The organism is Mycobacterium gordonae, from assembly GCF_001417955.2.
GTDB classification, from domain to species: Bacteria; Actinomycetota; Actinomycetes; order Mycobacteriales; family Mycobacteriaceae; genus Mycobacterium; species Mycobacterium gordonae_B.
The window spans coordinates 57088-171913 of the sequence record NZ_LKTM01000310.1 but is presented as its reverse complement, the minus strand read 5'-3'; the positions used below and the strand labels follow the sequence as shown (position 1 = coordinate 171913).

At 65.7% G+C, this 114826-nt stretch carries 108 protein-coding genes and 2 pseudogenes (2 of these 110 running past the window's edge); 46 read left to right on the top strand and 64 right to left on the bottom strand.

Going from position 1 to position 114826, the window contains the following annotated elements:
• Positions 1-649: the 5' portion of an LppX_LprAFG lipoprotein gene (locus tag AO501_RS21100; protein WP_082658755.1), read on the bottom strand. The gene continues 71 nt to the left of window position 1, outside the view; only the first 649 of its 720 coding nucleotides appear in the window; its start codon is at positions 647-649; the stop codon falls past the left edge of the window.
• A 75-nt stretch (positions 650-724) separates the two neighbouring features.
• Between AO501_RS21100 and AO501_RS21095 the strand changes: the two genes are divergently transcribed.
• Entirely contained in the window at positions 725-1336 is a 612-nt protein-coding gene (locus AO501_RS21095; protein WP_055579543.1) for a riboflavin synthase, read from the top strand.
• A 40-nt stretch (positions 1337-1376) separates the two neighbouring features.
• Here the strand turns inward: AO501_RS21095 and AO501_RS21090 are convergent, their stop codons facing one another.
• From AO501_RS21090 to AO501_RS21075, 4 genes are all read right to left on the bottom strand, one after another.
• Complete coding sequence (locus AO501_RS21090; protein WP_055579542.1) at positions 1377-2540, bottom strand: NDMA-dependent alcohol dehydrogenase; 1164 nt, start codon at positions 2538-2540, stop codon at positions 1377-1379.
• A gap of 61 nt (positions 2541-2601) precedes the next feature.
• The gene (locus AO501_RS21085; protein WP_082658761.1) at positions 2602-3372 is read right to left on the bottom strand and encodes an SDR family oxidoreductase; all 771 of its coding nucleotides are present in this window, start codon (positions 3370-3372) and stop codon (positions 2602-2604) included.
• 254 nt (positions 3373-3626) lie between these two features.
• Positions 3627-4262: a TetR/AcrR family transcriptional regulator gene (locus AO501_RS21080; protein WP_055579540.1), complete on the bottom strand. Its 636-nt coding sequence runs from the start codon at positions 4260-4262 to the stop codon at positions 3627-3629.
• A 55-nt stretch (positions 4263-4317) separates the two neighbouring features.
• Positions 4318-5442: a dihydrodipicolinate reductase gene (locus AO501_RS21075; protein WP_055579539.1), complete on the bottom strand. Its 1125-nt coding sequence runs from the start codon at positions 5440-5442 to the stop codon at positions 4318-4320.
• A gap of 147 nt (positions 5443-5589) precedes the next feature.
• Here AO501_RS21075 and AO501_RS21070 point away from each other — a divergent pair, with 147 nt between their 5' ends.
• Positions 5590-6735: an ABC transporter substrate-binding protein gene (locus AO501_RS21070; protein WP_055579538.1), complete on the top strand. Its 1146-nt coding sequence runs from the start codon at positions 5590-5592 to the stop codon at positions 6733-6735.
• Here AO501_RS21070 and AO501_RS21065 read toward each other — a convergent pair.
• A complete protein-coding gene (locus AO501_RS21065) occupies positions 6727-7800 on the bottom strand; it encodes a dihydrodipicolinate synthase (protein ID WP_055579537.1) in 1074 nt (357 codons plus the stop codon). The two genes, AO501_RS21070 and AO501_RS21065, sit on opposite strands and share 9 nt — an antisense overlap.
• Positions 7801-7918: 118 nt before the next feature.
• Here AO501_RS21065 and AO501_RS21060 point away from each other — a divergent pair, with 118 nt between their 5' ends.
• On the top strand, positions 7919-9157 hold the full coding sequence (locus AO501_RS21060; RefSeq protein ID WP_055579536.1) for a cytochrome P450: 1239 nt from the start codon (positions 7919-7921) through the stop codon (positions 9155-9157).
• Positions 9158-9171: 14 nt separating this feature from the next.
• Positions 9172-10236, top strand: coding sequence for a hypothetical protein (locus AO501_RS21055; RefSeq protein WP_055579535.1), 1065 nt, complete (start codon positions 9172-9174; stop codon positions 10234-10236).
• A gap of 12 nt (positions 10237-10248) precedes the next feature.
• Here AO501_RS21055 and AO501_RS21050 read toward each other — a convergent pair whose 3' ends face one another.
• The 5 genes from AO501_RS21050 to AO501_RS21030 all read right to left on the bottom strand — a co-directional run bounded on the left by AO501_RS21050 (position 10249) and on the right by AO501_RS21030 (position 14744).
• Complete coding sequence (locus AO501_RS21050) at positions 10249-11052, bottom strand: SDR family NAD(P)-dependent oxidoreductase (protein ID WP_055579534.1); 804 nt, start codon at positions 11050-11052, stop codon at positions 10249-10251.
• Positions 11053-11088: 36 nt separating this feature from the next.
• Positions 11089-11859 (bottom strand): SDR family oxidoreductase, encoded by a 771-nt coding sequence (locus tag AO501_RS21045; RefSeq protein WP_055579533.1) that lies wholly within the window; start codon positions 11857-11859, stop codon positions 11089-11091.
• A 158-nt stretch (positions 11860-12017) separates the two neighbouring features.
• Positions 12018-12842, bottom strand: a complete 825-nt coding sequence (locus AO501_RS21040) for a mycofactocin-coupled SDR family oxidoreductase (protein ID WP_055579532.1) — start codon at positions 12840-12842, stop codon at positions 12018-12020.
• A gap of 3 nt (positions 12843-12845) precedes the next feature.
• Positions 12846-13925 carry a dihydrodipicolinate reductase gene (locus AO501_RS21035; protein ID WP_055579531.1) on the bottom strand — a complete coding sequence of 360 codons (1080 nt, stop codon included), beginning with the start codon at positions 13923-13925 and terminating at the stop codon, positions 12846-12848.
• A gap of 30 nt (positions 13926-13955) precedes the next feature.
• Positions 13956-14744 carry an SDR family NAD(P)-dependent oxidoreductase gene (locus AO501_RS21030; protein WP_055579530.1) on the bottom strand — a complete coding sequence of 263 codons (789 nt, stop codon included), beginning with the start codon at positions 14742-14744 and terminating at the stop codon, positions 13956-13958.
• Positions 14745-14854: 110 nt separating this feature from the next.
• Here AO501_RS21030 and AO501_RS21025 point away from each other — a divergent pair, with 110 nt between their 5' ends.
• Positions 14855-15295, top strand: a complete 441-nt coding sequence (locus AO501_RS21025) for a VOC family protein (protein ID WP_055579529.1) — start codon at positions 14855-14857, stop codon at positions 15293-15295.
• On the opposite strand, the gene AO501_RS21020 is transcribed toward AO501_RS21025, so the two are convergent.
• A complete protein-coding gene (locus AO501_RS21020) occupies positions 15292-16905 on the bottom strand; it encodes a class I adenylate-forming enzyme family protein (RefSeq protein WP_055579609.1) in 1614 nt (537 codons plus the stop codon). The two genes, AO501_RS21025 and AO501_RS21020, sit on opposite strands and share 4 nt — an antisense overlap.
• 113 nt (positions 16906-17018) lie before the next feature.
• On the opposite strand from AO501_RS21020, the gene AO501_RS21015 reads away from it, so the two are divergent.
• From AO501_RS21015 to AO501_RS21005, 3 genes are all read left to right on the top strand, one after another.
• On the top strand, positions 17019-17546 hold the full coding sequence (locus AO501_RS21015; RefSeq protein ID WP_055579608.1) for a nuclear transport factor 2 family protein: 528 nt from the start codon (positions 17019-17021) through the stop codon (positions 17544-17546).
• 79 nt (positions 17547-17625) lie between these two features.
• Complete coding sequence (locus tag AO501_RS21010) at positions 17626-18885, top strand: CaiB/BaiF CoA transferase family protein (protein WP_055579528.1); 1260 nt, start codon at positions 17626-17628, stop codon at positions 18883-18885.
• Positions 18882-20114 (top strand): cytochrome P450, encoded by a 1233-nt coding sequence (locus tag AO501_RS21005; RefSeq protein ID WP_055579527.1) that lies wholly within the window; start codon positions 18882-18884, stop codon positions 20112-20114. Before AO501_RS21010 ends, AO501_RS21005 begins: the two co-directional genes overlap by 4 nt.
• 1 nt (position 20115) lies before the next feature.
• Here AO501_RS21005 and AO501_RS21000 read toward each other — a convergent pair whose 3' ends face one another.
• From AO501_RS21000 to AO501_RS20965, 8 genes are read right to left on the bottom strand one after another with little or no spacing between them, the layout of a single operon-like run.
• Positions 20116-20718 carry a TetR/AcrR family transcriptional regulator gene (locus AO501_RS21000; RefSeq protein ID WP_082658754.1) on the bottom strand — a complete coding sequence of 201 codons (603 nt, stop codon included), beginning with the start codon at positions 20716-20718 and terminating at the stop codon, positions 20116-20118.
• Positions 20719-20730: 12 nt separating this feature from the next.
• A complete protein-coding gene (locus AO501_RS20995; RefSeq protein ID WP_055579525.1) occupies positions 20731-21900 on the bottom strand; it encodes a lipid-transfer protein in 1170 nt (389 codons plus the stop codon).
• Positions 21897-22349 (bottom strand): MaoC family dehydratase, encoded by a 453-nt coding sequence (locus AO501_RS20990; RefSeq protein ID WP_055579524.1) that lies wholly within the window; start codon positions 22347-22349, stop codon positions 21897-21899. Before AO501_RS20990 ends, AO501_RS20995 begins: the two co-directional genes overlap by 4 nt.
• Complete coding sequence (locus AO501_RS20985) at positions 22346-23467, bottom strand: acyl-CoA dehydrogenase family protein (protein WP_055579523.1); 1122 nt, start codon at positions 23465-23467, stop codon at positions 22346-22348. Before AO501_RS20985 ends, AO501_RS20990 begins: the two co-directional genes overlap by 4 nt.
• 19 nt (positions 23468-23486) lie before the next feature.
• Positions 23487-23900 (bottom strand): Zn-ribbon domain-containing OB-fold protein, encoded by a 414-nt coding sequence (locus tag AO501_RS20980; protein ID WP_055579522.1) that lies wholly within the window; start codon positions 23898-23900, stop codon positions 23487-23489.
• On the bottom strand, positions 23900-24454 hold the full coding sequence (locus AO501_RS20975) for an FAS1-like dehydratase domain-containing protein (RefSeq protein WP_055579521.1): 555 nt from the start codon (positions 24452-24454) through the stop codon (positions 23900-23902). The genes AO501_RS20980 and AO501_RS20975 overlap by 1 nt, the downstream gene beginning before the upstream one ends.
• Positions 24455-24458: 4 nt before the next feature.
• On the bottom strand, positions 24459-25661 hold the full coding sequence (locus tag AO501_RS20970; protein WP_055579520.1) for an acyl-CoA dehydrogenase family protein: 1203 nt from the start codon (positions 25659-25661) through the stop codon (positions 24459-24461).
• A complete protein-coding gene (locus tag AO501_RS20965; protein ID WP_055579607.1) occupies positions 25661-26833 on the bottom strand; it encodes a cytochrome P450 in 1173 nt (390 codons plus the stop codon). Before AO501_RS20965 ends, AO501_RS20970 begins: the two co-directional genes overlap by 1 nt.
• Positions 26834-27091: 258 nt before the next feature.
• On the opposite strand from AO501_RS20965, the pseudogene AO501_RS20960 reads away from it, so the two are divergent.
• Positions 27092-28552 (top strand): annotated as a pseudogene (locus tag AO501_RS20960) (aldehyde dehydrogenase family protein).
• The gene (locus AO501_RS20955; protein WP_055579519.1) at positions 28549-30918 is read left to right on the top strand and encodes a CaiB/BaiF CoA transferase family protein; all 2370 of its coding nucleotides are present in this window, start codon (positions 28549-28551) and stop codon (positions 30916-30918) included. Before AO501_RS20960 ends, AO501_RS20955 begins: the two are co-directional and overlap by 4 nt.
• Before the next feature lie 4 nt (positions 30919-30922).
• Here the strand turns inward: AO501_RS20955 and AO501_RS20950 are convergent, their stop codons facing one another.
• The 3 genes from AO501_RS20950 to AO501_RS20940 form a co-directional block, all read right to left on the bottom strand.
• Positions 30923-31399 carry a MaoC family dehydratase gene (locus tag AO501_RS20950; protein ID WP_055579518.1) on the bottom strand — a complete coding sequence of 159 codons (477 nt, stop codon included), beginning with the start codon at positions 31397-31399 and terminating at the stop codon, positions 30923-30925.
• Positions 31396-32589 carry an amidohydrolase family protein gene (locus AO501_RS20945; protein ID WP_055579517.1) on the bottom strand — a complete coding sequence of 398 codons (1194 nt, stop codon included), beginning with the start codon at positions 32587-32589 and terminating at the stop codon, positions 31396-31398. Before AO501_RS20945 ends, AO501_RS20950 begins: the two co-directional genes overlap by 4 nt.
• An 86-nt stretch (positions 32590-32675) precedes the next feature.
• The gene (locus tag AO501_RS20940; protein ID WP_055579516.1) at positions 32676-33311 is read right to left on the bottom strand and encodes a cysteine hydrolase; all 636 of its coding nucleotides are present in this window, start codon (positions 33309-33311) and stop codon (positions 32676-32678) included.
• A 50-nt stretch (positions 33312-33361) separates the two neighbouring features.
• On the opposite strand from AO501_RS20940, the gene AO501_RS20935 reads away from it, so the two are divergent.
• Positions 33362-33799, top strand: coding sequence for a nuclear transport factor 2 family protein (locus tag AO501_RS20935; RefSeq protein WP_063892904.1), 438 nt, complete (start codon positions 33362-33364; stop codon positions 33797-33799).
• A 7-nt stretch (positions 33800-33806) separates the two neighbouring features.
• On the opposite strand, the gene AO501_RS20930 is transcribed toward AO501_RS20935, so the two are convergent.
• Together AO501_RS20930 and AO501_RS20925 are read right to left on the bottom strand one after the other, a co-directional pair.
• Entirely contained in the window at positions 33807-34709 is a 903-nt protein-coding gene (locus AO501_RS20930) for a TIGR03619 family F420-dependent LLM class oxidoreductase (protein WP_055579515.1), read from the bottom strand.
• Positions 34706-35833, bottom strand: coding sequence for an acyl-CoA dehydrogenase family protein (locus AO501_RS20925; RefSeq protein WP_055579605.1), 1128 nt, complete (start codon positions 35831-35833; stop codon positions 34706-34708). The genes AO501_RS20930 and AO501_RS20925 overlap by 4 nt, the downstream gene beginning before the upstream one ends.
• A gap of 200 nt (positions 35834-36033) precedes the next feature.
• On the opposite strand from AO501_RS20925, the gene AO501_RS20920 reads away from it, so the two are divergent.
• From AO501_RS20920 to AO501_RS20905, 4 genes are read left to right on the top strand one after another with little or no spacing between them, the layout of a single operon-like run.
• On the top strand, positions 36034-37227 hold the full coding sequence (locus AO501_RS20920) for an amidohydrolase family protein (protein WP_055579514.1): 1194 nt from the start codon (positions 36034-36036) through the stop codon (positions 37225-37227).
• A gap of 6 nt (positions 37228-37233) precedes the next feature.
• On the top strand, positions 37234-38202 hold the full coding sequence (locus AO501_RS20915; protein ID WP_055579513.1) for an acyl-CoA dehydrogenase family protein: 969 nt from the start codon (positions 37234-37236) through the stop codon (positions 38200-38202).
• The gene (locus tag AO501_RS20910) at positions 38199-39401 is read left to right on the top strand and encodes an acyl-CoA dehydrogenase family protein (protein WP_055579604.1); all 1203 of its coding nucleotides are present in this window, start codon (positions 38199-38201) and stop codon (positions 39399-39401) included. The genes AO501_RS20915 and AO501_RS20910 overlap by 4 nt, the downstream gene beginning before the upstream one ends.
• Positions 39398-40954, top strand: a complete 1557-nt coding sequence (locus AO501_RS20905) for a class I adenylate-forming enzyme family protein (RefSeq protein WP_055579512.1) — start codon at positions 39398-39400, stop codon at positions 40952-40954. The genes AO501_RS20910 and AO501_RS20905 overlap by 4 nt, the downstream gene beginning before the upstream one ends.
• Before the next feature lie 26 nt (positions 40955-40980).
• Here AO501_RS20905 and AO501_RS20900 read toward each other — a convergent pair whose 3' ends face one another.
• From AO501_RS20900 to AO501_RS20845, 13 genes are all read right to left on the bottom strand, one after another.
• The gene (locus AO501_RS20900) at positions 40981-42159 is read right to left on the bottom strand and encodes an amidohydrolase family protein (protein ID WP_055579603.1); all 1179 of its coding nucleotides are present in this window, start codon (positions 42157-42159) and stop codon (positions 40981-40983) included.
• Between the two features lie 214 nt (positions 42160-42373).
• A complete protein-coding gene (locus AO501_RS20895) occupies positions 42374-43261 on the bottom strand; it encodes a TIGR03619 family F420-dependent LLM class oxidoreductase (protein WP_055579511.1) in 888 nt (295 codons plus the stop codon).
• Between the two features lie 6 nt (positions 43262-43267).
• A complete protein-coding gene (locus tag AO501_RS20890) occupies positions 43268-44026 on the bottom strand; it encodes an SDR family NAD(P)-dependent oxidoreductase (RefSeq protein ID WP_055579510.1) in 759 nt (252 codons plus the stop codon).
• The gene (locus AO501_RS20885; RefSeq protein WP_055579509.1) at positions 44023-44625 is read right to left on the bottom strand and encodes an SDR family oxidoreductase; all 603 of its coding nucleotides are present in this window, start codon (positions 44623-44625) and stop codon (positions 44023-44025) included. The genes AO501_RS20890 and AO501_RS20885 overlap by 4 nt, the downstream gene beginning before the upstream one ends.
• A gap of 11 nt (positions 44626-44636) precedes the next feature.
• Complete coding sequence (locus AO501_RS39575; RefSeq protein ID WP_055579508.1) at positions 44637-45068, bottom strand: hypothetical protein; 432 nt, start codon at positions 45066-45068, stop codon at positions 44637-44639.
• Between the two features lie 21 nt (positions 45069-45089).
• Positions 45090-45749 carry a hypothetical protein gene (locus tag AO501_RS20875; RefSeq protein WP_055579602.1) on the bottom strand — a complete coding sequence of 220 codons (660 nt, stop codon included), beginning with the start codon at positions 45747-45749 and terminating at the stop codon, positions 45090-45092.
• A 67-nt stretch (positions 45750-45816) separates the two neighbouring features.
• Complete coding sequence (locus tag AO501_RS40305; RefSeq protein ID WP_269435183.1) at positions 45817-45939, bottom strand: hypothetical protein; 123 nt, start codon at positions 45937-45939, stop codon at positions 45817-45819.
• Positions 45940-46294: 355 nt separating this feature from the next.
• Complete coding sequence (locus tag AO501_RS20870) at positions 46295-47746, bottom strand: class I adenylate-forming enzyme family protein (RefSeq protein WP_055579507.1); 1452 nt, start codon at positions 47744-47746, stop codon at positions 46295-46297.
• On the bottom strand, positions 47743-48543 hold the full coding sequence (locus tag AO501_RS20865) for an enoyl-CoA hydratase/isomerase family protein (protein WP_055579506.1): 801 nt from the start codon (positions 48541-48543) through the stop codon (positions 47743-47745). The genes AO501_RS20870 and AO501_RS20865 overlap by 4 nt, the downstream gene beginning before the upstream one ends.
• On the bottom strand, positions 48540-49355 hold the full coding sequence (locus AO501_RS20860) for an enoyl-CoA hydratase/isomerase family protein (RefSeq protein WP_055579505.1): 816 nt from the start codon (positions 49353-49355) through the stop codon (positions 48540-48542). The genes AO501_RS20865 and AO501_RS20860 overlap by 4 nt, the downstream gene beginning before the upstream one ends.
• Entirely contained in the window at positions 49352-50599 is a 1248-nt protein-coding gene (locus AO501_RS20855) for an acyl-CoA dehydrogenase family protein (protein WP_055579504.1), read from the bottom strand. The genes AO501_RS20860 and AO501_RS20855 overlap by 4 nt, the downstream gene beginning before the upstream one ends.
• Positions 50596-51402: an enoyl-CoA hydratase/isomerase family protein gene (locus AO501_RS20850; RefSeq protein WP_055579503.1), complete on the bottom strand. Its 807-nt coding sequence runs from the start codon at positions 51400-51402 to the stop codon at positions 50596-50598. Before AO501_RS20850 ends, AO501_RS20855 begins: the two co-directional genes overlap by 4 nt.
• Before the next feature lie 4 nt (positions 51403-51406).
• On the bottom strand, positions 51407-52657 hold the full coding sequence (locus AO501_RS20845; protein WP_055579502.1) for a hypothetical protein: 1251 nt from the start codon (positions 52655-52657) through the stop codon (positions 51407-51409).
• A gap of 53 nt (positions 52658-52710) precedes the next feature.
• Between AO501_RS20845 and AO501_RS20840 the strand changes: the two genes are divergently transcribed.
• Positions 52711-53532 (top strand): enoyl-CoA hydratase/isomerase family protein, encoded by an 822-nt coding sequence (locus tag AO501_RS20840; protein WP_231752560.1) that lies wholly within the window; start codon positions 52711-52713, stop codon positions 53530-53532.
• Positions 53533-53535: 3 nt separating this feature from the next.
• On the opposite strand, the gene AO501_RS20835 is transcribed toward AO501_RS20840, so the two are convergent.
• The gene (locus AO501_RS20835; RefSeq protein ID WP_055579500.1) at positions 53536-54402 is read right to left on the bottom strand and encodes an SDR family NAD(P)-dependent oxidoreductase; all 867 of its coding nucleotides are present in this window, start codon (positions 54400-54402) and stop codon (positions 53536-53538) included.
• A 56-nt stretch (positions 54403-54458) separates the two neighbouring features.
• Here AO501_RS20835 and AO501_RS20830 point away from each other — a divergent pair, with 56 nt between their 5' ends.
• Positions 54459-56042 (top strand): class I adenylate-forming enzyme family protein, encoded by a 1584-nt coding sequence (locus AO501_RS20830; protein ID WP_055579499.1) that lies wholly within the window; start codon positions 54459-54461, stop codon positions 56040-56042.
• Here AO501_RS20830 and AO501_RS20825 read toward each other — a convergent pair.
• On the bottom strand, positions 56014-56421 hold the full coding sequence (locus tag AO501_RS20825) for a Zn-ribbon domain-containing OB-fold protein (RefSeq protein ID WP_055579498.1): 408 nt from the start codon (positions 56419-56421) through the stop codon (positions 56014-56016). The genes AO501_RS20830 and AO501_RS20825 overlap by 29 nt on opposite strands.
• Complete coding sequence (locus AO501_RS20820; RefSeq protein ID WP_055579497.1) at positions 56421-57566, bottom strand: acetyl-CoA acetyltransferase; 1146 nt, start codon at positions 57564-57566, stop codon at positions 56421-56423. Before AO501_RS20820 ends, AO501_RS20825 begins: the two co-directional genes overlap by 1 nt.
• 76 nt (positions 57567-57642) lie before the next feature.
• Here AO501_RS20820 and AO501_RS20815 point away from each other — a divergent pair, with 76 nt between their 5' ends.
• From AO501_RS20815 to AO501_RS20800, 4 genes and pseudogenes are all read left to right on the top strand, one after another.
• Positions 57643-58419, top strand: a complete 777-nt coding sequence (locus tag AO501_RS20815) for an HpcH/HpaI aldolase family protein (RefSeq protein ID WP_063892903.1) — start codon at positions 57643-57645, stop codon at positions 58417-58419.
• Between the two features lie 33 nt (positions 58420-58452).
• A complete protein-coding gene (locus AO501_RS20810) occupies positions 58453-59571 on the top strand; it encodes a TauD/TfdA family dioxygenase (RefSeq protein WP_055579496.1) in 1119 nt (372 codons plus the stop codon).
• Positions 59568-60665: an NAD(P)-dependent oxidoreductase gene (locus tag AO501_RS20805; RefSeq protein WP_055579495.1), complete on the top strand. Its 1098-nt coding sequence runs from the start codon at positions 59568-59570 to the stop codon at positions 60663-60665. The genes AO501_RS20810 and AO501_RS20805 overlap by 4 nt, the downstream gene beginning before the upstream one ends.
• Positions 60662-61485: pseudogene (locus AO501_RS20800) on the top strand (enoyl-CoA hydratase/isomerase family protein). The gene AO501_RS20805 and the pseudogene AO501_RS20800 overlap by 4 nt, the downstream one beginning before the upstream one ends.
• 18 nt (positions 61486-61503) lie before the next feature.
• Here AO501_RS20800 and AO501_RS20795 read toward each other — a convergent pair.
• Complete coding sequence (locus AO501_RS20795; RefSeq protein ID WP_055579494.1) at positions 61504-62691, bottom strand: amidohydrolase family protein; 1188 nt, start codon at positions 62689-62691, stop codon at positions 61504-61506.
• A gap of 193 nt (positions 62692-62884) precedes the next feature.
• Between AO501_RS20795 and AO501_RS20790 the strand changes: the two genes are divergently transcribed.
• Positions 62885-63673 carry a TetR/AcrR family transcriptional regulator gene (locus AO501_RS20790; protein ID WP_055579493.1) on the top strand — a complete coding sequence of 263 codons (789 nt, stop codon included), beginning with the start codon at positions 62885-62887 and terminating at the stop codon, positions 63671-63673.
• Here the strand turns inward: AO501_RS20790 and AO501_RS20785 are convergent.
• A complete protein-coding gene (locus AO501_RS20785; protein ID WP_055579492.1) occupies positions 63662-64834 on the bottom strand; it encodes an acyl-CoA dehydrogenase family protein in 1173 nt (390 codons plus the stop codon). The genes AO501_RS20790 and AO501_RS20785 overlap by 12 nt on opposite strands.
• Before the next feature lie 103 nt (positions 64835-64937).
• On the opposite strand from AO501_RS20785, the gene AO501_RS20780 reads away from it, so the two are divergent.
• From AO501_RS20780 to AO501_RS20750, 7 genes are all read left to right on the top strand, one after another.
• Complete coding sequence (locus AO501_RS20780; protein ID WP_055579600.1) at positions 64938-65957, top strand: acyl-CoA dehydrogenase family protein; 1020 nt, start codon at positions 64938-64940, stop codon at positions 65955-65957.
• A gap of 83 nt (positions 65958-66040) precedes the next feature.
• A complete protein-coding gene (locus AO501_RS20775) occupies positions 66041-67126 on the top strand; it encodes a dihydrodipicolinate reductase (RefSeq protein WP_055579491.1) in 1086 nt (361 codons plus the stop codon).
• A gap of 35 nt (positions 67127-67161) precedes the next feature.
• Positions 67162-67761: a nitroreductase family protein gene (locus AO501_RS20770; RefSeq protein WP_055579599.1), complete on the top strand. Its 600-nt coding sequence runs from the start codon at positions 67162-67164 to the stop codon at positions 67759-67761.
• A 261-nt stretch (positions 67762-68022) separates the two neighbouring features.
• A complete protein-coding gene (locus AO501_RS20765; protein ID WP_055579490.1) occupies positions 68023-69300 on the top strand; it encodes a bifunctional 3,4-dihydroxy-2-butanone-4-phosphate synthase/GTP cyclohydrolase II in 1278 nt (425 codons plus the stop codon).
• Between the two features lie 52 nt (positions 69301-69352).
• Entirely contained in the window at positions 69353-69835 is a 483-nt protein-coding gene (gene ribH / locus AO501_RS20760; RefSeq protein ID WP_055579489.1) for a 6,7-dimethyl-8-ribityllumazine synthase, read from the top strand.
• On the top strand, positions 69829-70299 hold the full coding sequence (locus AO501_RS20755) for a PH domain-containing protein (protein WP_156452714.1): 471 nt from the start codon (positions 69829-69831) through the stop codon (positions 70297-70299). Before ribH ends, AO501_RS20755 begins: the two co-directional genes overlap by 7 nt.
• Entirely contained in the window at positions 70299-70955 is a 657-nt protein-coding gene (locus tag AO501_RS20750; RefSeq protein WP_231752559.1) for a hypothetical protein, read from the top strand. Before AO501_RS20755 ends, AO501_RS20750 begins: the two co-directional genes overlap by 1 nt.
• On the opposite strand, the gene AO501_RS40300 is transcribed toward AO501_RS20750, so the two are convergent.
• Complete coding sequence (locus AO501_RS40300; RefSeq protein ID WP_063892906.1) at positions 70952-72436, bottom strand: PecA family PE domain-processing aspartic protease; 1485 nt, start codon at positions 72434-72436, stop codon at positions 70952-70954. The genes AO501_RS20750 and AO501_RS40300 overlap by 4 nt on opposite strands.
• 203 nt (positions 72437-72639) lie before the next feature.
• Here AO501_RS40300 and uvrC point away from each other — a divergent pair, with 203 nt between their 5' ends.
• The 5 genes from uvrC (at position 72640) to AO501_RS20720 (ending at position 78993) form a co-directional block, all read left to right on the top strand.
• A complete protein-coding gene (gene uvrC, locus AO501_RS20740; protein ID WP_055579485.1) occupies positions 72640-74583 on the top strand; it encodes an excinuclease ABC subunit UvrC in 1944 nt (647 codons plus the stop codon).
• Positions 74580-75464, top strand: coding sequence for an RNase adapter RapZ (gene rapZ / locus AO501_RS20735; protein ID WP_055579484.1), 885 nt, complete (start codon positions 74580-74582; stop codon positions 75462-75464). The genes uvrC and rapZ overlap by 4 nt, the downstream gene beginning before the upstream one ends.
• Entirely contained in the window at positions 75461-76486 is a 1026-nt protein-coding gene (locus tag AO501_RS20730) for a YvcK family protein (RefSeq protein ID WP_055579483.1), read from the top strand. Before rapZ ends, AO501_RS20730 begins: the two co-directional genes overlap by 4 nt.
• The gene (gene whiA, locus AO501_RS20725) at positions 76483-77460 is read left to right on the top strand and encodes a DNA-binding protein WhiA (protein WP_055579598.1); all 978 of its coding nucleotides are present in this window, start codon (positions 76483-76485) and stop codon (positions 77458-77460) included. Before AO501_RS20730 ends, whiA begins: the two co-directional genes overlap by 4 nt.
• 153 nt (positions 77461-77613) lie before the next feature.
• Positions 77614-78993 carry a WS/DGAT/MGAT family O-acyltransferase gene (locus tag AO501_RS20720; protein WP_055579482.1) on the top strand — a complete coding sequence of 460 codons (1380 nt, stop codon included), beginning with the start codon at positions 77614-77616 and terminating at the stop codon, positions 78991-78993.
• A gap of 4 nt (positions 78994-78997) precedes the next feature.
• Here the strand turns inward: AO501_RS20720 and AO501_RS20715 are convergent, their stop codons facing one another.
• The 3 genes from AO501_RS20715 to AO501_RS20705 are packed head-to-tail and all read right to left on the bottom strand — an operon-like array spanning position 78998 to position 82665.
• A complete protein-coding gene (locus AO501_RS20715; protein ID WP_055579481.1) occupies positions 78998-80275 on the bottom strand; it encodes an alpha/beta hydrolase in 1278 nt (425 codons plus the stop codon).
• On the bottom strand, positions 80272-81873 hold the full coding sequence (fadD12, locus tag AO501_RS20710; protein ID WP_231752564.1) for an acyl-CoA ligase FadD12: 1602 nt from the start codon (positions 81871-81873) through the stop codon (positions 80272-80274). Before fadD12 ends, AO501_RS20715 begins: the two co-directional genes overlap by 4 nt.
• A 36-nt stretch (positions 81874-81909) precedes the next feature.
• Complete coding sequence (locus AO501_RS20705; RefSeq protein ID WP_055579597.1) at positions 81910-82665, bottom strand: 1-acyl-sn-glycerol-3-phosphate acyltransferase; 756 nt, start codon at positions 82663-82665, stop codon at positions 81910-81912.
• Between the two features lie 207 nt (positions 82666-82872).
• Between AO501_RS20705 and AO501_RS20700 the strand changes: the two genes are divergently transcribed.
• The 4 genes from AO501_RS20700 to AO501_RS20685 all read left to right on the top strand — a co-directional run bounded on the left by AO501_RS20700 (position 82873) and on the right by AO501_RS20685 (position 87981).
• Positions 82873-84138 carry a PucR family transcriptional regulator gene (locus AO501_RS20700; protein ID WP_055579479.1) on the top strand — a complete coding sequence of 422 codons (1266 nt, stop codon included), beginning with the start codon at positions 82873-82875 and terminating at the stop codon, positions 84136-84138.
• 89 nt (positions 84139-84227) lie between these two features.
• On the top strand, positions 84228-84656 hold the full coding sequence (locus AO501_RS20695) for a hypothetical protein (protein ID WP_055579478.1): 429 nt from the start codon (positions 84228-84230) through the stop codon (positions 84654-84656).
• 137 nt (positions 84657-84793) lie between these two features.
• Positions 84794-86551: a DUF3556 domain-containing protein gene (locus AO501_RS20690; protein WP_055579477.1), complete on the top strand. Its 1758-nt coding sequence runs from the start codon at positions 84794-84796 to the stop codon at positions 86549-86551.
• Complete coding sequence (locus AO501_RS20685; RefSeq protein WP_055579476.1) at positions 86548-87981, top strand: phytoene desaturase family protein; 1434 nt, start codon at positions 86548-86550, stop codon at positions 87979-87981. Before AO501_RS20690 ends, AO501_RS20685 begins: the two co-directional genes overlap by 4 nt.
• A gap of 33 nt (positions 87982-88014) precedes the next feature.
• On the opposite strand, the gene AO501_RS20680 is transcribed toward AO501_RS20685, so the two are convergent.
• Entirely contained in the window at positions 88015-88866 is an 852-nt protein-coding gene (locus AO501_RS20680; protein WP_055579596.1) for a hypothetical protein, read from the bottom strand.
• A gap of 266 nt (positions 88867-89132) precedes the next feature.
• Here AO501_RS20680 and gap point away from each other — a divergent pair, with 266 nt between their 5' ends.
• The 3 genes from gap to tpiA are packed head-to-tail and all read left to right on the top strand — an operon-like array spanning position 89133 to position 92175.
• The gene (gene gap / locus AO501_RS20675) at positions 89133-90152 is read left to right on the top strand and encodes a type I glyceraldehyde-3-phosphate dehydrogenase (protein ID WP_055579475.1); all 1020 of its coding nucleotides are present in this window, start codon (positions 89133-89135) and stop codon (positions 90150-90152) included.
• Between the two features lie 2 nt (positions 90153-90154).
• Positions 90155-91393 carry a phosphoglycerate kinase gene (locus tag AO501_RS20670; protein ID WP_055579474.1) on the top strand — a complete coding sequence of 413 codons (1239 nt, stop codon included), beginning with the start codon at positions 90155-90157 and terminating at the stop codon, positions 91391-91393.
• Positions 91390-92175 (top strand): triose-phosphate isomerase, encoded by a 786-nt coding sequence (tpiA, locus tag AO501_RS20665; protein ID WP_055579473.1) that lies wholly within the window; start codon positions 91390-91392, stop codon positions 92173-92175. The genes AO501_RS20670 and tpiA overlap by 4 nt, the downstream gene beginning before the upstream one ends.
• 119 nt (positions 92176-92294) lie before the next feature.
• Here tpiA and AO501_RS20660 read toward each other — a convergent pair whose 3' ends face one another.
• Together AO501_RS20660 and secG are read right to left on the bottom strand one after the other, a co-directional pair.
• Positions 92295-92723: a hypothetical protein gene (locus AO501_RS20660; protein WP_231752558.1), complete on the bottom strand. Its 429-nt coding sequence runs from the start codon at positions 92721-92723 to the stop codon at positions 92295-92297.
• A gap of 7 nt (positions 92724-92730) precedes the next feature.
• Positions 92731-92964 carry a preprotein translocase subunit SecG gene (gene secG / locus AO501_RS20655; protein ID WP_055579472.1) on the bottom strand — a complete coding sequence of 78 codons (234 nt, stop codon included), beginning with the start codon at positions 92962-92964 and terminating at the stop codon, positions 92731-92733.
• A 107-nt stretch (positions 92965-93071) separates the two neighbouring features.
• Between secG and ppc the strand changes: the two genes are divergently transcribed.
• On the top strand, positions 93072-95879 hold the full coding sequence (ppc, locus tag AO501_RS20650; protein ID WP_055579471.1) for a phosphoenolpyruvate carboxylase: 2808 nt from the start codon (positions 93072-93074) through the stop codon (positions 95877-95879).
• A 30-nt stretch (positions 95880-95909) separates the two neighbouring features.
• Positions 95910-96731 carry a DUF1206 domain-containing protein gene (locus tag AO501_RS20645; protein ID WP_055579470.1) on the top strand — a complete coding sequence of 274 codons (822 nt, stop codon included), beginning with the start codon at positions 95910-95912 and terminating at the stop codon, positions 96729-96731.
• A 7-nt stretch (positions 96732-96738) separates the two neighbouring features.
• On the opposite strand, the gene AO501_RS20640 is transcribed toward AO501_RS20645, so the two are convergent.
• Genes AO501_RS20640 through tkt form a run of 8 tightly spaced genes read right to left on the bottom strand, consistent with a single transcriptional unit; the run spans position 96739 to position 105723 of the window.
• Entirely contained in the window at positions 96739-97521 is a 783-nt protein-coding gene (locus AO501_RS20640) for a PIG-L deacetylase family protein (protein WP_055579469.1), read from the bottom strand.
• A 34-nt stretch (positions 97522-97555) separates the two neighbouring features.
• Entirely contained in the window at positions 97556-98833 is a 1278-nt protein-coding gene (locus AO501_RS20635) for a cytochrome P450 (RefSeq protein ID WP_055579468.1), read from the bottom strand.
• Between the two features lie 4 nt (positions 98834-98837).
• Complete coding sequence (locus AO501_RS20630) at positions 98838-99239, bottom strand: hypothetical protein (protein ID WP_055579467.1); 402 nt, start codon at positions 99237-99239, stop codon at positions 98838-98840.
• A 51-nt stretch (positions 99240-99290) separates the two neighbouring features.
• Positions 99291-100028 carry a 6-phosphogluconolactonase gene (gene pgl / locus AO501_RS20625; RefSeq protein WP_055579466.1) on the bottom strand — a complete coding sequence of 246 codons (738 nt, stop codon included), beginning with the start codon at positions 100026-100028 and terminating at the stop codon, positions 99291-99293.
• Positions 100025-100936, bottom strand: a complete 912-nt coding sequence (gene opcA / locus AO501_RS20620) for a glucose-6-phosphate dehydrogenase assembly protein OpcA (protein WP_055579465.1) — start codon at positions 100934-100936, stop codon at positions 100025-100027. The genes pgl and opcA overlap by 4 nt, the downstream gene beginning before the upstream one ends.
• A 22-nt stretch (positions 100937-100958) precedes the next feature.
• Positions 100959-102500 carry a glucose-6-phosphate dehydrogenase gene (gene zwf, locus AO501_RS20615; protein ID WP_055579464.1) on the bottom strand — a complete coding sequence of 514 codons (1542 nt, stop codon included), beginning with the start codon at positions 102498-102500 and terminating at the stop codon, positions 100959-100961.
• Complete coding sequence (gene tal / locus AO501_RS20610) at positions 102497-103615, bottom strand: transaldolase (protein WP_055579463.1); 1119 nt, start codon at positions 103613-103615, stop codon at positions 102497-102499. The genes zwf and tal overlap by 4 nt, the downstream gene beginning before the upstream one ends.
• Before the next feature lie 14 nt (positions 103616-103629).
• On the bottom strand, positions 103630-105723 hold the full coding sequence (gene tkt, locus AO501_RS20605) for a transketolase (protein WP_055579462.1): 2094 nt from the start codon (positions 105721-105723) through the stop codon (positions 103630-103632).
• A gap of 270 nt (positions 105724-105993) precedes the next feature.
• Here tkt and AO501_RS20600 point away from each other — a divergent pair, with 270 nt between their 5' ends.
• Together AO501_RS20600 and AO501_RS20595 are read left to right on the top strand one after the other, a co-directional pair.
• Entirely contained in the window at positions 105994-106929 is a 936-nt protein-coding gene (locus tag AO501_RS20600) for a heme o synthase (RefSeq protein WP_082658751.1), read from the top strand.
• Positions 106930-107293: 364 nt separating this feature from the next.
• On the top strand, positions 107294-108832 hold the full coding sequence (locus AO501_RS20595) for a PPE family protein (protein WP_055579593.1): 1539 nt from the start codon (positions 107294-107296) through the stop codon (positions 108830-108832).
• Here AO501_RS20595 and AO501_RS20590 read toward each other — a convergent pair.
• Positions 108829-109806, bottom strand: coding sequence for a quinone oxidoreductase family protein (locus AO501_RS20590; RefSeq protein ID WP_055579461.1), 978 nt, complete (start codon positions 109804-109806; stop codon positions 108829-108831). The two genes, AO501_RS20595 and AO501_RS20590, sit on opposite strands and share 4 nt — an antisense overlap.
• A gap of 19 nt (positions 109807-109825) precedes the next feature.
• Here AO501_RS20590 and AO501_RS20585 point away from each other — a divergent pair, with 19 nt between their 5' ends.
• Entirely contained in the window at positions 109826-110641 is an 816-nt protein-coding gene (locus tag AO501_RS20585; RefSeq protein WP_055579460.1) for a hypothetical protein, read from the top strand.
• Here the strand turns inward: AO501_RS20585 and AO501_RS20580 are convergent.
• The 5 genes from AO501_RS20580 to mptB all read right to left on the bottom strand — a co-directional run.
• Positions 110591-111526: a COX15/CtaA family protein gene (locus AO501_RS20580; RefSeq protein WP_082658759.1), complete on the bottom strand. Its 936-nt coding sequence runs from the start codon at positions 111524-111526 to the stop codon at positions 110591-110593. The two genes, AO501_RS20585 and AO501_RS20580, sit on opposite strands and share 51 nt — an antisense overlap.
• A 92-nt stretch (positions 111527-111618) precedes the next feature.
• Complete coding sequence (locus AO501_RS20575) at positions 111619-112503, bottom strand: endonuclease domain-containing protein (protein ID WP_055579592.1); 885 nt, start codon at positions 112501-112503, stop codon at positions 111619-111621.
• Between the two features lie 105 nt (positions 112504-112608).
• Entirely contained in the window at positions 112609-113319 is a 711-nt protein-coding gene (locus AO501_RS20570) for an ABC transporter permease (protein WP_082658758.1), read from the bottom strand.
• A gap of 59 nt (positions 113320-113378) precedes the next feature.
• Complete coding sequence (locus AO501_RS20565) at positions 113379-114320, bottom strand: ABC transporter ATP-binding protein (RefSeq protein WP_055579458.1); 942 nt, start codon at positions 114318-114320, stop codon at positions 113379-113381.
• A protein-coding gene (gene mptB / locus AO501_RS20560) for a polyprenol phosphomannose-dependent alpha 1,6 mannosyltransferase MptB (RefSeq protein ID WP_055579457.1) crosses the window boundary here: on the bottom strand, positions 114317-114826 show its 3' end. 1203 nt of this gene lie beyond the right edge of the window; 510 of the gene's 1713 nt are visible here — the last part of the coding sequence; its start codon lies off the right edge, out of view; its stop codon occupies positions 114317-114319. The genes AO501_RS20565 and mptB overlap by 4 nt, the downstream gene beginning before the upstream one ends.

Below are 114826 nucleotides of genomic sequence, written 5' to 3'. Positions count from 1 at the left end.
CGGTACCGCGCTCCAGCTTCGCCTGCACCATCTGGTGATCGCCGCCGTCCTGGATCCAGATAGTCGTCGGCACCGGGTCGGATGCGCTGAACGGCGGCGCGATCGCGTTGACCGCCTGGGCCGTGGTCTTGCCGGTGATCCTGACGGTGTTCTGACCGTTGATGTTCTCGCGCCCGTCGGCCTTGGCCTCGCTGAAGTTGGCCAGCACGTTGGCCACGCCTTTGTCGGTGCTCAGGATCTGCGACGGGTCATACACGTCGGAAGCCTTGCCGAAGTCGCTCCACTTGTTCGGGGTGAGCGTGGCGTACAGGATTCCGTCGATCACCACGAAGTCCGCGTCGATGTCGGAGCCGGCGAACGTCAGCTTGACGTTGCCCTTGGCTGCGGTGGGCTCGGTGTTGAGGTCACCGGTCAGCGTCTTGATGGACAGGCCGGGGATCTTGCCGTTCACCGTCAAGACGATGTGCGCGCTCTTGACGGCCTTGCTGGCTTCGGTGGCCTGGGTGACCAGCGTCTGGGTGGCCTTTTCGTCCGGAAGTGGCCCGCCGCTGTCCTTCTTTTTGATCGAGCAACCTGCGGCGAACGTGATCGCGACGACCAGCGCAGCCAGGACAGCCAGAAGGCGGCGGGATTTTTGCATACCCTGCATCGTAGAGGGTGCCCATGACCCGGCCGGGGAACCAGGCGGGTGCGGGGGCGCCGGGACACTCATTAACCTGGTGCGATGTTCACCGGAATTGTCGAGGAACTCGGAGAGGTGACCGGGCGCGACGCGCTGGTCGACGCCTCCCGACTGATCATCCGCGGTCCGACGGTCACCTCCGATGCCGGCCACGGGGACTCGATCGCCGTCAACGGGGTCTGCCTGACGGTCGTCGACGTGCTGCCCGACGGCCAGTTCAGCGCCGACGTGATGGCCGAGACACTCAACCGTTCGAACCTGGGTGACCTGCGGCCGGGGAGCCGGGTGAACCTGGAGCGCGCCGCCGCCATCAACAGCCGGCTGGGCGGGCACATCGTGCAGGGTCATGTGGACGGCACCGGGGAGATCGTCGCCCGCACCCCCTCCGAGCACTGGGAGGTGGTGCGTGTCGAGATGCCCGCCTCGGTGGCGCGTTACGTCGTGGAGAAGGGTTCGATCACCGTCGACGGGATTTCGCTGACCGTTTCCGGTCTGGGCGCCGAGCCCCGGGACTGGTTCGAGGTCTCGCTGATTCCGACCACCCGCGAGCTGACCACGCTGGGTTCCGCCCCGGTGGGCACCCAGGTGAATCTCGAGGTGGACGTGATCGCGAAATATGTGGAACGACTGTTGGGCGCTGACCGAAGTATCTGACGGCGCGGCTCGACAGCGCCGGAAGTCACGAAGACGCCTGTCAGTCGAAAGCGATGACGCCACGAATGTTCTTGCCTGCGCGCAGATCCTTCATCGCTTCGTTAATGTCGTCGAGCTTGTATCTCTGCGTCACCAATTCGTCGAGTTTGATGAGGCCGGACTCGTACATCGACAGCAGCCTCGGCATGGCTTCGCGTGGATTCATCTCGCCGTAGAGGGCGCCCTTGAGGGTCTTGCAGGAACTGACCATGTCGCCGAGTATCAGAGGCACCATCATGTCGGTGATCTTGGCCATACCGGTCAGCACACAGGTTCCGCCTTTGCGCAACAACATCATTCCCATCAGCACCATGTCCACGGGCACCACCCCGGGCGTGAGAATAACTCGGTCGGCCATTACGCCCCACGTGATCTCCTTGACCAGTTCCAGCGCGGCGCCGGTGTCGACAGCGGTGTGCGTGGCGCCGAAGACCGGTGCCATCTGACGTTTGAACTCGTTCGGGTCGACGGCGACGATGTGCTTGGCGCCCGCGACCTTCGCGCCCTGCACAGCGTTCATGCCGATCCCACCGACGCCGATCACCACGACCGTGTCGCCTGCTTCTGTACCCGCAGCGACTGAGCCGGATCCGAATCCCGTTGTCACACCGCAAGACACCAGCGACGCGGCTTCCAGCGAAATCCAGTCGTGCACCTTGACCAGGGAGCGCTCGGAGGCGACCACGAACTCCGAGAACGTGCCGACCTGCATCATCGCCATCAGGTCTTCCCCGTCGAGATGGCGGCGGCGAGTCTTGTCAGTCGTCATCGCCTTGTCGTAGATGTCGGCGCCTATGTCGCACAGATAGGCGTGTCCGGTAGTGCACCACCGACAGTTGCCGCAGGCGGGAAAGAACGAGATCGCCACGTGGTCGCCGGGTTTCAAGGTCTTCACCTCCGGCCCGACCGCCTCGACGACACCCGAGCCCTCGTGACCGCCCAGCATGGGAAACCATTCGGGTACCGGAACGCCCGATGCCCGCATCATCTCTTCCATTTCTGAGGTCGGCACACTGTCACCGCTGTGAAAGTGCTCGTCGGAATGGCAGATTCCCGCGTAGGCCATCTTCACCAGAACCTCACCCGCGTGCGGGGGGTCAAGCTCGACGTCGGCTACCTCCCAGTCCAGTCCCACGCCGCGCAACACCGCTGCCCTGGACTTCATCGGCTCTCCTTCGTGAAAGGAATGGTCAGACGGGCGGTATGCCATGGGTGAGATTCGTGCATCACCACTGTCGCAGTTCTTTCACCGCTCCGGAGGCACGCGGGGCCAGCGTCAGGTAGGGGATGAAACTACTTTTGCCGCAACGAATCACAGCGTCGACGACATCGGTCAGGTGCTCGGCGTCCACCAGGCCGCCGAGCATGTACTTGTTCTCCATCCAGTATCTGATCGCCGTATCGAGAACGCCGGGATCCCAGTTCTTGTTGAATTCCGTTTGCGCGTCGCCGCTCCCACCGAGACTGTCGCCTACTGCGAGGCGGGTGAAGCCGATCTCCGGATGTTCGATGCGCCAGGCCTCGACGAGCTTGTCCAGCGCGCCCTTACTGACCGCGTAGGCCCCGAGCATGGGCCACGGAGTCGTATAGGACGCGCTGAGCGATGACAGGTAAACGGCCGAACCGCCGGCCTCGGCCAGATGCGGCGCGGCGGCCGCGGTAAGCAGCGAAGCGCCGGTGACATTGGTAGCGAAGAGCTTCGCCCACTGCTCTGCCGTCACCTCGCGCAGTGGTGCCAGCACCCCCATGCCGGTCGTGTAGACCAGGGCATCGAGGCCGCCTAGCGCGCCGACTACTTCGGTTATCGCCCGCTGGCACGTATCGGCTTCGGTGACGTCACAGGCAACGGCCACCGCCCCGTTGCCAGCGTCCTTTGCGGCTTCGACAAGCCGGTCATACCGGCGGGCCAACAGAGCGACGTGGGCACCGCGTTGAGCAAGGCCGGTGCCGATACAGCGGCCGAGACCGGATGACGCGCCGACGACCGCTACCCGCAGGGGTCGGCGCGGCGCGTCAGTCACGGGGACCGACGCCGAGCAGGCCGCGGTTAGCGCGCGCGGCGCACTGAAATCGGCCGCGGCCGAAGCATTGCAAGTGTTGCCTACTACTCAGCGGGATCATGTTCTGGGGCCGCATCAGTCTCCTCGCACGCCGTCAAAAGAAAGGTTATCAGAGAGGCAGAGTATCAATATTCATTATCGGCAATGAGCATTTCCGACGCGTCGGCATGACCCTACGGGGCAAGCCTATCTCACCAGCGCCGCAACACTTTTCGTGGTTCTGAAGCAAACGAGAGCAACAGCCGGTCGAGGACCTTGGCGGCTTGCCTGCGGGCCCGGACGGGATTCGCCGAATGGACAACCAGCAGTGAGGCTTCTTCGAGCGCGGCGATTAGCATGTGCGTCAGTTCCCGGACGGGTTGGTCGTCGATGATGCCCTCGGCGATCGCCTCACGCACCACCTCTTTGATCAGGGCAATGCTGTTGTCCTCCTGGATCACGCGCAGTTCGTGCCAGCCCAGCACTACCGGTCCGTCGACGAGCATCACTTGTTGCACGGCGGGTTCGGTTGCCGCTTCGAGAAATCCGTGCAGACCGCGGGTCAGCCGCTCCCACGGGTCGGCGCCCGCCGGAGGAGCGGCTATGGACCGGAGCGTCAGCTCGTTCTCGATTTCTTCGAATACCGCACGAAACAACTCGGCCTTGTCCCTGAAGTGATGGTAGAAGGCACCTCGCGTGCCGACGCCTGACTTCGAAACCAGATCGCCGATGCTCGTGTTGAAATATCCGCGCTCCACGAACAATTCGCGGCCTGCCTCGACCAGGGCCCGACGGGTCTGCTCGCCACGCGCACGTCGCTCACCGTCCGCCCCGCCGCGCTTGGCCATGACGACGATGGTATCAACATTCACCCTGCATGTTGAGTGTCGGTCCCTGGCGTCGTCAGCGCACGATCCCGCGGACTGTCATGAGCCCGAGGTCGGCATGGGACTTGAAACCCGGCGGCGCATCGCAGATGGCGGGAATTGAGTTAACGGGCTCCATCGCAGTCCATGCGTAGCCGACGTAGCCGGGCCTCGCGTGTTCTCGTGCATGCGGGCTGCCCCGAAGGATGAGCTCGGTCCCTGGATCACCCTCGATCACAACCCGATAGTGGTAGTACGGCTCCCAGTCGGGTCTGGGATCGATCGCGGCGTGTTCTGTGAACGAGTAAAGCTCGTGCAAGGTGATGAATGGTCTGCCCGCCACCCACGCAGTCCAGAGATGATGCTGGGACGCGACGGTGCCCTTCTTGATCACACCCTTGAGGCCCGGCATGTCCATGTCCGGAGTCCCCTCATACGGAATGTCGCGGGTGGCCGTGCCCAGCTCGACGTCCGTCGTGAACTTCTCCACAGTCTCGCCCAGGCCTTCGACGACCATGGTCAGGGACTGCGCGAACAACGTCCACGCGTCCTGGAAGAGATTGCCTTTCGCAAATTCGGCCGGGGTCTTTCCGAACCCCATCTCGTTCAGATACTTCAACGTGTCCTTGTTGAAGTTCACCGCCTCGTAGATGTGGATGTGGTCGGTCTTGCCGGCGATCCGGGCGAGCGTCAAGACGAGCAGATCCGCCGCGTAACCCGGGTGGATGCCCCCGCCGTGAAACGAGGTGCCACCCACCTTGCATGCCGCGTCGATCTTGTCGATGTCTGCGCTGTTGTTTTCAGTCCGGTGCCACCACGCGCCGCCCGAGGCGACGACGCTCTTTCCTCCGCGCAGCAGGCGACAGATCTCGTCGACGTCCGACCAGAGGGACGCATAAAACACGCAGTCGGCGTCAAGGGCCTCGAGTGCGGACTTGTCGGTCGTGGCGAGCACGCCGATCGGATCCACTCCGACGAGTTCACCCGCATCCCTTCCTACCTTTTCGGGGCGGTTGCACAGCACCCCAACCACCTCGTAGAGGGGGTTGTGCGCGAAGTGGCGCAAGGCCAGGGTGCCAACGTTGCCCATGCCCCACTGGATCACGCGGTACCGCTTTTCTCCGGCCTGCTTGCGTGAATCCAGCGTTGGTGCGAGTGTCATTTGCGTCTCCCAAAGACGGTGGGCCGCTAGCCACGAAGCTAACACGTGGGAAGCGCAATATGCAGGTTCTGCAAACAGTCATTTCCGTGCTGTGGCCGGTCTGATCGCCAGCCGGTCGCTACAACCTTCATGCTGTATGTTGCCCCTATGGCAGACGTTCGCGCATACGGTTCGGTCGCGCCTCTCAAAGTCGGCCTGCTGAATGACTATCCGACCAAAGGTGACACCGATAACGACACCATCGACGCACTGCGTCTGGTCATGGACGAGGCCTTCGCCGGCGGGCTGATTGACCGCCCGGTCGAACTCGTCTCGCGCGATGTCGTCGGGTTGCCGAACGGCACGTACCTCGCCGTCGAAAGAGCCTTCGACGAACTGGTGGCGGAGGGTTGCCTGGTCATCTACGGACCGTGGGTGTCGGACAACGTTGTGCCGCTGCGTTCCCACGTGGAGACCACCGCCCGGGTTCCCATCGTTACTCTCTCGGGCTCCGAGGGCGCACTCGGCGAATGGTGCTTCGCCCTGAACAACGGCTCGAACTCGATGGCCGAGGAGCCGGTAATGCTGGCCGCGGTGATGATCGGCGACGGCCGCACACGGATCGCAATAGCCTACGAGTCGTCGCTGATCGGAAAGGAGTATCTCGCCTTTGCCCAGCGAGCCTACGACGCGGCAGGCCTGAAGATCGTTGCCACCGTGCCGATTCCCCAGGTCGAAGCCGACAAGTCCGAGACTGTGACCACGTTGCGCGCAGCCGAACCCGACGCGCTGGTGCATGTCGGGTTCGGACACGGCCTGTGGGGTTTCACGGATGCGTTGCTGGCCGCGGGTTGGGACCCGCCGCGCTACACCACGACCGCGTTCGAAATGGCCCACATCAACGCGGAATGGATGCGCCACCTGTCCGGCTGGATCGGCCTGGACAGCTACGACGAACGGAATACCGTAGGCCAGGGCTTCCTCGACCGATTCGAGGCTCGCTTTGGTCGCCGGCCCGGAAACTCGATGCCGGGCCTGTCCCACGACGCCGCCACCGTGATCGTGCGCGGTCTCGCCGCCGCGCGCCCGCTCACGGGCGAGGGTGTGAAGAACGGGATGGAGCAGGTGAAACTCGTGCCGTCGGCCAGCGGCGCCCCGGGAACATTCCTGCGTTTCGGTCGCTTCATCCGACAGGGCTGGATGGGTTCCGATTATCTGGTCGCGCGAAAGGTGTTGGCGGACGGCAGCGCACACGTCTTCCACGCTGCGCCCAGTGATCACATCGCACGCGCGGTCGCTTGCGCCTCAAGCTAGTTGGATCGCGCCGAACACCGGCGCGGTGACGATGCCGGGCGGCTGTGCAAGCACGTAGGGAATGGCGCGGACCGCTCCCATCGCGATCATCAGGTGACCTGGCATGGCATGTCGGCCCACGTGCGGTGAACCGTCGAAACCCACGTCAAGCTGAAGCTCAAAACTCGGCTCACCCTTGATTACCGCCCGGATCAAGGGCGCCTTCTCGCCGGGCCCCAGCGGCGCCATGCCCCACTGGGGGAGGTCGCGAGTCAACACCCATTCCTCGTGGACGGCCAGCAGCGGACGGCCCGACCAATGGCCTACCCACGAGAAACGCTGGCCGACAACTGTTCCGGCGGCGATGGTGCCGGCCGGCACCTCCAGGTCGTAGGGGAGTGTGGTGGCGTCGACCGCCACGTCGATATGCGACAGGTTGACCCCGAGAACGTCGGCAGTGGCATTGAGGGCCTGGCGGTAGGCCATGTCCAGCTTCCCGATGATCGGCGAGTCAACGGTGACGTCCGCTGGCGGACGGCCCATGCCCATCAGGTCGACCAGCATCGGCCGACTGTCGACAGCCGAAACGTCAGTTGCCTCATAGAGGTCTATGCGGTCGATAGTCTTGCTGAGCCCGGTCACCGTCGCGACGAGCCGCTCGAACATGAAGCCCGGGTTCTCGCCGGCGGCATGAAAACGTGACCTGCCCTGCCGACAGGCCTGAACGAATGCCGACTGAGTTTCCGCGCCATAGGTCGGCAAGTGGTTGTAGGAGGTTGTGGTGATGACACTGGTGCCCGCGGTGAGCAGGCGGCAGATGTCCTCGGCGTTGGTCTCCACGGCGTGAGCCTTGCTGGCGGCGTGCACGACGACGTCAGCGCCTGTCGCGATGATCTCGTCCTTGTCCGTCGTGGCGAGTACACCCGTTGCCGGCGGTAGGCCACACAGGGCGCCCGCATCGGCACCGGCCTTTTGCGGATCGTAGACCAGCACACCCACCAGCTGATAATGCGGATTTTCAATGAGTTCCTGTAGTGCGGGTCGACCGACCGCACCGGTCGCCCACTGTGCGACTCGAATAACCAATCAAATTCTCCAGGTTGCTCTTTCGCGATTTGGCAGGGGTGCTCGTCGACTCAACATACATCATGTAGGTTTGCAACCGACGGAATGTATGTTGAACTCCCTTCGCGGAGGTGGCAGGGTGACCGAGCCGACAATCGCCGATGACATCGATCGGCGCATCCGCGACGCGCAGGCGAAATTCAACGCCGGAATGGGCGCCGACGGCGACGCAAGCCCCTATCCGCTGTTACGCGAACTTCGTGCAAAGGCGGCCGTCCACCCGGGGTGGCCGGAGATGGGCGTTCCCGCGATCGGGGCTGACGGCAGAAAGACCTTCACGGCGTACTCGTTCGACGCCGTGAAGGCAGTCTTCACTGACAACATCACTTTCAGTACCCGGATCTACGAGGACATGATGCGGCCGTTGCAGGGCCCGACCATCCTTGAGATGCAGGAACCTGAGCATGCGACATACCGCAAATTGCACGAATTCGCTTTCGCACGATCATCGATGAAGCGGTGGGGCGCTGAGTTGGTGGGCCCACTGGTCGATCGAACGATTGCAAAGTTCCGCCGTGACAAGCGTGCCGATTTGGTCGACGCCGTGTTCATGCCGATTCCGGTGCGGATCATCGCGGCGCTCCTCGGATTACCGGAGGCCGATATCGGGGAGTTTCATCGCCTGGCCATCGACCTACTGGGTTTTCGCGCCGATATGGGAACCGCGCTGAAGGCCTCGGCGGACATGAAGGAGTACTTCATCGAGGTGCTCGCCGACCGGCGCAAGTCGCCGAAGGACGATATGGTCACCATCCTGTCGCAGGCGGAGATCGACGGCGTCAAGATGTCGGACGAGCAGATCTACGGGTTCATGCGCAACCTGCTTCCCGCGGGAGCGGAGACCACGTCGCGTTCGACTGCCAGCCTTGCGATGGCTTTGCTGACACACCCTGACCAATTCGCTGCGGTGCGCACCGACCGCGATCTGTTACCGCAGGCGATCGAGGAAGGCATCCGGTGGGAGACGCCACTGCTCAATTTCATTCGCGAAGTCAGCGTGGACACCGAGTTTTTCGGGCTGGAGCTCCCGAAGGGTTCGACGATGATGGTGAACCTCGGCAGCGCCAACCATGACGAGACACGCTGGGCGGATGCTGAATCTTTCGATATATTCCGGGATCGCATGCCGCACATCGGTTTTGGCCATGGTGCGCACGTCTGCCTGGGTATGCACCTAGCCCGGCTGGAGAGTGCGACCATCTTCAACGCGCTGTTCGACGAGCTGCCAGGGTTGCGGCTCGATCCCCGGGCGCCTGCGCCCTTCGTGACCGGCACGCTGTTCCGGTCGCCGCCGCGGCTCGACGTGGTCTGGGATTGAGGAGATCGCCTGACATGACTCGCGTTATCCAGTGGGCGACCGGGGTGACCGGGATGATGTCGTTGCGACATATCTTGGGTCGGCCGGACCTGGAGCTCGCCGGAGTGCGCGTGTATGACCCGGCGAAGGCGCGCATCGATGCGGGCGCGCTGTGCGGTTTGCCCGACACGGGCGTGTCGACTTCGGCCGATCGCGATGCGGTCATCGCAACCGACGCCGACGTGGTGCTCTACATGGGCAAGGTCGAGACCGACACCGCCGGCTGTTTTGCGGACGTCTGTGACCTGCTCGCGTCAGGCAAGAACGTGGTGGCAACCGGGAGCCGGTTCGTCCATCCCCGCTCGCTGCACCAGTCGCTCGCGGAGAGCATCGAAAATGCCTGTCAATCAGGCAATTCATCATTTCTCGGGCTTGGTCTTTATCCAGGCTTCATCGGTGAGTCGTTGGCGCCAGTCCTGTCCCGGCTCACCGAGCGCACAAGCCGGATCAGTGTGCGCGAGGTGCTGAACTACTCGACCTATGCCAGCCACGACCTGATCTTCAACGCAATGGGATTCGGTCACGCGCCGGATGACACCACCCCGTTGCTGGCTGACACCAACTACGCCGCGAGCGCATGGATCGGTACCGCTACTGTGATGGCACAGGCTCTCGGATTGCAGATCCAATCCGTCACCGGATTCCGCGAGGTCGCCACGACGCCAAGAGCGTTGACAGTGGCTGCCGGTGAGATCCCGGCGGGAGCAGTGGGTGCAATGCGCTTCGGCGTAGAGGTCGACTGCGGCGAAACCGCCTTGGCGGTTGAACATCTCACTAGGATGGCCGACGACCTGGCCCCGAGCTGGCCGACGGAAACCGGCTACGGGGTGACATTCGAGGGTAGGCCCAACATAAGCCTTCATCTGGTGATCGGTGCACACGATGAGGATCACGCGAAGCAAGGCTGCCTGGCCACTGCCATGCATGCCGTCAACGCGATTCCGAGTGTGGTTGCGGCACAGCCGGGACTCTACGATCTTTCGACGATTGGTCCGTTTGTCGCGCACTGGGCTGAGCGCGGTGTGGTATCCACGCCGTAGGCGGCGTTCGCATCAGATGAAGTCCGATCCGCCATCTACGTTGACCGTGGCTCCTGTCACGTAGCCGTTGCGTTGTGACGCCAGATATGCGGTGACGGAGGCGATCTCCTCGGGAAGCCCGGCACGGCCCACGTCACAGGGATGGCCGTAGGTGGCCTCGACCCATGTCATCACGTCCCTCGGATCTGAAGAGTCCAGTCCGTCGGCCGCCAGCACGTCGCGCAGGATCTCGGTGAAACTGGCGGTGACGATCGTACCGGGGCAGACACAGTTGACCAGGATGCCCTCGGAGCCGAGGCTCTTGGAGAGATTCTTGGTGAAGCTCGAAAGTGCGGATTTCACGGCCGTGTAGGCGACGAGGCGAGTGCTCTGGCGCTGGATGGAATGCGCTGACAAGGTCACCACCCGGGCCCACGGGGCCGATCGGAGCATAGGCAGCGCGGCCCGGACCGAGCGTACGGCGGAGAGCGTGCCGAGGTTGAAGGCGGCGTGCCAGTCGTCGTCGGAGAGGTCCTCGAACGAGCCTGCGCTCGGACCGACGGTATGCACCAATACATTCAGCCTGCCCCAGGCGTCGCGGACGGACGCGAATGACGACTTAATGGACTCGGGGTCCACCATGTCGACGCTGAGCGCCAGCACTTCGGGAGCGCCGGCCCGTCGGACCCGCTCCGCGGCGCAGTCCAGAGCGTCCCTGCCCCGGGCCATGATTGCCACCGAAGCGCCTTCGGCACCAAGGGTTTCGGCGATGGCAAGCCCCATTCCCTTGCTGCCTCCGGTCACGACAGCCGTAGCACCCGCGAAACCAAGATCCATTGTGTTTTGGTCCTTCGTGATGGGCCCGGCGGATGCTTAGCCGCGAGCCAACTGAGGCTTGACGATTCGTGGGGCCAGGTGCACGATCTCGCTGATCACAGTGGGATTCGCCCGGGCAACCGCGATCAGGGAGAGCATCGCGTTGGCAACGTCCTCTACCGCGGACATCTCGACCGGGATCTGGCCTTCCCGCGCCCAGGCGCGGTACAAGTTGGCGAGCAAGTCGCGATCGGCACCACGCAGTATTTCGGTGTCGCAGGTGGGTCCGACGCTCACCCGGATCAGCCCGAGACCAGGGTGCTCGGCCCGCCAGGAGCGCAGAATCTCGTCGAGCGCAGCCTTGCTTGCGTGGTACGCGGCAACTCCCGCTCGGGGCCGGCCGACGTCGTCACTCGACGCGACGAGGATCGTCGCGTTTTCGGACAGGTGGGGTAGAGCGGTCCGAAGCACGTGGGAGGCGCCCACAGCATTGACGGCGTAGGCGTGCAGCCATGTCTCCACATCAGTTTCTTCGATCAGCGCGAACGGCACCACGGCACTGGTGAACACCACCGCGTCGAGGCTGCCGAACACGGTCGCGACGTCGTTGATCACCCCTTCGATCGCATCAGGGTCGGAAACATCTAGCTCGTAGGCGGATCCGGAGAGTTGATCTGCCAGGTCCTCGAGTAAATCCACTCGGCGTGCAGCGAGCGCCACTTCAGCGCCCCGGTAATGGGCGGCATGAGCCAACGCCTGGCCGATTCCCGAGGACGCCCCGATGATCAGCATCCGTGTCCCCGCCAGATTGCAGTGCAGGTCTTGCATCACCTGATTCCTTCATGCCCGAGTTGCACCGATTCTCGCATGCGAGAATTATTATTCTCCAAGAGGCCATGAACTCCGTCATTCACCGAGTCCGCGACCGCCTGATACAACTTTCATGCCGAGCTCACGCTTGTCTCCGCGGGGACGCGCAACTGCCGCTAAGCCTGAGCGACCCCGACATCAACGGAAATCGCGGCAGCGGTAACGAATTTCGACTCGTCTGAGGCCAGCCACGCGACCGCATTCGCGACATCCTCGGGCATTGTCACCGCGTTGGGCATGAGTTGCTTGCTGAATCCGTATTGCGGGTGCGCATATGTGTCTGCGGCCTCCTGCATGGCTTCGATCATCCGGCCAGTGCCCATCGGCGTCGCGACCGAACCGGGATGAAGGCTGTTCACGCGAATGTTGTAGCGGCCCAATTCCACCGCGAACGACCGGGCGAGCCCGGTGACCCCGTGCTTGCTTGCGGTGTAGGCGACCATGAACGGCTCCACCTTCACACCGGCCACCGATCCGATCAGAATGATCGACCCGCCGCGCCCGCCGGCGATGATGTGCTTGGCACCGGCCATTACCGTGTTCCAGGTCCCTGTCAAGTTGATGGCGACGGTGTCCTGAAAGTCCCTCGGGGAAATTCGATCCCAGGCGGCCGGACAGCAGATTCCCGCGTTGGCGACGATCACGTCCAGCCGGCCGAGTTCGGCGACTGCCTCGTTGACCGCACCGCAGAGGGCATCGTGGTCGCGGGTGTCGACGATCGCCGTGACGGCGCGCCTGCCGTTGGCGGCGACCAGTGCCGCCGTTTCGGCCAAATCCTCGGGGGTGGCCGAATCGTAGGGGACGCTCGGCGGCAGCGGGCCTGCAATGTCGACGAGGATGACGTCGGCGCCTTCGGCGCTCAACCTGACGGCGTGAGCGCGGCCCTGGCCACGGGCGGCCCCGGTGATGAATGCGACCTTGCCGGTCATGTCTGTGCTCATCGGCTAACCGAAATCCAACGCGTTGCGAGGCGCGGTGAGTGGCAGGTCCAGCGATGTCGCAATGCCCGGGGCGCCCTCGACTACGTAGGGGATGGCGTTGACCACGCGCATCGCCGTTGCCTCCATGGCGCTGTCATTCGCCGATGCCGCGGTGCCCTCGGTCCCGAAGCGAAGATCGCACTCGATGTGCGGCTCTCCCTCGATGACGATGCGGTAGGTGCCGTGTGGCGCTGATGCCCACTCGGGTGCGAGGTCGGGAGCCATGCGGTTGATGTGCTCGATGGTGATCACCGGATGACCGTCGACGACCCCGGTGGTCTCGGCCCGCACTGCCCCACAGGTGCCCGCGGGGATCAGGCCGCACGCTACGTGCAGGTCCCTGGGTGTGGTGACGCGCTCGTAGTTTTCGGTGACCTTGTCGAGTTCGACGCCCAGCGCTCGCGCCACCAGACCGATTGGTGGTCCCCACGCAAACTGCTGTGCGCCCTCCAATTCCAGCAGCGGGGTGAAGTCCAGCGGGCGACCGAAGCCCATTGCGTCGAACATCAGATACTCGTTGGGATAGGCCGAGTAGTCGAAGATCTCCTGCGCCCGCACCGAGCGGATGGTATTGGACAACGTCGACAGCATGACGGCGAACTGGTCGCCGGCGAACCCCGGCTCGATACCTGAGGTGTAGATCGTGACGCCGCCCGCCAGGGCCGCGGCCCGCACCTGGTCGGCCAGGTCCGGAATCCACCTGTCGGGGAACATCATTCCCGGCGTGTTCGTGGTGACCACATTGATGCCCGCGCGGAGCAGGCGGACGTAGTCGCGCACCGCGGCCGCATCCATGTCGGGGCTGGTGGCCGTGTAAACCGCGCAGTCGGGCTTGAGCTTGATGATGTCGTCGAGATCAGCCGTCGTCGTCACGCCGACGGGGCCGAGCCCGACGACCTCGCCGGCGTCCCGTCCCGCCTTCTCGGGACTGTGCACCCAGACCCCGACCAGATCGAGGTGCCCGCGCCGGTTGATCGCGCGCAAGGCGATGCTGCCGACGCCGCCCGTCGAAATCAGCGCTACACGTAAGACTTGGTTTGCCAATGTGATTGCTCCTGGGTCGGGCGGTGCGGGTCACAGATCGGGAATCGGAAGCGACGAATTGGGTCCCTGCAGGCCACCGTCGACGGTGAAAGTGGAACTTGTGGCATAACAATCGCGGGTGGACAGGTACAACGTCAGTCTGCCGAGATCTGCGACGTCGCCGATACGATGCAGCGGCGTCAACTCCTTCAACTTCTCCTCGGAGCCAGGCATCAGGTCGAAGCTTGACTGCAGTCCGGTCGTCATGAAGGCACCCAGTGCGATGGCGTTCACCCGGATCTTGGGGGCCAACTCCTGCGCCATGGCTCGCGTCAGGGCTTCCAGCCCGCCCTTGGCCACCGAGTAGGGCAGCAATCCGCGGATCCCGAATCGTCCGGCGCCGGAGGAGATGTTGACAATGGAGCCCCGTCCCACCTGCAGCATGTGGGGCACCGCAAGCTGACTCATGATGAACGCAGAGGTGACGCAGTACTCGAAGGTCTGCCGGAGGTTGTCGTCGGTGAGGTCCAGGAATGGGCCGTAGGTCGCGAAACCGACGTTGTTGACCAGGATGTCGATGCGGCCGAACTGCTCGACCGCAGTCTGCACCACGCGCTCGCTGTCGGCGCGCAGGAGCGCGTCGGCGGTGAGTGCGAGGCCCTTGCCGCCGGCCTCTTGGATCTCTTCCACCGTCTGCTCCACCTCAGCCGATGTGCGGGCGGTACCGACCACGGTTGCACCCGCTTCCGCAAGGACTTTGGCGATGCCCGCACCTACGCCGCGTCCGGCCCCGGTGACTATCGCGACCTGACCCTCTAGCTCGAACTGTTCGAGTGCCATAAAGCGCCTCTCTGCACGGCAGTTGGTGACGCAGCCGCAAATCTACCGTAATGAGAATTATTGTTTCCGTAAAACGCCAATGATCTTTGCCGCATCGTAGAGTCGTTGACATGTCACAGCCGCTGCCTTCGTTGCACCACGTCGTCTTCGCGATCGCGCCCGAGCGGCTCGACCGCGCCGCGGATTACCTTACAGCTCTGGGCTTTCAGTTCCTGGCGTTCGAGCTGGAGCATCTTGGTCTGCAGATCCGCCTCGACTGGGACCGCGGCATCGAGCTGATCGCCCCGACCGCCGCCGCACCCATGGACGTGGGTACGGCGGCGCACTTTCTGGCCCGCAATGGCGACGGGCTGTTCTCCGTCGTCGTGCGTACCGCGGATTGTGATGCGGCCGAGCACGCCGCCGCGCGCTACGGGGTCAAGTCCGATTTCCGACAGCGACACGAGGGGGACGGATTTGAGTTGACCGAGGTCAAGCTCGAGGCGCTGTGCGGTATCCCCTTGACACTGATGACCACGAATATGCCCGAAGGACAGGCGATCACCCCCTAGCGGCGCTCCAACAACCCACTGAGCTGCTGAGCCAGTTCCGACTTCTTGACCTTACCGGTTGCCGTGAACGGAAGGTCCGACTTCGCGGCGACCCAGATGAACTTCGGCACCTTGTAGGTCGACAGCCGGTCACGCAGTTGTGCCCGCAAGGACTCGCCATCGAGCTCGGATTCGCCGCGGGGTACCACCGCCGCGGCGACCACCGTTCCGTCGTCACCACTTTCGGCGCCGACGACGTATGCCTCGAGCACACCGTCGCAGCCGGCCAGCGCCGATTCGACTTCGCCGGGTGTGACGCTGGTGCCACCGCTGGTCTTGATCAGATCGCCCAACCGCCCGGTGAACCCGATCCAATCGTCGTCGTACTCGATGCCACAATCACCAGTCCGGTAATAGCCGTCCGGGGTGAAGACCTCTTCGCGCTCGCGCTTGTGCAGGCGCTGCATCAACGAGTATCCGCGAACCCAGATTTCACCTTCCGCGCCGGTCGGCACCGGCTCAGCTGTATCGGGGTCGACGAGTAGATGGTGCAGCCCTTCCATGGGTGCACCGCCGATCTCGGCCCGGCGTGCCGGTTGAGGCAGGTATGGGTCGGCGGCGATGTGGTTGCCGCACAGTTCGGTCATTCCAAGCCCGACCGAGCCCTTGGGTTGTCGGTCGGGCGGCACCATGGCGGGCATGCTGCTGCGTCGCACCGAGCTCAGGTCGCGCACGGAGAAGTCGGGATGCTCGGCCAGCGTCTTGCCCTGCTGCGGCCAGCCCAGCGTGATCGTCGCGCGGTGGCGCTCGATGAGCTCGAGAGCCTCGGCCGCGTCGAATGCGGGCTGGGTGACCAGGGTCGCGCCGTGGTGAATCACCGCATGCAATCCGGTGATCAGCCCGCCCACCCAGAAGAAGGGCATGGCGGTGAACATCACGTCGTCCTGGTTGACGTCGTAGGGGAAGGTGAGGCTGTAGGTATGGCGGACCAGGGTGCCCTGAGTGTGCACTGGCCCCTTTGGATCGCCGGTGCTGCCTGAGGTGTAGATGATCATCGCCTCATCAGCCGGTGTCACGCACGATTCCACCTCGAGGAGGAAGTCGGCGTCATCGGCCGACATCGCATCATCGGCGTTGATGGTTGTCGCCCAGGGCCGATCAGACTGTCCCCACACCGCTATGGTCCGCAGGAACGGGGCTTCGCGCAGCGTGATCCGGCCCGGCTCCCGTTGGTCCGCCAGACCCGGCAACGCCTGCTGCAGCCGTTCGAGGAAGTCATGATTGCGAAATTGGGACCACGTCAGGATCGCTCGCAGGTCTGCATGGCGTGTAGTCCAGGCCAGCTCGGAGCCCTTGTAGAAGGTGTTCAGCGGGACCGCGACCGCGCCGATGCGGGTGGTGGCAAACCAGGCAAGTGCCCAATCGACACTGTTGGGCATCAGGATTCCGACGTGGTCACCCTTTCCGAAACCCACCGCCAGTAGCTCGGTCGCCAGTGCCGCCGAGCGGCGGTTGAGGCCGGCGTAGGTCAGTTCCTGCCCCCCTGCCACGAGGAACGGCTTATCCCCGAAACGCACTGAGCACGACCTCACCAAGGCGGGAATCGTGGGTGAAATGTCCGGGAAGGGCATGACCGAAGGATAGTCGGATTTCCGCATATCGAGAACACTGGTTCTCCATACCTGCTCCTGCCTACAATCGCGCCATGGCGACAGCATCGGAGGGCTCGATCGCCGCCGACCGTTTGGACCGGGTGGAGTCGAGCTTGGCGATCAGTCAGCTGCCCAGCCGATACGCGATGGCCCTCGACGCCCGTGATCTTGACGCGTTGGTGGCGTTGTTCGTACCCGATGTGGAGGCGGGCGAGGGGCGTGGCAGAGATGCATTGAGGGGTTGGTACGACGGTGTGCTGCGGCGGTTCTACCGGAGCATTCATTTGATCTGCGGTCACCAGTTCGATCTTGTCGACGCCGACCATGCGACCGGATCCGTCTATTGCCGTGCCGAACATGAGGACGGTGACGGGTGGTACGTGATTGCGATGCGCTACGACGACGTCTACGAGCGGCGTGACGGCCGGTGGTGCTTCGTCAAGCGACGGGAACATCCTTGGTACTCAGTCGATGTGACAGAGCGGCCGGGACCGGAGTTCATCCGCTGGCCGGCCGACGTCCGACTGCGCGCCGCCATGCCTCAGCGCATGGCGACGTGGGGGGCGTTCTGGGCCGAAGGAGACCCGGCCTTTCCCGAGCGCCTGTCAGCGCAACCCTAGTGGTTTACAAACAGATTCGAAACTGACATTCTCGCTAAGTGCAAACAGGCGTTTTCGCCGTTGCTGACCTGTCGGTGCGATGGCAACGCTGACCACCGCGACCAAAGGGGAGGCCGCCATTTCCGTCGACAAAGTGCTCAGCGGTGTCCGCGTGCTGGAGGTGGCGGCGTGGACCTTCGTGCCATCGGCCGGTGCGGTGCTGGCGGAGTGGGGTGCCGAGGTCATCAAGGTGGAGCCGCGGGAGGGCGGTGACCCGCAGCGCGGCCTCGTGACGATGGGCATCGTCGACAAGGGCGGCAGCTCGGTCAATTACATGATCGAGATACCCAACCGGGGTAAGAAGTCGATCGGGGTTGACCTCGGTACCGCCGGCGGCCGGGAGGTGATCCTCAAGCTCGCCGCGACGTGCGACGTATTCCTTACCAGTTACCTGCCGAGCCGCCGCACGAAGTTCGGCATCGACGTCGACGACATCCGGACCGTGAACCCCGCCGTCGTCTACGTGCGCGGGTCGGGCCACGGCCCCAAAGGTCCGGATGCAGACAAACCCGGTTATGACGGCGTCTCGTACTGGGCGCGTGGTGGCATCGCCGCCATGCTCACTGAAGACGCCGACGAGCTTGTGCGCTCGCGTCCGGCCTTCGGAGATCTGCTCGGGGGCATGACGATTGCCGGTGGAATCGCGGCCGCGTTGTACAAGAAGGCCACCACCGGCCAGGGGTCGGTGGTGGATGTTTCTTTGCTCGGCCTGGCGGCCTGGAACCTCAGCCCCGACGTCGCCGTGAGCCAAATCCACGGCGGCACTTCGATTCCGAAGTACAGCCACGCGGACGCTCCGAACCCCCTGGTTGGGACCTACCGCACCAAGGACGGCCGCTACGTCCAGCTGATGATGTTGCAACTCGACAAGTTCTACCCTGAGGCGATGCGCGCCATCGGCCTAGCCGAGTTGATCGACGACGTTCGATTCGCCGATTCCGCAGCGCGATTCGCCAACCGCGCCGAGCTCATCTCGCTGATGGATGAGGTATTCGCCCGACGGACGCTCGCCGAGTGGCGCGAACAACTGGCGGGCATTTCCGGTGCCTGGGGGGTGGTGCAGACGCCGGGAGAGCTCTGTCATGACCCGGCTGTGACCGCCAATGGCTACGTGGCGACCACCAGCACGATGAACGGCGTGCCGTACGCGTTGCCCACCAACCCCGTTCAGTTCGACGAGCAGGCGGTCATCCCGCCCGGCGCACCCGAACATGGGCAGCACACCGAGGAAGTGTTGATGGATGCCGGGCTGGATTGGGACACCATCATGCACTACAAGCAGTCCGGAGCGATCCTATGAATACTGCTGGGCCGCAGGCTGTTTCCGGGGAATCCGTCGAATTCGACCCCTTCTCGGAGGACTTCTTCAATGGAGCGTTCGACACCTACCGGCGCCTTCGCGACACGGCTCCGGTGTATTACAGCGCGAAGTGGGACTTTTGGGCACTGACCCGTTACGACGACGTGGCACCGGCCACCAAGGACCATGAGACCTTCTCGTCGGCTAAGGGTGCGACCCTGGACATGGTGCAGGCGCACGACGATGCGATACCCGTGCCCAAAGTGATCATCTCGATGGACCCGCCCGAACACCAGAAGATGCGCAGGCTGGTCAGCAACGTGTTCACGCCGCGCGCCATCGCGGCGCTGGAAGGCATGGTGCGCGAGAAGATCTACGAGCGTGTCGAAGCGCTCGATCCGTCCTCATTCGACGTGGTGGCCGACTTCTCGGCCCTGTTCCCGAACGAGGTCATCACCACCATGTTGGGGGTCCCCAAGCAGGATCGCGACCAGATTCGGGTCTGGCTCGACCTGTTGCTCGAGCGACACCCAGGTGAGATCGCCACCACCGCAGAGGGTTTCAAGGCCTCGGTGAACACCGGGCTGTACTACTACGACCTGGTGCAGCAGCGCCGCGCCGAACCCCGCGACGACATGATCAGCCGGCTCATCGAGACCGAGGTCGAGCGAGACGGACAGGTGGAGAAGCTCACCGATGTCGACATCACCGGTTTCGCGACAATGCTCGGTGGAGCGGGTGCCGAGACCGTGACCAAGCTGGTCGGCAATGCCATGGTCGCCTTCGCCGACTTTCCCGACCAGTGGCAGAAATTGCAGCAGGACCGCAGCAAAATTCCTGCGGCGGTCGAAGAGTTACTGCGCTACGAGGCGCCGTCGCAGTACCAGGTCCGCACCGCCACCCGCGACGTGACGTTGCACGGCAGGGTGATCCCGCAAGGCAGCGCCGTCTTGCTCGTCACCGGTTCGGCGACGCGCGACGAGCGGATGTTCCCGGATCCTGACCGCCTGGACATCGACCGGGAGCGCAGAATGGGCTTCAATCTCGCGTTCGGTTACGGTGTGCACAGTTGCTTGGGGGCAGCGCTGGCGAGAATGGAGAGCCGCATCGCGCTCGAGGCGCTGCTCGATCTCATTCCCGAATACGAAGTCGAGCGAAGCGGGTTGCGCCGGGTGGCGATGGCGAATGTGTGCGGTTGGTCCAATGTGCCGGTGCGCAGGATGGGTTGAGCTAGCGGCGCTTTCGTCCGTCGTCCAGGAATCCCCGCACGATGTGGGCGCGGACGAAGGCGGCGACCCCCTCGTCGTCGCGCATGTCGACACAGGGTGACGGTGTGGTGAACAGTGAGAACAACATTCTTGCGAACCACTCGCACGCCGAGCGGATGTCGAGATCGTTGCGCACCTCGCCGGTCAGTCGTGCGGCCGAGATATACGGCGCGAAGAACGCGCCACAGTCCTGCAGCAGCGCGGACGCGTTCTTGGTCAGCATCAGATCGACCTCTTCGTGGTCGAAATACGACTCGGGCTCCACCACCCTGCGTGCCTGGGTGACGAAAACGCCCGCCCGGACCAGTTTGTCCTCCAGTGTGCTGCCGCCGTCACGGTCGATCGCTGTGGCGAGTCTCCGATAGAAGGTCTGTGACGCCGCCTCCGCGCAGGCCTCGACGATCGTCTCCTTATCCCGGAAGTATTCGTAAAACGTGCTTCGGGAGACGTCTGCCGCACGGGCGATGTCGACGATCGTCGTCTTTGCCAACCCCTGCGTGCGGAAGCAGGCGAAGGCTGCCGAGATGATCACCTCGCGTGTGTCGACCGCGGTCGCGCGCGTCACCAGCCACCCTGCTCAGTGATCGGGCGCGAGGATCAAGCCGCTGGTCGGAACCCCCGTGCCCGACGTGACGAGCACGTGTCCGACGTTGTCGACTTGGTTGTGCGACGTGCCCCGGATCTGGCGGACACCTTCGGTGATGCCGTTCATGCCGTGGATGTAGGCCTCGCCGAGCAGCCCGCCGTTGGTGTTGATCGGCATCCGGCCGCCCAGGGACAGCTCGTCGATCGACACGAAATCCTTGGCTTCGCCACGGCCACAGAATCCCAGTTCCTCGAGTTGGGCGAAGACGAACGGCGTGAAGTGATCGTAGAGAAACGCCGTCGAGATGTCTTGTGGCTTGAGTCCGGAGTTGCGCCAGAGCTTTTCGCCGACCACACCCATCTCCGGCAGGCCGGTGATGTCGTCGCGGTAGTAACTCGTCATCACCTCGCCGTCATAAGCGGCGCCCTGTGCCGCGGCTGTGATGACGGCCGGCGGCTTGGCCAGATCCCGCGCTCGTTCGAGGCTGGTCACCACCATCGCCACGCCACCGTCGCTTTCCTGACAGCAGTCGAGCAGCCTCAGCACCGGATCGATGATCCAGCGCGATTGCTGGTGCTGCTCAAGGGTTATCGGTTTCTCGTAGAACCACGCGTCGGGGTTTCTGGCCGCGTGTTTGCGGTCGATGACGGCGATCTTGCCGAAATCGGCGTTGGTGACGCCGTAGGTCGTCATGTACCGCTGAGCGTGCAACGCGACCCACGCTGCCGGCGTCATGAATCCGAACGGGGCATACGGCGCCATCCACAACGGCGTCACGCCCGGCTGACGACCGGCGCCACCGAACCGGAAACCGGAGCGCTCGTTGAATGCGCGGTAACACACCACCGCCTCGGCGACTCCCGTCGCGACCGCCATGGCGGCCTGCATCACGGTGCCCGCGGCCGCACCGCCGCCGTGCGGAACCCTGGTGAAGAACGTCAGATCGCGGATCCCGACATTGCGGGCGACCTCGATCTCCTCGTTCTCATCGACGCTGAAGGTGACCATGCCGTCGATGTCGGCGGGCCGGAGACCGGCGTCGTCGATCGCGGCCTTGACCGCCTCGCAGGCGAGTTGCATCTCGGTGCGGCCCGACTCCTTCGAGAATTCGGTTTGACCGATCCCGGCGAGGGCGGCGGTGCCACCGATGCCGTCACTCATGCATCGACGCCTTCGAGCAAGCTGAGCACCGCGGTTCCTGACACGTGGTCGCCGAGGCTGTTGGTGCCTTTGAAGGTGACTTCGACAAGACCTTCGCCGTCGGCCGAGGATTTGCCGGTGACCGAGCCGGTGAAGCGCAACGGATCGTTCGGGTAGGACGGGACTCCGAGCCGAATCGACAACTTCTTGACCATCGCCTCCGGGCCTGCCCAGTCATGGAGAAACTTCACGCACAGGCCGTTGGTCGTCAGGATGTTCATGAAAATATCCTTCGAACCTTGAGAATTGGCGAAATCGCGATCGTGGTGCACCGGCATGTAGTCGCGGGAGGCGATGGCGCCGGCAACAATCAGAGTGGTCGTCACCGGAACGTCCAGCGGAGTGACTTCGTCGCCCTCCTCGATGGAATTCCAGGCCAGCGTGGTGGTGCGGTCGACGGTGGACGTCATTTGCTTCCTTCCGGGTACGTGGCGCCGAGGCGGGTGAGCTGTTGGGTGGCCGAGCCGAGTGAAAGCTCGATCTGCTTGGCCCACAGGAAATATCGTGAGAGTGGATAGGTGACGTCGATGCCGATGCCGCCGTGCACCTGCTGGGCTGAACCGGCAACCCGCGCGCCCGCTTCCGCAGCCCAGAACTTGGCGATGGCTGCTTCGCGGGATGCGGGCCGGCCCTCGGCGATCAGCCAGGCCGCGTGCCAGGTGGTCCAACGAATGGCCTCCACATCGATGAACGCGTCGGCCAGTCGCTGCTGCACCGCCTGGAACGACCCGATCGGTCTGCCGAATTGCTCACGTTCGCTGGTGTAGGAAGCTGCGATCTTGAGAGCGCGTTCGGTCACGCCGACCTGCATCGCGCACAGCCCGACGAGCGCCCTGGTGTAGAGGGATTCGACCGCGTCCGCGCCACCGGACTCGGTGAGCCGGTGCCCGACTGCGCCAGTGAGTTCGAGATCTGAGTGCGGCTCCCCGTTAGTCGTGCGTGCCGGGGTCACGCTGACTCCATCAGACGCCGTCTCCACCACGAACAGGCCCGGGCCGTCCTCGGTGCACGCCGAAATCACGATGGCGTCGGAGATTTGCGCCGCGGGCACGAGCTCCTTGCTCCCGTGCAGAAGCCAGGTGCCCCCGTCCGCGCGCGCGGTTGTGCGGGGTGCGCTGGGGTCCGAGTTGCCCTGTTCGGCAAGTGCGGCCGTCAGGATGGCGGTGCCGTCCAGCACCTTTGGCAAATAACGCCGCTGAAGCTCCGAGTCACCGTGCCGCGCAATGGTATCCGCGCCGAGCACGAGGGTCGGGTAGAGCGGGACCGGCGCAACGCTGAACCCGACCTCGGCAAGGAGCACGCCGAGCTCGAGGAACCCGCCGCCGCTGCCGCCGACGGACTCAGGTAGCGCGATGCCCAGCAGGTCCGACGACGCCAGTTCACTCCACAGAGCGCGGTCGAAGCGGACCCCCCCGGCTTCCAAGCCGGCTTCCAGCTCGGTGAGACGCTCGGGGGTGGCGCGGTGCTCGAAAAGCTGGCGGGCCACCTTCCGGACCGTTTCTTGTTCCTCAGTAAAGGAGAAATCCATCTCTGCGTGTACCTCGCTGTCAGCACGCCGGCCGGAACTGGTGCAGTACCAGCTCGTCGCCGCTGGGGAGTGCCTCGAACTTTTCGAAGAAGACTTCGACGGGTAGGCCGACCTCGATGGCGGCGGGCTCGATGTCGCACAAGTTCGACACGATCCGGACCCCCTCGTCGAGCTCGATCAGCGCTACCACATAGGGGTACTGCAGGAACGGCAACGGCGGATACTGCGGCATCACGAAGCTGTAAACCGTTCCGCGGCCGCTCGATTCGATGGACTCCCACTTGAGCGACTGGCAGTTTCCGCACATCGGCCGCGGCGGCACGCGCAATGTCTGGCAGTCACTGCACCGTTGGATCAGCAGCTTGTGGTCCTTGAGGCCCGACCAGAAGAACTCAGTGTCCGGACTGATTGACGGGGCTAGTCTGCTGGCCATCAGCGTCCTGTCTTGAATCGGAGGGTGCGGAATCGCTGTCGTCCGATCACTTCACCGTTCTGATCGCGGTAGGTGGTGATCCAGGTGACGAAATAGCCGTTGCCCATTGCCGTCTTCTTCTCATCTGAAATCGTCTCGAATACGGTTTCCGCGGTAATCTCGTCACCCACTCGTGGGTACCGCTCCAGCTCGAATTCCGAGTTGGTGGCGACGGTGCCGGTGTATCCGGCGTCGGTGAGAAACTGCAGCGGGTTCTCTTTCAACACGATCGGCACGCCGCCGCGTTCGCGGATGCCGGCCAGTTTGGGCGGCGCCATCGTCCATGACTGCAGCATCACGGGCGATGAGACGATGCCGCCGTAGCGGGAGGCGGCAGCGAATTCTGGATCCAGGTACGCCGGGTTCATGTCGTCCAACGCGTAAGCCCAGTGTCGGATCATGGCCGCATTCACCGGATCTGGCGCCTTGACAGGTTGTCCGGAACTGATGGGTTGGCCGACGAGTGCGTCTAGGCGTTCGCGCAGTTCGGCTTCGTTCTTGGTTGTGTCGGTCACTGGCTTAGGAGCTCCCTTTCTCCGATGCGCCGGCCCGCATGTCCCGGGGTGCGCGGGGCATCCTGAGACCAGCCATGGCGATGATGTCGCGTTGGAGCTCGTTGGCTCCGCCGCCGAATGTGTTGATGACCGCCAATCGATAGGCACTCTCCAGTTCTCCCTTGAGCGGTGCCGCCGAGCCCTTGCGCACCCCGGCCTGGCCCACGACCTCGAGCAGTTCGCGCGCCACCTGTTGGGTCAGCTCGGTGCCGAAAACCTTTGCCGCGGAGGCTTCTCCCATTCCTAGGGCGCCCGAGCTCATCGTGGCGTTCACACGTAGGTTCAGCAGTCGGTAGGCGGCGACCTGTGCTTCCACCCGGGCCAGGGCCTGCTGCACCCAGGGCTGGTCGATGACCATGCCGTCGTCGAGCGGCGTCGTCGACGCCCAGTTAAGCGTCTTCCGGAAAAGCGGCTCCAGGGCACCGAGATTGCCCAGGGCGGCGCGTTCCAGGTTGAGCTGGTTGGTCACCAGCGTCCAACCCTGGTTCTCGCCGAGCACGATGGCGCTCTCGGGAACCCGCACATCATCGTAGAAGGTGTAGTACGTGGAAACGCCCGGCATGGTGTGCAGCGGCTTCCAGGAGAATCCCGGCGCGTCGGTGGGCACGATGAACAGTGTGATTCCTTTGTGCTTCTTGACGGTCGGATCGGTGCGCGCCGCCAGCCAGATGTAGTCGGCGAATTCGGCGCCGCTGGTGAACATCTTGGAGCCGTTGATGACGAAGTGGTCGCCGTCTCGCGTGGCGGTGGTCCGCAGGGAGGCGAGATCGCTGCCCGCGCCCGGCTCGGAATAGCCGATCGCGAACTCGACGGTGCCTTTCAGAATCGCCGGCAGGAATTCGGCCTTCTGAGCCTCGGTGCCGTATTGGATGAGTGTGGGCCCAACCGTATTGAGCGTGATCATCGGCAACGGCGCGCTGACGCGCCGCGCTTCCTCCGAAAATATGTACTGCTCCAGCGCGGTCAGTCCACTGCCGCCGTATTCGACCGGCCAGGCGACACCGAGCAGACCGGCGTCGCCGAGGGCGCGCCTGCACTCGCTCACGGCGGCGCCGCCCTCCATGACTCCGGCCACCGCAGCACGGCGTTCGGGCGTCATCACCGCTTCGAGGCGGGTTCGGTAGTCCTTCCGTAGTTGTTCCTGTTCGGCTGTGTAGTCGAAATCCATCAGCTGCCCGCTCCCAGTCGAATTGGCATGCGCTTCACGCCGGGCACCATGGTGGCGCGAAGCCGTGACACATCGCCGGTGAGTTCCAGTGTCGGATAGGCGCCCAACAACACCTCGAACATCACCCTGGCCTCGAGGCGGGCCAGTTGCGCTCCAAGACATGCGTGTTCTCCCGCACCGAATGCGATATGCGGATTGGGATTACGGGTTATGTCGAACTCTTCGCAGCTGGGCCCGAAAATTTCCTCGTCGCGGTTGGCCGCACCGTAGAGCATGACCACGGTGTCACCGGCCCTGATCAGCTGACCACGGATCTCGACGTCCTGGGTGGCGCGGCGAGCCATGTGGGTGACCGGGCTGGTGAATCGCAGCATCTCTTCCACCGCGCACGGCAGAAGCGAAGGGTCCGAACGCAGCAGCGCGAACTGGTCGGGATGGTCGATCAATGCCAGGGTGCCCAAAGCGATGAGATTGCGGGTGGTTTCGTTGCCGGCCACCAACAACAGGAACGAGAAGTTCAGCAGGTCCGCGTCGGTGAGTTGCTCGCCGTCAACCTCGGCCGCGGCCAGAATACTCAGCAGGTCGTCCTGGCCGCCGGCAGCTGTGGAGCGTCGTGCGGTGATGAGTTTCATGAAGTACTCGTAGAGCTCACCGAGCGCGACCATGGAATCCAGTTCGACATCCGGGTCGGCGGTGCCTACAGCAGCGTCCGACCAGGCGCGGAACTGTTCCCAGTCTTCGGGCGGGGCGCCGAGCATCTCGGCGATCAACCGCGTCGGTAGCGGAGCGGCGATCTCCTCCGCGAAGTCGTAGTCCCGCGAAGCGTCTATGCCGTCGACGATGCCATTGACGATCTCGCGCACCTTGGGCTCCAGCAATTGCACCTGGCGGCGGGTGAAACCGGAGTTGATGAGCTTGCGAAGCTGACGGTGACGCGGCGGATCGGTGAAGATCAGGTTCCCTTCCTGCACAGGTTCGGGCTGCGCGGGATCCGGGATGGTGATGCCCTTCGTCGACGAGAAAATCAGCGGGTGCCCCGAAACGTAACGAACATCCTCGTACTTGAGCAGCGCCCAGAAATTCGTGACATCGTTCCACACCACCGGCGTCGTATTTCGCAGCTCCCGATAGGCGGGGTAGGGGTCGCCTGCGTAGAAATCTGGGGAGTGCAGGGGGACTGATGTGGTGGGCACCGCGGGCCTTCCTTGAGGCAGAGCCTTGGTCGGACAGATAAGCTAAGAATGTCCGTTCTCATTGTGTCTACCGGAGACGTAAGTCCACTGTCAATCGCCAAAGAAGTCCCCAAAAAAGTGGATTCCTCTCCACGTTGACGCGGAAGCTTCGCCGGTGTACACACGGTCTGGATATGTAAGTTCTCGGCGTCGATTGGCTTTGGTCACGAGACTGGGCGATCAAGAAAGCGGGGGGTGATGGCCGGATCGGGCATCCGCTTGGAAGCTCACGGGCTCTATATCGGCGGCAAATGGATCGACCCCGACAGCGGCCGATACGACGTCGTCAACCCCGCCACCGAGACGGTGATCGGGACGGCGCCCGACGCGAGTGTTGCGCAGGTGCGGCAGGCGGTTTGCGCGGCGCGAGCCGCTTTCGATACCGGTCCGTGGCCCCGGGCCGAGCCCGCGGAACGCGCCCGTTGTCTGCGGCAGCTCAGCGATGCGTTGCTGGCGAAGGGCGAGGAGATCTATGCGCTTGCGCAGGCCGAGTGGGGTTGTACGGCAAACGAACGGTTGATTCACGTGGAAGGCCCGGCGTTCATGGTCGGCCACGCCGCCGAACTCGCCACGGAGCCCGCCGAGGCGCCGATGGACGCCTGGGGTGCCGCAGGCACCACGCTGCTGCGCTACGAGCCCCTCGGAGTGGTGGCTGCCATGACGCCCTGGAACTTCCCGCACACCCTCAACGTCATGAAGCTGGGTGCGGCGCTGGCGGCGGGGAATACCCTGGTACTCAAGCCATCCCCGCTTACGCCGCTGGCCGGGCTGGTGTTGGCGCGAATAATCGACGAGCACACCGACATCCCGGACGGCGTTGTCAACGTGGTCACCCCGACCAGCATCGACGCCAGCCGAAGCCTGACGTTGGATCCCCGCGTCGACATGGTCAGCTTCACCGGCAGCTCGGCGGTCGGACGGGACGTGATGGCGGGCGCGGCGACCACGATGAAGCGCGTCCTGCTGGAATGCGGGGGCAAGTCGGCGACCGTGCTGCTCCCTGACTTCGACGTCAGCGACGACTTGTTGGAACGACTGCTGTTTGAGGGTTGCACGATGCATGCCGGTTAGGCATGCATCCTCAACAGCAGGCTGCTGGTGCCCGATGCGATTCACGACGAGGTGGTGGACCGGCTCGCCGAGCTGGCCCGTGACGTTGTGATCGGTGATCCGGTAGATACCGGTGTCACCATGGGGCCGTTGATCACCCGCGAACACCTCGACCGCGTCGAGGGATTCGTCAAGCGCGCCGAAGCCGATGGCGCGACCGTGGTGGCAGGGGGAGCCCGCCCGAAGGATCTCAGCCGCGGGTTCTACTTCGAGCCGACGATCCTCACCGATGCCTCGGCGGATTCCCACATCGCGCAGGAGGAGGTGTTCGGTCCGGTGCTGACAGTGCTGCGCTACCACGACGACGACGACGCCGTAACCATCGCCAACAACTCGGCCTACGGGCTCGGAGGCGCGGTGTGGGGGAGCGATGTCGAACGCGCGGTGGCCATCGCACGCCGGATCAGGACCGGACAGGTGTCGATCAACGGCACTATTCCCGGAGACGCGCCGTTCGGGGGCTTCAAGCAGAGCGGCATCGGTCGGGAAGGCGGTGTGATGGGTCTGCGAGCGTACATGGAGCCCAAGGCGATCGGGGTACCCGCGTGAATGGACCGCTGTCGGGTGTGCGCGTTGTCGAGCTGGCATCCGAGATCGCGGGTCCCTACTGCACGAAGCTGCTCGTCGACCTGGGCGCGGAGGTATGCAAGATCGAGCCCCCATCAGGTGACCCGCTGCGCCGCTGGGGAACCGGCGGTGGACTGTTCGAATACCTTAATGCCGGAAAATCTGGCAGCACAATCGATCTCGCGGCGAAAGACAATGTTGCGGCACTCCGTGACATGATCGCCGGGGCCGACATGCTCGTCGAGGACCTGGCGGCGGGCGCGCCGCAGCGCCGCGAATGGGGGCTTGATACCGAGACCCTCGAGCGGGTGAATAAGGACCTTGTCGTGGTTCGTATCTCGAACTACGGCCAGCAAGGGTCGCTGTGCGGTCGGGCCTCGACGCCGCTGACTCTGCAGGCGGCAGCGGGCTGGGTCAACGTGCGTGAGCCTGGCCGGGCCCCGGTGCAGGCCGGCGCACGAATCCCGGAGTACATCGCGGGAGGATACGCGGCCCTCGGCGCGCTGACGGCGCTGCGGATCTCGATGGCCCAAGTGAACCGACCGGTGGAGGTGGACGTCTCGATATTCGAGTCGCTACTCGCAACCCTGCCGTATCCCATGCTGATGGCCGCGCGCCTGAAAAGCATTGGTTTGCCAACCAATTCCAAAGCGGCTCCCATGCTGGGCATTGTGCGTGCCGCCGATGGGTGGATAGGGATCAACTGTCTGACCGGGCAACACTGGCTGGACGTGTGCGCCATGGTCGGGTTGCCCGAGTTCGGCGAACACCAACTCGCAATCATGCTCGGCGGTCCCGAGCGCGATGAGTTCTTCGCCAAGGTCCAGCCGTTCCTCGACTCCATGATGGTGGCCGACCTTGTCGAACTGAGCCAGGCCATGCGGATCCCAGCGGCCCCGATCTCCCAGGCCGACACCATCCAGAGTTGCCCGCAGTATGCCGAACGCGGGTTTTTCGTCGAGTCCGTCGCTGACGAAGCACGATTCGTCAGACCCGGTGCGCCGTTCCGATTCTCGAAGACACCAGTCCCGGCGCCACTGCCTGCACCCGCCCCGCATGCGGATGCACCGGCCGGGTGGGCCGAACGGGGTGCACCCCGACGGCGGACGGACGTACCCGACGCATCACTACCTTTCGCCGGGCTGAAGGTGTTTGACCTGAGCACGTTTTGGGCGGGCGCATACCTGACCTGCTACCTCGGTGCTTTCGGGGCTGACGTGGTCAAGGTCGAATCTATTCAGCGTCCCGACGGTCATCGGTACTCGGGTTCGTTGCTGCGTGAGGGTGACGACTGGTACGAGCGTGGACCGCTCTGGCAGGGTACCAATCTCAATAAGCGCGACATCACGCTGGATCTCACCTCCGACGCCGGTCGCGAGCTCGCCCTGCGGTTGGCCGCGCAAGCGGACGTGGTGGTGGAGAACTTCTCGCCGCGGGTGGTCGAGCAGTTCGGCCTGGACTACGACACTCTCATGAAAGTCAATCCCAGCGTAATCATGGTGCGGATGCCCGGGTTTGGCTTGGAGGGACCGTGGCGCGACTACGTCGGGTGGGCGCTCAACATCGAGCAGGTGTCCGGGATGTCGGCAGCGACGGGTTATCCGGATGGCCCACCGTGCAATCTGCAGGGGCCTGCCGACCCCATCGCAGGCGTCCATGCATGTATCGCTTTGCTTGCTGCCCTTGAGCACAGGCGGTCCACCGGTGAGGGTCAGCTCATCGAGGTCGCGCAGATCGAGGTCGGTGCGGTGGTGACCGCCGAACCCGTCATCGAGTACTCACTGACGGGAACGGTGCGGCCGCGCGAGGGAAACCGCCACCGCCACTACGCCCAGGGCGTCTACCCGACCGGCACCCCTGACAAATGGGTCGCGATTTCGGTGCGTGATGACGCCGACTGGCACGCCGTAGCGGCCACAGTCGGCCGGGACGACCTGCGTGACGACCCGAGATTTGCGACCGTCGAGACACGCCGGGAGAACCACGACGATTTCGACGACATACTGGCGAAATGGACGAGCGGACGAGCCGCCGACGAGGTGGTGGCAAGCCTGGCAGCGCGTGGCGTACCCGCCGAGCAACTGCTGACGGCCGACCGGATGTATGACGTCGAGCAGCTCGAGGCGCGGGGTTTCTACCAGGATCTGGACCATCCGATCACCGGGCGGCATCGGTTCCCGGGATGGCCGTTTCGTATGTCGCCGGGTCCGACCCACCAACACCGTTCGGCGGCGCCGACTCTGGGGCGGCACAACTCCGAAGTCCTTGGAGCGCTTGGGCTCGACGATGCGCAGATCGCGGAGCTGTGTGAACGGCAGGTCATCGGGGAACGTGTGCTGAACGCGTAGCCGTTCAGGCGTCGACCATCGCGGCAATCGTGTCGACGACACACGCCGGCCGATCGCTTCCCTCGACCTCGACGGTGACACGTACCGTAGCCCGGCCACCCTTGTCGTTGCGCTCGACCTTGAGGAGCTCGGCACCGGCCCTGATCCGGGAGTCGACAGGCACCGGGGCGGGGAAGCGCAGCCTGTCGCTGCCGTAGTTGACCTGCATCGCCAAGCCGGTCACCCGATAAATCTGTTGCACCAGAATGGGGACCAGCGACAACGTCAGATAACCGTGTGCGATGGTCTTGCCGTAGGGCCCTTGAGCAGCCCGCTCCGCGTCGACATGAATCCACTGGTGGTCACCGGTGGCCGCGGCGAACAGGTCGATTTCCTGCTGCGTGACCGCCCGCCAATCGCTGTAGCCGAGGTGCTCGCCCACGTGAGCCTCGAACCCGGCGACCCCGTCGTACTCCGTCGGAGAACTGGGAGTCTCCGTCACGCCGGGACCTTGAGCGCCAACTGCTCGATAGCGTTGCCGCCCATGATCTTAGCCTTTGCCGAGTCCGATATGCCGTCGAGTCGATCGACGAAGCTCAACGGGTCACCGATGCCCTCCGGGTGCGGGAAATCGGAGCCGAACATCACATGGTCTTCACCCATGATGTCGACGATCCCCTTGATGTCGTCCTCGAGGAACGGGTGGATGTAGATGTTGCGCTTGAACACCTCGACGGGATGTTCGTCGAATTCTTTGGGCATGATCTTGTAGGCGGTGTTGAGCTGCTCGAGCAGATTGCGCACCCAGCCGCTTCCGTTCTCGACGCAGAAGATCTTCAGATCCGGGAAACGTGACAGCGCGCCGTGGCAGATCATCGCGGCCAGCGTGTCCTCGATCGCCCGGTGTCCCATTACGACCTCGCGCAGCGCGCTCGGCTTGAAGGACAGGTATTCGTCGCCGCCCTCCCACTCCATCAGGTGCTTCTGGTAGCCGCTGTCGGAGGCGTGCATGGTGACCGGCATGCCCGCCTTGACCACTTCTTCCCAGAACGGGTCGAACTCGGGCAGCCCCATCGAACGCGAGCCGCCGAAGCGGCTGGGCACCGGCGCGGGCCGGACGAGAAATGTCTTCATGCCGTGTTCCAGCCCCCAGTGGAATTCCCTGATGGCTTCGTCCACCATGGGAAGGCAGATCACGGGCGTCGCGAAGATCCGGTCGTGGTAGTTGAAGGTCCAGTGCTCGTGCATCCACTCGTTGAGTGCGTGGATGATCGCGTGAGTGAGGACGACGTCGTCGGTGGTGCGTTCCTCGATGAGGCTGGCGAGCGTGGGGTACATCACGCACTGGTCGAGGCCCAGCTCATTCATCAGCTCGAGCCGCGGGGCGGGAGCCTGGTAGGCGGGTATGACATCCATTGCCTCGCCGATGAATTCGCGGAAGTTGAGGCCTTCTGGGTTCTTCCCGAGGAAGTAGTCCTCCGCGCTGCCCGGCCTGGCCACCCGTGCGAACGTCGGGTTCGGAATCATGTGGCTGATGTGGTCTTTGACAACGAGTTTGGGACGCCCGTTGACCTCGACGTACCCGACCTTGCCGCGGTGCTCCTTCGGCAGGTACTTGGTGAGCGCCTCCGTCGTCTCGTACATGTGGTTGTCGATATCGAAAACCGGGTACGGCAAAGAGCGGGAAGGCATGGACGTTCCTCCTGAACAGCGAATATGACCATTTACGCTTTATGAGAACGAAGTTATCATTATCGTCACGCAACATCCAGGTCGGGTCAAGTCAAGCGGCGCTCGCTCCACGCGGCGACGACGGCATCGGTGGTGGTCACCGTGGCGAGCAGAGCCAGTGTGTTGTCGATGATGGACTCTGCGTACTCCCGCGGGTACCCACTCACCGCGTCTCGGGGTAACACGAACTGATAGCTGCGGTTCACCGCGTCCATCACGAAATTCTGGATCGCAATATTCACCGAAACACCAACTCCCACAATGGTCTTGACGTCCAGGTTCCGGAGCACTGAGTCCAGGTCGGTGCCGGTCATGGGTCCGAGGCCGTGGGTTCGGGTAAGCACGATGTCACTGGGCACCGGACCGAGCTCGGGCAGGACCGACGCCCCGGGACTGCCGGGAGTCAAGTCCGCAGCAAACGACTTTCCGGCCATGAACAGCCGCGCATTGGTATTCGACCCGCGGCCGTCCGGGCGCCTCGCCATGAGGCAGTGCACCACGGTGACGCCTGCTGCCCTCGCGGCGTCGAGTAATTCGACGATGTTGGGAATCGCCTCGCGCCGAGCCTCCTCGGCGAGGAAGGGAAGGCCTGCCTGGGGTCCGATCACCCCGCCCTGGCATTCCTGCGTCACCAGCGCGGTGGTGGCGGGGTCGAGCAGCTCTTGCAGACTTGGTTGCGGCATGAGAACAGACGTTATCGTGTGCCCTAGCCAATGTTTCAGGAGGACGCCACATGGAGGCTTGGGAGCTCGAGGTTCGGGAGTCGGTGCGCCAGACGTTGGCCGACTACACCGCGGCCACCGATCGGTTCGACCTTCGGGCGCTGGCAGCCTGCTTCTCAGACGACGGCGTGCTGGAATTCACCGGTGGCGCAGCACCCCTGACGGGACCCGCGGAGATCGAGGCCGGTCTCGCTGCCGCGGTGAGGAAACCCGGACATCCGGAGCGCCCAGCGCCGACTCACGTCCGTCACCACGTCTCGAGCATCCGGTTCGGCTCGGTAGGCCAGGACAGGGTCGAGGTCAGCAGCTACTTCGCCGTACACACCGACATCGGCCTGGATCATTGGGGTCGCTACCGCGACGTGCTGGTCCCGGCGAACGGCCGTTGGGTATTCGCTCATCGGAAGATCGGCGTGGACGCATTCGCGTCCGACAGCTTGATGGGCTGAAGGCGCATCACGCCGTGATGAACTCCTTTGCGAAGCCGCGGGAACGCTCGATGAGTTCGCTCCGGTCGGCTCCTGGTGGCGCGATGGTCAGCCAGGTGACTCCGGCCGCGGCGAGTCTGGCGATTGTCGCGTGACGTTCGTCAGACGATCTGTTGTCGTCCAACAGGTTTCCCGCTGAAAAGCAAATATCCAGTGGTGTGGTGCGGCCGATTTCACCGGCATACCGCCTGGCCCAGTCGATCGCCAGCTCCAGTTCTTCGATAGTCGAGATCTCCGCGGTGCGCGAGGCTGCGGCGTAGCCGAACGTATTGAACGGTGCCCAGCCCTGAGCCCGTGACACCGCCCGCCGCACGGCCGGCTTGCTGTTGCCACCGACCCACACCGGTGGCGGAGTCGCCGGAAGCGGCCGCAGCCGAACGCCGCGGGCGGCGAAAGACGTCCCCTCGTAAGCGACGTCCGCACCGGTGAGAACTTTGTCCAGCACGTCCAATGCCTCGTCGAGCAGGGCGCCACGGCTGTCGAAATCGATTCCCAGTGCCTTGAATTCGGGCTTGAGGTATCCGGCCGCGGTACCGAGGATGAGCCGTCCCTTTGACAGGGTGGCCAGGCTCTGAATCGATTTCGCACCGAGAAAAGGGTTGCGGTAGGCGGCGATATAGACGTTGGTCAGTAGCTTGATGTCTGTGGTCGCGGCGGCCGCGAAGGCCAGGGCGACGAACGGATCGAGAGCGTGGTGCCCGCCGTGGTCGAGCCACTTTGTGTCGGGTGCGGGGTGGTCGGTGACGTGGACCGCCGCGAAACCGGATTGCTCGGCCGCCCGTGCGATATCCGTGATCGCTTCGGCGGTGACGAACTCGTCGACGGCCTCGACACGCTGGGTGGGTAGTTCCAGGGAGAACGAAACGGTCACAAGGGTCCTTTCATTTCGGGGACGAGCATGGCCAAGCGCTCGGCGTGGTAATCGGGCGTGCCGAAGAACAATTGGCTGGCCTTGGCGCGCCGGACGAACAGGTGGGCATCGTGTTCCCAGGTGAAGCCGATACCGCCATGGATGCGCATATTGTCCAGCGCCACCTGAAGTAGGGCCTCCGAACACGCGAGTTTGGCGACCGACGCAGCGATCGCCAAATGGCCGGGGGCGGCGGTGTCGGAGAGGGCGGCAGTCTCGGCCGCATGCCACGCGGCCGAGCGTGCGCCCTCCACCAGAATCAGCATGTCCGCGCACCTGTGTTTGACCGCCTGAAAGCTGCCGATGGGCCGGCCGAATTGGATTCGGTTCTTGGCGTAGTCGACGCCCATGTCAAGGCAGCGTTGCGCCGCGCCGACCTGTTCGGCCGTCAACGCGACTATGGCGAGGTCCGACACGCGTCCCAGGAAGCCGGCGGCATCGCCGTCGGCTCCGACGAGTTCCGCCTGGGCGCCCTCGAATTCCACTCGGGCCACCTTGCGGGTGCGGTCGAGCCCGGCCAGCGGCGAGCGCACCACCCCGTCCGAGTCGGCCCGTACAGCGAACAGCGACATGCCGGCGTCGGTGTTGGCGGCCGCCACGAGAACATCCGCGGTGTGACCGTCGATAACCATCGGCGCCGCACCGTGGAGGCGATGGCGTGCGCCGTCGCGCTCGCCCCGTAATGTCACCGTCGCGGGATCCCAGGCGCCGAGGCGGCCGTTCAGGATCAGCGTGGCGGTCGTGGATCCGTCGACGAGCCCTGGCACGAATCGCTCCGCGGCCGCTTTGTCGCTGCTGGCGAGGATGGCTTGGGTCGCCAGACCAATGGTGGCGAAGAACGGGGAACACAGCAGCGCCCGCCCCATTTCCTCGAAAACCACCGCAAGTTCGGTCACCCCGGCACCGGCGCCACCCCACTGCTCGGGAACGGCGATGCCGTGCAAGCCCAATTCGCCTGCCATCTGGCGCCAGGACGCCTCGTCATACCCGGTCTCCGTCATCATCAACTCGCGAACGGTGCTGCTGGGCGACATCGCGGTCAGGTACTCGCGCACGACGCCGCGGAGCTCGTCGGTCTCAGTCATCGGCGTACCGATCGCGTTGTCCACCAGTGCCGTTGATGAAGCCGAACCTTTCTTGACGCGGACATGGGTGCCGTCACGGTCGACCCCCGCGGCCCTTACTCGGAATCCCGGCTCTGAGTAGCCTGAATAACCCCTACCGGATCAGGATAGTATGATTTTTGAAATTGGAGAATAATCATTCTCGCTTAAGGAGCCACGGGGTGACGAAACTCGACTACGGCATCTTCGACTGCGATACCCACTGCTACGAGACACGAGACGCGTTCACCCGCTATCTTCCGGAGAAGTTCCGGGACCGGGCCATCACGACCGTGCGCGGAGCGGACGGTGTCGAGGTGATCCTGGCCGGGCACCGTGTTGCCACGTTCAACAGTGAGGGGGGACTGGGTCTCGACGTCGCCTACCGACCCGGTTCGCTCAAGGAGATGCTGCGACAGATGGGATCGGGCAACCCGGAGGAATCCTACGAGCCGCAACCCATGCAGCCGGAATTCATCGAGCGCACCGCCCGCCTGTCCGTCATGGCGGAGCAGAACGTCGAGCGCATGGTCATCTATCCGAGCGGTATGGCCCTGGCCGCTGAACACTACGTCGACGACACGGCCGCGCTCTATGCCAATCTTCGTTCGTTCAACAGGTGGTTTGACGAAGAGTGGGGATTCAATTACCACGAGAAGATCTTCGCAACGGCCCTGATGTCGTTGCGTGACTTGGATTCTGCCATCGCCGAGACCGAGGCGATCATTGCGCAGGGGGCTAAGTTCGTGCTGCTGCCGACAGGGCCGGCGTACGGTCGCTCACCGGGTGACCCCTACTTCGACCCGATTTACGCACGTCTGCAGGAGGCCGGCTGCATCCTGGTATTTCACATCATGCCGTTCTGGTACTTCACTGCGATCTCACCCGCGTGGGGACAGAGCCCAGACCCGGCTTCATGGCACATGTCGGCGTGGCAGTGGATGAACATCTACGGCCAGCGGCCGATCGAGGAGACGTTGTCCGCGCTGATCTTCGACAATCTCTTCGGTCGATTTCCGGACCTGAACGTTCTCGTTGCCGAGCACGGGGCGGAATGGGTGCCGTTCTTCGTCAGGCATATGGACAAGAGCCGCGGGATGGGCCGCAATGGCCCGTGGATCGGGGGGAAGCTGACCGAGCGGCCGTCGGCGATCTTCCGCCGCCATGTGCGTGTCGTGCCGTACCCCGAGGACGACATCCCAGCGGTCGTCGCCAGTATGGGATATGACGATTGCCTGGTCATGGGCTCGGATTACCCGCACGCGGAAGGCATGGCCGAGCCGGCCGATTTCGTGAAGCTGCTAGACCCCCTCGACGACGTCGTCAAGCGGCGGATCATGCGCGACAACGCCGAGCAGTTGCTTTTTCGGAGTTGAGGCGGCGTGCCCGGCGAGAGCTCATCTGACGTCGAGCTCGACCTGCTGCGGGCGTCGGCGCGCGAATTTCTCGCCGAACGGGCAGAGAAGGGCTCCGTCAAGGACCTCGCGGCGATGGACTGGACGGGGTTACTCGTCGATGAGGTGCTCGGTGGTGCGGGCCGGCGTCCGGTCGAAACGTGCGTCATAGCCGAGGAACTCGGGCGAGCGCAGGACGCATCGGCATGGTTCGGGACCACGATTGCTGCCGCAGCACTCGCCTGGGCGCCCGATGAGGTCAGGGAACCGTTGTTGCCCGGACTGCTCACCGGAGCCGTGACGGCGGGGTGCAGCCTGGCCGGCGACTCGGCACGGGTCGTTCGCGGCGACCAGACGGACCTGTTGATTACTCTGGGCCACAACGGAGTTCATCTGCATCGCGACCTGAATCGGCGGCAGTTCACGCCGGACGGCGATCTACTGGACGTCACCCGGACGGTATGGCGGATCGATCTCACAAACGCGCCGGGCGTCTCGATCGGATCACCCGAGCGGGCCGCGCAGTTACTCGGGATTGCTCGGTTGCTGGTATCCGCCGACTCTCTCGGGGCCGCATCCATGACTTTGGAGCGGCTCACGGCCTACCTCAGGGAGCGTGTGGCGTTCGGCGCGCCGATCGCGAGCTTTCAAGCGATCCAGCACCGGCTCGTCGAGCTGCTGGTCTTCGAGGTCAAAGCGCGCGCCGTGATCACCAGGGCGGCTCGGGCAATCGAGGCCGGGGATGAGCGGGCGACCGCGCTGACCGCGGCGGCGCACGCGTTCGTAGCGGCGAAAGCCGCAGCCGCCGTGGACGAGTGCATGCAACTGTCCGGTGGGATCGGCTTCACCTGGGAGTATCCGCTGCACTACGAACTGCGCCGCGTCTTCACCAATGCACACCTGATCGGAACGGCGCGGTCCAGCCGGGCGCTGCTGGCGGAGGAATCGGGATGGTGAGCGTCTTCGGGGATCGGCCCAGCGAGGCGCAGCTGGCCGAATTCAGGGAACGGGTCAGTGCCCACATCGCCGAACATGCACCGGCGATCGAGGCGCGCGAAGGTCATCGGGCGCCGGTGACCGCGGAACAGGAAGCGGTGCTGCGCAGCTGGTTCGCCGGCTTGTACGAGGCGGGGCTGGTGGGTGCGGACTGGCCGGTCGAGTACGGTGGTCGCGCCGATCACCACCCGCTGCACGACCGCATTGTGAGCGAGGAGATTCTGCGGGCCCGCGCGCCGCGCCCTGTCGACCAGGTCAACCTGGCCGCGCATGTGCTGCTGCACTTCGGTTCCGAAGAGCAGAAGCAAAGGCTGCTGCCACCGATCCGCAGCAGCGAGCATGTCTGGTGCCAGCTGCTCAGCGAGCCCGACGCCGGCAGCGACATCGCGGGAGTGCGCAGCCGCGGTGTGCGGCAAGACGACGGCGGCTGGCTTATCGACGGGCAGAAGACCTGGATCACCGACGGCCACTGGGCGGACATGGGGCTTGCCCTGATCCGCACCGACCCGGCGTCCTCCCGCCACCATGGCCTGTCGGTCTTCACCGTGCCGCTGGCGGCGGACGGTGTCGACGTCCGTCCGATCCGGACGATCGGGGATGCGATCGAGGTCAACGAGGTCTTCCTCACCGGGGTACGGCTCGGGGCCGACAGCCTGATCGGCGAGGTGGGGCAGGGTTGGTCAATCATCATGGCCGGCCTTGACTTCGAGCGATTCGGTATCGGCGGGAATGTCATCCTGCTGGAGCTGCTGATCGATGACCTGGTCGTCATCGCTCGCCACGCGCACGTCGACGGCGTGCCCGCACTGGAGTCCGCCGACATCCGCCAGCAGGTGGCGGAGTTGGCTGTCGAGGTCGAAGTGGCCAAGGCATTCATCGACGACCACGTGGAGCGGCTGACATCGGGCGACGAACAACCAGGCGACGGCTCGATCGCCAAGTTGAGCTTCGCCGAGACCTACCACCGAGTCTCGGCCTATGGCGCGGAGCTGGCGGCGTCTGCGACAGTGGTCGGGGACGCGCATGATGGTGTGCGGCAGGCCAAAGAACGGTTGCGCGAATGCTGGCTGTGGTCGCGCGCCTACACGATATCGGGTGGTAGTTCGGAGATGATGCGCAACATTCTCGCCAAACGCCGTCTGCTGCTGCCGAGTCGATGAGCACACCGCCGACCGCCGAGACCTATTGGGGCCTGGTCGATGCCGCGGCCCGGTCGCATCCCGACTGGATCGTCCTGGCCGATGATTACGGGCGCCAACTGACCTGCGCACAGTTGCGCGACGCCGCGCTTACCTGCGCAGCGGCCCTGGCGCAGCGGGGTATCGGCGCAGGCACGATGGTGTCGTGGCAGCTGCCGAGCACGCTGGAGACGATGGTGGTCATGGTGGCGCTCGCCCGTCTTGGTGCCGTGCAAAATCCGGTGCTACCCATCTGGCGCGAGAGCGAACTGCGGTTCGTGACCGGGCAACTCGAGACCGAGGTGTTCATCGTTCCCGGGCTGTGGCGGAACTTCGACCACACTGACCTTGCGCATCGGCTCGCCGATCAGCAGCCCATGTCAGTCGTCGTCATCGACCACGACGCGCCGATCGACGACGGGCTTCGGTTGCCCGCCGGCGACCCGGCGGCGCTGCCGGAGCCGCCGGGCAGCGACGAGGAACCTCGGTGGATCTACTATTCGTCCGGGACGACCGCGGCGCCGAAAGGGGCACGGCACTGCGACCGTTCGGTCATCGCCGGCTCGGCGGGCGTGGTCGGGATCGTGGGCGCATCGAGCGACGACGTGAACCCGATTGCGTTCCCGGTCTCTCATATCGGGGGTGCCGCCATGCTCGCTGCGGGCCTGCGCACCGGTATGCGGTTGGTGTTGTTCGACGCCTTCGATCCGGTCGAGACCCCTTTCGCGGTCGCGGCGCACCGCCCGACTCTGCTGGGCAGCGCCACCCCCTTCTTCGTCGCCTTCATGGCGGCGCAGCGCAGGCACGGTGACGAACCGCTCTATCCCGAGCTGCGGGGATGCGTGGGTGGGGGTGCGCCCATCACCGCCGAGTTGGGACGCCAACTGAGAGAGACCTTTTCGGTCAACGGTGCTGCCAATTCCTGGGGCTTGACCGAGTTTCCGGTCGCTACATCGCAGACGCCGGACGCCGCACCCGAACTTGCTGATCGAACCGTCGGAAAACCGGTGGCCGGGGTTTCGGTGCGGGTCGTCGACGAGGCGGAGCGGGAGGTGGGCGTCGGCGCGGAGGGGGAGCTTCGGCTCAAGGGACCGCAATGTTTCCTCGGCTATGTCGATGCGTCCCTGGATGCCAATGCCTTTGACGCGCAAGGCTGGTTCCGGACCGGTGACTGCGGGCTGATCGACGCCGAGGGGCACGTGGTTGTGACCGGACGCATCAAGGACGCCATTATTCGCAACGCGGAGAACATCTCGGCGCTGGAGATCGAGGGCGTGCTCGCCGCGCATCCCGCCGTCGCCGATGTGGCGGTGATTGGTGTGCCGGATTCCCTTACCGGAGAACGGGTTTGCGCTGTCGTCGTAGTGCGCCCGGGCGTGACGGTTACGCTCTCGTCGATCTTCGATCACTGCCAGGCGCACGGCCTGAGCAAGCACAAGACGCCTGAGCGCCTCGAAATCGTCGATGCGCTGCCTCGCAACCTGACCGGCAAGGTGCTCAAGAACGAACTGCGGGCCCGCTTCGGCGGCCCCTGAATTCCACCGGAGCCCGGCTGCCTCGCTCAGATGCCGATGAGTTCCTTGAGGTTGGCTCCCATGACCCGTGCCGTGGTGGCCTCCGGCAGGTCTTGGAGTTCCTTGACGAATTCGGCCGGCTCGGCCAGGCCCTCCGGATGCGGGTAGTCCGATCCGAACATGACTCGATCCGCGCCCAGAATGTCGATGAGGTGTGACATGTCCTCCTCGTGAAAGGGGTTGACCCACACATGCCGGCGGAAGACGTCGCAGGGATGCTCGCTGAAGTCCTTCGGCTTCTTGCGGTACACCCGGTCGAACGCGTCCATCAGCCGGTTCGCCCACGCCCCACCGTTCTCCACCACACCGATGCGTAGGCCGGGGAAGCGCTCGAACACCCCGTGGGCGATGAAGGCCGCGAGCGTGTCGAAGATGTGGCGGCTCTTCTCATAGATGAAGCCGCGGAATTTGGTCAGCTGGAAGCCCTGGAACTCGTTGCCACCCTCCCAATCGGAGAGGTAGCGGTCATATCCGGCGTCGGAGTTGTGCATCTGCACTGAGATGCCCGACGATTCGACCAGCCGCCAGAAGTCGTCGAATTCGGGCAGCGCGGGTGACCGCGAGGTGCCGTCGCCGCGCGGCACCGGCGCGGGCCGGATCAACACTGTCCTGGCTCCGTTGTTCAGGCACCACTCCAGCTCGTCGACGCCCTTGGCGGGATCGTTGAGCGAGATTGCGGGGACGGCAAAGATGCGGTTCTCGTAGTTGAAGGTCCAGTCGTCCAACAGCCAGCGGTTGAAGGCATGGGTGACCGCGTGGGTGAGTTCGGTGTCGGACTTCGTGCGCTCTTCGAGCATGCCCGCCGTGGTGGGGAACATCACCGCGCCGTCGACACCCTGGCGGTCCATCAACGCCAAGCGCAGGTCGGGACGCCGGAATTCGTCGGGACAACGGATCGGCTCAGCGAGCTCCCGCAGTGTCTTGCCCTCCGGGTTGACGCCGCGGTAGTAGTCGGCCCACGCGCCCGGTGTGGGGATCACCTCATAGGTCGGGTTCGGTATGGTCTCCGTGACGACGCCCAGGATCTGCAGTTTCTTGCGGCCGTTGATATCGACGAACTTCAGTGCGTCGGAATATTTCTCCGGCAAGTACCGCGTGTAGGCGTCGATCGTCTCGTACATGTGGTTGTCCGCATCCCACACGCCGAACGCCGGTGGCTCGGTCATTTTCATTCCTTTCGAGAGCTGTCGGGATCGCCGGACACCGAAGGCACTCCGCTGGCGTCCACCGGGCAACGCGGCGGAGCATCGAGTGGTAACAATATTATCCTAAATCGAGAGTAGCTGTTCTCGTCGAAGTTACTGAGGAACCACCGTCGATGGCAAGCTCCAGCGCCTGGTTGCCGCAGGCAGGGTTGCGAACGCTGGGATGTATTTCGGTTCAGTCGCACGCCACGGCCGCGATGTCAGGCAAGCGATCGACCAGGACGCGAGGTTCGTCGCCGGCTATAAGAACTTGCAGATGATCGATGCCGAGCCGGCGATACTCGGCGTACGACTCGGTAAACGATCGGACGTCCGAGTAGGTCGTCGACGCAACCGTGTACAAGCTCGTCGGCGCTCGACCGTGCGTCTCCGCTGAACGTCGCAGCGCCATGAGCAGTTCGGCCAATCGTTCCGTCGACGTCGGCGCGGAGATCCAACCGTCCCCGATCCGAGCCGCGCGGTCGAGCGCTGCGGGGGAGTGCCCGCCCACCAGGATGGGGATGGGACGCTGGGTGGACTGGGGACGTGGATCCATCGGCGCGAAATCATAGTATTGCCCGTGGAACTCGACGTAGGAATCGGTTGCGCACCACAACGTGCGCAACACCGCGATGTGCTCCTCGGTGCGAGCGGCCCTGCGGTCCCACGGCATACCCATCGCCGTTGCCTCTTCCCGCAACCAGCCGACACCGATCCCGTACATCAACCGTCCCTGCGAGAACACATCGAGCGACGCGAGCTGCCTGGCGTTGAGGATCGGGTTGCGCAACGGGAGGACCGCGACAGATGAACCGAGGCCGATGGTGGCGGTCAGCCCCGCAACCCAGGTGAGGGTGGTGACCAGCTCGAAGTTCGGAGCTAGATTGTCGGAGAGCCAGCCGTCGGCGACCGGCGTCGGCTGACGGCCCAGTAGATAGGGCGAATCGGTGTGGCGGGGCAGGACGAGGTGGTCGACCGCCCAGAGCCGGGAGACACCGCAGCCTTCGGCAGTCTGCGCGAAGTCGCGGATGAATGACGGCGACGCATTCGGGCCGCTGTGGGGAAGCACCAGACCGATTTCCACAGCGACCTAGATAGTGGTGAAGTGGCCGCCGTCGACCCCGATCGTCTGACCGGTGAGGTAGCGGGCGCCCGGGCCTACGAGGAAACTGACCGCTGAACCGATGTCGGTCTGCGGATCGCCGATGCGGCCCAGCGGGATCCGCCTGGCCAGCCGCTCCTCCATCGCCGGCTCCGCTTCTATCGCTGCGTTCAGGGCAGGTGAATAAGCAAGTGGCGACACGGCATTGACGGTGACGCCGTGCGGTCCCCACTCGCGAGCCAGGCTCTTGGCGAAGCCTCGCAGCGCCCCTTTCATCGTGGCGTAAAGCGGCAGCGTAGCGCTTCCCTCCATACCCGCGGGTGAGGTCATCACCAGGAATGTCCCGGCCCGTGCGCGCAGCGCCTCAAAGGCTGCGCTCGCACAGTGGTAGGCCCCGGTCAGCGACACGCCGATGTGGTCCTGCCAGAGTGCGTCATCGACATCTTGGAGTCGGTGGGGCTGGCTCGATGCGTTGCTTGTGGCATTGTGTACCAGCGCATCCAGTCGTCCGGTCTCAGTCAGAGCTGCCTCGACAGCGTCGACGACGGACGTCGAGACGGTGACGTCGCAGCGGACCCAGCTCGCCTGGCAACCACCGTCGTTCAGCTCGGCAGCGAGCGCCCGTCCGTTTTCCGACCTGGTGGCGACGAAGACGTGTGCACCGTCGAGCGCGAGAGCGCGTGCTATTCCCTGCCCCACACCCCCGCCGGCTCCGGTGACCAGGACCGTGTGACCATCGAGTGTCATGGCAGCATCATTGCCCCGCCGTCAACCACGACCGTCTCACCGACCACGCCCTTCACCTCGGGCTTGAGCAGGAATCGCGCTGTCTCGGTGATGGATGCAATGATCTTGTCATCGTCTTGAACGGCGGCCGTGGTTACGTGAGCGGCCGACGGGCTGAGTGCGGGTGTGAAGAGCTCAAGCGGGGCGACGATGAGATTGACGATCACGTTTGCCGATGCCCATTGGCGGGCAGCCGATTTGGCCATTGCGCGAATTCCCTCGAAAGCGGTGGCGCACGGGACGAGGTACGGCGCTCCCGCCATCCCGATGGATGGCAACACCAGGACGATCCTTCCTCCCTCTTCGCGCATCGACGAGAATGCGCGTTGCAACGCACTCAGTACTTCTCGCATCGGTTTCTCGGTGAAGCGCTGCCAGTCGGTTTCACTCACAGCGTTGAGGTGAACTGGCTCTACAACCGGATCAACGCCCACGACGATGACAACGGATTCAGACTTGGACGGGATCGATTCACCGACGTTGTGCACGACTGACCTGAAGCTCGCTGCGATGGCCCACGAGATGGCATCGCTGCCTCCGATGACATGCGGTGTGGTCATGTTCGCACCGACTATGGTTTCGGAACTGCGTGCGCCTGTCGTGCGATTCGCTCATCGTGAATCCTCACCAGCTGGCGGAATCCGATGCGGTCGTACCGCGGCCGAGGCTGAACTCCCCAATCATCTCTTGCGGTGTGCTGGCCGGCCGCTTCGGGGGCACCGCCGAATGGCGGGCCGCCGAGGGGATAGGGCTGCGTGCACTCGAGTGTGTCGTCGGAGTAGCGGATTTTGAGTAGCTCGCTGCAGATCTCAGTGAGTGACAACGTGGGCCACCCGTACCAGACGGCGATCACCGGTACCGTGAGCGACCCCTCGATCACCAACCCGAACAGGCAGACGAACAGACCTCTCCTGAGCCACTTGTGCGTGCGTGCCCAGGTTGATGTCGTGCCCAGAGGCAGCGGCTCCGCTGATGCCTTCGCGTCAACTGTTGTTTCGGACACGATGATCCCTTTCTGAGAATGTCAGTCGGAGAAGATTTCCCGGTTCACGGTGTGCAGATAGGGGATGGCGAGAAACGGGGTGATGTAGAAAACGTTGTAGGCCCACCAGGCCACCACCGGGAAGCCCACCGCCGCGTAGCGAACGTCGGCGTACAACGTCATGTTGAAGATGTAACCGGTCCACACCACCACGCCGAACCAACAGGTGACGATCATCCACTGGTGGCCCCAGCGCCGCATCTGCAAAAAGCCGATTGCCGCCGCCATCCGCATTGGGAAGGCGATGAGCACGCAGACAAGTACCCAGGCCTTCTCGCCCGGAGCGCCGGCGCCCCCGATCCAGAGTTCGTTGTAGTGCCAGAAGTATCCCGCGTCCATCAGGTTGCCCCACGCCGTGAAGACGGTGCGGGTTATCAGCGCGTGATTCGCGAACAGGTCGAGAGCCCAGCCGATGCTGTTCAGAGCTGCATCCAAGATGATGACGTAACCGATAAGGGTGACCATCAGCGGGCGCACCGAGAGGCCCCCGCGTTGCGCGTTGCGCAACAGGTACAGGCCACGCAAGAAGATGGGGAGTCCGATGACCCCGAGCATCAGGGTGCCCATCAAGGCCGTGCCCACGATCAACCAGATGTCCGCTCGTCGTTGGGCCTGCAGACTTTGACGTTCGTGCTCGTCCAATGTTGCTGATGCGGAATGGGTTCCGGCGTTCCGGCGGCGCGAAATGGCAGCGGGCAGTTTCATCGGTCTACCAGTCTCTCGTCAGAAGCATCGAGAGTTGGATGAGGAACATCGTCAACAACACGCCGTATATCCAGATCTGGAACACGATCAGCCCGCGTTTACGGCGGCGGTCCTGCTCATCCGTCACGCTGTGTCCTCCCAGTCTTTTTCGATTTCGGTGCGACCGCAGCCGACGAGATGTGCCTATGACGCAGCGACTTTCGGTTGCGTTACCGGTTGCTCCCGCACGGCGGCGTTCATCCCGATGTCAGAAGGTGCCTATGTTGGACAACATCCAGTAGAAAAATGCGACGAGTGCACACATGACTACCCATGTGACCAGCATCCGGATGAGTTCTGCGATCACAGTTGACGCTCCCGTCGCCGGAATCCCGCCTCGGTGGAAATCAATATTTCCGTAAAATGATAGCAGCACTATCGATCAACGAGAATATTGCTTCTATCTTTGACGGGTGAGAACTGCGTCATTCACATTCGGTGGTTCACGCGCCCGCCAGTGCAGCCAGTTCTCGCTTGACCACCTTGCCGACCTCGTTGCGGGGCAACTTCTCGACGAACACGACTCGAGCGGGCACGCGGTACGGCGTCAGGTGCTCGCGGCACCATGCGATCAAGACTTGCTCGGACAATCCGTCGTCATCGCTTGCGACGAAAGCCCAGGGGACTTCGCCGAGGCGCTCGTCGGGGATTCCCACGACCGCGGCTTCGCGGACACCCTCAGCGCTGAGCAACACGTCCTCGACGGTCCCCGGAAAAACCTTGAGCCCTCCGCGATTGATCATGTCCGAAACCCGGCCATCGAGCCACAGAAACCCGTCGTCGTCGAACCAGCCCAGGTCACCGGTGTGGAACCAGCCGTTGTCGGTGAGCCGGTCCAGGAAGGCCGGGTCGATCTTGCGGGCCGCCGTCGTGGGCGTGCGCACCATCACCTCGTCGTCGACAATCGTCACGTCGATGCCGGGCAGCGGACGTCCAACGGAACCGAGTTTGGTCTCGCCCCATTCGCGAGCGTCGGCGGCCGACCAGCCGACCACCTCGCCGCCGAGCTCGGTCTGGCCGTATGAGTTCAAGACGATCACCGCGAACCTGTCCCGGAACCGGCCCGCGTGAACGGGTGACAGGGGAGCGGTGATCGACCGAACGATCTTCAGCGGCGACAGGTCGGTCACGGTTTCGTCGTGCAGGATCATCGTCAGCGCAGCGGGCGGCAACACGGTGGAGCGCAACTGGTGCCTTTTGACCAGTTCCGCGAAATCCGCGGGCGCGAACCGCTCCATCAGCACCACGCCCGAGCCGGCACGGAAAGCGAACAGCACCTGGTAGATGCCGGCCCACAGCGACAATGACAGCGGCACCAGGTTCGGCATGGGCGGGCGGCCAACTTTGTCCGGGCCGGATTTCGCGCCCCGGAGCTTTTCCAGGAGTCGGTCGATCAGGTCGAGCACCGTGGAGTGGCGTAGCGGCACCGGCTTGGGGGGACCTGTGGTGCCAGACGTGAACTGCAGCAGCGCGACATCATCGCCGTAGGCGGGCGAGTTGGCCGGGCGGTCGGAAGGTGCGGCCGTCGCCCATCGCAGCGCCTCACCGGTGATCACCGGTAGGTCGAATGTCGAGAAGCGTTGTGCCAGTTGGGGAGTAGTGAGGACCGCAACGGGGTGCAGTGTCTGCAGTTGGGTCGCGATCTCACTATCGGGCGCCCGGGGGTTCAGCGGCGTGTAGACGCCGCCGGCGCGCCACGTGCCGAACAGCGCGGCGATGGTGGTGGCGTCGTTGGGCAGCATTGCCGCGACGACCTGCCCCTTCGCCAATCCGCTTGCGGCGAGCAAGGTGTCGAGTTGTGCGGCGCTGGCAGCCAGATCATCGCGCGGTACGTCGGCGCCTGGCATGTGGACCGCGATTACAGGCAGGCCTTCGAGCAGGTCGGCGAGCGTCATGAGTCCGCCTCCAACGGGGCCCATCGCGGAGTCCGCTTGTCCGCGAAGGCCAGCGGTCCCTCATTCTGGTCCGGATGCCCCCACATGGATGTCAGGTGCTTGGCGCCCGCACGGCAGGCATCAGTGAGGCCGTGTTCGAGCGCGCCCCACAGGGCCCGCTTGGTGGCGCGCATCGCGGCCGGCGAGTTCCTGGCGACCTTCTCCGCAAGTTCTTGGGCGACCTCGCGCAACTTCTCGGGCGGGTCGACGACCTGACTGATCATGCCGAGCTGGTATGCGCGCTGAGCGGAGAGCCGTTCGTGGCTGCCCACCAACGCCATTCGCAGGACCGCCTCGGCCGGCATCTTGCGCATCAGTGCGATCGTCTCCAAGGCGCTGACCTGACCGATCGACACGTGTGGATCGACGAAGCTCGCGTTCGACGACGCGATGACGATGTCGGCGTCGGCCACCCAGTGCAATCCGCCGCCGGCGCACACCCCGTTGACCGCGGTGATGACGGGTTTCTCGACATTGCAGTGCCACGCCGTCAACTTGAGGTCCAACGTCCGCATGGTCTCCTGGAACTGCAGCACGGCCTCACCGTCGAGCTCAGCGACGTCGGCGCCCACCTGGAAGGCGCGCCCGTTGCCGGTGTGCACAATGACCCGCACCTGCGGATCGGCGTTCAATTCCGCCCAGGCTCTGGGGAATTCGGCGCGCATCACGGCGTCGTAAGCGTTCAGCCGGTCCGGCCGGTTATTGATGATCCAGCCCACCGGTCCGCGTCGCTCGACGACCAGTCTCTGATAGGTCATAAAACCTCCACCGTGTCGGACAGCGGTTGCCACTTCGGTGGCCGCTTCTCTTGCCACGCCCGGGCACCTTCGCCGTGATCCGGGTGATTACGCAGTCGCCAGATCTCGTCCGCGGCCTCGTTGCGGGCCTGCGTCATGCCGACCTCCAGAGAGTTCCACAGTGCCATCTTGGTGGCCCGCATCGCGGTCGGCGAATTCGTGGCGATCGCGGCGGCAAGCCGGCCGGCCGCCGCGCGGAGTTGGTCGGCCGGCACCACCTCGGACAGCATGCCCAGCTCATAGGCGCGCCGCGCCGAGATGCGTTCGCCCTTGCCACACAACGCCATCCGAGTGATCGCCTCCATCGGGGATTTGCGCGCCAGCGTGATCGCCTCGTAGGCGACAGCCTGGCCGGCCGATACGTGGGGGTCGAGGAACGTCGCCTCATCCGCAGCGATCACGATGTCGGCATCGGCCACCAGGTGTAGACCACCGCCCGCACACACCCCGTTCACGGCCGCGATCACCGGCTTCCACACACCGCAGTGCCAGGATGAGATCCTCAACTCGGCATCTCTGGTCCGGCGTGAATGCCGTCGCATCGTCTCTTTGTCCCGCGCCACCTGCAGCATGTCCATTCCGGTGCAGAATGCGTGGCCGTTGGCGGTGTTGACGATCACCCGGACATCGGGGTCGGCGTCAAGGTCGGCCCAGGCGGACTCGAGTTCGTCGAGCATCAGCGCGTCGAACGCGTTCCCGGCGTCCGGCCTGTTCAGGATCAGCCAGCCGATGCCGTCGGATTTCTCTACCACCAGGCGCTGGTACTTGCTCACGAGCGGGGAATGTCTTTCCAGGGCTTGCCTTTCCACGGGTCGGGTTCTTTGGGCAATCCGAGTACCCGTTCGCCGAGGATGTTCTTGTTGATGTCAGTGGTGCCGCCCTCGGTTCCGTTGGCGAGGCTGCGCAGCATTCCACGGACGTCGCGCGGCGGCACGTCCGGGTCGTCGGCGGCCGGCCAGGCGACCGCGTCAATGCCCAGCAGGTCGACCATGAGGTCCTGGATCTGCTGGTTCAGCGTGGCCTGGTGCACTTTGCCGATCGACGACGCCGCACCGGGGGACTGGCCTGCGGAAAGGGCTGCGCGGACACGGGCGTTCGTCCAGCCACGGATCTGCTCCTGTGACCACAGGCGCATGACCTTGTTGCGGACCACCGGGTCAGCCCATTTCCCCGTTTCTTGTGCGAGGGTGATCAGGCGCGCGGCGCCGGAGCCACCGAGCCGGCCCGTGCCGCCTGACCCGGAGCCCGAAACCATCTGGCGCTCGCTGGACAATGTCGATGCGCTGACGCGCCATCCGTCGTTGATCTCACCCACGCGGTGCTCATCGGGGATTCGTGCGTTGTCGATGAAGACCTCGTTGAACTCCGCTTCGCCGGTGATCTGGCGCAGCGGTCTCACCTCTACGCCTGGTTGATGCATCTCCAGCAGGAAATAACTGATGCCCTTATGTTTTGGCGCGTCGGGGTCGGTGCGCGCGAGCAGGATCGCGAAGTCGGCTTCGTCGGCCCAGGTGGTCCAAACCTTCTGGCCGGAGATCACCCAGCTGTCGCCGTCCCGGACGGCTCGCGTTGCGAGCGAGGCGAGATCCGAGCCCGCACCCGGTTCACTGAAGAGCTGACACCATTTCTCGTCGTTGCGCACGATCGGGGGCAGGAACCGCAAGCGCTGTGCTTCGGTGCCGTGGCTGAACAAGGCCGCGGCGGCATTATTGAGCCCCAACGGATTCAACCGGGACAGCCGCAGTGGACGCAGAACCCGATCGATCGCGCTGGCGACCTCGTTACCGAGACCGAGGCCGCCATACTCGGGTGCCCACGTCGGCACCACCAGGCCGGAGGCGGCGAAAACCGGATACCAACGCTGGTAATCCGCGTGGCTGCGCACCGCCCGCAAGGCGGCGGGACTCTTGGCCGCGGCGGTCCGCCAGGCTGCGGGAACCTCGGCCTCGATCCAGCGCTGCACCTCCGCGACTGCCTCGGCAGTGCTGGTCGAATTGGTGATCGACAGCGCCATCATCGACCCTGAAACTTCGCGTTGCGCTTGTCGCGGAAGGCCGCCAGGCCCTCTTTGAAGTCTTCGCTGCGGCTGGACAGCTCCAGAGCCAATGCCTCGTTCTGCAGATGGCGATCAAGATCGAGCCCATTGCCGGTCTGGAGCAGCCACTTGGTGAGTCCCAGGGACACCGTTGGTGCCTCGCCGAGCTGTGCGACGAGCTGCTCTGCGAGCAGACCCAAATCGTCAGGCGGACAGCTGCCGTGGATGATCCCCCAGTCGGCCGCGGTCGCACCGGTGATCTCCTGGCCCAGCATCAGTAGTTGTCTGGTACGAACCAGCCCGATAAGCCGGGGCAGCAACCATGTGGCGCCGCTGTCCGGCGTGAAGCCCCGGGCCATGAATGGCTCCCAGAACCGGGCGTCGTCGGCGGCGATGCAGAAGTCCGATGCCAGCGCAATGTGGAATCCGAGGCCCGCCGCCCAGCCGCGCACCACTGCGACGATGGGCACCTGGGTCTCCAGCATCAGCGGGATGAGCCGGTTGGCCTTGTTCGGCAGCCGACGCTGGGTGCTGCCCACCCTGGGCTTGCGCTCCGAGCGCGTGTTCTTGGCGATCAGGTCGGACCCGGCGCAGAAATCCGGCCCCTCGGCGTCGATCCTGATGACCCGTACCGCCTCGTCGGTGCCCGCAGCCGCAAGATGGCCGATCATCGCGTCGAGCATCTCGTCGTTGACCGCATTCCGGCGGTCGGCGCGGTCCAGGGTCAAACCCAGTACAGGCCCTTGCTGCTCGGCGCGAAGGCCCGGCACGCTGTGGTAACCCATGGCCTCAGCGCTCGGCGAACTGGACGGACACGGCGGAGAGCAGCTCGGTGAGGTTGCCGGCCGCACCGGGCGGATCGGGTAGCCGTACCGGACCCAGTTCGCGGCTGGGCAGCAAGATCGTGGCGCTCCCCGGCGCCGTGACCTCGCCGCGCTGGTTGGTCGCCGCCAATTCGAGATCGACCGCGGGGCGGTCATCGGAGGCAAGGTACTTGCGCACCACCTTTCCGGTGATGGTGTGCAGATCGCCGACGTAGTTGAAGAGCCGGAACTCGCAGTCCAGCTTCCACAGCCAGGCGTCGTCACCCATCCAGTTCGTACACAGGTGGACAAGCCACGTCTCGCGCATCCGCCCGTAGTCGAATGTAGTGGGATTGCCGGCATTTCGGGCCGCGTCCGGATCCCAGTGCACGCGTTGCTGCACATCCGGGACGCCGTGCTCGTCAGGCGTATAGAACCGGGGAATGCGTTGTCGGTTAAGCCATGCCAGCCGCAGGGGACGTACGCCGTACATTCCGGTCCCCATACCGACGTGCCAGCAGACCATGTCGGTGACCGTCAGTGGGCCTTTGGTCAGCGGGCCGACGTCGTCGCCCTCGTTGACGTCTTCCCACCACCGTGGTTCCGGCCCGCGCGGTGCCTCGCGTGCATACCTCTCGTCGATTTCCGCGATCTCTTCTGGCGTCCAGGATTTCGGCTCGACGGCCTCGTATTTCTTCCGGCCGCGCGCCTTGCTTCGCTCGGTGCGGATCATGTTGCGGTACTGGCCGCCCAGGATGACGCCTTCGTCGTCGCGAAATACCTGCGCGGACCATTCGTGGACGGCCCGGCCGGCGAATTCGCTGCTCTTGTCCAGCGCCGCAACCAGAGCGTTGCGCCGGAAGACCCGGTGATTCGCACGCAGCGGAGCCCACCATTCGCGCGACGACGAGGCGTAGAAGGCGTGGACACCGCGAAGCGGATCCCCCTTGGTCAACGCGCGGTCTTCGTCGGAGAGCGTGGTCACCTCGTCCTCGCCGATCAAGGTGTCACCGCCCACGAGCGCCGGCGGCGCGATCGGCTCGCCCCACACGGATTTCGCCGCGTACTCCGGATCTGCCCACAGCGGGTTGGCGTCGCCGTAGCTCTCCGCCACGTGCCGGAAACAGTCCTCGTTCGGACGAAAGTAGTGCGGCGGCTGGGTATGCGGAACGGCGATACCGATGGTGGCGCGCAACCGGGCCAGTCCCTCGTCGGTAATCTGGCCGGTCTCGGGCATGGAAATTAAGATACCCGAAAAGCGGAAACGTCGTTAACGTAGGGATGGGGCACATGACTGTAGAAGAGTCGGGGATTGTGACAGCCGTCGGTGACGACGCGGTCCTGCGAATCACGATTGATCGTCCAGATGTCGGAAATTCGTTGTCGCCGTTGGCTCGTGACGCCCTCACCGACGCTTTCACCCGGGCGAACGATGATCCGGCCGTGCGCGCGGTGCTGCTGGCTGCGGCGGGAGAGAGGCACTTCTGCGCGGGCGCCGGCCTGGCACCTCAGGCATCGGACCAGTCGGCGAAATCCGTGGCTGACCGGCGGCCCGGGGACATCGCCCGGATGTTGCAGCAGGGCTGGCAGCGTTTGGTCGCGTCGATACTCGACTGCGACAAACCAGTGGTCGCCGCGGTCAAGGGGGCCGCCGCGGGCGCCGGCGCGAGCATGGTGCTGGCATGCGACCTGGTCGTGATGTCCACGGAGGCAAGGCTTATCCATGCTTTTGTGCACCGCGGGATTCTGCCGGATTCGGGCGCCATCTTCCTGTTGACGCGGATTGTGGGACTACGCAAAGCCGCCGAACTGCTAATGCTCGGTGAGCCCGTCGATGCTTCGACGTGTGAGCGCCTCGGCATTGTCAACCGGGTGGTCGCACCCGGTGACACGGACGCCGCCGCGGGCGAGATGGCGGGACGTCTTGCAGCGGGCCCGACCGTGATGTTGGCGCTCACCAAGCGGTTGTTGTCAGTGTCGTCGGAGTCCGGCCGCGACCGCGCGTTCGAACAGGAGGCGTGGGCACAGGAAGTGGTGTCTCGAACCGCCGACCTGCAGGAGGGCCTGCGGTCATTCGCCGAGCGCCGCAAGCCCGACTTCCGTGGCCGCTGAGCGTCAAACCTTGGCCGGTCCGCCCCGGATGGTGAACGTGGAGCTGTCATCAATCCGATCGATCGCCTCGGCCACCGTCTCGGCCGTGAGGGCGCCGTCCTCGATGCCCTTGGTGACCCCGATGAACACCCGCGACACCTTCCCGCCGCCCACCGAGTAGATGTGTGCCGTGCGATCGCAGCTGGGGTGTGACAGGTAGACGACCACCGGTGTGACCAGTTCGGGGTTCATCGCCTTGCCCGCCTCGCCCATGATGTCCTCGGTCATCCGCGTCCGGGCGATCGGCGCGATGGCGTTGACCGCGATGCCATTGCGTTGCCCCTCGATGGCCAGGACGTGCATCATCCCGACCAGGCCCATCTTCGCGGCGCCGTAATTCGCTTGCCCGAAGTTCCCGAAAAGGCCTGTGCCCGAGGTGGTCTGGACGATGCGGCCATAGTTGCGCGCGCGCATGACCGGCCAGACCGCGCGGGTGACGTTGAACGTGCCGGCGAGGTGGACCCCGATCACCGCGTCGACCTGTTCGGCGGTCATGTTCTTGAAGGCGGCGTCGCGCAGGATCCCGGCGTTGTTGACCAAGATGTCCACCTGTCCGAAGGCGTCCATCGCCGCGGCCACGATCGCCGCGCCACCCTCGTCCGTGGCGACCGAGTCGCCGTTGGCTATCGCGGTGCCGCCGGCCGCGATGATCTCATCGACCACGCTCTGGGCCGCCGATGTCGAGGCGCCGGTACCGTCCACCGCGCTACCCAGGTCATTGACCACGACGCGTGCTCCGCGCCGGGCCAGCTCCAGCGCGTGGCAGCGGCCGAGTCCACCACCGGCACCGGTGACGATGGCTACCTGGTTGTCGAAAGTCATTGAGTGCATGCGTGAGAGGTTACATTTACTCTGAAAGAGAACGGACATTTGCATCGGAGGCGCTCATGGGTGGCCGTGTTGACCTGCTGGGACATGCGCCCCGGCGGGCCGCGGTGCGCAGGCCCCGGTACCGTGCCAGCGGATCGTGGTCGCCCGAACCGGTCGACGTCGTGCGTTCCGCGGCGGCGCGGCATCCGCGTCGGCTGGCCTTGAAGGACAGGACCGGCGAGTTGACCTATGCGGGCCTCGACGCCCGCGTCGACAGCGCTTGCCGCGCGATGGTCGAGGCCGGTGTGGCGGCGTCGGCCCCGATGCTCCTGGTGGTGGGCAACGATGTCGAGTCGGTGGTCGCGGTACATGCCGCCCTACGGTTGGACGCGGTGATCCTGCTGGTCCCGCGCAGTGCGGGCGCCAGCCAGGTGGCGGACATCCTCTCGCGCACGGCCGCCGCATACGGGGTGGCGCCGAACTGGCCGGTCAAGGCTGAACTTGCGGGCCGGTGCCGATGGATCGAGACGGACCGCGGGGCGGGTGACAGCGTCGTCGACAGGTGCCGTCGGCCGGCCGACGAGCCGTGCGTTGTGTTGTACACCTCGGGCACCACGTCGAAGCCGAAAGGCGTCGTGCACTCACTGAGCACGTTGATCAAATCGTCTGCCAATTACATCGCCGCGGCGGGCCTCACCGGACGGGACCGCGTCTTTCTCATCAGCCCGCTGGCATCGGTCACCGGGGTGCTGCAGGCCGTTTTCATCCCGCCCATGCTGGGCGTGCCGGTCATCCTCGAGGACCGCTGGGATCCCACGACGACGTGCGAACTGCTGGTCTCCTCGGGGGCTACCTGGTACGGGGGACCTGACCGCCTACTCGATCGGTTGCTCGACGAAGCCGTTGCCCGCGACGCGCAGATCCCCTTGCGGGCCGTATATCTCGGCGGCACCATGCTGGATCGGCGCATTGTGGAAAGGATCGAGAACCAATTCGGCATCGTCGTCATGCGCGCCTACGGATCTTCCGAAGTGCCGGTGAGCAGTTCGGGTCTGCGCGATGAAACCGCGCAGGTGCGCCACGCCGACGACGGGGTCCCTCTCGACGACGTGGAGGTGCGGATCGGTTCCAGCGGCGAGGTCTCCGAGTGCTGCATCCGCGGGCCGCACGCGTTCCTCGGCTACGCAGACCCCGCCGACGACACAGCGGCATTCGACGGAGACTGGTTCCGCACCGGTGATTTGGCGGACCTGACCGGCGGCCGAGTTCGTATCGTCGGCCGGATCAAGGAGATTGTCATCCGCAACGGGATGAAGATCCCCACCGCCGAGGTCGAAGAGGCTGCCGCGCGGATCGACCGGGTCCGGGAGTGCGCGGCATATTCGGTCGCCGACGCGACGACCGGGGAGCGGCTCGCGTTGGCCATGGTTGTGGACGGCGCGACCCCGATGTCGCTATCGGAAGTCGTCAACTCACTGGTCGCGGAGGGGCTGCCCAAGTACAAGCTGCCCGAAGAGTTGGTGTTCTGGGACGAGCCGCTGCCGGTCAACGCCAACGGCAAGGTCGAACGCAACTCGCTTGACGCGCGGTCCGCGGGCAGGCCGCGTGTCCTTGCCGATCGGCTGACGATCGCTACCGGGGCCGAAATACCGGGACAGTAAATCCGTCTGAATCCCGGCGGAAGGCGATCTGGAGATCGAGGTCCGCGCGCAATTCGTCGACAGGGCAGTCTTCGACAACCGTCATCAGCCTGGGGCCCTCGGCGAGGTCGACCATCGCCAACACGTAGGGCGTGCGCGCGTCGAAGGGTGCCGCGTTCTGGTGGATAACGCTCCATGTGTAGAGGCGCGCGCGCCCGCTCGCCTCGGTCAGAACGACGTCCTCGCTCCAGCAGTGTGGGCAGAATGGTCGGACATACAACGACTTTCGGTCGCATGCCGCGCATGCGTTGACGACCAGGCGCCCGTCCTGCACCGCTGTCCACCAGGATTCACTGTCACTGTCGACGGTGGGGCGGTCGGGGCCGGTCGGCATTTCCATCACTGCCTCGCCAGGATCATCGTCGCGCTGTGGGTGAAGAAGCCGCCCATCGCATGCACGCATGCCAGCCGGGCCTCGTCGACTTGTCTTGGCCCGCATTCGCCGCGGAGCTGTCGCACGGCCTCGACCATGAGGAACATGCCGCGCATGCCTGGGTGGCAGGAGGCCAGGCCGCCGCCGTCGGTGTTGGTCGGCAGAGCGCCACCCGGGCGCAACGCACCCGACGCGATGAACGGGCCGCCCTCGCCTTTGGCGCAGAACCCCAGATCCTCCACCGTCAGCAACACCGTGGAGGTGAAGGAGTCATAAAGCTGACACACGTCGATGTCACCAGGGCGGACGCCGGCCTGCGCGAAGGCGGCGGGGCCTGACCTCGCTGCCGCCGACGTCGTGAAATCCCCCCACTCGCTCATGCTCACGTGTGACGTCGCGTCGGTCGCCCCGAGAATCCAGATCGGCGTTTTGGCGCAGTCCCTGGCGACTCGTTCGCTAGCCAGCACAACCGCCCCACCACCATCGGTGCGCAGGCAGACGTGTTTGGTAGTGAACGGATCGGCGAGCATCGGTGCCGCCGCTACATCGGCGACGGTGATGCGATCGCGTTCAAACGCGTTGTCATTCAATGCCGCCCATTCGTGCGCGGCTACGGCGACCTCGGCGAGCTGCTCGACGGTGGTGCCGTGCTCGATCATGTGCCGTCGGGCGGCCATGGCGTACTTGGCAATGAGAGTCGCGCCGAACGGGGCTTCGTACTGCAGGGCGCCACCGGTGCCCATCGCCGCCGCCGAGGCGCGCACGCGGCGCTTCACGTCCGAGCGTGCAGTGGAACCGTATGTGAGCAGGGCGACGTCGATCTCGCCCACGCTGATGGCCGCTGCCGCGTGGCGTGCCATCACCTCCCAGGACGACCCGCCGACATTGGTCGCGTCCACCCACATCGGGCGCAGGCCCAGATACTCGCTGACTTCGACGGGAGGCAACAGCGATCCGTGTCCGCCGAAACCCTGGATGTCATCCTTGGTCAGTCCCGCGTCGGCGATCGCACGCCGTGCGGACTGCGCCATCAGCGCCATGGCGGTTTTGTCCGGCACTCGTCCGCAGTCCGAGAGGGCGGCACCCACGATGGCGACACGATTGGGCGGCATGATCAATGGTTATCACATGGAAAACATCATTAGCGAAGAGGTGGAACGCCGGTTCTCGTTCGGTTAACGTGGGCATGTGCAGGGATCGCTCCGGGACGCACTCAAGGGTGACGGCCTGGTGCTATGCCTGGCGCTGCTGAACTCTCGTACCCCGGATGTTCCGGCAATCGCGGCAGCCTGCGGTTACGACGCCGTATACGTCGATCTCGAACACACATCCGCGTCGCTGGAGACGGCGGCGATGCTGTGTGCCAGTGCAGTGGGCGCAGGCATCTCCGGACTCGTCCGGGTCGCCTCGCACGATCCCAGCGTCATCGCCCGCGTTCTCGACGGAGGCGCGGTAGGAATCATTGTGCCGCACGTTAATTCAGTAGAAGAAGCTCAAGCGGTGGTGGACGCGGCCCGGTTCCCGCCGAGCGGACACCGATCCATCGCCGGGCCTAACGCGGTGAGCGGCTATGGCGAGAGAACCGCCACCGAACTGGCCGGGCTGCTCGAGCGGCACACGGTCGTGGCGGTGATGGTCGAGACACCCGAAGCTGTCGAGGCTTGTGACTCCATTGCGGCGGTACGCGGAATCGACATGATCCTACTGGGTCCGAGTGATCTGACCGCCGAGATGGGCATCCACGGGCAGTATGAGAATGATCATTTCCACCGTGCAGTAGAATCGGTTGCGGCGGCTTGTCGTCAGCACGGCGTGGCGCTGGGAGTGGCGGGGATCAAGTCCCTTGACCTGCTGAATCGCTTCGTGGGCCTTGGTCTGCGATTCATCTCGGCAGGTACCGATGTCGGGATGATGACGGAGGCGGCCACCGCCCGGGCGCGCGCCCTGCGAGCGCTCGAGTCATAGCCGAAACCTGCGCCACGACAACGAGGAGCACCGATGCCCACCCCGATCTACACCGAACAGGTCACCGACCCGATGGCCTGGACCGGCGCCGACTTCTCGAGCAAAGAAGACTTCGCCTTCGACCTGTCGGCCCGCAATGTGGCTGCGCTGGAATCGATCCTGACGAAGACTGCGCGCAAGGACCGGGACGACATCACGCCGGAGGACGCTCGGCACCCCGATCTCGACGACGATCTCACACGGCTGTATTCCGACCTGATGTTCGGAAAGGGATTGGCGTGCGTTCGCGGCTTTCCGGTCGAACAGCACTCGATCGAGGATCTCGAACGCATCTACTGGGCATTCTGTACGCACCTGGGATACCTGGTGTCCAACAACTCCTTCGGACACCGAATGGTGCGAGTCCAGGAAGAGATCTTGCCGGGTGGGGTGCAACCCGCACGGGGCACCAAGTCACGCGCGGAGCTTGCCATGCACAACGACGCGGCCGATATCCTGTCGCTGCTGTGCGTGTACCCCGCAGCTCAGGGCGGGGAGAGCCAGTTCGCCAGCGGACCCGCGGCGCACAATCGGATACTGGCGGAGCGTCCGGACCTGCTGGAGGTGCTCTATCAAGGATTTCCGCACCACCGCCGAAGCGAGCAGCCCGACGACCAGCCGGACGTGACACCTTATGACGTGCCGGTCTTCTCTCAGGTCGACGGTCGGATCTGCATCAACTTCACCTACAGCAGCATCCTGCCGGCCATGCACACACTCGGACGGGAGTTCACTCCCGCGCAGGAGGAGGCCGTCGAACTGTTGCGCCGCATCCTCGTCGAGCAGCAGGTGGAATTCCGGCTGGAATCCGGAGAGGCGGCGGTTGCCAACAACTTCGCCATGTGCCACTCGCGCTCCGACTTCGTCAGCAGCAACGACCCCAAGAAGGCCCGCTGCTTCCTCCGAGCCTGGATGGAAGTGCCCCGAAAGGACCGGCGGCTGCCGATCGGTCGCGAATACTTCCACATGGAGAACAAGGATCTGCGGCTCGGCTACGACATCGTGGCCGGCCGCGACGGCGCCATCGCGCGCAACGACTACAAGAACGTGAACACTGAACTTGCCGACATGTTCAAGGCGGCGCAGGCGAAGCCCAGAGTCAGAAACACGTGAGCGCCCGTCCGCGTCTGGTCTACGAGCGCTGGACTGACCCTGTGGCCGGTCAGATCCTCACAGACTGTGACGTTGACGTGGTCCAACTCGACCTGAGCGCGGAGGCTGAAACCAGTTGGAGTTCACTGGAATCCGCCCACGGGTACCAGGTGGCCACCCGCACCGATGTGGCAGGATACGCCGACGGTGCGCAGTGGCTGGTGGGTCCGGGGTTGGTGCGGCGTTGCGAGAGCCTGCTGGCTGTGTGTTCGGCCGGAGCCGGATACGACGTGATCGACATGGAAGCGTGCACCCAGGCGGGCATCGCCGTCTGCAACAATTCCGGTCCAGGCGCCGAAGCTGTGGCCGAGCACGCTCTCGGCTTCATGCTCGACCTCGCCAAGAAGATCACGGCCGCCGACCGCGTACTGCGCGCCGGGCCGCTGGGTGATCGGTTGGCGCTGCGTGGAACTCAGCTCTTGGGGAGGACGCTGGGCATCATCGGGCTCGGCGCGATCGGGGGCCGCCTGGTCGAGTTGTGCGCACCGTTTGCCATGGATGTCCTGGTCTTTGATCCTTACCTCGACGTCACCGGCGCGCAGGCCCGTGGCGTGCAAGTCGTCACACTCGCCGAACTTGTCGAACGTTCGGATTTCGTCCAGGTGACGTGCCCGCTGACGAGTGAGACCGAGGGGCTCATCGGACGGGCGGAGTTCGCGGCGATGAAATCGAGCGCATTCTTCATCTCAACGGCACGCGGGCCCATCCACGACGAAGCTGCGTTGTTTGATGCCTTGAAGAACGGCGGCATCGCGGGCGCGGGGCTCGACGTGTTTCATGAGGAGCCCCCGCAGCAGGACAACGCGCTGCTTCAGCTCGAAAACGTTGTGGCGACTCCACACACCGCGGGTATCACGGTCGAAGCGGCGCGCGACCTCGCTGTTGCCACGGCCACACAATGGCAGAGGATATTCGCCGGTGGCGTACCACCGCGTTTGTTGAACCCGGAGGTGTGGCCGCGCTACCGCGCGAGGTTCACCGACATCTTCGGATTCCGGCCTGACGCCATAGACGCATCGGAGAAGGCTTCGCAGAAGGGCGGCGACACCAGGTGACGAACTACAACACGATCGAGGTCGAGGTCAGGGGTCATACGGCATGCGTGACCCTGAACCGTCCCGAGGTGCTGAACGCGATCAACGACGAGATGATCGCCGAACTCGCCGCTGCCTATGCGGAAATTGAACGGTCGCAGGATATCTGGACTGTCATCATCACAGGCGCCGGCCGTGCCTTGTGCGTCGGGGCGGATGTGAACAAGGCCGCCGACCATGACATGGAGAACGCCGCGGGCATCGACAACCAGGGCGAACCGATTTTGAGCTCGCTGCGACAGTGGGACGCGCCGCAGGAGGCCACCCCGCCGTGGCTGCAGATGACCAAGCCGATCATCTGCGCGGTCAACGGAATTGCGTGCGGTGCGGGAATGGACCTCGTCACCACAGCCGACATCACCATCGCCTCCGATCGTGCAACGTTGATGGACCCGCATGTCAGCATCGGTGTGACATCCGGTCGCGAGGGGTCAGGCTGGCCCGGATCCTGCCGCTGCCCGTCGCGATGCGGCTGATTCTGATGGGGAAACACGAGAAACTCGATGCACAGCGCGCCTACGACCTCGGGATCTTCACTGAGGTGGTCGGGCACAACCTGTTGATGGCACGAGCCTGGGAGATCGCCGAGATCGTGAATTCCAATGCACCGCTGGCGGTCCGGGGCTCGAGAATGGCGGTCCGCAAGGGACTCACATTACCGATCTACGAGGCGGAACTGCTGGCCGAAAACTACCGCATGAAGGTTGCACTGACCAAGGACGCCATCGAGGGGCCGCGGGCCTTTCTGGAGAAGCGCACCCCCGAGTGGAAAGCGCGATAACGCAACAGGTCCGGTGCGCTAGGCGAGTCCGAAGAACCGCTTCGCATTGGTAGACAACACCTTTCGCTTGGTCTCTTCATCCAGGCCCTCAGTGGCCTTGTTGGCGACCTCCAGGCTTCTCGGCCAGTTCGTGTCGTTGTGCGGGTAATCCGTCTCGAACATGAGTTGATCAGGCCCGACCAGATCGAGGATGCGGAACGCAACCGGGTCACCGAAGGTGGAGAAGTACACGCGCCCATGCACCTGGCTGCTGGGCGGTTCCGTCAGCAGGGGATGGATGCCGCCCCAGGCTCGACGATCTTCCCAGACCTCGTCAACACGCTGCAGGTAGTACGGGATCCAGCCCGCCTGCGCCTCGGCAAACGCGATCTTGAGGTTGGGAAATTGTATGAGCTTGGCGGAAAAGAGCCAGTCGACAAGGGCGATAGTGCAATTGACCGCCATCAGCGCGCTCGTGACGACGTGTGGGGAGTCAGGGGAGGACTTGGTGAGGGACGAACTCGACCCGATATGCAGCATGATGCCCACTTCATTGCGCTCACACGCGGCGAAGAACGGATCCCAGTAACCACTGTGGATGGACGGCAGATCGAGGCGCGAGGGCAACTCGGAGAAACAGACGGCGCGCATCCCTTTGGCGGCGAATCGATCCACCTCTCTAGCAGCGAGTTCCACGTCCCACAGTGGAATGATTCCCAGCGGGATCAGCCGGCCGTTGGAACTGCCGCCCCACTCGTCGATCTGGAAATCGTTGTAGGCCTCGACGCACAGCCTGGCGAGCTCTTTGTCCTTGCCGTAAAGGAATCGCTGGCCGCAGAAGCGCACGAGCGTGTTGGGGAAGCAGGCCGATGCCTCGATACCGGCAATGTCCATGTCTGCGAGACGATCTGCGGGCCGGTAACACCCGGGCCGCATCTCGTCGTAGGTGATCGGGTCGGTGGTGAGTTCGTCGAGGTCATATCCCGCGGCCGCGCTGATCAGCGGGATCGGGATGACCGCATCCTCGTAGTGCCAGATGTCCGCGTCCCGGCCCTCGTCGTCCTCGATGAACGCGACATCGGAGGTCACCGCCGGATTCATGCGGCCGCGGGTGCGCACGATTCGTGGCCCGACGTCCTGATATCGCGCCGGCAGCCTGCTGGTCCACAGATCGGCCGGCTCCACCAGGTGGTCGTCCGGCGAGACGATCAGGATGTCTGTGCTCAACGCTGGGCTCCTTCAAATGAGAATGACCGTTTCCACGGTACCGCACCCGCTGGCTCAGGCACGCTGGGCGCCCACCGACACCGACTGACGGCCTATCGGAATCGAGAACCAGCACCTGCAAAGACTGGCAAGCCGCATACACGTAAAGTCAGATCGCACTTTTGCGCAGCAGGGCGCGTATTCTTTCCGCATTATGCCTACGAAGAAGCCCGCCGGTTCCGACCCCGACACCGGCCTGGAATTGATTGATACGGATGTCGAGCTGCCCGGCTCATGGCAGCAGCGCACGATCGACCGCCGGCTCAGTACAGCAAGAGCGCGTGCTCTCGCCCGCAGTTCGCGGTTCCTGGCCACCGCGCTGGAGCTGGTCGAGGAGTCGGGTAAGGCCGACTTCACCATCCAGAAGTTGATTGACAGGTCGAATCTCAGTTTGAGGGCGTTCTATCAACACTTTGCCGGCAAAGAAGAACTCATGTTGGCGCTCTACGAGAACGTCACCAGTCAGTTCACCGAGGACATTCGGCACGAGGTGGCGGCGGCCGACGGTCCGATGGAGCAACTCGAGGCTTTCTGTCGCGGCGTGCTGTCTCGTGCGGAGTCCTCGGAAGCTGTCGGCGGCCGCGTGATGACGATCTACAACCTGAGCCTGGAGATCGAGCGCCCAGCCGACTTCGCCAAAGTGTGGGAGCCACACCTGAAGCTGCTGACGAAGATCATCACATCGTGTGCTCGCGCGGGACTGGTACGCACCGACCTCACGCCGGCGCAGCTCACCACCCTGCTCAACACCACGCTGACCGCACTTGCGCAGATCGGGGTATTCCACCTGGGGGGCAAGGGAACCAAGCTCACCGAGGATCAACTGTGGGCGTGGTGCAAACAGGCCGTCACACCGCCCGACACCGACACCAAGGCCAAACCCGCACGCAAGGCCGCGCCCCGCGCCACCCCGGCCCGACGGGTGAAGAAGCTAACGGGGTAGGCCGAGACCCCGCTGCGCGATGATGGTGCGCTGAACCTCGCTGGTGCCCGCGTAGATGGTGGTGCCCAACGAGAATCGCAGGGAGTGGTCGAACCGTCCGTTCTCGGGCGCGGTCGGCTCGAGATAGCTGCGTAAGCCGTCCGGTCCGACGAGTTCGACGATGTCCTGGCTGGCGCGTTCGAGCGCTTCGGTGCTGAACAGCTTGGACATCGGACCCTCGGCAACGGGCTCGTCGCCCTGCTCGAGCATCCACACGCACCGACGCTGCAGAAGGGTCGCGACCTCTGTTTCGATAGCGACGCGGGCGAGCCGGCGGCGAATGTCCTGATTGGTGATGGGATGTGAGCCGTCATCGCAGACAGCGGTAGCGGCCCAGTGCTCCGCATGTTGCAACAGACGGATGAGGTGTGGACCCCAGCCGGATGCATGTTCGTCGTGCAGGGACAGCCCCAGCACTTGCCAGCCACCGTCTATCTCCCCGATGCGCCACTCGTCGCCGACGCGGACATCGCTGTAAAACGTGATGTTGGTGCGCTCCCCGGACAGTGTCCATACTGCCTGTGCAGCAAAGCCTTCGGAGTTGCACGGCACCAGGAACATCGTCAGGCCCCGATGCTTCGGCTTGTCGGGACTGGTGCGTGCGAGCAGGAACACGTAGTCGGCGATATGCCCGTTGGTGGTGAACATCTTGGAGCCGTTGATCACCCAGCCGGCGTCTGCTCCCGTGCCGTCGCGCACGGCCCTCGTGGCGGCCGCGGCGACATCGGAACCGCATTCGGGTTCAGTGAAGCCGAGGGCGATCGTTATGTCACCGTTGAGCGCGCCGGCGAGGATGCGTTCCTGCAACACCGGAGTGCCGATCTTACGAATGATCGACGCGACCATCCTGGTTGTCTCGGAGAGGTACATCGGAGCGTCGAAGCGCATGAGTTCCTCGTTGAGCACCTGTTCGTCCCAGAGGCTGCGGTTTTGTCCGCCGTACTCGACGGGCCATGTCGGGGCGAAATATCCCTTCTCGACTAGCCCCTTCGCGAAGGCGTCGTCGTGTGCAACTCCACTGCGGTACAGGCGTTCCTCGAGGTCCGGCGTCAACACCTCTTGGAGGTGCGCACGAAGGCCGTCGCGAAACGCTACAGTCTCGCCGTCGAGCTGAAAATGCATGTGGCACGCCGTTCTGTCGTGGTTGGTGCCGCGCCGCGGTAAGCGGCAATGTTACTCTCAGAATTGAGAGTAACCATATCCGCACGTAAGGATGTTGACGGTCGTGGATCTGAGGCTTACGCGCGAGCAGCGGCAGTTGTCCGATTCGTTTGCCGCGTTGTTCGCGCGTGAGTCGACCTCGGAGCGCATTCGCGCTGCGGAGCCCACCGGCTTCGATGTGCGGTTGTGGAAGGCGCTGCTGGAAACGGGAGCGGTGGAGATGGCTGTCGCTGAAGCGTCCGGTGGCTGGGGCGCCTCGGAATTGGAACTCTGCTTGCTTGCCGAGCAATTCGGGCGTGCCGTCGGGTCCGCGCCCGTCATCGAAGCGCAGGTTGCCGCGCGGCTACTCGCAGAGTCGGGCGATGCCGGTACGGGACTGTTGGCGGCAGTCCTCGGCGGCGGCCTGCTGGTCACGTTCGCTCCGCGTGCCGCGCGCGGCGGTCGTCTGGAGATGGTGCCCTCCGGGGCCGTGGCGGACCACGTCATCGCCCTGGTGGACGGGCGACTGCTCGCTATTCCTGTCGGTTGTGACCGAACAGTGGTGGGCAACCTCGCCTCAATGCCGCTGGCGGACATCTCCATTGGGAAGGACTTCGTGGTTCTGGCTGACGAAGCGCAGGCACGCGACCTCTTCTCCGGTGCGCTGGACCTGTGGCTCACGCTGACCGCTGTCGCGTTAACGGGCGCGGCCACGAAGGCCGTGCAGATCGGTGTCGAGTACGCGAGACAGCGCCATGCGTTCGGCGCCCCGATCGGCACCTTTCAGGCGGTATCGCACCCTTTGGCAGACAGCGCCACCGCAGCCGACGGGGCGCGCCTGCTCGGGTTGAAGGCGGCGTGCGCGTTCATGGACGACCCGGAGCGCGTTCGCGAACTGGCGGCGATGGCTTTCGCATTCGCCTACGAAACGGCGCGCGACGCGACGCGACGCAGCCTGCACATCCATGGCGGGTATGGATTCGGCATGGAGTGTGACATCCAGTTGTATTACCGCCGCGTCCGCGGCTGGGGGATGGTTTTCGGCGACCCTGCCACCGCTCTGGATCGCGCAGCCGATGCGCGATATGGCCCCGCTGCCGGCTGACCCTGCTCGTCTGAATTCGGGAATGGTGTTGTCAATAGCGAGCCGAGGGGGTGTCGGTGACAAACGGTCAACCGAAGCCACGAGTGATTCTTTGGGGCCCGGGCCAGGTAGGTGTCGCGGCGTTACGCGCTGTCATTGCGCACCCGGGGCTCGAACTGGCCGGCGTGGTGGTACACGCAGAAGCCAAGGAGGGCAAGGACGCCGGCGAACTCTGCGGCATGCCTCTGACGGGAGTCATCGCTACCCGTGACATCGAAGTCGCGCTGTCGGGCGATGCCGACGTGGTGGCGTATTTCGCATCCGGTGACTATCGCTACCACGACGCGGCGCTGGATATCGCGCGCTGCCTGCGTGCAGGTAAAGACGTCGTGTGCACCTCATTGGTGCCCCTGTGTTATCCGCCGGCCGCCGACGCGGAGACCGTGGAGTTGCTGGAGAACGCGTGTGCCGAAGGCGGTACCAGCTTATTCAACAGCGGCGTCGATCCAGGGTGGGCGAACGACGTGATCGCGCTGACGATGACCGGCTTCAGCAGTGTGGTCGAGAGCATCACCATGCTCGAAATATTGGACTACGGCCCGATCAATCAACCCGACATCATGTTCGAGTTCATGGGTTTCGGGCATCCGCCGGATCATCCGGCCCCGCTGTTCGACCCGGATCGCCTGGCCGCACTGTGGTCTCCCGTCGTACATCTGGTCGCGGATGGCGTTGGTCTGCCCCTCGACGGGGTGCAGACGACGATCCATAAGTGGCTGGCCATGTCGCGATACCAGGTCGCTTCGGGATGGATCGAACCCGGAACCGTGGGCGGTATGCGGTTTAAGCTCGCCGGCACGGTCGACGGTGAAGAGCGGGTTGTACTGGAACACATCACGCGGATGGGTGAAGGATCCGCACCCGATTGGCCGCGGCACCCGTCGCCACACGGTGGCTACCGGGTCATCGTCGACGGATTGCCCACCTACACCGTCGATATCGAGATGCACGGCCGCGGCAACAACATGCGCGGTCTCACGTACGCGACCGTCATGCGCGAACTGAATGCCATCCCGGCGGTAATGGCCGCCCCACCCGGGCTGCTCTCCACCCTCGATCTGCCTCTGGTCACCGGACCCGCGCGTGGCGGCACATGGCGGGGCATGTTGCCTACGGCGGCCAGACCGTGAGTACAGAGTCGGCGCCGGCGGATCTTTGGGAGGTCATGCGCACGGCGTCGGCAGTGCGCCGCTACCGCGACAAGCCGGTGTCCGACGACGTCATCGACAGCTGCCTGCAAGCCGCCAGTTGGGCGCCGTCCGGCGGTAACCAGCAGCCATGGAAGTTCGTGGTGCTGAGATCGGACAGTGTCCGGGAGGTGGTGACCGCCGCCGCTCACAAGACATGGAACGTCATGACCGAGTTCTATCGGATCTCACTGCCTGAAGAGGCTGCTGACGACCCCAGATCACGCGTCCTGCGAACGATGGCCGAGCACATGGACACGGGGGGCGCGGCGCCCGTGCTTGTGCTGTTCTGCGTTCAGCCGCAACCAGGCGCCACCGAATTGCAGCAGGGGGGCTCGATCTTCCCCGCCGTGCAGAACTTTCTGCTGGCGGCGCGAGCGCAGGGTCTGGGGGCGGCCATCACCTTGTGGCATAAATTCTGCGAAGACGACCTGCGGTCAGCCATCGGAATACCCGATGACTGGCTGATTGCCGCGCTGCTGACGGTGGGCTGGCCCAAAGGTGGACACCACCGGGTGCGGCGTAAACCGCTGTCGGAAGTGGCAGTGACCGATCGGTGGGACCGGCCCAGGGGCTGACGGAACGGCGGAGTCGCCAGGAGCGTCGTGGCTAACGCCGAATTTCGTAAAATTGCATTTAAAAGCTTTTTAGCGAGAATTTCAGCAAATAATACTGTCCTGCAGGACGGGTATCAAGCCGCAAGCCGTCTGCCCAGGTCACGGGGTGCAGGTACGGCCAACCCGCATATAGTTGCTGACCGCTCAACCAGCACGGGCAATAACTGGCGGGCTGCGGTGGTTCATACTTGAGAGCAACAGCAGCCAGGTGAGGAATCGAAGATGACGAGGTTGGACTCCGTCGAACGGGCGGTTGCCGACATTGCGGCGGGCAAGGCCGTCGTCGTCATCGATGACGAGGAACGCGAGAACGAAGGCGATCTGATCTTCGCGGCCGAGAAGGCCACCCCCGAACTGGTCGCCTTCATGGTCCGCTACACGTCGGGCTATCTGTGCGTCCCACTGGATGGTGAGATCTGTGACCGGCTGGGCCTGCTGCCGATGTACGCGGTGAACCAGGACAAGCACGGCACGGCATATACGGTCACCGTCGACGCCAGGATCGGTGTGGGCACCGGGATTTCGGCATCGGACCGGGCCACCACGATGCGGTTGCTGGCCGACCCGGCCAGCATCGCCGCGGATTTCACCCGGCCCGGACACGTCGTTCCGCTGCGCGCCAAGGACGGCGGGGTGTTGCGCCGCCCCGGGCACACCGAGGCCGCGGTCGACCTGGCCCGCATGGCGGGATTGCAACCGGCGGGCGCCATCTGCGAGATCGTCAGCCAAAAAGACGAGGGCGCGATGGCCCAGACCGACGAGTTGCGCGTGTTCGCCGACGAACACGGGCTCGCGATGATCACCATCGCGGACCTGATCGAGTGGCGCCGCAAGCACGAGAAGCACATCGAGCGCATCGCCGAGGCCCGGATCCCGACCCGGCACGGAGAGTTCCGCGCGATCGGATACTCCAGCATCTATGAGGACGTCGAACACGTCGCGCTGGTCCGCGGCGACATCGTCGGGCCTATGGGTGAGGGTGATGACGTGCTGGTGCGCGTGCACTCGGAATGCCTCACCGGCGACGTTTTCGGGTCGCGTCGCTGCGACTGCGGGCCGCAGCTGGACGCCGCGATGGCCATGGTGGCCCGCGAGGGACGCGGTGTTGTGCTCTACATGCGCGGACACGAGGGCCGCGGAATCGGGCTCATGCACAAGCTTCAGGCCTATCAGTTGCAGGACGCCGGCGAAGACACCGTGGACGCCAATCTCAAGCTCGGATTGCCAGCCGATGCAAGGGATTACGGCATCGGCGCCCAGATACTCGTGGATCTCGGCGTCCGCTCGATGCGGTTGCTGACCAACAACCCGGCCAAACGGGTCGGCCTGGACGGCTATGGCTTGCACATCATCGAGAGGGTGCCGCTGCCGGTGCGCGCCAACGCGGAGAACATCCGCTACCTGATGACCAAGCGTGACAAGATGGGCCACGACCTGGCCGGGCTGGATGATTTCCACGAATCAGTCCATCTGCCAGGTGAATTCGGTGGGGCGCTATGAGCGGTGGCGCTGGCGACGATGCAGAGCGCAGCGATGAGAAGGAGCGGCGCGAATGAGCGGTGGCGCCGGCGTGCCGGAGATGCCGGTACTCGACGCGTCGGGTCTCAGGCTGGCGATCGTCGCCAGCACCTGGCACGACAAGATCTGCGACGCACTGCTGGCGGGTGCCCGCAAGGTGGCGACCGACTCCGGAATCGACACTCCGACGGTGGTCCGGGTACTCGGCGCGATCGAGATCCCGGTCGTCGCCCAGGAATTGGCCCGCAACCACGACGCCGTCGTTGCGCTCGGCGTGGTGATCCGCGGTGAGACACCGCACTTCGACTACGTGTGCGACGCGGTGACCCAGGGCCTGACCCGGGTTTCGCTGGACGCGTCGACCCCGGTCGCCAACGGGGTGCTGACCACCAATACCGAGGCGCAGGCGCTGGATCGCGCCGGCCTGCCGTCGTCCGCCGAAGACAAGGGCGCGCAGGCGGCCGCGGCGGCCCTGACCACCGCGTTGACCTTGCGCGACCTGCGCGCTCAATCGTGACGAAATCAGAATCCGGTGAGTGGGACCTGGTTTGCCGTGCACACCTGACCCCGAAGTTCGCGTATGCCGCGGCGGTGGTGCTCGTGGTGGCTCACATCGCGATCGGCCTGGTGCTCAAGATCGGCTCCAGCGGCGTCGTCTTCCAGACGGCCGATCAGGTGGCGATGGGCGTACTGGGGGTGGTTTTGGCCGGCCTGGCGCTGCTGTTCACCAGGCCCCGGTTACGCGTCGGCGCGTCCGGGCTCTCGGTACGTAATGTGTTCAGCGACAAGCTCATTCCGTGGGCCGACGTGGCAGGTGTGTCCTTTCCGGTAGGCAGCCGATGGGCCCGGGTCGACCTGCCCGACGACGAATACATCCCGATCATGGCGATTCAGGCGGTGGACAAGGAACGCGCCGTGCGCGCGATGGATGCCGTTCGCGAGCAGCAGGCCCGCTACCGCCCGGACCTGCACGCGCGCTGATGGCAGCTGGTCGGCGACGCCGGGCGGCGTTCATGCTCTGCCTCGCCGCCACGGTCTCGGCCGGCTGCACCTCGTCGGTGGACGGGCACGCGGTGCGAGCGAAAGGCCAATCAGCTCGCGCACCTTCCGTGCGCGAACTGCTGCTGGCGGATGGAGACGAAACGCCATGGGGACCGGCCCGGTCGGCTCCCCTCGGGGACGACTACTTCACCAGCGTCCGGCCGAAGGAATGCACGGCGGCGCTGCTCTTCCGGAGGTCGCCGCTGCGGCCATCTGATGCCAGTGACTACGCCGAGTCGGCCTACACCTTCGGCGATGCGAAGCGGTACGCCGAATCGATCAGCGTGTACGACTACGAACTGCGACCCTATGGGGTGGCCTGGAAGGCGTTCGGCGACGTCTCCGACTGCCGGGGTGATGCGGTGGGGTCAAGCCCACGCGGGGATTTCGAGCCGATGCAAGTCACCGAGTTCGGCTCACCGCAAGACGACATCATGACCTGGAGCATGGGTCGTCCGGACTGGACCTGCAGCTACGGCCTGATCGCGGAGACCAAGGCGGTTCTACTGATCACCGCGTGCGATGCCGCGCCAGGTTTCCCGATGGCCGAGTGGGCGCCAATTCGCAAGGCGCAGTTGAGCCGTCGCACCGCCTAGCGATTGTAGAAAATCGTTCCCGACGGCGTGCTGTACGAGAAATAGATCGGCATCAGTTCAAAGGGAGTGTTGCCGGTATTCATACTCAAGAACCCGACGCGCGGCGCGTCGGAGCCGGCGCCGACGGTCTGCTGATACAGCGGCACGCCGCCGTCGGTGTAGAACGTCAGGTGGGTTCCGGCCGGTACCAATCCGTCGACAGCTCCGGTCCCGAGGTAGAAGGGCAGGAGACCCGATAGGCCACCGGTATCGACGATCGCGCCGAACACGGGCAGGGGAATGCCTCCGTTGACGCTCACCAGCAGGTTGGTGATCGGAGCGCCGTTCGAGACGGCGAAGGCGGTGCCCGGGTTGGCGCCGAACTGAACGAGTCCCGCGGGCTCGTTGATCAGGATGCCCTGGCTCAATGTGCCCGGGAGTGCCTGTACCGGACCGGCAATGGGGGACCCGCCCAACTGGGTTGCTCCGATACCGAGCACTGGCACTCCCGCTGATGTCGGGAGAATGGTGGTCACGCCGTTGACCGTCTGCGCGACGGACGTGATCACCCCGATGTTGGTGGGCGCGGTGATGATCCCGTTTCCGAAATTCACCGTCGTCGCATAGGTGTCGTACGTTTCGGTGATCTGGTTGGCGAGGTCGCCGTAGGTGATGCTGTACCCCGAGTGAGTGACCGCGCCGAGGGACGCGAAGTTCACGTCTTGCGGCGGAACGATCAGGCCCACCGAACCGGTGTCGAGAACCACCTGCGAAATCGGACCGCCACCGATGGACACGTTCACATACGGTCGGTGCAGCTGGTGGTCCACTAGCACCGGAACCGCGGGTGCGCCGCCCGTGCCGCCGACGCTGAACGGACCGCCGATGCCGCCGGTGCCACCGTTCCCGTACAACCACCCTCCGGTGCCGCCGGCCCCACCGGGGGCGCCGAAGCCGCCCATGCCTCCGGTGCCGCCGGTGCCGAGTAGCCCGGCCGGACCGCCGGCGCCGCCGACGACTCCCACCGCGATGCTGTCACCGCCCCTGCCGCCGTTGCCGAAGAACAGGCCGCCGCCACCACCTGGCGTTCCGACGCCCTGCGCGTTCGTCGTCCCGCTGGCGCCATCTCCGATCAGCGGCCGCCCGAGCAGCAGGTTCGTGGGCAGGTTGACGACGTCGAGCAACCCCTGCTCGATACTCTGGGCCGACAGATCCGCAGCGGCCGCGGCCTCGGCGACCGCGTACTGGGTCGCGGCGGCGTTCAACGCGCGCGCCAATTCGGTCTGGAATGCGGCCGCCCGGGTGCTCAGTGCCTGGTACTCCTGGGCGTGTCCGGAGAACAGCCGGGCGATCGCGACGGATACCTCGTCGCCGGCTGCTGCCAGCACCTCGGTGGTGGACGTGGCAGCGGCCCGATTGGCCCTGAGAAGCAGCGATTCGATGCCGTCAACGTCGGCGGCTGCGCCAGCCAGCAATGCTGGCATGACAGCTAGAAACGACATCTGACCCACCACGAGTCCCCGTGCCTGCCCCCGTTGGCAACTTTCAAAATAATAAATTCATGCGCGCTTTGCTGGTGTTTGGCAGGTGTTCGCGACTGTTTCGTGAGGCGCTGCCCCGGGAGAGGGCGCCCACGGCAGCTCACGAGCCGTCGGCGCCGATCCCTATGCCCCGCCGCGGTTCCGGCGACCACTAGCCTGGACACGTGCCAGATCCCGCCTCCTACCGTCCTGCGCCCGGGTCCATCCCGGTCGAGCCGGGCGTCTACCGGTTCCGGGACACCCACGGGCGCGTCATCTACGTCGGCAAGGCCAAGAGCCTGCGCAGCCGGCTGACGTCGTACTTCGCCGATATCGCCGGACTGCACCCACGGACCCGGCAGATGGTGACCACCGCGGCAAAGGTCGAGTGGACCGTGGTCAACACCGAGGTCGAGGCTCTCCAGCTGGAATACAACTGGATCAAGGAGTTCGATCCGCGCTTCAACGTCCGCTACCGCGACGACAAGTCATACCCGGTGCTCGCCGTCACCCTCAACGAGGAGTACCCGCGGTTGATGGTCTACCGCGGGCCGCGGCGCAAGGGGGTGCGGTACTTCGGGCCTTACTCGCACGCGTGGGCGATCCGCGAAACTCTGGACCTGCTCACCCGGGTCTTCCCGGCCCGCACCTGTTCCAACGGAGTCTTCAAGCGGCACAACCAGATCGACCGTCCCTGCCTGCTCGGCTACATCGACAAGTGTTCGGCGCCCTGCGTCGGGCGGGTCAGCGCCGAGCAGCACCGCCGGATCGTCCTGGACTTCTGCGACTTCCTGTCCGGCAAGACCGAACGCTTCGCGCGCGAACTCGAACAACAGATGCACGCCGCATCCGCCGAGCTGGACTTCGAACGGGCCGCCCGGTTGCGTGATGACCTGGGCGCGCTGCGGCGGGCCATGGAAAAGCAGGCCGTGGTGTTCGGTGACGGCACCGACGCCGACGTGGTCGCCTTCGCCGACGACGATCTCGAGGCCGCCGTGCAGGTGTTCCACGTCCGCGGGGGACGGGTGCGCGGTCAGCGCGGCTGGATCGTCGAAAAGTCCGGGGATCCCGGTGATTCGGGTGCCGAGCAGCTGGTGGAGCAGTTCCTGACGCAGTTCTATGGGGAGCAGGCCGAACTGGGTGGTTCCGCCGACGAGTCCGTCAACCCCGTGCCGCGCGAGGTGCTGGTGCCCTGCCTGCCCTCCAACCACGACGAGCTGGCCAGTTGGCTGTCGGGATTGCGCGGCGCCAAGGTCACCCTGCGGGTGCCGCGGCGCGGTGACAAGAAGGCGCTCGCCGAAACGGTGGAACGCAATGCGAAAGAGGCTCTGCAGCAACACAAATTGAAGCGGGCCGGTGACTTCAATGCGAGATCGGCTGCGCTGCAGAATATTCAGGATGCGCTCGGCCTTGCCGATGCCCCGCTGCGCATCGAGTGCGTCGACATCAGCCATGTGCAGGGCACGGATGTCGTCGGCTCCCTTGTGGTTTTCGAGGACGGGCTGCCGCGTAAGTCGGACTACCGGCACTTCGGCATCCGCGAGGCCGGGGGCCAGGGACGCTCGGACGACGTGGCGTCCATCGCCGAGGTGACGCGCCGCCGGTTCCTGCGGCATCTCAGTGACCAGAGCGACCCCAATGTGCTTACCGCGGAAGGCAAATCGCGCCGGTTTGCCTATCCGCCGAACCTGTATGTGGTGGACGGCGGCGCCCCGCAGGTCAACGCCGCCAGCGCCGTACTGGACGAGCTGGGCATCACCGACGTCGCGGTGATCGGCCTGGCCAAGCGCCTGGAGGAGATCTGGGTGCCCGCCGAGCCCGACCCCGTCATCATGCCCCGCAACAGCGAGGGTCTGTATCTGCTGCAGCGGGTGCGCGACGAGGCGCACCGCTTCGCCATCGCATACCATCGCAGCAAGCGATCCAAGCGAATGACGGCCTCGGCGCTGGACTCCGTGCCGGGATTGGGCGAGCACCGGCGCAAGGCACTGGTCACCCACTTCGGATCGATAGCCCGCCTCAAGGAGGCCACCGTCGACCAGATCACCGCCGTTCCGGGTATCGGCGTCGCCACCGCCACCGCCGTACTCGAGGCACTACGGCCTGACGCGACGGGAGCTTCGGAATGACGAACAGCGACAACGCCGCCGGCATCGACGTCGTTCTGGTGACCGGGTTGTCGGGTGCCGGCCGGGGTACGGCCGCCAAGGTTCTCGAGGACCTCGGCTGGTATGTGGCCGACAATCTGCCGCCGCAGTTGATCACCCGCATGGTGGATTTCGGGTTGGCCGCCGGATCGCGAATCACCCAGCTGGCGGTCGTCATGGATGTCCGGTCCCGCGGCTTCACCGGCGATCTGGACGAGGTCCGCAACGAACTGGCCACCCGCAACATCACGCCCCGGGTGGTGTTCATGGAGGCCTCCGACGACATGTTGGTGCGCCGCTACGAGAACAACCGGCGCAGCCATCCGCTGCAGGGCCAACAGACACTCGCCGAAGGCATCGCCGCCGAGCGCCGGATGCTGGCCCCGGTGCGCGCCACCGCGGACCTGATCATCGACACGTCGACCCTGTCGGTGCGCGGCCTGCGGGAAAGCATCGAGCGGGCCTTCGGCGGCAACGGCGGCGCCACCACGAGCGTCACGGTCGAGTCGTTCGGCTTCAAGTACGGCCTGCCGATGGACGCCGACATGGTGATGGACGTCCGGTTCCTGCCCAACCCGCACTGGGTGGACGAGTTGCGCCCGCTGACCGGCCAACACGAACCGGTCCGTGACTACGTGCTGAGCCAACCTGGCGCGGCCGACTTCCTCGAGACCTACCATCGTCTGTTGTCGCTGGTGGTCGACGGCTATCGGCGGGAGGGGAAGCGCTACATGACGGTCGCCATCGGCTGTACCGGGGGCAAGCACCGCAGCGTGGCGATCGCCGAGGCACTCATGGGTCTGTTGCGCTCGGATCCGCAGTTGACGGTGCGGGCGCTGCATCGGGATCTGGGCCGCGAATGACGGAGAACATTGTCGCGCTCGGCGGCGGCCACGGCCTGTACGCGACGCTGTCGGCGGCGCGCCGGCTGACACCGCACGTCACCGCGATCGTGACCGTCGCCGACGACGGCGGGTCGTCGGGCCGGCTGCGTAGCGAGCTGGACGTGGTGCCGCCGGGTGACCTGCGAATGGCGTTGGCCGCGTTGGCATCTGACAGTCCCCACGGCCGGTTGTGGGCGACCATCCTGCAACACCGGTTCGGCGGTAGCGGTGCACTGGCCGGGCACCCGATCGGAAACCTGCTGCTGGCCGGGATGTCCGAGCTGCTGGCCGACCCGGTCGCCGCCCTCGACGAGATCGGGCGCATCCTGGGCGTGAAGGGGCGGGTGCTGCCGATGTGCCCGATCGCGCTGCAGATCGAGGCGGACGTGTCCGGGCTGGAGTCGGACCCGCGCATGTTCCGGGTGATCCGCGGCCAGGTCGCCATCGCATCGACGCCGGGCAAGGTGCGCCGGGTGCGGTTGTTGCCGGCCGATCCGCCGGCCACCCGGCAGGCCGTCGACGCCATCATGTCGGCCGAGTTGGTGGTGCTGGGTCCGGGCTCCTGGTTCACCAGCGTGATCCCGCACGTCATGGTGCCCGGGCTGCTGCAGGCGTTGCAGGCCACCGAGGCCCGCAAGGCGCTGGTGCTGAACCTGGTCGCCGAGCCGGGGGAGACGGCCGGCTTCTCGGTGGAACGTCATCTGCACGTGCTGGCCCAGCATGCGCCCGGGTTCACGGTGGACGACATCATCATCGACGCCGAACGTGTGCCCAGCGACCGCGAGCGTGACCAACTTCGACGCACCGCCACCCTGCTGCAGGCCGAGGTCCACTTCGCCGACGTGGCCCGACCTGGTACACCTTTACATGACCCGGGCAAGCTGGCGGCGGTCCTGGACGGGGTGCGTGTGCAAAAGGATCCGGCGGCGCCCGCGGTGAAGGCCACAGAAGAGATACCGATCGACGGTGCACGACCGAGGGGTGACGACGCGTGGCGATGACGACCGAAGTCAAGGACGAGCTGAGCCGCCTGGTGGTCAAGTCGGTCAGCGCGCGGCGCGCGGAAGTCACGTCCCTGCTGAGGTTCGCCGGCGGGCTGCACATCGTGGCCGGCCGGGTGGTCGTCGAGGCCGAGGTCGATCTGGGCAGCATCGCGCGGCGGCTGCGCAAGGACATCTTCGACCTCTACGGCTACAACGCGGTGGTGCATGTGTTGTCGGCCAGTGGAATCCGCAAGAACACCCGGTACGTGTTGCGGGTGGCCAACGACGGCGAGGCCCTGGCACGCCAGACCGGCCTGCTGGACATGCGCGGACGTCCGGTCCGCGGGCTGCCGGCGCAGGTCGTCGGCGGCAGCATCGCGGACGCCGAAGCCGCCTGGCGGGGAGCTTTCCTGGCGCACGGGTCGTTGACCGAGCCCGGCCGCTCGTCGGCCCTGGAGGTGAGTTGTCCCGGGCCGGAGGCGGCGCTGGCGCTGGTCGGTGCGGCGCGCCGACTGGGGGTCAGCGCCAAAGCCCGCGAGGTGCGCGGCGCCGACCGGGTGGTGGTGCGCGACGGCGAGGCCATCGGCGCCCTGCTCACCCGGATGGGCGCCCAGGACACCCGGCTGGTCTGGGAGGAGCGCCGGCTGCGCCGGGAGGTTCGCGCCACGGCCAACCGGCTGGCCAACTTCGACGACGCCAACCTGCGCCGCTCGGCGCGTGCCGCCGTCGCCGCCGCCGCCCGCGTGGAACGCGCGCTCGAGATTCTCGGCGACACGGTGCCCGACCACCTGGCCACCGCGGGCCAGCTGCGCGTCGAACACCGGCAGGCGTCACTGGAGGAACTCGGTCGGCTCGCCGACCCGCCGATGACGAAAGATGCGGTGGCAGGGCGTATTCGGCGTCTGCTGTCGATGGCTGACCGCAAGGCGAAAGTGGACGGGATTCCCGACACCGAATCCGCGGTGACCCCCGACCTCCTCGAAGACGCCTAAGCCGCCTCGTCCCGCGAGCAGTCCCGCGAGCAGACGCGAAATCGCACAAAACCAGTTGTTCTGGTGCGAGTTTGCGTCTGCTCGGCATGACTGACGCGCGCTCTGAGAAAGAAGTATTGGCTTCGGAAGGTGGCTGCGGGCTACGGTCGTGGGATGAAACGGCTCTCGAGTGTTGACGCTGCGTTCTGGTCGGCCGAAACCGCCGGCTGGCACATGCATGTCGGTGCCCTGGCGATCTGCGACCCCAGAAAGGCGCCCGACTACAGCTTTCAGCGCCTGCGTGAACTGCTCATCGAACGCCTCCCCGAGATCCCGCAGCTGCGCTGGCGGGTGACCGGCGCTCCGCTGGGGCTGGACCGGCCGTGGTTCGTCGAGGACGAAGAACTCGACATCGACTTTCACGTCCGTCGTATCGGTGTGCCGGCTCCCGGCGGCCGGCGCGAACTCGAGGAACTCGTCGGCAGGTTGATGTCCTACAAGTTGGACCGCTCCCGCCCGCTGTGGGAACTGTGGGTCATCGAAGGTGTTGAGGGGGGCCGCATCGCGACGCTGACCAAGATGCACCACGCCATCGTCGACGGCGTCTCGGGCGCTGGACTGGGTGAGATCCTGCTGGACATCACGCCCGAACCTCGCGAGCCGCAGAAGGAAACGGTCGGGTTCGTCGGCTTCACCATCCCGGGCCTGGAGCGACGTGCGCTCGGCGCGCTGATCAACGTCGGCATCATGACGCCGTTCCGCATCGCCCGCTTGCTCGAGCAGACCGTGCGTCAGCAGATCGCCGCGCTGGGCGTGGGCGCCCGTCCGCCGCGCTACTTCGACGCACCGAAGACCCGCTTCAACGCGCAGGTGTCGCCGCACCGGCGTATCACCGGCTGCCGGGTCGAGCTGGACCGGGTCAAGGCGGTCAAAGACGCCTTCGGGGTCAAGCTCAACGACGTGGTGCTCGCGCTGGTGGCCGGCGCCGCGCGCGAGTACCTGCAGAAGCGCGACGAGCTGCCCTACAAGCCGCTGATCGCCCAGATTCCGGTATCCACCCGCACCGAGGAGAACAAGTCCGACGTCGGCAACCAGATCAGCTCGATGACGGCGTCACTGGCCACCGACATCGACGACCCGGCCGAGCGGCTCAAGGCCATTCACGAGAGCACCCAGAACGCCAAGGAAATGGCGAAAGCGCTTTCGGCACACCAGATTATGGGCCTGACCGAGACCACGCCGCCCGGGCTGCTGCAGCTGGCCGCGCGGGCCTACACCGCCAGCGGTCTGTCGCACAACCTCGCGCCGATCAATCTGGTCGTCTCCAACGTGCCCGGCCCGCCCATCCCGCTGTACATGGCCGGGGCCAAGCTCGACTCGCTGGTTCTCGGCCCGCCGGTGATGGACGTTGCGCTCAACATCACCTGCTTCTCCTACCAGAAGTTCCTGGACTTCGGGTTCGTGACGACGCCCGAAGTGGCCAACGACATCGACGAAATGGCCGATGCCATCGAGCCGGCCCTGGCCGAGCTGGAACGCGCCGCCGGACTGTAGTGGCCTAGCGGTCGCCGGAGTAATTGGTGACGTAGACCCACGACAAGAACCGGGCGACCGCCTCGGCGGCCTTGTTCGCGCGCGGGGAGCCGAAGATGTCGAAGGCGTGCTGGGCGTTGGGCAACTCGGCGTAGGCGACCGGCGCCTTCGACACCGACCGCAACTCCTCGACGAACTCCCGCGCCTCGGCAACCGGGATAAGGGAGTCATCGGTGCCGTGCAGGACAAAGAACGGCGGCGCGTCCACATGCACGTACCGCAGCGGGGAGGCCTCTTCGTAGATCTCCCGGTGCGTGTCGAGTTTGTGCTTGACGACCAGCCTTTCAAGCACCTGCACGAACTGCGCCCGCCCCGGCTCCTCGGTGGAATACCAGTCGTAGCGGCCGTAGAACGGGACGGCCGCCATCACCGACGTGTCGGCGTCTTCGAAGCCCGGCTGGAACTTGGGGTCGTTGGGGCTCAGGGCGGCCAGGGCGGTCAGGTGACCGCCGGCCGAACCACCGCTGAGCGCAACGAAATTCGGATCTCCCCCGTAGGCGGCGATGTTCTCCTTGACCCAGGCCAGCGCGCGCTTGACGTCGACGATGTGGGCGGGCCAGGTGTGCCACGGGGACACGCGGTAGTTCATCGACACGCACACCCAGCCACGCGCCACCAGGTGACTCATCAACGGGTACGCCTGTGGCCGGCGCCAGCCGATCATCCAGGCCCCACCTGGAATCTGCAGCAGCACAGGCGCTTTGCCATCGAGCGGCAGGTCCTTGCGGCGCCAGATGTCGGCCAGGTTCGCTCGGCCGTGCGGACCGTAGGAGACGATGTTCTGCTTGTCGACGAAGCGCCGCCGCGCCACCGTGGTGCGCAGTGGCAGATTGCGCCGCCCGCGGCGGGTCGGTTCGGTGGGCAGGGCCTTGAGTTGGTCGGCGTAGTCGGGTCCGAGTTGCTCGGTCAGCCCGGCTTCCAGGATCGGACCGGGGGTCGTGATGCCGCGGTAGCGGATGACGGCCAGAATCGCCCAGGACGCCGCCGTCATGGCCAGCGCCACTTTGCCTTTCGGCCCGGCGAAATCGCCCCGCAGGCCGCGGCGCACGGCGTCCACTGCGGACACCGAGGCGTACAGGCCGGGCACCTCCGAGGTGGGCCAGCCGAACCAGAACACCGTCGGTGACGCATACGGGTTGCGGGTGATCGGATGTAGGCCGTTGGCGGCGTTGACCAATTCCACCGTTGCCCGCGTCAGTGGCCGGGGGCGGCGCAGTTGCCGGAGCAGGGGTCGGAGGTTCATGAGTCTCCCAGCCGGGCCTTGAGCTCGTTGCGCAGAATCTTGCCGGTGCTGCCGCGGGGGAGCTCGTCGAGCACGGTGATCTCGCGTGGCACTTTGTAGTTGGCCAAATTGTCCCGGACGTGCTGTTTGAGTGTCTCGACCGTTGCCGAGGCGCCCGGCTCCAGGACCACGAATGCCGACAACCGCTGGCCGTACTGCTCGTCGTCCACTCCGATCACCGACGCCTCGGCCACCTCCGGGTGGGCTGCCAGCGTCTTCTCCACCTCGATCGGGTAGATGTTCTCCCCGCCGGAGACGATCATCTCGTCGTCGCGTCCCACCACGAACAGGCGGCCGTTCGCGTCGAGGTATCCGACGTCGCCCGACGACATGTAGCCGGCGTGAAAGTCTTTCGTCTTGCCTGATGTGTAGCCGTCGAATTGGCTACCGTTGTGCACGTAGATGGTGCCGACCTCACCGGTGGGCATCTCCTTGAAATCGGAGTCCAGGATCCGGATCTGGGTGCCGTCTGCCGGCTTGCCCGCCGTGTCGGGTGCCGCGCGCAGGTCCGCCGGAGTCGCGGTCGCGATCATGCCCGCCTCGGTGGCGTTGTAGTTGTTGTAGATCACGTCGCCGAACTGGTCCATGAACGCGATCACGACGTCGGGCCGCATCCGCGAACCTGATGCCGCGGCAAACCGTAAAGATTTGCAGCTGTACCGGTTTCGAACCTCGTCGGGCAGCTCCATGATGCGGTCGAACATCACCGGCACCACCGCCAGGCCGGTCGCCTGATGGCGGTCGATCAGGGCCAGCGTCGCCTCCGGATCGAACTTGCGCCGGGTGACCACCGTGCACGCCAGCGACGACGCGAGCACCAACTGCGAGAATCCCCAGGCGTGGAACATCGGTGCCACGATCACGATCGGCTCCTCGGCCCGCCACGGCGTCCGGTCCAGCACCCCCTTGAGCGTCTTGATCCCTCCGCTGCCGCCGGAATGCTTGGCGCCCTTGGGCGTTCCGGTGGTTCCGGAGGTGAGCAGGATCAACTTGCTCTTGCCGCCGGTGCGTTGTGGCCGCTGCCCGGTGTGGGATGTGATGAGCTTCTCGACGGTCACCTCGTGCGGTTCGTCGGCCCAGGCCACGATCCGGGTGGCGTTCGGCGCGTCGGCGAGCGCCCGATCCACGGTCGGGGTGAACTCTTCGTCGTAGACGATCGCGTCGACGCCCTCGCGGCTGACCACCTCGGCCAGCGCGGGCCCCGCGAAGGAGGTATTGAGCAGTAGGACGTCGGCGCCGACCCGGTTGGCCGCCAGGAGCGTATCGATGAAACCGCGGTGATTGCGGCACATGATGCCGACGACTTTCGGCGGCCCACCCGGCAGGGCCTGCAGCGCGGCGGCGAAGGCGTCGCCACGTTCGTCGAGCTGGCGCCACGTCAGGGTGCCGAGTTCGTCGATCAGGCCGGGGCGGTCGGGGCAGCGCTGCGCCGCGCCCGCGAAACCGGAAGTGAAACCGATGCCCTCGCGGGCCATCGCGACGGCCACCCGCACATAGCGGTCGGGTCGCATCGGTGCGATCATGCCCGCACGGCGCAGGGTGGAGACCACGCCCAGCATCTCTGCGAGGCCCTCTTCGAGACGAGATGCCATGGCTCAGCCCACAATCGGGAATCGACGCTTGGCGGCGAGCTCGTTGAGCCCCTCCTGCATGACCGACCGGACATGCTCGTCGACTTCGTCGACATCCGGGTCTTCGCCGAATTGCGCTGCGATGTCGATAGGTTCGAGCACCTGCATGACGATCTTGGCGGGCAGCGGCAGATTGGGCGGGATGGCGGCGCTGAACCCGAACGGAAATCCGAATGACAGCGGCATGATGTCACTGCGAAGCAATCTCTTGATGCCCAGGTTCCTGGCCAGCCAGGTACCGCGAGTGAGGTACAGCTGGGTCTCCTGACCGCCGATGCCCACCATGGGGACGATGGGAACCCCCGCCTCGATCGCGGTGCGGACATACCCCTTGCGGCCGTTGAAGTCGATGACGTTCTCCGCCGCTGTCGGCCGGTAGGCGTCGTAGTCGCCACCGGGGAAGACGACGACCACGCCACCGGAGCGCAGTGCCGCGGCAGCGTTCTCCCGGTTGGCGCGGATGTACCCGGTTTTGCGGAAGAAGTCCGCGGTAGGCCCCATGAACAAAATGTCGTGGCTCAACGTCAACACGGGCCGGTCGTAACCGAACTTGTCGTAGAAGTCGGTGCTGAAGATCGGGACGTCCATCGGAAACTGGCCGCCGGAATGGTTGCCGACCACCAGCGCTCCGCCGGGCGGGAATCCGTCGAGGCCACGCACCTCGGATCGGAAGTAGGTCTTCAGGACCGGCCGCATGACGCTGATCATGCGTCGGGTCATCCCCGGATCGAACTTCGCGATATCGCCCCGAGTCGGGTCGTCGTTCTCGTTGCTCACTGAGGCTCCCTTGCCGTCGAGTCCCTCAGATCGTAGCGACCACCTCCGCGCCTGTGTGGCGGCATAGTGAGCGAAACCGCCGCGTGCAAGCCCCCGAAGGTGCACAGTGTGCTTGGGTTCCAGGTTCACGCTGCTGTAGGAGGGACACCCATGGTGGCCGAAACGGGAAATGCGGTCGGCTCCGGGTGCGTTTCGCTGATCGCCCGGCAGATGGACGCCATACGCGACACCTTCACGGCCGAGCTCTTCGACATGATGAAGGGCGAGATCCAGGGGCTCAAACACGATCCGCGAATGCTGGAACTGTGGCATGCAAGCCTCACCGAGAACTTCGTCGCCGCGGTGCACTACCTGGAACGGGATGCGCCGACGGCGCTGCTCGAGGCTCCCGCCGCCGCACTGGCGTACGCGCGGGCATCCGCGCAGCGGGATATTCCGTTGGCGCCGTTGGTTCGGGCGCACCGGCTGGGGCATGCGCGGTTCCTGGAAGTGGCGATGCAGTACGTGTCGCGGCTGGAGCCGCACCAGCAGGTGCCCACCATCATCGCCCTGGTGAACCGCGCGGCCCGCGTCGTCGATCTGGTGGCCGACCAGATGATCCTCGCCTACGAGGAGGAGCACGACCGCTGGCTGAGCCGGCGTAGCGGGATGCAGCAGCACTGGGTCAGCGAGGTGCTGGCCGGTACCCCGGTCGACGTGCAGCGTGCGGAAAAGGTGCTGCGCTACGGGCTTGACGGCCGCCACGTGGCCGCCGTGGTCTGGGTGGATGACGCGGTGCCCATCGACCAGGTGGTGGCCCGGTTCGACGAGGTGCGTTGCCTGATGGCGGCAGAGCTGGACGCGGCCGGCCGGTCGTTGCTGGTGCCGACCGACGAGCGGGAGGCGCGGTTGTGGTTCTCGGTCGCCGGTGCCCCCGATCTGCCGAGCATCCGCGGGGCGTTCGAGTCGGCGTGTATCGGGGCGCGGGTGGCCTGTGGCCGGTCCGGTGACGGGCTGCGTGGTTTCCGGGCATCGATGAGGCAAGCCGAGCTGGTGAAGACGGTGGTGCTGGCCGGCGGGGACCGCCACAGCTGCCCGGTGGTCTTTTACGACGACGTGGCGCCGGTGGCGTTGATGGCCGCTGACGTCGACGAGTTGCGGCGGTTCGTCGGCGAGGTTCTCGGCGATCTTGCCGGAGCCGACGAGCGCAACGAATGGCTGCGTGAAACACTGCGCGAATTCCTGCTCCGCAACCGCAGCTACGTGGCCACCGCAGACGCAATGATCCTGCACCGCAATACGATTCAGTACCGGGTCGGTCAAGCGATGGAGCTCTGCGGTCAGAACTTCGACGATCCCGATGCGGTGTTCAAAGTCCAGACCGCGCTGGAGGCCTGCCGGTGGATGGCCCCGGCTGTGCTGCGCGCACAAAAGTAATAGCCAGCTTCGGTTTCGGCGCATAGCGGGGCGAAGGCCTTGCCGGGTTAGCGTTTGCCCACGTCAAGCGCCAACCGAAAGAGGCACACATGGAGCGGCCCGCAGTCACCGGCAGCCAGGCCGATTGTGTGCTGCGCCTGATCACCCAGATCTGCAAGCGAACCAATCTGCAGATGGACATTTATCAGCGGGCGATCATTGTGGCTGAGACCGAGGGCCGTCCCGATCAGGTACGCGACCTTCGGCGGTTTCTAGGGATGCAGCGCCAGGACCGAAAACTGCTGGACGAGCTGATCGAACGTCTGCAGGGTCCGAGAGTTGCGCAGCGTCCGCGGTGTTCGCTAAGCGACCGCAGGCGGTCGCTGGGGGCGGCGGCGGGCAGGCCATCCGTGCGCGCTGAGGGGTCGCGCGGATGGCGTTCCCGCTGGCAGGCTTCCGGGGCGGTTCAGCGCGTCCGGCCGGGCGACCGGCCGGCGCTGTCCGGCCCAGAAGGCGCGGGAGGTCCGGTGCTTCGGTGAATCACCCTCTGTGGCAATGGCTTTGACCGGTTTGGGGTCGGGCTTCCAAGGGCTCGGGCGATAGGCCTTCGGGTGGGCCGCATCGTGCCGATACATTGGACTGGCCACAAACGCTCCCTCCTGGAATGGGGCCAGCCATGGGATTCATCTCACCGGACCTTCCCGACGTCGATCACGACACCTGGCTGACGCTGCCACGGGCAACGCGACTACAGGTCGTCACCCGGCACTGGGCGGAAAACGGCTTCGGCACGCCGTACGCGGTGTACCTGCTGTACCTGATCAAGATCGGCCTGTATATCGCTGCTCCGGCGGCGATCATCGCGCTGACGCCCGGTCTGGGCGGGCTGAGCCACATCGCACAGTGGTGGACGCAACCGATCGTGTACCAGAAGGTCGTCATCTTCACCCTGCTGTTCGAGGTCCTCGGGCTCGGGTGCGGGTCCGGGCCGCTCACCGGACGCTTCATGCCGCCGATCGGTGGCGTGCTGTACTGGTTGCGCCCCAAGACAATCCGGCTGCCGGCCTGGCCTGACAAGGTGCCGTTGACCCGCGGCGACTCCCGCTCCCTCGTCGACGTCGCGCTGTACGCCATCGTGTTGAGCAGCGCGGTGTGGGCGCTGTTGTCGCCAGGGCACGGCGGACCGGTGACCGGCGCCGGTGACGTCGGATTGATCAACCCGATTCTGGTGATTCCGACGATCGTCGCCCTGGCGTTGCTGGGTTTACGCGACAAGACCATCTTTCTTGCCGCCCGCGGCGAACACTACTGGCTGAAGCTGTTCGTGTTCTTCTTCCCGTTCACCGACCAGATCGCCGCGTTCAAGATCATCATGCTCTTCCTCTGGTGGGGCGCGGCCACCTCCAAACTCAACCACCACTTCCCCTACGTGGTGGCCGTGATGACGAGCAACAACGCGCTGCTGCGCAGCCGGTTGTTCCTGCCGGTCAAGCACCTGCTCTACCGCGACCACGTCAACGATCTGCGGCCCACCTGGCTACCGAAGATGATGGCCCACGTCGGCGGCACCACAGCGGAATTCATCGTTCCCACGGTGCTGGTGTTCTTCGCCGGCGATCACCCGTGGCGCTGGTTCCTGATCGGGTTCATGGTGATCTTCCACCTCAACATCCTGTCCAACCTCCCGATGGGGGTTCCGTTGGAGTGGAACGTCTTTTTCATATTCTCGCTGTTCTATCTGTTCGGGCATTACGGCGCGATCCGCGCCACCGACCTGAGATCACCGCTGCTGCTGGCCCTGATCGCGATCGCGGTCGTCATCGTCATCGTGGGAAACCTGTTCCCGGAGAAGATTTCGTTCCTGCCCGCGATGCGCTACTACGCCGGAAACTGGGCCACCAGCACGTGGTGCTTCCGCGCGGGCGCCGAGGACAAGATCGAAGCCGACGTGGTGAAAAGCTCTGCGCTGGTTGTCAATCAGCTCACCAAGCTGTACGGCGCGGCGACCGCAGAGGTGATGTCGGACAAGGTGGGGGCATTCCGGGCGATGCACACACATGGCCGCGCGCTCAACGGCCTGCTGCCCCGAGCGATCGGCAATGAGGCCGACTATCGGGTGCGGGACGGCGAAATCGTGGCCGGGCCACTCGTCGGGTGGAACTTCGGCGAAGGCCACCTGCACAACGAGCAGTTGTTGGAGGCGCTGCAGCGGCGCTGCAACTTCGAGGACGGCGATGTCCGCGTCATCGTCCTCGAGGGTCAGCCGATCCACATTCAGAAGCAGTGGTACCGGATCGTCGATGCCAAGACCGGTCTCATCGAATCCGGTTACGTCGACGTCAGCGAGATGCTGAGCCGGCAACCGTGGCCGGAACCGGGCGACGATTTTCCGGTGCATGTCACGACCGAACCTGTCGTGCACGGAACCTCATGACCAGAGCCTCGAAAAACAAAGCCGTCGTCGTCGGCGCCGGCCCCAACGGGCTGGCCGCAGCCATTCACCTCGCCCGGCAGGGCGTCGACGTGCACGTGCTGGAAGCCCAGGACACCATCGGCGGGGGAGTGCGCTCGGGGGAGCTGACGGTGCCCGGCGTCATCCACGACCACTGCTCGGCCTTCCACCCGCTGGGAGTCGGATCCCCGTTCTGGAAGGAGATCGACCTCCTCAGCTACGGACTGGCCTGGAAATGGCCGGAGGCCGACTGCGCGCACCCACTCGATGACGGGTCTGCCGGCGTGCTCTATCAGTCGGTTGCCAAAACCGCCAAGGGATTGGGCGCCGACCGGCGGCGTTGGCAGGCGGCGGTGGGCGGACTGGCCAAGGGCTTCGACGATCTGGCCGACGATCTGCTGCGCCCCGTGATCAACATTCCGCGGCATCCGGTGCGCCTCGCGTTGTTCGGTCCCCGCGCGGTGCTGCCCGCCACCACGGTGGCCGGCTACTTCCGCACCGAGCAGGCGCGCGCCCTCTACGGCGGCGCGGCCGCGCACGCCTTCACCCGGTTGGACCGCCCGCTGACCGCCTCCCTCGGGTTGATGATCCTGGCCAGCGGACATCGCTACGGCTGGCCGGTCGCCGAAGGCGGGTCCGGCGCGATCACCAGGGCGCTGGGTGCGGCTCTGGCGGCAGAGGGCGGCCAGGTCACCACCGGCGTCAAGGTCACCAGCCGCCGCGACATCCCGAACGCCGACATCGTCATGCTGGACCTGAGCCCCGCGCAGGTACTGGCCATCTATGGCGACGCGATGCCCACCCGAATCAAACGGTCTTACCGCCGCTACCGCGAGGGTTCCGCGGCGTTCAAAGTCGACTTCGCCATCGAGGGCGACATTCCCTGGACGAACCCGGACTGCGCACGGGCGGGAACCGTCCATCTCGGCGGCAGTTTCGAGGAGATCGCCGACACCGAACGCCGTCGCGCCCAGGGCACCATGGTGGAGCGCCCCTTTGTGCTGCTCGGGCAGCAGTATCTGGCCGACCGGTCCCGCTCGGCGGGCAACATCAACCCGATCTACGCCTACGCGCATGTGCCGTTCGGGTACACCGGTGACGCGACCGCGGCGATCGTCGACCAGATCGAGCGGTTCGCGCCGGGTTTCCGCGACCGCATCGTCGCCACGGTCAGCACCGGCACGGCCGACCTGGAGGCCCGCAACGCCAGTTACATCGGCGGCGACATCATCGGCGGCGCCAACGACAAACTCCAGATCCTGTTCCGGCCGCGCATCGCGCTCGATCCCTATCGGATCGGCGTGCCGGGGGTGTACCTCTGCTCACAGTCGGCGCCGCCGGGAGCCGGCATCCACGGGCTGTGCGGTTACCACGCCGCCGAATCGGCGCTGCGCTGGTTGCGGTCGACGTGACTCCGCCGCCTTTGCGCTGCCTCTGCTGAGACGTCAGCCGGTCGGGCCGGGCATCACCGGCTGGCCGGCCACGGGTCCGTTCGCCGGCGCCGGACCGGTCGGTGCGCCCTTCCCGGTTCCGGACATGGTGGTGATCGGCGCGCCGACCGGTGCGCCGACGGGGACGGGTCCGGCGACCGGCACGGGGCCCGCGACGGGCACGGGTGCGCCGACCGGCACGGGTGCGCCGATAGGCACGGGTGCGCCGACCGGCACGGGTGCCCCGATGGGCACCGGGGCTCCGATGGGCACGGGTGCGCCGACGGGGACCGGGGCTCCGATGGGCACGGGTGCGCCGACGGGTACCGGGGCTCCGACGGGCACCGGGGCCGCTATCGGTCCGGGCACCACCACCGGCGCGACCGCCGGCACCGCTGCCGCGCCCACCGGTCCGGGCACCACGACGGGAGCACCGACACCGGACATGCCGGTGATGGGTGCGCTCGCCGGGCCGCAGTTCTCCACAGGTGTTGCGCCGGCGGCCGGTGCAGGTCCACCGGCGGGGGCGGCGGGTCCGCCGCCGGCCGGCGCTCCGCCTGCGCCTGCGGCTCCACCAGCTGCCGGAGCGCCTGCCGCGCCCGCTGCCGGGCCGCCGTAAGCGCAGCACGCCGGCGCTCCGCCCGCGCCTGCCGCACCGGCTGGGCCCGCGCCGGGGGCGCCCGCTCCGGCGACCCCTGCGGGCGCGCCGTCCGCGATACCGGCGGTGCCTGACATTCCCTGGATGCACGCGTAGCCACCCGTCTTCAGCGGCACGGCCGCCGCAGTCGGGCTCAGCGACAATGCGGCCCCGCACACCCCCGCGGCGGCAGCAATTACCTTGAGGTTGAATCGATCGGAGATCGTCATCAACGTCAGCTCCTTCATTCGCGCTCCAGCAGATCCGTCTGGTCGTATCCGGACGACCGGCTCGATTGTTAGACGCCGATCCAAGACGCGAACGGCGCCGCACCGTGCCGTTTCCAAATGGTGACGTTCGGGATGGTTTAGCCCTCGTCACACGTTGTGACCGTTAAATCACGATGCCGTCACCGGTCAGGCCGCGCCCCGGTTTCTGCACTGATCTAGGCTGACCACGAGCGCTTACCAGCGGACACGAGAAAGAGGAGAGACACGTGACGGTCCGAGTTGGCATCAACGGCTTTGGTCGAATCGGACGCAACTTCTACCGGGCCCTGCTGGCCCAGCAGGAGCAAGGCACCGCCGACATCGAGGTGATCGCCGTCAACGACATCACCGACAACCACACTCTGGCGCATCTGCTGAAGTTCGACTCGATCCTGGGACGGCTGCCCTACGACGTCAGCCTGGAGGGCGAGGACACCATCGTGGTGGGCCCGGCCAAGATCAAGGCGCTGGAGGTCCGGGAGGGACCGGCCGCGCTGCCGTGGGGTGACCTGGGTGTCGACGTGGTGGTCGAATCCACCGGCCTGTTCACCAACGCCGCCAAGGCCAAGGGCCACCTGGACGCCGGTGCCAAGAAGGTCATCATCTCCGCGCCCGCCACCGATGAAGACATCACCATCGTGCTCGGGGTCAACGACGACAAATACGACGGCAGCCAGAACATCATCTCCAACGCCTCGTGCACCACGAACTGCCTGGGCCCGATCGCCAAGGTCCTCAACGACGAGTTCGGCATCGTCAAAGGCCTGATGACCACCATCCACGCCTACACCCAGGACCAGAACCTGCAGGACGGCCCGCACAAGGACCTGCGCCGGGCCCGTGCCGCGGCGTTGAACATCGTGCCCACCTCCACCGGAGCGGCCAAGGCCATCGGGCTGGTCCTGCCCGAGTTGAAGGGCAAACTCGACGGCTATGCGCTGCGGGTGCCGATCCCGACCGGCTCGGTCACCGACCTGACCGCCGAACTGGCCAAACCCGGCACCGCCGAGCAGATCAACGCCGCCATGAAGGCCGCCGCGGACGGGCCGATGAAGGGCATCCTGAAGTACTACGACGCCCCGATCGTCTCGAGTGACATCGTCACCGATCCGCACAGTTCGATCTTCGATTCGGGGCTGACCAAGGTCATCGACAACCAGGCCAAAGTCGTCTCCTGGTACGACAACGAATGGGGCTACTCCAACCGCCTCATCGACCTGGTCAAGCTCGTCGGCAAGTCGCTCTAGCCGTGAGCGTCCCGACTCTCAAAGACCTGCTCGCCGAGGGTGTTTCGGGTCGTGGCGTGCTGGTGCGCTCGGACCTGAACGTGCCACTGGACGATAACGGCAACATCACCGACGCCGGGCGGATCACCGCCTCGGTGCCGACGCTGAAGGCACTGCTGGACGCCGGCGCCAAGGTGGTCGTCACCGCCCACCTGGGCCGTCCCAAGGACGGGCCCGACCCGAAGTACTCGCTGGCTCCGGTCGCCGCGGCGCTCGCCGAACAACTGGGCCGGCACGTGCAATTGGCCGGGGACGTCGTGGGCACCGACGCGCTGGCCCGTGCCGAAGGACTCACCGACGGCGACATCCTGCTGCTGGAGAACATCCGCTTCGACAAGCGCGAGACCAGCAAGGACGACGCCGAACGCCTCGCCCTGGCCCGGCAGCTCGCCGAATTAGTTTGGCCCGGTGGAGCTTTCGTCTCCGACGGCTTCGGAGTGGTGCACCGCAAGCAGGCTTCGGTCTATGACGTCGCGACGCTGTTGCCGCACTATGCCGGCAACCTGGTCGCCGACGAGATCAAGGTGCTCAAGCAGCTGACCAGTTCCACCGAGCGGCCCTACGCGGTGGTGCTGGGTGGGTCGAAGGTGTCGGACAAGCTGGGCGTCATCGAGTCGCTGGCCACCAAGGCCGACAGCATCGTGATCGGCGGCGGTATGTGCTTCACCTTCCTTGCCGCACAGGGCTATTCGGTGGGTAAGTCGCTGCTCGAAGAGGACATGGTCGACACCTGCCGCAAGCTGCTGGACACCTATCACGACGTGCTGCGGCTGCCGGTGGACATCGTGGTGACCGAGAAGTTCGCCGCGGATTCGCCACCACAGACGGTGGCCGCCAACGAGATTCCGGATGACCTGATGGGTCTGGACATCGGCCCGGGATCCGTCAAGCGGTTCACCACGTTGCTGTCCAACGCGCGAACGGTCTTCTGGAACGGGCCGATGGGCGTGTTCGAGTTCCCGGCTTACGCCGAAGGCACCCGGGGCGTTGCCGAGGCGATCGTCAAGGCCACCGGTAAGGGCGCGTTCAGCGTCGTCGGCGGCGGTGACTCCGCGGCGGCCGTGCGCGCCCTGAAGATTCCCGAAGATGCGTTCTCGCACATTTCCACCGGCGGCGGCGCGTCGCTGGAATATCTTGAGGGCAAATCACTTCCGGGCATCGAGGTGCTCGGTGAGCCCCAGACGACCGGAGGTGACTCGTGAGCCGCAAGCCGTTGATCGCCGGCAACTGGAAGATGAACCTCAATCACTTCGAGGCCATCGCCCTGGTGCAGAAGATCGCATTCTCGTTGCCGGACAAGTACTTCGACAAGGTCGACGTCACGGTCATCCCGCCGTACACCGACCTGCGCAGCGTTCAGACCCTGGTCGACGGCGACAAACTCCGCCTGACCTACGGCGCACAAGACCTGTCGCAGCACGACTCCGGCGCCTACACGGGTGAGATCAGTGGGGCATTCCTGGCCAAGCTGGGATGCAGCTTCGTCGTGGTCGGCCATTCGGAGCGCCGCACCTACCACAACGAGGACGACGCGCTGGTGGCCGCGAAAGCCGCGGCCGCGCTCAAGCACGAGCTCACCCCCATCGTCTGCGTCGGCGAGCACCTCGAGGTCCGCGAAGCCGGAAACCACGTGTCGCACAACGTCGAACAGTTACGTGGGTCGTTGGCCGGGCTGTCGGCCGAGCAGATCGCCAAGGTCGTCATCGCGTACGAACCGGTCTGGGCAATCGGCACCGGCCGGGTGGCCAGTTCGGCCGACGCTCAGGAGGTGTGCGCGGCGATCCGCCAAGAGTTGGCCGCGCTGGCCTCACCGCAGATCGCCCAGTCCGTCCGGGTGCTCTACGGCGGCTCGATGAATGCCAAGAACGTCGGCGACCTGGTAGCTCAGGACGACATCGACGGCGGTCTGGTGGGTGGTGCGTCGCTGGACGGGGAGCAGTTCGCGACGCTGGCGGCGATCGCTGCCGGAGGGCCGCTGCCGTAAGCGGGGGAGCCACATAGATCCCTGAATCCACAGTGATATCACCCGCGGTATCACAATTCAGGAGAGCCTCATGGTTCGCGGGCGGTACTGAAGTGACGCATGGGGTCTAGCCGGACGAGTCAGATCGCGACGAGCAGCAGCAGTAACGGAAAGACGAACACCAGAGCGAGCAGGACCACCATCAGCGCGACGGTGATGCCAACGCCGTTGTAGCTCTGCGGCGGCGCGCCCAGCGAACCGGCGCTGAAGCCCCAGACCGGTGCCTTGTACTCGAGTTCCACCCAGTGTCCCGGGTAGACGTCGACCAGGGTGTCGGCTGGCCCGATCTGAGCCGGCAGCCAGTACGGCACGTGCACATGGACCCGGTGCTGGCCGGGCCGCACCGGCACAACGTTGCGGCCCCACGACAACGGCGGTCCCTCGTAGCCGTCGATCAGCAGCTTGGGCTTGAACAGCGCCAACATGAACGACAGCGGCATGTATTGGGTGGTGATAGCGACGCCCTCAGCGGGCCACGAGGGCTGTCCCGGCTGGGCTGGCCAGCTCATGACGCGTCTAGCGGTACTTGATCAACAGGGCCATGCCGACAATGGACACCAGCCAGATGCCCACGATGAACAGCGTCAACCGGTCCAGGTTCTTCTCCACGACCGTCGACCCGGACAGGCTCGACTGCACACCGCCGCCGAACAGCGTCGACAGGCCGCCACCCTTGGCGCGGTGCAGCAGCACCAGCAACACCACCAGCAGGCTGGTGACCACCAGGGTGATCTGTAGAGCCAATTCCATAACGGGCAGCCTACCGAACGCGGGCAAAACGCTCGCCACCGGCAAGCGACGGGCCGCGGATCGTGCCCAAATAGCCGACTCGACGGTCTGCACCGATACTTAGACCCATGGTTGACGTGACCGACACCGCCCTGGACCCGATCGGCGACGTCCATCGCACCAAGCTGGGGCGCGAGGCGACCGAGCCCATGCGCGCCGACATCAGGATGCTGGGTGCCATCCTCGGTGACACCGTGCGGGAGCAGAACGGTGAAGAGGTGTTCGACCTCGTTGAACGCGCGCGGGTGGAATCGTTCCGGGTGCGGCGATCGGAGATCGACCGCAACGAGGTGTCGCGCATGTTCGACGGCATCGACATCCGCAAGGCCATCCCGGTCATCCGGGCGTTCACGCAGTTCGCGTTGCTGGCCAACGTCGCCGAGGACATCCACCGCGAGCGCCGCCGCAGCGTTCACGTCGCCGCCGGCGAGCCTCCCCAGGACAGCAGCCTGGCCGCCACCTACGCGAAACTCGATCGTGCCGAACTGGATTCGGCGACCGTGGCCGCAGCGCTCGAAGGTGCATTGGTGGCGCCGGTGATCACCGCCCACCCCACCGAGACCAGGCGACGCACCGTCTTCGTCACCCAGCACCGCATCACCGAACTGATGCGTCTGCACGCCGAGGGGCACACCCAGACCGACAGCGGCCGCAGCATCGAAACCGAATTGCGCCGCCAGATCCTCACCCTGTGGCAGACCGCGATCATCCGGCTGTCCCGCCTGCAGATCAGCGACGAGATCGCGGCCGGACTGCGCTACTACCCGGCCTCGTTCTTCGAGGTGATGCCCAAGGTCAACGCCGAAGTCCGGGAGGCACTGCGGGCCCGCTGGCCCGACGCCGACCTGCTGTCCGGGCCGATGTTGCAGCCGGGGTCCTGGATCGGCGGCGATCGTGACGGGAATCCCAACGTCACAGCCGACGTGGTCCGGCTGGCCACCGGCAGCGCCGCCTATACCGCAATCTCCCACTACCTGTCCGAACTCGACCAGCTCGAGCAGGAGTTGTCGATGTCGTCTCGGCTGCTCACGGTCACCCCCGAGCTCGCCGAACTGGCCGAAGGGTGCCAGGACAAGGCGCGCGACGACGAGCCCTACCGGCGCGCGCTGCGAGTCATCCGGTCGCGGCTGAGCGCGACCGCCGGGGAGCTCCTCGACGAGCAGCCGCAGCACCTGCTCGACCTCGGCCTGCCGGCCTACACCACGCCCGGTGAATTGCGCGCGGACCTGGACACCATCGACACCTCGCTGCGCACGCACGGCAGCGCCGTGCTGGCCGACGACCGGCTGGCCGTGTTGCGCGAAGGCGTCCACGTCTTCGGTTTTCACCTGTCCGCACTGGACCTCCGGCAGAACTCCGACGTGCACGAGGAGGTGGTCGCCGAACTGCTGGCCTGGTCCGGGGTGCACCCCGACTACGCCTCGTTGCCCGAAGACCAGCGAGTCGATCTGCTGGTCAGCGAACTCGGCACCCGACGTCCGCTGGTGAGCCCGGGCGCGAAGCTGTCCGAACTGGCGCGCAAAGAACTCGACATCATCGGCGCCGCCACCTACGCCGTCCAAACCTACGGCCCGGCAGCGGTTCCCAACTACGTCATCTCGATGTGCCGGTCGGTGTCGGACGTCCTGGAAGCGGCGATCCTGATGAAGGAGGCCGGGCTGCTGGACGCCTCAGGGGACGAACCCTATTGTCCGGTCGGGATCTCGCCGCTGTTCGAGACCATCGACGACCTGCACAACGGCGCGTCGATCCTGCAGGCGATGCTGGATCTTCCGCTCTACCGCGCCATGGTGAAGGCTCGCGGTGACATGCAGGAAGTGATGCTCGGCTACTCCGATTCGAACAAGGACGGCGGCTACCTGGCCGCCAACTGGGCGGTGTACCGGGCGGAGCTGGCCCTGGTCGAAGCGGCCCGCAAGGGCGGAATCCGATTGCGGCTGTTCCACGGCCGCGGCGGCACCGTGGGCCGCGGTGGCGGCCCGAGTTACCAGGCCATCCTGGCCCAGCCACCAGGAGCGGTGAACGGATCGCTTCGGCTCACCGAACAGGGCGAGGTGATCGCCGCGAAGTACGCCGAACCGCAGGCCGCCCGGCGCAACCTGGAAAGCCTGCTGGCCGCGACCCTGGAGTCGACGCTGCTCGACGTCGAGGGCCTCGGTGACGCAGCGGAGCCGGCCTACGCGGTGCTCGACGAGATCGCCACCTTGGCGCAGCGCGCCTACGCCGAACTGGTGCACGACACACCCGGCTTCGTCGAGTACTTCAAGGCCTCGACGCCGGTCAGTGAAATCGGATCGCTCAACATCGGCAGTCGGCCGTCCTCCCGCAAACCGACAGAATCGATCTCGGATCTGCGCGCCATCCCGTGGGTGCTGGCGTGGAGCCAGTCACGGGTGATGCTGCCGGGCTGGTACGGCACCGGTACGGCGTTCGAGCAGTGGATCGGCGAGGGACCGGACAGCGAAGAAGACCGCTTGGCGGTCCTGCATGAGCTCTACGAGCGGTGGCCGTTCTTCCGCAGCGTGCTGTCCAACATGGCGCAGGTGCTGGCCAAGAGCGATCTCGGGCTGGCCGCCCGCTACGCCGAGCTGGTAGAAGATGAATCGTTGCGCAGCAGGGTCTTTGACAAGATCGTCGACGAGCACCACCGCACCATTGCGATGTACAAGCGCATCACCGGTCAGGAGGACCTGCTGGCCGACAACCCGGCGCTGGCGCGCTCGGTGTTCAACCGGTTCCCCTACCTGGAGCCGCTCAACCACCTGCAGGTGGAACTGCTGCGCCGTTACCGCTCGGGTGAGGACGACGAGTTGGTACAACGCGGCATTCTGCTGACCATGAACGGACTTGCCAGCGCGTTACGTAACAGCGGATAACGGGCAATCCCTTCGGGCGAAGGGGGCCTCATGTCTGACCCGAAGAATGACCGAGCGCCGGCAGTCTCGGCGGCACAGGTAGCCCAGAACGGCGTCTTCGAGAAATTCGCCCGCGCCGGGTTCGTGGTGAGCGGAATACTGCATCTGATCATCGGCTACCTCGCCATCCGTGTCGCGCTCGGCGACGGCGGCACCGCCGACCAGTCCGGGGCTCTGGCGGCGCTGGCGGCCCGCCCCGGTGGCCCATTCGCGCTGTGGATCGCCGCTGTCGCCCTGCTGACGCTCGGGTTGTGGCGCCTGATCGAGACGGTTCTGGGACGTGCGGCCGACCGCGACTCGCCGGACTCACCGGGCGGTATGCAGCGGGTCAAGACCTTCGGGGTCGCCGTTGTCTACCTCGGATTCGCCTACTCAGCCTTCGGATTCGCGCACGGAGCCGGGAAGTCCTCTGGTGAGCAGAGCTCCACCGCGAGCGCCCGGCTGATGCAGAGCACGGCCGGCACCATCGCATTGATCGCGTGCGGCGTCGGCGTCATCGCGGTGGGCGGCTACCACGTCTACAAAGGAGCCGGCCGCAAATTCGTCGACGACCTCAACGGCCGGTCCGGCAAGCTGGTGCGCCGACTCGGCGTGGCCGGCTACGTCGGCAAAGGGGTGGTCATCGCCACCGCCGGTGTGCTGGTGGTCGTCGCCGCGTCCCGCTCCGAGCCGAACAAGGCCACCGGACTCGACGGGGCCCTCAAGACCCTCGGCGCTCAACCCTTCGGAGTGGTGCTGCTGATCGCCGCCGGTGCCGGGATCATCACGTACGGCTTATACAGCTTTGTGCTGGCCCGCTCAACCAAGATGTGAGGGGCGCTCAGCCCGCGTCATCAAAAATGCTGTCCCGCAGCCGTCCTGGCTCCGCTGAAGGATCGACGAACCATTCGTGCCGGAAAATTACGGCCAACACCTGCGGTGGCAGCCGTAGCAATACCTGGTAAACCCGCGCACCCACACCGGCGCCCAACTGGGAGCGATGAGCGGCCACCGCATCCCGCTTCTGCCGGGCCACCGCGCGCACGTCGACCCGGTGCGTGATGCTGGCACTCGGCGCATAGGCGTCGGCCAGCACATCCCGCTCGTAAGGCGGCGGAAGACGCAGCACACCGCACACATCGCTAACCCGGCGCAGCAGTTCGCGCGGCATCGTCGCCTCGAGAACCCTTGGTGTGCGCGCCAGTTCGGCGGCCCGTTTGCCGACACGGTGCACCTGCACATGGTCGCGGTGGCCGTACCCGCCGTTGGCCTGGTAGCTGAGCAGCAGCTGCGCGTCCTCAGCGCGAAGGATCGCGGCCAGGCGCTGCGCGGCCTCCTCGACATCGGCTCTACCGAAACGCACCCGACCCGGCGGGTCGGGGTAGAAATCCGGGCCGTAGCCGCTGTCGGCGTAGCCCAGGCACTCCGTTCGGTGTGCGCCGAGAATGCCGGTGCTCGAGTGCAATTCGTCCAAGCGGGTGCGGTCGTCCTCGTCACCCATCCGTCCGTCGGTGGCCGTGACGACGACCACCCGATGACCGGCGGCGGCCGCTTTGGCCAGTGTGCCGCCGGTCAGGATCACCTCATCGTCCGGGTGGGCGTGGAAGGCGACGACCGTGGACATGACGCGATCGTATCGGTGTTCCGGCGAGCCCGAATCAGTGCACGGCCGCGTAGGTGACCGGGCAGGGCCCCTGTGCCCGCGCCACCCCGCCGATCTGAGCCGGGACCGGACGCGGGTGCGCGCTCCAGCCTGCGGTCAGTTCGTACTCACCCAGCAAGCGCGTCAGCGCCGCCGTCATCGCCGCGAGTGCGAAAGGCTGCGCCGGACAGGAATGCCGCCCGTGGCCGAACGCCGTCACCAGCATCGGTGACGGCAGGTCAGAGGGGTCGGTGAGCCGGTGGCGGGTCCATCGTTCCGGATCCCACGTGTCCAGCCCGGGTGCCGCAGAGGTGTTCAACAACGGCAACAGGGTGGCGATGGTCCAGCCGGGCGGCACTTGGTAGGTGATTTCGCCGGTGTTCAGTTCGACCGGCGCCAGCACCGTGCGGCTCATGATCGAGCGCTGCGCCAGACGCGTGGACTCGAGTGCGCAGCGCTGGGCGAAGTCCTTGTCGCCGTTACGGATTGGTAGCTGATGTCGCGGATGCTCGACCAGGTCGACCAGCGCCCAGCCGAGTGCGGCGGCCAGGTTCGACATGGACGCGATGTGGATCAGGGCGACGTCATGGGCGATGCCGCGCACGCGGACCTCGTCGGGCTCGGAGTCCCATGCGGCGACAATCCTGCCGAACAGGCTTCCGTCATCGCGGTAATGCCGCACCGCGGCCGCCACCGTGTCGGTGACGTCGTCCAGGGCAGCACGCTCGGCGCGTTTGTCCGAGGCGGCCACCGCAGCCATCCGGTCGGGGTGGACGAACGCCTCGGAGCCGTCCAGGGTGTCGAACGCGTGCACCAGACGCTCGAAAGCCACACCCTCGGAGCATCCGGGCCCGGCCCACGATGCGAGGCCCATCCGGTGCCCCAGCCGGCGGGTGAGGTCGAAGACATCCACCGAACCGGCCGAACCCAGTTCGGCGGTCGTATCCCGCAGCGCGCCGTCCAGGTTCGCAAGATAGACGGCGACATCGTCGCGGCGAAAAAGGTTGGTGGGCAGGATACGACGACCGGTGAAGATCTCGTCGGGCAGCTTGCGGCGCAGCATCAAAAAGTCGGCAACGCCCTTGCTGGCTTTGTCCTCCGGCAGGGCGTAGAACGACTCGACGCCCGCGGGGGAGAAGGTGAACAGGTAGCGGTCGGCGCCGCTTTCCACCACAAACGTGTCGCCGCACCGATCGCGGGCGGCGGCGATGGTGGCGACCGCATCTGCAACGGCGATATCCCACGGCAGGCCGGTACCGTCCGCGAGTGGTGGGGCGGGAACCGGATGAGTCACGGAGTCAGCGCACGCCCCGATTGCGGAGCCGGTCCATCACCCCGCGCATGACGTGCTCCGTCGCGTTGAGTGGCAGCATCATCGTCTCGCCCCAGCTCACGATGTTGTCCATGCGTTCGAGAATGGCCTCTACCGGTTGGAGCACCGCGAGCAGGCGCTTGGCGAGATCATCGAGGCTGGACAGGGTCCCGTCCAGGTGGTCCAGCCCGGTCTCCAGCCGCGAGACGGTGCTGTTCAGGGCCGACAGCGACTTGTTCAGTTCCACCAGGGAGGTGCCGAGTCCGTCCAGGACGTCCTCGACCTGCTCCACCGTCTTGTCGGCATTCAATGCCGCCTGGGTGAGCGTCTTCATTCTTTGCCGGGCTGGGGTGGGGCGGCCGCCGCTTCTGTCTGCCATGACGGTCATTATTACCAGCTTGACACCGGGGGATACAGCCCCGTGAGAAGCCGGGCCGTGTCAACGGGGCAGTTTGCCCGCTGCGCCTTCGTCGAGGAGCCACCGGGTGATCTCGCGACCGATGGCCCCGGCGGCCGGGAGCGAGACGGGATCGGCGCCGCCGATGGCAGCGGCCACCGCGTCGGCCTTGCCTTCGCCCGCCACCAGCAGCCACACCTCGCGGGACCGCTGAATCGCGGGCAGTGTCAACGTAATTCGTTGCGGCGGCGGCTTGGGCGAGTCATCCACGGCGACCACCATCCGGCTGGTCTCACGCACCGCGGCAGTGTCCGGGAACAGGGAGTTGACGTGTCCTTCGGGTCCCATCCCCAGCAGATGCACGTCGAAGCTGGGCGCCTGCTCACCGGGCTCGGCATTGGCCGCCAGAATCTGCTCGTACGCCAGGGCCGCAGCCTCAAGGTCGGAGCCGAACTCGCCGTCGCTGGCCGCCATGGGGTGCACCTGGCTGGCGGGAATGTCGATGTGGTCGAGCAGGGCCTCGCGCGTCTGCTTCTCGTTGCGCTCGTCGTCGTCTTCGGGGACATATCGTTCGTCACCCCAGAACAGGTGCACCGTGGACCAGTCGACCGGCCGCGACGCGAGTTCACGCAGCAGTGCGACACCGTTACCGCCCCCGGTCAGCGCGATCAGTGCTCGTCCCCGCGCCGCTGACGCCGCGTTGATGGTGTCGACCAGTCGCTGTGCCGCGGCCTGCGCCAAACGTTCGCTGTCGGCAAATACCTCGATATCGAAGCTCATTGATATTGCACCTTCTTGATGCCCTCCAGGGCCGCGTGGTAGATCTCGTCGGCGTCCAGCCGGCGCAGGTCTTCGGCCAGGCATTCACCGGTTACCCTGCGCGCCAATGGAACCAACGCTTCGGGCTTGGCCGTGCGGCTCAGCGTAGCCGTGGTTCCATCCTGCGGCCGGCTCAGCACGATGGTCTCGCTCTTGCGCACCAGTTCCACGGTGAGCTCGCCCACCTCGCGGCGGACCGGGCCGTCGATCCGGCTGGCCAGCCAGCCGGCCAGCACGTCCAGTGCGGGTTCGGTTTCCAGGCCGCTGATGCGAGCCGACTCGATCGGCTCGTGCGGTGGCAGGTCGATGGCTGAAGTCAGCAGCGCACGCCAGTACGTGATGCGGCTCCAGGCGAGGTCGGTGTCGCCGGCGGTGTAGCCGGGCAGCCGGCTCTTGATCGCCGCCAACGGGTCGACGGCGTTGGTGGCGTCGGTGATACGGCGGATTGCCAACTTGCCCAACGGATCCTGGGCTGGCACCGCCGGAGCGTTGTCGGGCCACCAGGCGACGACCGGGATGTCGGGCAGCAGGAAGGGGATGACCACGCTGGCGGCGTGCCCGGACAACGGCCCGGAAAGCGCCAGCACCACCACCTCACCGGCGCCCGCGTCGCCCCCCACCCGGATCTGCGCGTCCAGACGCGGTTCGTCGGCGTACGCGTTGCCCCGCATCGTCACGATGATGCGGCTCGGATGTTCGTGGCTGGCGTCGTTGGCCGCCTGGATGGAATCCTCGACGACGGCGTCGCTGTCCGGCGCGATGATCAGCGTGAGTACCCGGCCCATCGTGACCACGCCGGCCATCTCGCGCATCTCGTCGAGCTTCTTGTTGACCGCCGTGGTGGTGGTGTCAGGCAGTTCGACAATCATTTGCGCCGCTCCTCAGTGCCGTTCATGGCCGCCGCCATTCCCGGCCGGTACGGCGCAGCATCTCGAACGCCGACTCGGGCCCCCAGGTGCCCGCCTCGTAAGGATCCGGCTTGCCGTGCGACGCCCAGTTGTCTAGCGCGGGATCGAGTATCTCCCAAGCTAATTCGACTTCTTCGTTAACCGGGAACAGCGAGGGTTCACCGAGCAGCACGTCGAGGATCAATCGTTCGTAGGCTTCCGGCGATTCCTCGGCGAACGCTGAGCCGTAGGAGAAGTCCATGTTGACGTCGCGGACTTCCATCGCGGTGCCGGGCACTTTGGAACCGAACCGCAACGTGATGCCCTCGTCGGGCTGCACGCGGATGACCATGGCGTTGGTGCCGAGCTCGTCGGTCATGGTCGCGTCGAAGGGCAGGTGCGGTGCCCGCTTGAAGACGAGCGCGATCTCGGTGACCCTGCGGCCCAACCGTTTTCCGGTGCGCAGATAGAACGGGACACCGGCCCAGCGCCGCGTGTCGACCTCGAGGGTGATCGCGGCGAACGTCTCGGTGACGGAGTCCTTGGCGAATCCCTCTTCGTCGAGCAGCCCCACCACTTTCTCGCCGCCCTGCCAGCCGGCGGTGTACTGGCCGCGGCTGGTGGTCTGGTCGAATGGCTGCGCGAGCTGGGTCGCCGAGAGCACCTTGATCTTCTCCGTTTGCAACGACTTCGGAGTGAAGCTGACCGGCTCTTCCATCGCGGTCAGCGCCAGCAATTGCATCAGGTGGTTCTGGATCACGTCACGCGCGGCGCCGATTCCGTCGTAGTAACCGGCCCGCCCACCGAGGCCGATGTCCTCGGCCATGGTGATCTGGACGTGGTCGACGTAGTGGGAGTTCCAGATCGGATCGAACAACTGGTTGGCGAAGCGCAGCGCCAGGATGTTCTGCACGGTCTCTTTGCCGAGGTAGTGGTCGATGCGGAAGACCGACTCCTCCGGGAAGACGGAGTTGACGGTCTTGTTGAGATCCTGCGCGCTCTTCAGGTCGTGGCCGAACGGCTTCTCGATCACCACCCGGCTCCACCGATTGCCTTGCGGGCGCGCCAGTCCCGACTTCTCCAGCTGTTCGCAGACCTGGGGGAACGACTTGGGCGGGATGGCCAGATAGAAGGCGTGGTTTCCGCCGGTGCCGCGTTCGGCGTCCAGCTTCTCCAGGGTTTCGGCCAGGCGCTGGAATGCGTCGTCGTCGTCGAAGGCGCCCGGGACAAAACGGAATCCCTCGGCCAGCCGGTCCCAGTTCTCCTGGCGGAACGGTGTCCGGCAGTGCTCCTTGACGGCGTCGTGAACCACCTGGCCAAAATCCTCGGTGTCCCAGTCCCGCCGCGCAAACCCCACCAGCGAGAAGGTGGGGGGCAGCAGTCCGCGGTTGGCCAGATCGTAGATCGCCGGCATCACCTTCTTGCGGGCCAGGTCGCCGGTGACCCCGAAGATCACCATGCCGCAAGGGCCGGCGATTCGGGGCAGCCGCTTGTCCCGCTTGTCGCGCAGCGGGTTCTGCCAGGCTGCAGCGCCGGCTGAACTCATTTGTCGGCGGACTCCAGCTGCGCCTGCGTCTCCTTGAGCAACTCGCTCCAGGATTCCTCGAACTTCTCGACGCCTTCGTTTTCCAGGACCAGGAACACGTCGGTCAAGTCGATCCCGATCGCGTCGAGCTTGTCGAACACCTGCTGCGCTTCTGATTCGGTGCCGGTGATGGTGTCGCCGTGGATCGTGCCGTGATCGGCGACGGCGTCAATTGTCTTCTCCGGCATGGTATTCACCGTGTTCGGAGCGACGAGCTCGGTGACGTACAGCGTGTCGGAGTAGTCGGGGTTCTTGACGCCGGTGGATGCCCAGAGCGGCCGCTGTACCCGGGCGCCGTCAGCCTGCAGCGCCTGGAACCGCTCGCCGCCCTCGAAGACTTCCCGGTAGGCCGCGTAGGCCAGGCGGGCGTTGGCGACGGCGGCCTGGCCGAGGAGGGCACGGGCGTCGTCCGAATCGATCTTCTCCAGCCGCTTGTCGATCTCCGTGTCCACCCGGGAGACGAAAAACGATGCCACCGAATGGATCTTGGACAGGTCATGGCCCGCTTTCTTGGCCTTCTCCAATCCCTCCAGATAGGCACCCATCACCGCGCGGTAGCGCTCGACCGAGAAGATCAGCGTGACATTCACCGAAATGCCTTCTGCCAGAGTCGTTGCAATGGCGGGAATGCCCTCTTCGGTGGCCGGAATCTTGATCAGCAGGTTCGGACGGTCAACGATCTTCCACAGTTCGACCGCCTGCTCGGTGGTCTTGTCGGTGTCGTGCGCCATCCGCGGGTCGACCTCGATCGACACCCGGCCGTCGACCCCGTCCGAGGACTCCCACTGCGGCCGCAGCACATCACAGGCGTTGCGGACGTCGTCGGTGGTGACCGTGCGGATGGTGGCGTCGACGTCGGCGCCGCGCTCGGCGAGCTCGGCGATCTGGTCGTCGTAGGTGTCGCTGTCGGCCAGCGCCTTCTGGAAGATCGACGGGTTAGTGGTGACCCCGACGACGCTCTTGGTGTCGATCAGTTCCTGCAGGTTGCCCGATTTGATCCGGTCCCGGGACAAGTCGTCGAGCCAGACGGATACCCCCGCGGCGCTGAGCGCGGCGAGGTTTGAATTCTGGGTCATCTGATCACCTTTTCTCAGTTATCCAGTGCTTCTTCCGCAGCGGCAGCGACGGCTTCGGCGGTGAAGCCGTACTCGCGGAACAGCGTCTTGTAATCGGCGGATTCCCCGAAATGCTCGATCGACACGATTTTGCCGGTGTCGCCGACCAGCTTGTGCCACGACTGCGCGACTCCGGCTTCGACGGCGACCCGCGCCGACACCGAGGGGGGCAGCACGCTGTCCCGGTATTCGGAGGGCTGCGACTCGAACCACTCCACACACGGCATCGACACGACCCGCGCCAGAATGTCCTTGTCCGCCAACAGCTTCTTTGCCTCGACGGCCAGCTGCACCTCGGAGCCGGTGGCGATCAGCACCACGTCGGGCTCCTCATCGCCCTCGGTGCCGCCGAGCACGTAGCCACCGCGGGCCACGCCGTCCAGGTCCGTGCCGTCCAGGACGGGCACATTCTGCCGGGTGAGGATCAGGCCGACCGGCCCGCTGCCGTTGCCCCGGGCCAGCACCGTACGCCAGGCGTAGGCCGTTTCGTTGGCGTCGGCAGGTCGTACGACCGAGAGGTTCGGAATGGCTCGCAGCGCCGAAAGGTGCTCGATCGGCTGGTGCGTCGGGCCGTCCTCGCCCAGGCCGACCGAGTCGTGCGTCCACACGTAGATGGTGTCGATGTCCATCAGCGACGCCAACCGCACTGCCGGGCGCATGTAGTCCGAGAACTGCAGGAACGTCCCGCCGTAAGCCCGGGTCGGGCCGTGCAGCACGATGCCGGACAGGATGGCGCCCATCGCGTGTTCGCGGACCCCGAAGTGCAGCGTTCGGCCGTACCAGGACGCGGTGTAGTCCTTGGTCGAGATCGAGGGCGGACCGAAGGACTCGGCGCCCTTGATGGTGGTGTTGTTGCTGCCGGCCAGGTCCGCCGAGCCGCCCCACAGCTCGGGCAGCTTCGGCCCGACGGCGTTGAGCACCTCGTTGGACGCCTTCCGGGTGGCGACGGCGTCGTCGCCGGTCTCCCAGTGCGGCAGGTCTGCGTCCCAGCCCTCGGGCAACTCCTCGGCGGTGAGCCGGTCCAGCAGCGCCTTGCGCTCGGGCTCGCGCTCCGCCCAGGCGTCGAAGTCGGTCTGCCACTTCTGGTGCGCTTCCCGGCCCCGGTCCACCAGCTTGCGGGTGTGAGCGATGACCTCGTCGCGGACCTCGAAGGTCTTGTCCGGGTCGAAGCCGAGGATCTTCTTGGTAGCCGCCACCTCGTCGTCACCGAGCGCCGCGCCGTGCGCCTTGCCGGTGTTCATCAGGTTGGGCGCGGGGAAGCCGATGATGGTGCGCAGCGAGATGAACGACGGCCGGCCGGTCTCGGCCTTCGCGTTCGCGATCGCCTCCTCGATGCCGACGACGTTCTCGCCGCCGTCCACCTCCTGGACGTGCCACCCGTAGGCGCGGTAGCGCTCAGCGGTGTCTTCGCACAGCGCGATATTGGTGTCGTCCTCGATCGAGATCTGATTGCGGTCGTAGAACACGATCAGGTTGCCCAGCTGCTGCACCCCGGCCAGCGACGACGCTTCCGACGTGACGCCCTCCTCGATGTCTCCGTCGGAGGCGATCACGTAGATGTAGTGGTCGAACGGGCTGGTGCCGGGATCGGCATCGGGGTCGAACAGACCGCGCTCATAGCGTGCCGCCATCGCCATCCCGACCGCCGAAGCCAGCCCCTGGCCCAGCGGGCCGGTGGTGATCTCGACGCCGGCGGTGTGCCGGAACTCGGGGTGTCCCGGAGTCTTGGACTTCCACGTGCGCAGCGCCTCGATGTCTTCCAGCTCGAGCCCGAACCCACCGAGGTAGAGCTGCAAATAGAGAGTCAGGCTGCTGTGGCCGGCCGACAGGACGAACCGGTCGCGGCCCAGCCAGTGGACGTCACTGGGGTCGTGGCGCATGGCGCGCTGAAACAGCGTGTATGCCAATGGGGCCAGGCTCATCGCCGTTCCGGGGTGACCATTGCCGACTTTCTGGACGGCGTCGGCGGCCAGTACCCGGACCGTGTCGACCGCAGCCGAATCGATCTCGGTCCAGTCGTCGGGGTGGTGCGGGCGGGTGAGCTCGGAGATCTCTTCAAGTGTGGTCATTCAGTCCTCAGTCCTGGGGTCATCAAACTGATCAATCCCACCCTAGTGCGGGATTGCCGGCGCATGCAGGCCCAGATTGCGTGTACCCGCCGAAGCCTGTGTGAAAATATCGTGTCGCGGGTTGGTGGCTTTCATCAGCGCCGTGCGGGCGGATAGGTCGAGAAAATTCGGGTAGATCGACCCTGCGGGGCTGTGGCCGTGCCGGCGCGGTCTACCATCATGCGTAGTAGAAGCTGCGCGCGGCTGCGATTTTCCCGAGGAGTTAATGCTTTGAGCGTTCGCGGGCGCCCAGACATCGAAGCGCCGGGCCGGACTTCAGGCCGGATCACCGGCGTCCTGTTGGCGTACCTGGCATTGACCAAACCACGGGTGATCGAGCTGCTGCTCGTCACCGCGATCCCGGCGATGCTGCTGGCGCACCGCGGCTCGGTCGACCCGCTGCTCATCCTCAACACGCTGGTCGGGGGCATGATGGCCGCCGGCGGGGCCAACACCCTCAACTGTGTGGCCGATGCGGATATCGACAAGGTGATGAAGCGGACCGCTCGACGGCCGCTGGCGCGCGCCGCGGTGCCGACCCGCAACGCGCTGATCTTCGGCCTTGCGCTGAGCGTGGGGTCGTTCTGCTGGCTGTGGTGGACCACCAACCTGCTGTCGGGGCTGCTGGCCGTGGCCACCATCGCGTTCTACGTGTTCGTCTACACGCTGTTGCTGAAGCGGCGCACGGCGCAGAACGTGGTGTGGGGCGGCGCGGCCGGCTGCATGCCGGTGATGATCGGGTGGTCGGCCGTCACCGGGACCATCGGCTGGCCCGCGTTGGCCATGTTCGCGATCATCTTCTTCTGGACTCCGCCGCACACCTGGGCGCTGGCCATGCGGTACAAGGAGGACTACAAAGTCGCCGGCGTGCCCATGCTGCCCGCGGTGGCGACCGAGCGTCAGGTCACCAAGCAGATTGTGATCTACACCTGGCTCACGGTCCTGGCGACCTTCGTTCTGGCGCTGGCGGCCGGGTGGCTGTATGCCGCGGTGGCAGTGGTGGCCGGCGTGTGGTTCCTGGCGATGGCCCACCAGCTGTACGCGGGTGTGCGGGCAGGGGAGCCGGTGAAGCCGCTGCGGTTGTTCCTGCAGTCGAACAATTACCTGGCGCTGGTGTTCTGCGCGCTGGCCGTGGACTCGGCGATCGCGCTGCCCACGCTGTTCTGATCCACCCGCAGCGGTCCCCGCCGCGCCGACTGTGAACTTCACGACAGGACACGCCGTCGGCGCGTCGTGATCTTCGCTGTCGGCGCGTCCCCCCGGTTCGAGTCAGAACCAGCGCGATCCAAACCCCGCACCTATGCGGCTGCCCGTACCAAATTAGTGTTCTGACAACACGTTTCGATCACCGGGCGGCGGCCGCCTGATACCCGTCGCCGAACATCCTCCATTTGCGCTACTGCCCGTCGCGATATCGAATTTCGATGTACCCGACGGCGAGAGGAGTGTTCGGCATGACGTTATGCGTCGTACCCACAGGGCCGTGCACCTCCTGTGCGGCTACCGGGTATCCGCCCAGTACCGGCTGACGATGACCGACCCCATCTGGATGGCTTCGCCTCCGGAGGTGCATTCGGCGTTGCTGAGCAGTGGACCGGGCCCGGGTGCGTTTTTGGCCGCCGCCGAGACCTGGGCTGCCCTCAGTGCCGAATATGCCTCCGCCGCAGACGAACTCGCCGCAATCCTGGCCGCAGTGCAGGCCGGTTGCTGGGATGGCCCGAGTGCCGGATCCTACGTGGCCGCGCACCTGCCATACCTGCAGTGGCTGACTGCTGCGGGTGCCAAGAGCGCTGCGACGGCTGCCCAGCACGAGGTGGCCGCGGCCGCCTACACCGCCGCCCTGGCCGCCATGCCGACGCTGCTCGAGTTGGCGGCCAATCACGCCACCCACGCCGTGCTTACCGCGACGAATTTCTTCGGCGTCAACACGATCCCCATCGCGCTCAACGAGGCCGACTACGTTCGGATGTGGGTTCAGGCCGCCACCATCATGGTGACCTACGAAGCCGTTTCCGCCTCGGCGTTGGCCGAAACTCCGACGACCGGCCCGGCGCCGCAGATAGTTTCCGCCGCCGCGGCGTCGGACCCGTGGCAGCAGATCCAACAGATCCCGCAGCAGCTCTTCCAATTTGCCCTGCGGCTGATCGGGATCAATTGGGATCCCTCCGCCGGCACCCTCAATGGAATCCCATACGCCTCCTACACGGTGCCCGGGCAGCCGGGCTACTGGATCTCCCGGCTCTTCCTGTTCGTCCAGGATTTCCAGGGTTTGCAGGACTGGATTCAGCTGTTGCTGACCAATCCGGTGGCTGCCCTGCAGTCGCTCAGCGGCATCACTCCGGTCCAGATCATCGCGTATCTGGCGGTCCACCCCGTGCTCGCCGCCGCGATCGCGTCCTCACCATTGTGGTCGACGCTGGCCACGCTGCCCGCCGCGGCGGCCAGTGTCGCCGCGCTGGCGGCGTTGGCCGCCATACCGCCCACCGAGCTGGCGGTCGTGCCGGAGCTGGTGCCTGTGGCAGAAGTCGCCGCGGCGGCCCCGGCGAAATTCGCCCCGGCTCTCGCCGGGTCGGTGGCGCCGGGTGCCGCGCCGGCCGCTCCCGTATCGACGGTGAGCACCATCAGCACAACCTCCACCTCGGCGCCGCCGCCCGCGCCGGCCGGCCAAGCGTTCGTTCCCTATGCGATTGGCGGCGGGCCGGGGGTCGGCTTCGGGCCGGTGCATCGCGGCAACACGACCGCAACTGTCCGCGCGAAGGCCCCGGAACCGGATAGCGCCGCTGTCGCGGCGGCCACCGCGGCGCGCAGAAAGGCGCGCAAGCGCCGCCAACAGGGCGAGCCGCAGCGCGGCTATGCCGATGAATTCGCAGATCTGCCAACCGATTTCGGCGACGACGGGCCGGAAGTTTCCGAGCAGGGTGCCGGCCCGTTAGGTTTCACCGGCACCGTGCGGAAGGACGGGGTCCGGCCGGCCGGCCTGATCACCCTGGCCGGCGACCCGTTCGGCGGCGGACCGACGTTACCGATGATCCCCACGAGCTGGGACGAGGACCGGCCCGACGGTAGCTAGGGCAGCAACACGATCGACCCGGTGGTCTTGCGGCCCTCCAGATCGCTGTGGGCGCGCGCGGCCTCGGACAGCGGATAGCTACCGCCGACCTCGACCCGGACGGCCCCGCTGCCGATCACGTCGAACAGTTCGGCCGCCCTCCCGCTGAACTCCTCACCGGTGCGGATGAAGTGGGCGAGCGAGGGCCGGGTGAGGTACACCGATCCGGCATAGTTGAGCTGCTGGGGATCGAAGGGCGATACCGGTCCGCTGGCCGCGCCGAACAGCGCCAGCGTCCCGCGGACGGCCAGGCTCGCCAGGCTGGCATCGAATGTGGTTGCGCCGACCCCGTCATAAACCACGGCCACCCCGGCGCCGCCGGTGAGCCCGCGAATCTGCTGGCCGAACTGGTAGGCGTCGGTGGGGTAGGGAAGTACCTCGGCGGCGCCCGCATCCCGGGACAGTCGTTCCTTCTCCGGCGTCGACACGGTCGAGATCACCCGCGCCCCGAGGTGCGTCGCCCACTGCGTCAAGATCAGCCCGACGCCGCCCGCGCCGGCGTGCACCAGCACGCTGTCTCCGCGCTGCACCGGATACACCGACTTCAGCAGGTACTGCGCGGTCAGCCCCTTCAGCAGCGCCGATGCGGCCACCTCCGAGCTGATGCCATCTGGGACTCTGGCGGTCAAAAATGCTGGGGCCGTGCATAATTCGGCATAAGAGCCATTGGCTGAGGCACTCACCACCCGGTCGCCGACGTTGATGTCGCCCCCGGTGTCCGGGCCGACCGCGGTCACCGTCCCGCACACCTCGGAGCCCAGTACGAACGGAAGCGGGCGCGGGTACTGACCGGAGCGGAAGTAGGTGTCGATGAAGTTGACGCCAATGGCTTCCGAACGGATCAGCAGTTCACCGGGACCTGGCTCGGGCTGGGCGATGTCGTTGTACTGCAGGACTTCGGGGCCGCCGGTTTCGCCGACTTCAATCGCATGCATGCCGATATCATGCCCGGGCATGAAGTTAGCCCGACCGGACACCTTCCATCCGCGCATCGTGTTGGCGGGCGGTCCGAAGCGAGCCGCCGGCGATGATGCCGGGTTGGTGGCCGCCCTGCGCACCCGCGGCCTGCACGCCCGGTGGTTGCCCTGGGACGACCCGGACGTGACCGACGCGCATCTGGTGATTCTGCGCGACGCCGGGGACTACGCCACGCGACTACCCGAATTTCTGGCATGGACCACCCGCGTGCAGCACCTGCTGAATCCTGCGGACGTCATCGCCTGGAACGCCGATCGCCGCTACCTCGAGGACCTGGCGCAGCGGGGCGTACCGACCGTGTCGGGTCCGATGCACGAGCCGGGGGAGTCCATGCGGCTACCGTCGGACGGCCACGTCTACGTCGGCGCTACCCGCGGCACCGGATTGCGACGATTCACCGACCGGTTGGACGCCGAGGCCTACATCAAGGGCCGCCGCGAGAGCGTGTTCGTGCAGGCAGATGCCGAGCCGGAAACCGTGCTCATCTTCATCGGCGGCAAACCGTCACACGCCTTCACCACGCAGGACGGCGGTTTGCATCAGGGTGAGGCTGACTTCGAGCTCTGGGATATCGGCTCGGCGGCCGTCCAGGCCGCCCCGGGTGAGCTGCTCTACGCGCGGGTGCACCTGTCCGGGGCACGACTGCTGGAGTTCCAGCTGATCGACCCGTCGCTGGGGTGGCTGCGCCTGGACGCCGAAACGCGAAGCCTGGCTCAGCGCGAGTTCGCCCTGGCCGTCGAGTCAGCTCTGGAGCGCCTCGGGCTCGGCCCGTTCTCTCATCGACGCCCATAGCGCGGCGGTGGCCGCCGTGCAGGCCGCGGCGCCGGCCACGTGCAGGGCGACCAGCACGGCGGGGACACCGGTGTAGTACTGAGCAGTGCCCACGCCGGCCTGGGCGACGACGAGCGCGACCAGCAACCCGAGACGCCGCATCACCGGGCGGCCGGCCCGCGCCGCCCACAGCCCGAAGCCCAGCCCGACCAGCAGCGACAGGTAGGAGACCAGCAGCGACGAGTGCGCGTGCACCAGAGTGTTGATCTCGATCTTCAGCCGCGGCACCGTCCGGCTCGGGCTCTTGTCACCGGCGTGCGGTCCGGTCGCTGTCACCAGGGTGCCGGTGACCAGCACCGCGGCCAGGTTCATCGCGCTCAACACGGTCAGCAGCCGCAGCGGCCTGGCGACCCGCCGGCGAACCTCGCCGTCGTCGGGCTCGCCGACTTTGACGAAGAGCAGCACCGACAACCACACCATCGTCATCGACGCCAGCAGATGGATCGCCACCGTCCACCACAACAGTCCGGTGCGCACGGTGATGCCGCCGATGACGGCCTGCACGACGGTGGAGGCGGGCATCAGCCATGCGTAGACCAGCACCTCGCGGCGCCGGCGGGCCCGCGTCACCGCCAGCACCGCCAGGGCCGCGGTGATGACCACCGCGAAGGTGATCATCCGGTTGCCGAACTCGACGGCCTGATGGATGCGCGGTACTTCGGAAACCGCGACGGGGGTGAAGCTGCCGGGAAAACACTGCGGCCAGGTGGGGCAACCCAGCCCGGAGGCCGTGACACGCACGATGGCACCGGTGACCGCGATGCCGCCCTGGGTGAGGATCACGAGCGCCGCGATGATGCGCTGGACACGCAGGCTGGGGTTGGGGAGCAGGTCCACCAACCGCATCAGCGCTCGTCCGACGGCCACCGCCCGATGGTAACGACCACTACGTCACGTAGTAGAACCGGGCCTCGCGGCCACCCGCGGCCAGATTGACGCTACGCACAGCCGCGACGGCGTGTTGTGTGTGTGGTGGCAGTGTCGCGGTAGCCGCGGCGCCGCAGTGCCGCGGCGACCTCCCGCACAACCTGGTCGGGCCGGTCCTCGGCGATCACCCGGATGACGATCCAGCCGAGCTCGGCGAGCTCCTTCAATCTGCGCGTGTCGCGCACGTATTGGCGCCGGTTCGTGCGGTGTTGGTCACCGTCGTACTCGACGGCGACCTTGAATCGCTCCCAACCGATGTCGAGCAGGGCCACTGTCCGGAACTTGACCACCACGGGAATCTGGGTCTCGGGAGTGGGTAGTCCAGCGTCGATCAGCAGCATCCGGAGCCAGGTCTCTTTCGGTGAAGCAGCACCCGGGTCAATGTGGGAGAGCAGCGTTCTGAGTTGTCGGACGCCTCGGGCTCCGGCGTATCGCGTGCTGAGCATCAACGTCGCGTCGGTGGAAAACGGTGATGCCCGCATCAGTGCGTCGAGGCGCGCCATCGCATCAGCAGCGGTGAGCTGCCGCCCCAGGTCGAAGGCCGTCCGGGCAGGTGTGGTCACGGGCAGACCGGCAACCCGGGTGACTTCGTCGATGCCCATCCGGCAGTTGCGGGTGATTATTCCGGTGGGCGGGCGGGCATTCCGCCACATCAGTTCGATGGCTTCGTCGTCGTCGACCCAGTCCGAGCCGTGCAACGCCGCGGCGGCCAGCCCAGTCAAGGTCCCGCGGCGACCTGACCACAACCACGCGGCCGCCGAGCGAACGCGTAACGAAAGTTGCATGTCATGCGGCACGTAGACGTCGGGGTAGATCGCCCGGTACTGCGTTCGTAGCTGATACCGGCTGACTCTTCCCTGCTGCAACGCCTCGCTGCCGATGCATACTCTGTCCACACAAGCTTGGACGAGTCCGAACAGCCCACCGGTTCCCCCGAGATTGAAGCCACGCACACCCGCGACGGCGTGTCGAGTCCGTGGTGGCAGTGTCGCGGCAAGAAGTCACACAAAGCGGAAAAAACGCCGCGCCGCCAGTGCGCCCACGCCGCCCCACACCGCGAGTACCGCCAACCCGAACCAGTCCACCGACAAGCTCATGGCCTGTGAAAGCGACTCCGTCAGCGCCCCTGAGGGTGTCAGTCGCGCCGCCCACTTCACGCCCGCCGGGATCACGCCCGTCTCGAGGGTCAGCGCGCCGAACCCGGCGAAGGCGAACCACAACAGGTTGGCCAGCGCCAGCACGATTTCGGCCCGCAGGGTGCCGCCGAGTAACAGGCCCAGCGCCGCGAATCCGGCAGTCCCCAGCGCAATCACCGCGCCACCCAGCGCCAGGGCCGCCAACGGTGGACGCCAGCCCAACGCAAAACCAATGGCGCCCAACACAATTGATTGCAGAAAGACGGTGAACACCACCGCCAGCGCCTTGCCGGCGATGATTCCCCACACCGGCAGCGGAGTGGCCCCGAGCCGCTTCAGTGCGCCATAGCGGCGGTCGAAGGCGACGGCGATCGCCTGGCCGGTGAAAGCGGTGGAGATCACCGCGAGCGCCATGATCGCCGGCGTGAAGACCGCCGCGCGATGCTCGCCGAAGGAGCCGAAGGGCAGCAGGGTGAGCCCGATCAGCAGCGTGATCGGGATGAACATGGTCAGCAGCAGCTGCTCGCCGTTGCGCAGCAGCAGCTTGGCTTCGAGGCTGAACTGAGCGGCCAGCATCCGGGGCACGGCGCTGGGACGCGGGTCGGGTGTGAAGGTTCCGGCCGGGAAGACGTCGCTCACGATCGCAGCCTCCTGCCGGTCAGATCCAGGAAGACATCTTCGAGGCTGCGCTGCTCGACACGCAGGTCGGTGGCCAGCACGTCGATCCGGGCACACCACGCCGTCACCGTCGCCAGCACCTGCGGGCCCACCGCGCCCTCGACGAGGTATTCACCCGGCGATATCTCGCTGGCCCGGTAGTCCTCGGGCAACGCGGCCGTCAACAGCGAGAGGTCGAGTCGTGGTGGCGCGCTGAACCGCAGTTGGTCCTTGGCGCCGCTGCGCATCAGCTCCGCCGGTGTGCCGGCCGCGACCGTCGTGCCGTGATCGATGATGACCAGCCGGTCGGCCAGTTCCTCGGCCTCTTTGAGCTGATGGGTGGTCAGCACCACGGTGACGCCGTCGCGGCGCAGCGCGTCGATCAGCTCCCACACCAGTAGCCGGGCGTGGGCGTCCATGCCTGCGGTGGGTTCGTCGAGGAAAACCAGCTCGGGCCGTCCCACCAGAGCACATGCCAGCGCGAGCCGTTGCTGCTGCCCGCCGGAGAGCCTCCGGTAAGTGGTGCGCGCCGCCTCGGTCAGGCCGAGGGTTTCCAATAGCCAGGCCGGGTCCAACGGGTCGGCGGCGTAGGACGCGACCAGATTGAGCATCTCGCCGGCACGGGCCGCCGGATAGCCGCCGCCGCCCTGCAGCATCACGCCGATGCGGGGGCGCAGGCGCGCGTTGTCGGCGATCGGGTCGAGCCCGAGCACCTCGATGCTGCCGGCGTCGGGGCGCATGAAGCCCTCGCACATCTCGACTGTGGTCGTCTTTCCGGCGCCGTTGGGGCCCAACAGCGCGAACACCTCGGCGGCATGCACCTCGAGATCGAGGCCGGCGACGGCCTTTACTGATCCGTACTGCTTGCACACCCCGCGCAGTCGTACCGCGATATCGCGGTCGTGGGGGACGGAGCTCACGTGGAATCAGCGTAGGCGTCGGGCGCCGCCTCGGGAGCCGGGGTGGCCTTCCCGGGCAGCGCAGCAGCGGCCGGAGTGACGAGTGTCACCGACGGCTCGGGTTGCACGTCTTCTTCGGGGAGGGGCCGCCACGGCAGCCGGTGGTAGGTCAGCGCGATGAGCACAACCACGATGAAGGCACTGGCCAACGTGGCGTCGACGATCTGGAACAACGCGAAGCGGTCGCCATTGGCGGTGGGGCCGAAGATGCCGACGATGAGGGTGACGACGATGGCGGCGGCCCGGAATTTGGTGCGGGTGGCCCAGGCGGCCAGCGGGATGATCGCCCACAGCAGGTACCAGGGCTGCACGACGGGGAACAGCAGCACGGTGAGGCCCAGCGCCACCCCGAGGCCGCCGATCGGGTGCAGCCGGCCGCGGAATACCGCGAGCAGCAGCCAGCAGACCATCACCATGATGATCAGCACGCCGATCGCGCGGGTCAGCGACAAGATGGCGGTGGTGTG

Bases quoted from the DNA above. Each gene is read 5' to 3' on its own strand.
- AO501_RS21095 (WP_055579543.1), top strand. From the start codon at position 725: ATGTTCACCGGAATTGTCGAGGAACTCGGAGAGGTGACCGGGCGCGAC.
- AO501_RS21090 (WP_055579542.1), bottom strand. From the start codon at position 2,540: ATGAAGTCCAGGGCAGCGGTGTTGCGCGGCGTGGGACTGGACTGGGAG.
- AO501_RS21080 (WP_055579540.1), bottom strand. From the start codon at position 4,262: ATGGCCAAGCGCGGCGGGGCGGACGGTGAGCGACGTGCGCGTGGCGAG.
- AO501_RS21075 (WP_055579539.1), bottom strand. From the start codon at position 5,442: ATGACACTCGCACCAACGCTGGATTCACGCAAGCAGGCCGGAGAAAAG.
- AO501_RS21070 (WP_055579538.1), top strand. From the start codon at position 5,590: ATGGCAGACGTTCGCGCATACGGTTCGGTCGCGCCTCTCAAAGTCGGC.
- AO501_RS21055 (WP_055579535.1), top strand. From the start codon at position 9,172: ATGACTCGCGTTATCCAGTGGGCGACCGGGGTGACCGGGATGATGTCG.
- AO501_RS21050 (WP_055579534.1), bottom strand. From the start codon at position 11,052: ATGGATCTTGGTTTCGCGGGTGCTACGGCTGTCGTGACCGGAGGCAGC.
- AO501_RS21045 (WP_055579533.1), bottom strand. From the start codon at position 11,859: ATGCAAGACCTGCACTGCAATCTGGCGGGGACACGGATGCTGATCATC.
- AO501_RS21040 (WP_055579532.1), bottom strand. From the start codon at position 12,842: ATGAGCACAGACATGACCGGCAAGGTCGCATTCATCACCGGGGCCGCC.
- AO501_RS21030 (WP_055579530.1), bottom strand. From the start codon at position 14,744: ATGGCACTCGAACAGTTCGAGCTAGAGGGTCAGGTCGCGATAGTCACC.
- AO501_RS21025 (WP_055579529.1), top strand. From the start codon at position 14,855: ATGTCACAGCCGCTGCCTTCGTTGCACCACGTCGTCTTCGCGATCGCG.
- AO501_RS21020 (WP_055579609.1), bottom strand. From the start codon at position 16,905: ATGCCCTTCCCGGACATTTCACCCACGATTCCCGCCTTGGTGAGGTCG.
- AO501_RS21010 (WP_055579528.1), top strand. From the start codon at position 17,626: ATGGCAACGCTGACCACCGCGACCAAAGGGGAGGCCGCCATTTCCGTC.
- AO501_RS21005 (WP_055579527.1), top strand. From the start codon at position 18,882: ATGAATACTGCTGGGCCGCAGGCTGTTTCCGGGGAATCCGTCGAATTC.
- AO501_RS20995 (WP_055579525.1), bottom strand. From the start codon at position 21,900: ATGAGTGACGGCATCGGTGGCACCGCCGCCCTCGCCGGGATCGGTCAA.
- AO501_RS20990 (WP_055579524.1), bottom strand. From the start codon at position 22,349: ATGACGTCCACCGTCGACCGCACCACCACGCTGGCCTGGAATTCCATC.
- AO501_RS20985 (WP_055579523.1), bottom strand. From the start codon at position 23,467: ATGGATTTCTCCTTTACTGAGGAACAAGAAACGGTCCGGAAGGTGGCC.
- AO501_RS20980 (WP_055579522.1), bottom strand. From the start codon at position 23,900: ATGGCCAGCAGACTAGCCCCGTCAATCAGTCCGGACACTGAGTTCTTC.
- AO501_RS20970 (WP_055579520.1), bottom strand. From the start codon at position 25,661: ATGGATTTCGACTACACAGCCGAACAGGAACAACTACGGAAGGACTAC.
- AO501_RS20945 (WP_055579517.1), bottom strand. From the start codon at position 32,589: ATGCCTTCCCGCTCTTTGCCGTACCCGGTTTTCGATATCGACAACCAC.
- AO501_RS20940 (WP_055579516.1), bottom strand. From the start codon at position 33,311: ATGCCGCAACCAAGTCTGCAAGAGCTGCTCGACCCCGCCACCACCGCG.
- AO501_RS20935 (WP_063892904.1), top strand. From the start codon at position 33,362: ATGGAGGCTTGGGAGCTCGAGGTTCGGGAGTCGGTGCGCCAGACGTTG.
- AO501_RS20925 (WP_055579605.1), bottom strand. From the start codon at position 35,833: ATGACTGAGACCGACGAGCTCCGCGGCGTCGTGCGCGAGTACCTGACC.
- AO501_RS20905 (WP_055579512.1), top strand. From the start codon at position 39,398: ATGAGCACACCGCCGACCGCCGAGACCTATTGGGGCCTGGTCGATGCC.
- AO501_RS20900 (WP_055579603.1), bottom strand. From the start codon at position 42,159: ATGACCGAGCCACCGGCGTTCGGCGTGTGGGATGCGGACAACCACATG.
- AO501_RS20890 (WP_055579510.1), bottom strand. From the start codon at position 44,026: ATGACACTCGATGGTCACACGGTCCTGGTCACCGGAGCCGGCGGGGGT.
- AO501_RS20885 (WP_055579509.1), bottom strand. From the start codon at position 44,625: ATGACCACACCGCATGTCATCGGAGGCAGCGATGCCATCTCGTGGGCC.
- AO501_RS20870 (WP_055579507.1), bottom strand. From the start codon at position 47,746: ATGACGCTCGCCGACCTGCTCGAAGGCCTGCCTGTAATCGCGGTCCAC.
- AO501_RS20865 (WP_055579506.1), bottom strand. From the start codon at position 48,543: ATGACCTATCAGAGACTGGTCGTCGAGCGACGCGGACCGGTGGGCTGG.
- AO501_RS20855 (WP_055579504.1), bottom strand. From the start codon at position 50,599: ATGATGGCGCTGTCGATCACCAATTCGACCAGCACTGCCGAGGCAGTC.
- AO501_RS20850 (WP_055579503.1), bottom strand. From the start codon at position 51,402: ATGGGTTACCACAGCGTGCCGGGCCTTCGCGCCGAGCAGCAAGGGCCT.
- AO501_RS20845 (WP_055579502.1), bottom strand. From the start codon at position 52,657: ATGCCCGAGACCGGCCAGATTACCGACGAGGGACTGGCCCGGTTGCGC.
- AO501_RS20840 (WP_231752560.1), top strand. From the start codon at position 52,711: ATGACTGTAGAAGAGTCGGGGATTGTGACAGCCGTCGGTGACGACGCG.
- AO501_RS20835 (WP_055579500.1), bottom strand. From the start codon at position 54,402: ATGCACTCAATGACTTTCGACAACCAGGTAGCCATCGTCACCGGTGCC.
- AO501_RS20830 (WP_055579499.1), top strand. From the start codon at position 54,459: ATGGGTGGCCGTGTTGACCTGCTGGGACATGCGCCCCGGCGGGCCGCG.
- AO501_RS20825 (WP_055579498.1), bottom strand. From the start codon at position 56,421: ATGGAAATGCCGACCGGCCCCGACCGCCCCACCGTCGACAGTGACAGT.
- AO501_RS20820 (WP_055579497.1), bottom strand. From the start codon at position 57,566: ATGCCGCCCAATCGTGTCGCCATCGTGGGTGCCGCCCTCTCGGACTGC.
- AO501_RS20810 (WP_055579496.1), top strand. From the start codon at position 58,453: ATGCCCACCCCGATCTACACCGAACAGGTCACCGACCCGATGGCCTGG.
- AO501_RS20790 (WP_055579493.1), top strand. From the start codon at position 62,885: ATGCCTACGAAGAAGCCCGCCGGTTCCGACCCCGACACCGGCCTGGAA.
- AO501_RS20785 (WP_055579492.1), bottom strand. From the start codon at position 64,834: ATGCATTTTCAGCTCGACGGCGAGACTGTAGCGTTTCGCGACGGCCTT.
- AO501_RS20770 (WP_055579599.1), top strand. From the start codon at position 67,162: ATGCGCACGGCGTCGGCAGTGCGCCGCTACCGCGACAAGCCGGTGTCC.
- AO501_RS20765 (WP_055579490.1), top strand. From the start codon at position 68,023: ATGACGAGGTTGGACTCCGTCGAACGGGCGGTTGCCGACATTGCGGCG.
- ribH (WP_055579489.1), top strand. From the start codon at position 69,353: ATGAGCGGTGGCGCCGGCGTGCCGGAGATGCCGGTACTCGACGCGTCG.
- AO501_RS20750 (WP_231752559.1), top strand. From the start codon at position 70,299: ATGGCAGCTGGTCGGCGACGCCGGGCGGCGTTCATGCTCTGCCTCGCC.
- AO501_RS40300 (WP_063892906.1), bottom strand. From the start codon at position 72,436: ATGTCGTTTCTAGCTGTCATGCCAGCATTGCTGGCTGGCGCAGCCGCC.
- rapZ (WP_055579484.1), top strand. From the start codon at position 74,580: ATGACGAACAGCGACAACGCCGCCGGCATCGACGTCGTTCTGGTGACC.
- AO501_RS20730 (WP_055579483.1), top strand. From the start codon at position 75,461: ATGACGGAGAACATTGTCGCGCTCGGCGGCGGCCACGGCCTGTACGCG.
- whiA (WP_055579598.1), top strand. From the start codon at position 76,483: ATGACGACCGAAGTCAAGGACGAGCTGAGCCGCCTGGTGGTCAAGTCG.
- AO501_RS20720 (WP_055579482.1), top strand. From the start codon at position 77,614: ATGAAACGGCTCTCGAGTGTTGACGCTGCGTTCTGGTCGGCCGAAACC.
- AO501_RS20715 (WP_055579481.1), bottom strand. From the start codon at position 80,275: ATGAACCTCCGACCCCTGCTCCGGCAACTGCGCCGCCCCCGGCCACTG.
- fadD12 (WP_231752564.1), bottom strand. From the start codon at position 81,873: ATGCTGGGCGTGGTCTCCACCCTGCGCCGTGCGGGCATGATCGCACCG.
- AO501_RS20705 (WP_055579597.1), bottom strand. From the start codon at position 82,665: ATGACCCGACGCATGATCAGCGTCATGCGGCCGGTCCTGAAGACCTAC.
- AO501_RS20700 (WP_055579479.1), top strand. From the start codon at position 82,873: ATGGTGGCCGAAACGGGAAATGCGGTCGGCTCCGGGTGCGTTTCGCTG.
- AO501_RS20695 (WP_055579478.1), top strand. From the start codon at position 84,228: ATGGAGCGGCCCGCAGTCACCGGCAGCCAGGCCGATTGTGTGCTGCGC.
- AO501_RS20690 (WP_055579477.1), top strand. From the start codon at position 84,794: ATGGGATTCATCTCACCGGACCTTCCCGACGTCGATCACGACACCTGG.
- AO501_RS20685 (WP_055579476.1), top strand. From the start codon at position 86,548: ATGACCAGAGCCTCGAAAAACAAAGCCGTCGTCGTCGGCGCCGGCCCC.
- AO501_RS20680 (WP_055579596.1), bottom strand. From the start codon at position 88,866: ATGACGATCTCCGATCGATTCAACCTCAAGGTAATTGCTGCCGCCGCG.
- AO501_RS20660 (WP_231752558.1), bottom strand. From the start codon at position 92,723: ATGAGCTGGCCAGCCCAGCCGGGACAGCCCTCGTGGCCCGCTGAGGGC.
- secG (WP_055579472.1), bottom strand. From the start codon at position 92,964: ATGGAATTGGCTCTACAGATCACCCTGGTGGTCACCAGCCTGCTGGTG.
- ppc (WP_055579471.1), top strand. From the start codon at position 93,072: ATGGTTGACGTGACCGACACCGCCCTGGACCCGATCGGCGACGTCCAT.
- AO501_RS20645 (WP_055579470.1), top strand. From the start codon at position 95,910: ATGTCTGACCCGAAGAATGACCGAGCGCCGGCAGTCTCGGCGGCACAG.
- AO501_RS20640 (WP_055579469.1), bottom strand. From the start codon at position 97,521: ATGTCCACGGTCGTCGCCTTCCACGCCCACCCGGACGATGAGGTGATC.
- AO501_RS20630 (WP_055579467.1), bottom strand. From the start codon at position 99,239: ATGACCGTCATGGCAGACAGAAGCGGCGGCCGCCCCACCCCAGCCCGG.
- pgl (WP_055579466.1), bottom strand. From the start codon at position 100,028: ATGAGCTTCGATATCGAGGTATTTGCCGACAGCGAACGTTTGGCGCAG.
- opcA (WP_055579465.1), bottom strand. From the start codon at position 100,936: ATGATTGTCGAACTGCCTGACACCACCACCACGGCGGTCAACAAGAAG.
- zwf (WP_055579464.1), bottom strand. From the start codon at position 102,500: ATGAGTTCAGCCGGCGCTGCAGCCTGGCAGAACCCGCTGCGCGACAAG.
- tal (WP_055579463.1), bottom strand. From the start codon at position 103,615: ATGACCCAGAATTCAAACCTCGCCGCGCTCAGCGCCGCGGGGGTATCC.
- tkt (WP_055579462.1), bottom strand. From the start codon at position 105,723: ATGACCACACTTGAAGAGATCTCCGAGCTCACCCGCCCGCACCACCCC.
- AO501_RS20595 (WP_055579593.1), top strand. From the start codon at position 107,294: ATGACCGACCCCATCTGGATGGCTTCGCCTCCGGAGGTGCATTCGGCG.
- AO501_RS20590 (WP_055579461.1), bottom strand. From the start codon at position 109,806: ATGCATGCGATTGAAGTCGGCGAAACCGGCGGCCCCGAAGTCCTGCAG.
- AO501_RS20585 (WP_055579460.1), top strand. From the start codon at position 109,826: ATGAAGTTAGCCCGACCGGACACCTTCCATCCGCGCATCGTGTTGGCG.
- AO501_RS20580 (WP_082658759.1), bottom strand. From the start codon at position 111,526: ATGCGGTTGGTGGACCTGCTCCCCAACCCCAGCCTGCGTGTCCAGCGC.
- AO501_RS20570 (WP_082658758.1), bottom strand. From the start codon at position 113,319: ATGCTGGCCGCTCAGTTCAGCCTCGAAGCCAAGCTGCTGCTGCGCAAC.